At 57.9% G+C, this 115,343-nt stretch carries 103 protein-coding genes and 2 tRNA genes (2 of these 105 only partly in view); 39 read left to right on the forward strand and 66 right to left on the reverse strand.

Annotated features, from left to right (window positions below):
- Positions 1-588, forward strand: partial view of an MmgE/PrpD family protein gene (locus tag Q0802_RS00290; RefSeq protein ID WP_298911901.1) — the end only. Its footprint begins 768 nt before the window's first position; 588 of the gene's 1,356 nt are visible here — the last part of the coding sequence; its start codon lies off the left edge, out of view; it ends in the stop codon at positions 586-588.
- Positions 589-664: 76 nt separating this feature from the next.
- Here the strand turns inward: Q0802_RS00290 and uvrA are convergent, their stop codons facing one another.
- From uvrA to Q0802_RS00325, 7 genes are all read right to left on the reverse strand, one after another.
- Entirely contained in the window at positions 665-3,526 is a 2,862-nt protein-coding gene (gene uvrA / locus Q0802_RS00295) for an excinuclease ABC subunit UvrA (protein ID WP_298911903.1), read from the reverse strand.
- 80 nt (positions 3,527-3,606) lie between these two features.
- Positions 3,607-4,782, reverse strand: coding sequence for an MFS transporter (locus Q0802_RS00300; RefSeq protein ID WP_298911905.1), 1,176 nt, complete (start codon positions 4,780-4,782; stop codon positions 3,607-3,609).
- 36 nt (positions 4,783-4,818) lie between these two features.
- The gene (gene lpdA / locus Q0802_RS00305; RefSeq protein ID WP_298911907.1) at positions 4,819-6,213 is read right to left on the reverse strand and encodes a dihydrolipoyl dehydrogenase; all 1,395 of its coding nucleotides are present in this window, start codon (positions 6,211-6,213) and stop codon (positions 4,819-4,821) included.
- 123 nt (positions 6,214-6,336) lie between these two features.
- Positions 6,337-6,921, reverse strand: coding sequence for a DUF924 family protein (locus Q0802_RS00310; protein WP_298911909.1), 585 nt, complete (start codon positions 6,919-6,921; stop codon positions 6,337-6,339).
- Between the two features lie 91 nt (positions 6,922-7,012).
- Positions 7,013-8,278: an MFS transporter gene (locus Q0802_RS00315; protein WP_298911911.1), complete on the reverse strand. Its 1,266-nt coding sequence runs from the start codon at positions 8,276-8,278 to the stop codon at positions 7,013-7,015.
- Between the two features lie 110 nt (positions 8,279-8,388).
- Positions 8,389-9,438, reverse strand: coding sequence for a tRNA preQ1(34) S-adenosylmethionine ribosyltransferase-isomerase QueA (gene queA / locus Q0802_RS00320; RefSeq protein WP_298911913.1), 1,050 nt, complete (start codon positions 9,436-9,438; stop codon positions 8,389-8,391).
- Between the two features lie 10 nt (positions 9,439-9,448).
- Positions 9,449-12,796: a DUF3971 domain-containing protein gene (locus Q0802_RS00325; RefSeq protein ID WP_298911915.1), complete on the reverse strand. Its 3,348-nt coding sequence runs from the start codon at positions 12,794-12,796 to the stop codon at positions 9,449-9,451.
- Positions 12,797-12,921: 125 nt separating this feature from the next.
- Here Q0802_RS00325 and Q0802_RS00330 point away from each other — a divergent pair, with 125 nt between their 5' ends.
- The 8 genes from Q0802_RS00330 (at position 12,922) to aac(6') (ending at position 18,759) form a co-directional block, all read left to right on the forward strand.
- The gene (locus Q0802_RS00330) at positions 12,922-13,383 is read left to right on the forward strand and encodes a peroxiredoxin (protein WP_298911917.1); all 462 of its coding nucleotides are present in this window, start codon (positions 12,922-12,924) and stop codon (positions 13,381-13,383) included.
- Complete coding sequence (locus tag Q0802_RS00335) at positions 13,380-14,189, forward strand: ferritin-like domain-containing protein (RefSeq protein WP_298911918.1); 810 nt, start codon at positions 13,380-13,382, stop codon at positions 14,187-14,189. Before Q0802_RS00330 ends, Q0802_RS00335 begins: the two co-directional genes overlap by 4 nt.
- 186 nt (positions 14,190-14,375) lie before the next feature.
- Positions 14,376-15,707, forward strand: coding sequence for a M23 family metallopeptidase (locus Q0802_RS00340; protein ID WP_298911920.1), 1,332 nt, complete (start codon positions 14,376-14,378; stop codon positions 15,705-15,707).
- Positions 15,697-16,194: a polymer-forming cytoskeletal protein gene (locus Q0802_RS00345; protein ID WP_298911922.1), complete on the forward strand. Its 498-nt coding sequence runs from the start codon at positions 15,697-15,699 to the stop codon at positions 16,192-16,194. The genes Q0802_RS00340 and Q0802_RS00345 overlap by 11 nt, the downstream gene beginning before the upstream one ends.
- Positions 16,195-16,447: 253 nt before the next feature.
- On the forward strand, positions 16,448-16,615 hold the full coding sequence (locus Q0802_RS00350; RefSeq protein WP_298911924.1) for a hypothetical protein: 168 nt from the start codon (positions 16,448-16,450) through the stop codon (positions 16,613-16,615).
- Positions 16,584-17,156: a transposase gene (locus Q0802_RS00355; RefSeq protein WP_298911927.1), complete on the forward strand. Its 573-nt coding sequence runs from the start codon at positions 16,584-16,586 to the stop codon at positions 17,154-17,156. Before Q0802_RS00350 ends, Q0802_RS00355 begins: the two co-directional genes overlap by 32 nt.
- A gap of 178 nt (positions 17,157-17,334) precedes the next feature.
- The gene (gene aqpZ / locus Q0802_RS00360) at positions 17,335-18,018 is read left to right on the forward strand and encodes an aquaporin Z (RefSeq protein WP_298911930.1); all 684 of its coding nucleotides are present in this window, start codon (positions 17,335-17,337) and stop codon (positions 18,016-18,018) included.
- 294 nt (positions 18,019-18,312) lie between these two features.
- Positions 18,313-18,759: an aminoglycoside 6'-N-acetyltransferase gene (gene aac(6') / locus Q0802_RS00365; RefSeq protein WP_298911936.1), complete on the forward strand. Its 447-nt coding sequence runs from the start codon at positions 18,313-18,315 to the stop codon at positions 18,757-18,759.
- A 104-nt stretch (positions 18,760-18,863) separates the two neighbouring features.
- On the opposite strand, the gene Q0802_RS00370 is transcribed toward aac(6'), so the two are convergent.
- A complete protein-coding gene (locus tag Q0802_RS00370) occupies positions 18,864-19,409 on the reverse strand; it encodes a peptidylprolyl isomerase (protein ID WP_298911939.1) in 546 nt (181 codons plus the stop codon).
- Positions 19,402-19,908 carry a peptidylprolyl isomerase gene (locus tag Q0802_RS00375; protein ID WP_298911942.1) on the reverse strand — a complete coding sequence of 169 codons (507 nt, stop codon included), beginning with the start codon at positions 19,906-19,908 and terminating at the stop codon, positions 19,402-19,404. Before Q0802_RS00375 ends, Q0802_RS00370 begins: the two co-directional genes overlap by 8 nt.
- Positions 19,909-20,036: 128 nt before the next feature.
- On the opposite strand from Q0802_RS00375, the gene Q0802_RS00380 reads away from it, so the two are divergent.
- The 5 genes from Q0802_RS00380 to Q0802_RS00400 all read left to right on the forward strand — a co-directional run bounded on the left by Q0802_RS00380 (position 20,037) and on the right by Q0802_RS00400 (position 25,511).
- Positions 20,037-21,224, forward strand: coding sequence for a phosphoglycerate kinase (locus Q0802_RS00380; protein WP_298911945.1), 1,188 nt, complete (start codon positions 20,037-20,039; stop codon positions 21,222-21,224).
- A 127-nt stretch (positions 21,225-21,351) separates the two neighbouring features.
- Positions 21,352-21,651 carry a septum formation initiator family protein gene (locus Q0802_RS00385; protein ID WP_298911948.1) on the forward strand — a complete coding sequence of 100 codons (300 nt, stop codon included), beginning with the start codon at positions 21,352-21,354 and terminating at the stop codon, positions 21,649-21,651.
- A gap of 146 nt (positions 21,652-21,797) precedes the next feature.
- Positions 21,798-22,802, forward strand: coding sequence for a pyruvate dehydrogenase (acetyl-transferring) E1 component subunit alpha (gene pdhA / locus Q0802_RS00390; RefSeq protein ID WP_298911951.1), 1,005 nt, complete (start codon positions 21,798-21,800; stop codon positions 22,800-22,802).
- Between the two features lie 3 nt (positions 22,803-22,805).
- Entirely contained in the window at positions 22,806-24,191 is a 1,386-nt protein-coding gene (locus Q0802_RS00395) for a pyruvate dehydrogenase complex E1 component subunit beta (protein WP_298911953.1), read from the forward strand.
- Positions 24,192-24,203: 12 nt separating this feature from the next.
- Positions 24,204-25,511, forward strand: a complete 1,308-nt coding sequence (locus Q0802_RS00400; RefSeq protein ID WP_298911956.1) for a pyruvate dehydrogenase complex dihydrolipoamide acetyltransferase — start codon at positions 24,204-24,206, stop codon at positions 25,509-25,511.
- 69 nt (positions 25,512-25,580) lie between these two features.
- Here Q0802_RS00400 and cysE read toward each other — a convergent pair whose 3' ends face one another.
- The 23 genes from cysE to fabD form a co-directional block, all read right to left on the reverse strand.
- Positions 25,581-26,390, reverse strand: coding sequence for a serine O-acetyltransferase (cysE, locus tag Q0802_RS00405; protein ID WP_298911958.1), 810 nt, complete (start codon positions 26,388-26,390; stop codon positions 25,581-25,583).
- A 220-nt stretch (positions 26,391-26,610) separates the two neighbouring features.
- On the reverse strand, positions 26,611-30,546 hold the full coding sequence (locus Q0802_RS00410) for a glycoside hydrolase TIM-barrel-like domain-containing protein (protein ID WP_298911960.1): 3,936 nt from the start codon (positions 30,544-30,546) through the stop codon (positions 26,611-26,613).
- Positions 30,546-30,992, reverse strand: coding sequence for a peptidase (locus Q0802_RS00415; protein WP_298911963.1), 447 nt, complete (start codon positions 30,990-30,992; stop codon positions 30,546-30,548). The genes Q0802_RS00410 and Q0802_RS00415 overlap by 1 nt, the downstream gene beginning before the upstream one ends.
- On the reverse strand, positions 30,989-31,876 hold the full coding sequence (locus Q0802_RS00420; protein WP_298911966.1) for a DUF2163 domain-containing protein: 888 nt from the start codon (positions 31,874-31,876) through the stop codon (positions 30,989-30,991). Before Q0802_RS00420 ends, Q0802_RS00415 begins: the two co-directional genes overlap by 4 nt.
- On the reverse strand, positions 31,876-32,508 hold the full coding sequence (locus Q0802_RS00425; protein ID WP_298911970.1) for a DUF2460 domain-containing protein: 633 nt from the start codon (positions 32,506-32,508) through the stop codon (positions 31,876-31,878). The genes Q0802_RS00420 and Q0802_RS00425 overlap by 1 nt, the downstream gene beginning before the upstream one ends.
- An 18-nt stretch (positions 32,509-32,526) precedes the next feature.
- Complete coding sequence (locus tag Q0802_RS00430) at positions 32,527-33,186, reverse strand: phage tail tape measure protein (RefSeq protein ID WP_298911973.1); 660 nt, start codon at positions 33,184-33,186, stop codon at positions 32,527-32,529.
- Positions 33,179-33,385: a rcc01693 family protein gene (locus tag Q0802_RS00435; RefSeq protein ID WP_298911976.1), complete on the reverse strand. Its 207-nt coding sequence runs from the start codon at positions 33,383-33,385 to the stop codon at positions 33,179-33,181. Before Q0802_RS00435 ends, Q0802_RS00430 begins: the two co-directional genes overlap by 8 nt.
- Positions 33,382-33,699 carry a gene transfer agent family protein gene (locus tag Q0802_RS00440; RefSeq protein WP_298911979.1) on the reverse strand — a complete coding sequence of 106 codons (318 nt, stop codon included), beginning with the start codon at positions 33,697-33,699 and terminating at the stop codon, positions 33,382-33,384. The genes Q0802_RS00435 and Q0802_RS00440 overlap by 4 nt, the downstream gene beginning before the upstream one ends.
- A 2-nt stretch (positions 33,700-33,701) precedes the next feature.
- Positions 33,702-34,115, reverse strand: a complete 414-nt coding sequence (locus Q0802_RS00445) for a phage major tail protein, TP901-1 family (protein ID WP_298911981.1) — start codon at positions 34,113-34,115, stop codon at positions 33,702-33,704.
- Between the two features lie 27 nt (positions 34,116-34,142).
- Complete coding sequence (locus Q0802_RS00450) at positions 34,143-34,553, reverse strand: DUF3168 domain-containing protein (RefSeq protein WP_298911984.1); 411 nt, start codon at positions 34,551-34,553, stop codon at positions 34,143-34,145.
- Positions 34,550-34,888: a phage head closure protein gene (locus Q0802_RS00455; RefSeq protein WP_298911987.1), complete on the reverse strand. Its 339-nt coding sequence runs from the start codon at positions 34,886-34,888 to the stop codon at positions 34,550-34,552. The genes Q0802_RS00450 and Q0802_RS00455 overlap by 4 nt, the downstream gene beginning before the upstream one ends.
- Positions 34,885-35,484 (reverse strand): head-tail connector protein, encoded by a 600-nt coding sequence (locus tag Q0802_RS00460; protein WP_298911990.1) that lies wholly within the window; start codon positions 35,482-35,484, stop codon positions 34,885-34,887. Before Q0802_RS00460 ends, Q0802_RS00455 begins: the two co-directional genes overlap by 4 nt.
- 161 nt (positions 35,485-35,645) lie before the next feature.
- Positions 35,646-36,824 (reverse strand): phage major capsid protein, encoded by a 1,179-nt coding sequence (locus Q0802_RS00465; RefSeq protein WP_298911993.1) that lies wholly within the window; start codon positions 36,822-36,824, stop codon positions 35,646-35,648.
- Between the two features lie 66 nt (positions 36,825-36,890).
- Positions 36,891-37,460, reverse strand: a complete 570-nt coding sequence (locus Q0802_RS00470; protein ID WP_298911996.1) for an HK97 family phage prohead protease — start codon at positions 37,458-37,460, stop codon at positions 36,891-36,893.
- A gap of 38 nt (positions 37,461-37,498) precedes the next feature.
- Positions 37,499-37,720 (reverse strand): hypothetical protein, encoded by a 222-nt coding sequence (locus tag Q0802_RS00475; RefSeq protein ID WP_298911999.1) that lies wholly within the window; start codon positions 37,718-37,720, stop codon positions 37,499-37,501.
- The gene (locus Q0802_RS00480; RefSeq protein WP_298912002.1) at positions 37,713-38,891 is read right to left on the reverse strand and encodes a phage portal protein; all 1,179 of its coding nucleotides are present in this window, start codon (positions 38,889-38,891) and stop codon (positions 37,713-37,715) included. The genes Q0802_RS00475 and Q0802_RS00480 overlap by 8 nt, the downstream gene beginning before the upstream one ends.
- Positions 38,892-39,067: 176 nt before the next feature.
- A complete protein-coding gene (locus Q0802_RS00485; protein WP_298913511.1) occupies positions 39,068-40,294 on the reverse strand; it encodes a terminase family protein in 1,227 nt (408 codons plus the stop codon).
- Positions 40,295-40,969: 675 nt separating this feature from the next.
- Entirely contained in the window at positions 40,970-42,124 is a 1,155-nt protein-coding gene (gene mltG / locus Q0802_RS00490) for an endolytic transglycosylase MltG (RefSeq protein ID WP_298912005.1), read from the reverse strand.
- Positions 42,124-43,383, reverse strand: a complete 1,260-nt coding sequence (fabF, locus tag Q0802_RS00495; protein WP_298912008.1) for a beta-ketoacyl-ACP synthase II — start codon at positions 43,381-43,383, stop codon at positions 42,124-42,126. The genes mltG and fabF overlap by 1 nt, the downstream gene beginning before the upstream one ends.
- A gap of 89 nt (positions 43,384-43,472) precedes the next feature.
- On the reverse strand, positions 43,473-44,006 hold the full coding sequence (locus Q0802_RS00500) for a GNAT family N-acetyltransferase (RefSeq protein WP_298912011.1): 534 nt from the start codon (positions 44,004-44,006) through the stop codon (positions 43,473-43,475).
- 165 nt (positions 44,007-44,171) lie between these two features.
- A complete protein-coding gene (locus tag Q0802_RS00505) occupies positions 44,172-44,405 on the reverse strand; it encodes an acyl carrier protein (RefSeq protein ID WP_298912012.1) in 234 nt (77 codons plus the stop codon).
- A gap of 252 nt (positions 44,406-44,657) precedes the next feature.
- Positions 44,658-45,395, reverse strand: coding sequence for a 3-oxoacyl-[acyl-carrier-protein] reductase (fabG, locus tag Q0802_RS00510; protein WP_298912014.1), 738 nt, complete (start codon positions 45,393-45,395; stop codon positions 44,658-44,660).
- An 88-nt stretch (positions 45,396-45,483) separates the two neighbouring features.
- A complete protein-coding gene (gene fabD, locus Q0802_RS00515) occupies positions 45,484-46,419 on the reverse strand; it encodes an ACP S-malonyltransferase (RefSeq protein ID WP_298912017.1) in 936 nt (311 codons plus the stop codon).
- A 225-nt stretch (positions 46,420-46,644) separates the two neighbouring features.
- Here fabD and Q0802_RS00520 point away from each other — a divergent pair, with 225 nt between their 5' ends.
- On the forward strand, positions 46,645-47,844 hold the full coding sequence (locus Q0802_RS00520) for a cytochrome b/b6 domain-containing protein (RefSeq protein WP_298912020.1): 1,200 nt from the start codon (positions 46,645-46,647) through the stop codon (positions 47,842-47,844).
- A 73-nt stretch (positions 47,845-47,917) separates the two neighbouring features.
- Here Q0802_RS00520 and Q0802_RS00525 read toward each other — a convergent pair whose 3' ends face one another.
- Positions 47,918-48,490, reverse strand: a complete 573-nt coding sequence (locus tag Q0802_RS00525) for a YceI family protein (protein WP_298912023.1) — start codon at positions 48,488-48,490, stop codon at positions 47,918-47,920.
- Between the two features lie 129 nt (positions 48,491-48,619).
- Positions 48,620-49,108, reverse strand: a complete 489-nt coding sequence (locus Q0802_RS00530; protein WP_298912026.1) for a hypothetical protein — start codon at positions 49,106-49,108, stop codon at positions 48,620-48,622.
- A gap of 271 nt (positions 49,109-49,379) precedes the next feature.
- Here Q0802_RS00530 and rpsF point away from each other — a divergent pair, with 271 nt between their 5' ends.
- The 6 genes from rpsF to Q0802_RS00560 all read left to right on the forward strand — a co-directional run bounded on the left by rpsF (position 49,380) and on the right by Q0802_RS00560 (position 53,928).
- The gene (rpsF, locus tag Q0802_RS00535) at positions 49,380-49,733 is read left to right on the forward strand and encodes a 30S ribosomal protein S6 (RefSeq protein ID WP_195822514.1); all 354 of its coding nucleotides are present in this window, start codon (positions 49,380-49,382) and stop codon (positions 49,731-49,733) included.
- A 26-nt stretch (positions 49,734-49,759) separates the two neighbouring features.
- Positions 49,760-49,987 (forward strand): 30S ribosomal protein S18, encoded by a 228-nt coding sequence (gene rpsR, locus Q0802_RS00540; protein WP_005982441.1) that lies wholly within the window; start codon positions 49,760-49,762, stop codon positions 49,985-49,987.
- A gap of 10 nt (positions 49,988-49,997) precedes the next feature.
- Complete coding sequence (gene rplI / locus Q0802_RS00545) at positions 49,998-50,627, forward strand: 50S ribosomal protein L9 (protein WP_298912035.1); 630 nt, start codon at positions 49,998-50,000, stop codon at positions 50,625-50,627.
- Positions 50,628-50,735: 108 nt separating this feature from the next.
- Entirely contained in the window at positions 50,736-51,263 is a 528-nt protein-coding gene (locus Q0802_RS00550) for an AAA family ATPase (protein ID WP_298912038.1), read from the forward strand.
- Between the two features lie 112 nt (positions 51,264-51,375).
- On the forward strand, positions 51,376-51,843 hold the full coding sequence (locus Q0802_RS00555; RefSeq protein WP_298912040.1) for a lytic transglycosylase domain-containing protein: 468 nt from the start codon (positions 51,376-51,378) through the stop codon (positions 51,841-51,843).
- 126 nt (positions 51,844-51,969) lie between these two features.
- Positions 51,970-53,928 (forward strand): bifunctional 2',3'-cyclic-nucleotide 2'-phosphodiesterase/3'-nucleotidase, encoded by a 1,959-nt coding sequence (locus tag Q0802_RS00560; protein WP_298912043.1) that lies wholly within the window; start codon positions 51,970-51,972, stop codon positions 53,926-53,928.
- 68 nt (positions 53,929-53,996) lie between these two features.
- On the opposite strand, the gene tig is transcribed toward Q0802_RS00560, so the two are convergent.
- From tig to Q0802_RS00580, 4 genes are all read right to left on the reverse strand, one after another.
- Positions 53,997-55,328, reverse strand: a complete 1,332-nt coding sequence (gene tig / locus Q0802_RS00565) for a trigger factor (protein WP_298912047.1) — start codon at positions 55,326-55,328, stop codon at positions 53,997-53,999.
- A gap of 149 nt (positions 55,329-55,477) precedes the next feature.
- Positions 55,478-55,563 (reverse strand) — tRNA-Leu (locus Q0802_RS00570).
- A gap of 185 nt (positions 55,564-55,748) precedes the next feature.
- The gene (locus Q0802_RS00575) at positions 55,749-56,303 is read right to left on the reverse strand and encodes a tetratricopeptide repeat protein (RefSeq protein WP_298912049.1); all 555 of its coding nucleotides are present in this window, start codon (positions 56,301-56,303) and stop codon (positions 55,749-55,751) included.
- A gap of 31 nt (positions 56,304-56,334) precedes the next feature.
- Positions 56,335-56,835 carry an Lrp/AsnC ligand binding domain-containing protein gene (locus tag Q0802_RS00580; protein WP_298912052.1) on the reverse strand — a complete coding sequence of 167 codons (501 nt, stop codon included), beginning with the start codon at positions 56,833-56,835 and terminating at the stop codon, positions 56,335-56,337.
- A gap of 85 nt (positions 56,836-56,920) precedes the next feature.
- Here Q0802_RS00580 and putA point away from each other — a divergent pair, with 85 nt between their 5' ends.
- Both putA and Q0802_RS00590 read left to right on the forward strand, forming a co-directional pair.
- A complete protein-coding gene (putA, locus tag Q0802_RS00585; protein ID WP_298912055.1) occupies positions 56,921-60,346 on the forward strand; it encodes a bifunctional proline dehydrogenase/L-glutamate gamma-semialdehyde dehydrogenase PutA in 3,426 nt (1,141 codons plus the stop codon).
- Between the two features lie 71 nt (positions 60,347-60,417).
- Positions 60,418-61,179, forward strand: a complete 762-nt coding sequence (locus Q0802_RS00590; RefSeq protein ID WP_298912058.1) for a rhomboid family intramembrane serine protease — start codon at positions 60,418-60,420, stop codon at positions 61,177-61,179.
- Positions 61,180-61,192: 13 nt separating this feature from the next.
- On the opposite strand, the gene Q0802_RS00595 is transcribed toward Q0802_RS00590, so the two are convergent.
- The 5 genes from Q0802_RS00595 to Q0802_RS00615 all read right to left on the reverse strand — a co-directional run bounded on the left by Q0802_RS00595 (position 61,193) and on the right by Q0802_RS00615 (position 65,541).
- The gene (locus Q0802_RS00595) at positions 61,193-61,978 is read right to left on the reverse strand and encodes an inositol monophosphatase family protein (protein WP_298912061.1); all 786 of its coding nucleotides are present in this window, start codon (positions 61,976-61,978) and stop codon (positions 61,193-61,195) included.
- Positions 61,979-62,109: 131 nt separating this feature from the next.
- Complete coding sequence (locus Q0802_RS00600) at positions 62,110-62,895, reverse strand: hypothetical protein (RefSeq protein ID WP_366523283.1); 786 nt, start codon at positions 62,893-62,895, stop codon at positions 62,110-62,112.
- Complete coding sequence (locus Q0802_RS00605) at positions 62,892-63,716, reverse strand: sulfite exporter TauE/SafE family protein (protein ID WP_298912063.1); 825 nt, start codon at positions 63,714-63,716, stop codon at positions 62,892-62,894. Before Q0802_RS00605 ends, Q0802_RS00600 begins: the two co-directional genes overlap by 4 nt.
- A 25-nt stretch (positions 63,717-63,741) precedes the next feature.
- Positions 63,742-64,731, reverse strand: a complete 990-nt coding sequence (gene dusA / locus Q0802_RS00610; protein WP_298912066.1) for a tRNA dihydrouridine(20/20a) synthase DusA — start codon at positions 64,729-64,731, stop codon at positions 63,742-63,744.
- Positions 64,732-64,851: 120 nt separating this feature from the next.
- A complete protein-coding gene (locus Q0802_RS00615) occupies positions 64,852-65,541 on the reverse strand; it encodes a winged helix-turn-helix domain-containing protein (RefSeq protein WP_298912068.1) in 690 nt (229 codons plus the stop codon).
- 72 nt (positions 65,542-65,613) lie between these two features.
- Here Q0802_RS00615 and Q0802_RS00620 point away from each other — a divergent pair, with 72 nt between their 5' ends.
- The 3 genes from Q0802_RS00620 to Q0802_RS00630 all read left to right on the forward strand — a co-directional run bounded on the left by Q0802_RS00620 (position 65,614) and on the right by Q0802_RS00630 (position 68,472).
- Positions 65,614-65,937 (forward strand): NIPSNAP family protein, encoded by a 324-nt coding sequence (locus Q0802_RS00620; protein ID WP_298912070.1) that lies wholly within the window; start codon positions 65,614-65,616, stop codon positions 65,935-65,937.
- Complete coding sequence (locus Q0802_RS00625) at positions 65,934-66,296, forward strand: antibiotic biosynthesis monooxygenase (protein ID WP_298912073.1); 363 nt, start codon at positions 65,934-65,936, stop codon at positions 66,294-66,296. The genes Q0802_RS00620 and Q0802_RS00625 overlap by 4 nt, the downstream gene beginning before the upstream one ends.
- Positions 66,297-66,426: 130 nt before the next feature.
- Positions 66,427-68,472 carry an EAL domain-containing protein gene (locus tag Q0802_RS00630; protein WP_298912076.1) on the forward strand — a complete coding sequence of 682 codons (2,046 nt, stop codon included), beginning with the start codon at positions 66,427-66,429 and terminating at the stop codon, positions 68,470-68,472.
- A 51-nt stretch (positions 68,473-68,523) separates the two neighbouring features.
- Here the strand turns inward: Q0802_RS00630 and Q0802_RS00635 are convergent, their stop codons facing one another.
- From Q0802_RS00635 to Q0802_RS00645, 3 genes are all read right to left on the reverse strand, one after another.
- On the reverse strand, positions 68,524-69,924 hold the full coding sequence (locus Q0802_RS00635; RefSeq protein WP_298912079.1) for a TRAP transporter large permease: 1,401 nt from the start codon (positions 69,922-69,924) through the stop codon (positions 68,524-68,526).
- Positions 69,924-70,553, reverse strand: coding sequence for a TRAP transporter small permease (locus tag Q0802_RS00640; protein ID WP_298912083.1), 630 nt, complete (start codon positions 70,551-70,553; stop codon positions 69,924-69,926). Before Q0802_RS00640 ends, Q0802_RS00635 begins: the two co-directional genes overlap by 1 nt.
- Positions 70,554-70,617: 64 nt before the next feature.
- Positions 70,618-71,634: a C4-dicarboxylate TRAP transporter substrate-binding protein gene (locus Q0802_RS00645; protein ID WP_298912086.1), complete on the reverse strand. Its 1,017-nt coding sequence runs from the start codon at positions 71,632-71,634 to the stop codon at positions 70,618-70,620.
- 461 nt (positions 71,635-72,095) lie between these two features.
- Here Q0802_RS00645 and acs point away from each other — a divergent pair, with 461 nt between their 5' ends.
- Together acs and Q0802_RS00655 are read left to right on the forward strand one after the other, a co-directional pair.
- The gene (acs, locus tag Q0802_RS00650) at positions 72,096-74,060 is read left to right on the forward strand and encodes an acetate--CoA ligase (protein ID WP_298912089.1); all 1,965 of its coding nucleotides are present in this window, start codon (positions 72,096-72,098) and stop codon (positions 74,058-74,060) included.
- A 175-nt stretch (positions 74,061-74,235) separates the two neighbouring features.
- Positions 74,236-74,748 carry a flavin reductase family protein gene (locus Q0802_RS00655; protein WP_298912092.1) on the forward strand — a complete coding sequence of 171 codons (513 nt, stop codon included), beginning with the start codon at positions 74,236-74,238 and terminating at the stop codon, positions 74,746-74,748.
- A gap of 47 nt (positions 74,749-74,795) precedes the next feature.
- On the opposite strand, the gene Q0802_RS00660 is transcribed toward Q0802_RS00655, so the two are convergent.
- The 3 genes from Q0802_RS00660 to Q0802_RS00670 form a co-directional block, all read right to left on the reverse strand.
- Entirely contained in the window at positions 74,796-78,419 is a 3,624-nt protein-coding gene (locus tag Q0802_RS00660) for a translocation/assembly module TamB domain-containing protein (RefSeq protein WP_298912095.1), read from the reverse strand.
- The gene (locus tag Q0802_RS00665) at positions 78,419-80,233 is read right to left on the reverse strand and encodes an autotransporter assembly complex family protein (protein ID WP_298912098.1); all 1,815 of its coding nucleotides are present in this window, start codon (positions 80,231-80,233) and stop codon (positions 78,419-78,421) included. The genes Q0802_RS00660 and Q0802_RS00665 overlap by 1 nt, the downstream gene beginning before the upstream one ends.
- A gap of 242 nt (positions 80,234-80,475) precedes the next feature.
- Positions 80,476-84,291, reverse strand: a complete 3,816-nt coding sequence (locus tag Q0802_RS00670) for a tandem-95 repeat protein (RefSeq protein WP_298912101.1) — start codon at positions 84,289-84,291, stop codon at positions 80,476-80,478.
- A 278-nt stretch (positions 84,292-84,569) separates the two neighbouring features.
- On the opposite strand from Q0802_RS00670, the gene Q0802_RS00675 reads away from it, so the two are divergent.
- On the forward strand, positions 84,570-86,834 hold the full coding sequence (locus Q0802_RS00675) for an adenylate/guanylate cyclase domain-containing protein (RefSeq protein ID WP_298912104.1): 2,265 nt from the start codon (positions 84,570-84,572) through the stop codon (positions 86,832-86,834).
- Here the strand turns inward: Q0802_RS00675 and Q0802_RS00680 are convergent, their stop codons facing one another.
- From Q0802_RS00680 to Q0802_RS00720, 9 genes are all read right to left on the reverse strand, one after another.
- Positions 86,835-88,157, reverse strand: a complete 1,323-nt coding sequence (locus tag Q0802_RS00680) for an HlyD family type I secretion periplasmic adaptor subunit (protein WP_298912107.1) — start codon at positions 88,155-88,157, stop codon at positions 86,835-86,837. It lies immediately after the preceding gene.
- A gap of 3 nt (positions 88,158-88,160) precedes the next feature.
- Entirely contained in the window at positions 88,161-90,365 is a 2,205-nt protein-coding gene (locus Q0802_RS00685) for a type I secretion system permease/ATPase (protein WP_298912110.1), read from the reverse strand.
- Positions 90,362-91,735 (reverse strand): TolC family protein, encoded by a 1,374-nt coding sequence (locus tag Q0802_RS00690; protein ID WP_298912113.1) that lies wholly within the window; start codon positions 91,733-91,735, stop codon positions 90,362-90,364. The genes Q0802_RS00685 and Q0802_RS00690 overlap by 4 nt, the downstream gene beginning before the upstream one ends.
- Positions 91,736-91,937: 202 nt before the next feature.
- The gene (locus tag Q0802_RS00695; RefSeq protein WP_298912116.1) at positions 91,938-92,333 is read right to left on the reverse strand and encodes a DUF3307 domain-containing protein; all 396 of its coding nucleotides are present in this window, start codon (positions 92,331-92,333) and stop codon (positions 91,938-91,940) included.
- A 170-nt stretch (positions 92,334-92,503) separates the two neighbouring features.
- A complete protein-coding gene (gene ugpC, locus Q0802_RS00700; RefSeq protein ID WP_298912119.1) occupies positions 92,504-93,613 on the reverse strand; it encodes a sn-glycerol-3-phosphate ABC transporter ATP-binding protein UgpC in 1,110 nt (369 codons plus the stop codon).
- A gap of 24 nt (positions 93,614-93,637) precedes the next feature.
- Positions 93,638-95,290, reverse strand: coding sequence for an alpha-amylase family glycosyl hydrolase (locus Q0802_RS00705; RefSeq protein ID WP_298913517.1), 1,653 nt, complete (start codon positions 95,288-95,290; stop codon positions 93,638-93,640).
- A gap of 24 nt (positions 95,291-95,314) precedes the next feature.
- Positions 95,315-96,439 carry a carbohydrate ABC transporter permease gene (locus Q0802_RS00710; protein WP_298912122.1) on the reverse strand — a complete coding sequence of 375 codons (1,125 nt, stop codon included), beginning with the start codon at positions 96,437-96,439 and terminating at the stop codon, positions 95,315-95,317.
- Entirely contained in the window at positions 96,439-97,419 is a 981-nt protein-coding gene (locus Q0802_RS00715) for a sugar ABC transporter permease (protein WP_298912125.1), read from the reverse strand. The genes Q0802_RS00710 and Q0802_RS00715 overlap by 1 nt, the downstream gene beginning before the upstream one ends.
- A gap of 75 nt (positions 97,420-97,494) precedes the next feature.
- A complete protein-coding gene (locus Q0802_RS00720) occupies positions 97,495-98,850 on the reverse strand; it encodes an ABC transporter substrate-binding protein (RefSeq protein WP_298912128.1) in 1,356 nt (451 codons plus the stop codon).
- Positions 98,851-99,104: 254 nt separating this feature from the next.
- Here Q0802_RS00720 and Q0802_RS00725 point away from each other — a divergent pair, with 254 nt between their 5' ends.
- The gene (locus tag Q0802_RS00725; protein ID WP_298912131.1) at positions 99,105-100,127 is read left to right on the forward strand and encodes a substrate-binding domain-containing protein; all 1,023 of its coding nucleotides are present in this window, start codon (positions 99,105-99,107) and stop codon (positions 100,125-100,127) included.
- Between the two features lie 10 nt (positions 100,128-100,137).
- A complete protein-coding gene (locus Q0802_RS00730) occupies positions 100,138-101,451 on the forward strand; it encodes a GH1 family beta-glucosidase (protein ID WP_298912134.1) in 1,314 nt (437 codons plus the stop codon).
- Here Q0802_RS00730 and Q0802_RS00735 read toward each other — a convergent pair.
- Complete coding sequence (locus Q0802_RS00735; protein ID WP_298912137.1) at positions 101,448-102,716, reverse strand: cytochrome c peroxidase; 1,269 nt, start codon at positions 102,714-102,716, stop codon at positions 101,448-101,450. The genes Q0802_RS00730 and Q0802_RS00735 overlap by 4 nt on opposite strands.
- Positions 102,717-102,734: 18 nt before the next feature.
- Here Q0802_RS00735 and Q0802_RS00740 point away from each other — a divergent pair, with 18 nt between their 5' ends.
- Entirely contained in the window at positions 102,735-103,205 is a 471-nt protein-coding gene (locus tag Q0802_RS00740) for a tetratricopeptide repeat protein (RefSeq protein ID WP_298912140.1), read from the forward strand.
- Between the two features lie 37 nt (positions 103,206-103,242).
- Here the strand turns inward: Q0802_RS00740 and dctP are convergent, their stop codons facing one another.
- The 6 genes from dctP to Q0802_RS00770 all read right to left on the reverse strand — a co-directional run bounded on the left by dctP (position 103,243) and on the right by Q0802_RS00770 (position 108,850).
- Positions 103,243-104,301, reverse strand: coding sequence for a TRAP transporter substrate-binding protein DctP (gene dctP, locus Q0802_RS00745; protein ID WP_298912143.1), 1,059 nt, complete (start codon positions 104,299-104,301; stop codon positions 103,243-103,245).
- Positions 104,302-104,326: 25 nt separating this feature from the next.
- Positions 104,327-105,616 (reverse strand): TRAP transporter large permease, encoded by a 1,290-nt coding sequence (locus Q0802_RS00750; protein ID WP_298912146.1) that lies wholly within the window; start codon positions 105,614-105,616, stop codon positions 104,327-104,329.
- Entirely contained in the window at positions 105,616-106,206 is a 591-nt protein-coding gene (locus Q0802_RS00755; RefSeq protein ID WP_298912149.1) for a TRAP transporter small permease, read from the reverse strand. Before Q0802_RS00755 ends, Q0802_RS00750 begins: the two co-directional genes overlap by 1 nt.
- 75 nt (positions 106,207-106,281) lie before the next feature.
- Positions 106,282-106,785 carry a flavin reductase family protein gene (locus Q0802_RS00760; RefSeq protein ID WP_298913520.1) on the reverse strand — a complete coding sequence of 168 codons (504 nt, stop codon included), beginning with the start codon at positions 106,783-106,785 and terminating at the stop codon, positions 106,282-106,284.
- 20 nt (positions 106,786-106,805) lie between these two features.
- Positions 106,806-107,696, reverse strand: a complete 891-nt coding sequence (locus tag Q0802_RS00765) for an aldo/keto reductase (RefSeq protein WP_298912152.1) — start codon at positions 107,694-107,696, stop codon at positions 106,806-106,808.
- Positions 107,696-108,850 carry an LLM class flavin-dependent oxidoreductase gene (locus tag Q0802_RS00770; RefSeq protein ID WP_298912155.1) on the reverse strand — a complete coding sequence of 385 codons (1,155 nt, stop codon included), beginning with the start codon at positions 108,848-108,850 and terminating at the stop codon, positions 107,696-107,698. The genes Q0802_RS00765 and Q0802_RS00770 overlap by 1 nt, the downstream gene beginning before the upstream one ends.
- A 101-nt stretch (positions 108,851-108,951) precedes the next feature.
- Between Q0802_RS00770 and Q0802_RS00775 the strand changes: the two genes are divergently transcribed.
- From Q0802_RS00775 to Q0802_RS00785, 3 genes are all read left to right on the forward strand, one after another.
- Positions 108,952-109,659, forward strand: coding sequence for a GntR family transcriptional regulator (locus Q0802_RS00775; RefSeq protein WP_298912156.1), 708 nt, complete (start codon positions 108,952-108,954; stop codon positions 109,657-109,659).
- A 10-nt stretch (positions 109,660-109,669) separates the two neighbouring features.
- A complete protein-coding gene (locus Q0802_RS00780; protein ID WP_298912159.1) occupies positions 109,670-110,764 on the forward strand; it encodes a Gfo/Idh/MocA family oxidoreductase in 1,095 nt (364 codons plus the stop codon).
- An 87-nt stretch (positions 110,765-110,851) separates the two neighbouring features.
- Positions 110,852-111,640 carry a 2OG-Fe(II) oxygenase gene (locus tag Q0802_RS00785; RefSeq protein ID WP_298912161.1) on the forward strand — a complete coding sequence of 263 codons (789 nt, stop codon included), beginning with the start codon at positions 110,852-110,854 and terminating at the stop codon, positions 111,638-111,640.
- A 5-nt stretch (positions 111,641-111,645) separates the two neighbouring features.
- On the opposite strand, the gene Q0802_RS00790 is transcribed toward Q0802_RS00785, so the two are convergent.
- A complete protein-coding gene (locus tag Q0802_RS00790; protein WP_366523285.1) occupies positions 111,646-112,470 on the reverse strand; it encodes a hypothetical protein in 825 nt (274 codons plus the stop codon).
- A gap of 176 nt (positions 112,471-112,646) precedes the next feature.
- Between Q0802_RS00790 and Q0802_RS00795 the strand changes: the two genes are divergently transcribed.
- The 4 genes from Q0802_RS00795 to Q0802_RS00805 all read left to right on the forward strand — a co-directional run.
- A tRNA-Thr gene (locus Q0802_RS00795) sits at positions 112,647-112,722 on the forward strand.
- A 91-nt stretch (positions 112,723-112,813) separates the two neighbouring features.
- The gene (locus tag Q0802_RS00800; RefSeq protein ID WP_298912166.1) at positions 112,814-113,923 is read left to right on the forward strand and encodes a hypothetical protein; all 1,110 of its coding nucleotides are present in this window, start codon (positions 112,814-112,816) and stop codon (positions 113,921-113,923) included.
- Positions 113,923-114,138, forward strand: a complete 216-nt coding sequence (locus Q0802_RS24700; RefSeq protein ID WP_366523286.1) for an integrase — start codon at positions 113,923-113,925, stop codon at positions 114,136-114,138. The genes Q0802_RS00800 and Q0802_RS24700 overlap by 1 nt, the downstream gene beginning before the upstream one ends.
- Before the next feature lie 179 nt (positions 114,139-114,317).
- Positions 114,318-115,343, forward strand: the 5' portion of a protein-coding gene (locus Q0802_RS00805; RefSeq protein ID WP_298912169.1) for a metallophosphoesterase. 336 nt of this gene lie beyond the right edge of the window; only the first 1,026 of its 1,362 coding nucleotides appear in the window; it begins with the start codon at positions 114,318-114,320; its stop codon lies off the right edge, out of view.

Raw genomic sequence — 115,343 nt, forward strand, 5'->3', positions numbered from 1 at the left:
TACCCCTGTTGTCGTTGGGCGCATCCCGCGCTGGATGCGGCCCACGACCTGATGCAGGAGCATCACCTGCATCATGCGCAGATTGCCCGGGTCGACATTCGAACCTTCCATAATGCCACCCGCCTTGCAGGGCACGCACCCGCAACACCGGATGAATTTGCCTACGCCATCGCATTCCCGGTCGCCGCCATGATTGTGCGCGGGCAGCTCGGTCTGCCCGAACTGACACCTTCGACGCTTCAGGACGCCGAAATCCTGCGCATTAGCAAGGCTACGCATCTCATTGATGATCCGCATTTCACGAAGATCAGCGAAGGCAAGAGATGGGCACAGGTCACTCTGACGCTCACAGACGGGTCGCAATACGAGTCCACACCACGTACCCCTCGGGGCGATGCTGATTTGCCGCTCAGTGATGCAGAAATCTCTGACAAATTCCACCTGTTTGCGAATCCGGTTCTGGGCAGCCACCGCGCCTGCGAGATCGAAGCGCTCTGTCGCGAGTTCGATAAATTAGCCGAGCCAGATTTCAAACGGCTTCTCGATCTCTGCCTGAGCCCAACCAATAATCTCGGTCCAGCGGTCTGATTGCAGGACGCGCCGATCACATTACAACAGGGGTCATCAAGGCGCATTTCAGCACGCCCATCAAAGGGCTCCGAAGCTACTCAGCAGCGACCTTGCCCCGCGCGTGCAACATCGGTTTCAGGTACTTACCGGTGTAGCTTTCCGGCACCTCCGCCACTTTTTCAGGCGTTCCGGTTGCCACGATACGGCCTCCTCCGTCGCCGCCTTCTGGCCCGATATCAATGATATGGTCAGCCGTTTTCACAACATCCAGGTTATGCTCGATCACAATCACCGAGTTACCCTGATCCACCAGTTCATGCAGCACTTCCAGCAGCTTGCGCACGTCTTCGAAATGCAAGCCCGTGGTCGGCTCATCCAGAATGTAAAGCGTACGACCCGTTGAGCGTTTGCTGAGTTCCTTGGAGAGTTTAACGCGCTGCGCCTCACCCCCCGACAGCGTGGTGGCTTGCTGGCCGACCTTAATATAGCCAAGCCCGACCCGCATCAACGCGTCCATCTTTTCGCGGATGGACGGAACCGCCGAGAAAAACGCCTGCGCGTCTTCCACGGTCATGTTCAGCACATCGGCAATGCTCTTGCCCTTGAACTTGATTTCCAGTGTCTCGCGGTTGTAGCGCGCGCCCTTGCAGGTCTCGCATTCCACATAGACATCGGGCAGAAAATGCATCTCGATCTTGATGACACCGTCCCCCTGACAGGCCTCGCACCGCCCGCCCTTGACGTTGAACGAAAACCGCCCCGGTTTGTAGCCACGCGCCTTTGCTTCGGGCAGTCCTGAAAACCAGTCGCGGATCGGGGTAAAGGCGCCTGTGTAGGTCGCAGGGTTTGACCGTGGCGTCCGGCCGATCGGGCGCTGGTCTATGTCGATGACCTTGTCGAGATATTCGAGCCCCTTGATCGTCTCGCAGGGCGCGGGCGTCTGGCGCGCACCGTTCAGGCGCATTGAGGCGGTCTTGAACAGGGTTTCGATGGTCAGGGTGGATTTGCCCCCACCCGACACACCGGTCACGCAGACGAATTTGCCCAAGGGATAATCGACCGTCACATTTTGCAGATTGTTGCCGGTGGCTTTGACAACCTGAACCTTCTTCTTGTTGCCTTTGCGTCGCGTGGCAGGCACCGGAATCTCGCGCACGCCGGTCAGGTACTGGCCAGTGATCGAATTCTTGTCATGTGCAATGGTGGCTGGCGGGCCGTGACTGACCACCTGTCCACCGTGCACCCCTGCGCCGGGGCCGATATCGAATACGTAATCCGCTTCGCGGATCGCCTCTTCGTCATGCTCGACAACGATCACCGTATTGCCCTGATCCCGCAGGTTTTTCAGGGTCAGGAGCAAGCGGTCATTGTCGCGTTGATGCAAACCTATGGACGGCTCATCCAGCACATAAAGCACGCCCGTCAAACCCGACCCGATTTGCGAGGCCAGTCGGATGCGCTGGCTTTCGCCCCCCGATAGCGTGCCTGCGTTCCGGCTGAGCGTCAGGTATTCAAGACCCACGTTGTTGAGAAATCCAAGCCTTTCGCGGATTTCCTTGAGGATCGCGCGGGCAATTTCGTTTTTCTGTTTGGTCAAGTGGTCCGGGACGGTTTCGCACCAGTCAAAAGCCTCGCGGATCGACATCTGGACAACCTCGCCCACGTGCAGACCGGCGATTTTCACGGCCAGCGCTTCTTCGCGCAGACGAAAACCGCCACAGGATCCACAGGGGCGATTGTTTTGATAGCGCTCGAACTCCTCGCGAATCCAGTTGCTGTCGGTCTCGCGATAGCGCCGCTCCATATTCGGGATCACACCCTCAAAGACGCGGGTCACCTGATAGACGCGACCGCCTTCATCGTAGCGGAAGGCAATCTCTTCTTCACCCGATCCATAGAGAAACACCTGCTGGACCTTTTCGGGCAGGTCTTTCCATTTGTCCGACTGTTTGAACTTGTAATGTTTGGCAATCGCTTCAATGGTTTGCAGAAAATACGGGGATTTCCCCTTGCGCCACGGAGCCAGCGCGCCATCAGCGATTTTCAGGTTCTGGTCAGGCACCACGAGGCGCTCGTCAAAGAAAAGCTCGACCCCTAGCCCGTCGCATTCCGGGCAGGCACCAAAAGGCGCGTTGAAGGAAAACAACCGCGGTTCGATCTCGGGAATCGTAAATCCCGAGACCGGACAGGCGAATTTTTCCGAGAACGTCGTGCGTTCCGGATCGCCTTCGGTCGGGGCGGTTTCGAGAATGGCGATGCCATCGGCCAGATCCAATGCGGTGCGCAAGGAATCTGCCAACCGTGTCTCCAGCCCTTCACGCACCACAATCCGGTCGACCACCACGTCGATGTCATGGCGGAATTTCTTGTCGAGGGCCGGCGGTTCGTCCAGCTCATAAAACTGCCCGTCGACCTTGACTCGCTGGAAACCCTGCTTGCGCAGTTCCAGAAATTCCTTGCGGTATTCGCCTTTCCGGTCGCGGATAATCGGGGCCAGCAGGTAGGCGCGCGTGCCTTCCTCCATGGTCATGACACGGTCCACCATGTCCTGAACCTGCTGCGCTTCGATGGGTTTGCCGGTCGCGGGCGAATAAGGGGTGCCGACCCGCGCGAATAGCAGCCGCATGTAGTCGTAGATTTCGGTCACCGTGCCAACGGTCGAGCGTGGATTTTTCGATGTGGTTTTCTGTTCGATGGAAATCGCCGGCGAGAGACCGGCAATATGATCCACATCCGGTTTCTGCATCATATCGAGGAACTGCCGGGCGTAGGCGGAGAGTGATTCCACGTAGCGGCGCTGCCCTTCGGCGTAGATCGTGTCAAACGCCAGAGACGATTTGCCTGACCCCGAAAGCCCTGTAATCACAACCAGTTGGTCGCGCGGAATATCCACGTCGATGCTCTTGAGATTATGTTCGCGCGCGCCGCGTACTTCGATATGTTTTAGCTCGGCCATCAGGCACCCCCGTGTAACCCGATAGACATAGGCGTATTCCGGCAATTAGCCAATGAAAAAATGAGAACAAAAGGTAAACTTTAAGCGCGGGCTCGCCGTCGCGCCAGCGCCAAATGCGCGCACCCTCCCAGCGCAAAGGCACATCCGGCAAGAAGCGGCAGGCCAGCGTACCCGATGGCGCCAATTGTCACAGCCATAACCGGCGTTCCCAGCGTATTACCGACATTGCCCATTTGCGCCAACGCCCCATTGGCCTGCGCCTGCGTGGCGGGCGATCCGTTCAGTTGCGGCACGGCGGCAAAGCTTGCCCCCTGCACCAACCCCATGGCTGCCGCCAACAGCAAACAGCCCATTGGATCGCCAGGAACCTGCCAGAGCCAGATCATGACCAGCGCACTTGCGGCAAAGCCGATCCCGATGACCGTGACGGCTGACATGATGCGCAGCAGGGCCACGCCGATGATCATGGACGACGCGATGCTCGACAGTGGCATGGCCCCCATGACAAAGGCGCGGCTCTCTTCCGCGATGTAGGGCGGCATCACGGTCAGGATCGAGACGAAGCAGAAGGTGTAGAACAGCCATCCGATGGCAGGTGCCGAGATCGACGGCGACCGGTAGATCGTCGCGTGGTCTTTGACAATTTTCGACAGGGACAGAGGCGGGACCGGCGTGTCAATGCTGAGGGCGCGCAACCTGGCACCGAGGAAGAGTGCAAAAATCGCCAGATAGATCGCATGCGCGATCAGCAGCGCCGGGATGCCCTGCCACGCCACAAGCGGCAGCCCGGCCCAGGCCAGAACGGTGAAGGAAACGCCGAAAAATGTCCCCCAAAGCGTCAGAGCAAGCCCGCGATCCCTGGGCGCGCAAAGCTGGGCGATCAGGGTTGGTGCTGCAACCACCATGGCCAGATGAGACAATCCTTCCAAGGCGCGGCTGGCCAGCATCCAGGGCAGCGGCGGCAGCAGCGCCTGAAAGGCGGAAATGGCCGCCCCCGCCCAAAGCGCCCATAAAAGCGCCCGGCGATACCGGATGCGGGCCACCATCAACCCCGCGGCCACACCGAAGAAGATGCCCAGAAGGCCGACGATCGACACCACGAACCCCAGTGACGCCCCCGCGTCCGGGTAAACCTCTGGTAGTTGGTCGAAAATCGCGCTGAACTTGCCGTATTGCGCCGCCGCGCCCAGCCCCGCACCCCACAGTGCCAGCACCAGACCCCAAGGGGTTTTCTTTTCGAATTGCGTGGGGTGCATCTGCGGGGACCTCCGCGGGGAAGGCCCCCCGCTGTGCTACATATGAATGACGCGGCCGTAGGCGTCCAGCACGGATTCGTGCATCATTTCAGAGAGCGTCGGATGCGGGAAGACAGTGTTCATCAAGTCTTCTTCTGTGGTCTCCAACTGACGCCCGACCACATAGCCCTGGATCAGTTCGGTTACTTCGGCACCCACCATATGCGCGCCCAGCAATTCACCGGTCTTGGCATCAAAAATGGTCTTGATCATGCCTTCAGGTTCGCCCAGCGCGATGGCCTTGCCGTTGCCGATAAAGGGGAAACGCCCGACCTTGATGTCGTGACCAAGCTCCTTGGCCTTGGCTTCGGTAAAGCCCACGCTGGCCACTTGCGGATGGCAATAGGTGCAGCCCGCAATGGTTTCGGGTTTGACGGGATGCGCGTGTTTGCCCGCGATTAGATCGGCGACCATGACACCCTCGTGGGACGCCTTATGCGCCAGCCACGGGGCGCCCGCGATGTCACCGATGGCATAAAGACCATCGACGCCGGTGCGGCAGAATTCATCGGTGACCACATGGGTACGGTCGACTTTCACGCCCAGCGCTTCGAGTCCCAACCCTTCGGTGTTGCCGACAATGCCCACTGCCGAGATCACCGTGTCAAAGTCGTGCTTTTCAACCTTGCCACCCACGTCGATATGCGCGGTCACCTTGCCTTTGGCGCGATCAAGCTGCTTGACCATGGCTTTCTGCATGATCTTCATGCCCTGCTTTTCGAAGGATTTCTTGGCAAAGGCGGAGATTTCGGCATCCTCAACCGGCAGCACGCGGTCCATGACCTCAACCACCGTCGTATCCGCGCCAAGTGTGTTGTAGAAACTGGCAAATTCGATCCCGATGGCGCCGGAGCCAATGACCAGCAATTTTTTGGGCATGCGTTTGGGTTCCAGCGCGTGTTTGTAGGTCCAGACCAGATCGCCGTCCGCCTCCAGACCCGGCAGTTCGCGCGCCCGTGCACCCGTGGCCAAAACGATGTTCTTGGTGGTCAGTTCCTCGCTGCCTTTTTCGGTTTTCACACTCACTTTGCCCTTGGCCGGGATCATGGCCTCTCCCATGAACACAGTGACTTTGTTTTTCTTCATCAGATGACCGATGCCACCCGAGAGCTGCCCTGCGACTTTCCGCGACCGTTTTACAACCGCGTCGAGATCGTAGCCGACGTTGTCGGCCTTCAGCCCAAACTCCTTGGCGCGGTGCATCAGGTGGAAGACCTCGGAAGACCGCAGCATTGCCTTGGTCGGAATACATCCCCAGTTGAGGCAAATGCCCCCCAGATGTTCCCGCTCGACAATGGCAACAGACATCCCCAATTGCGCACCACGGATGGCCGCAACGTAGCCCCCCGGGCCCGCACCAATCACAATAAGATCGAAGGATTTTGCAGCCATGTCACGTCCTCGCAGAAGGGATAAGGAAAATATAGTTTACCGTTAAACTATATTGAACCCAGCGGCAACATGCTGCACGGCGCGACATTTGCGCGCCGTGGTCTCGAAACGTCAGCGTTTCTTTCAGGCGGCTTTTGCCGCCTGCAGGCTCCGGATCATCTCTCCGTAACCTCCACGAGCGAGAAATTCCTGCTCGGCTTTCGTATGAGGCCGGTCCAGCGCTTCATTGCGGGTCGGGAAGCGCCCAAACTGGCGAATAACAGCGCGGTGGGCCTGCGCATGCAGAAGGTGCTCAGCACCACCCGCAGGCATCCGCTCGCACATCAGCCGCACACAGCGGTCCTGATCACAAAGATTTTCAGAATGCATGAGCGGGAGGTAGAAAAACTGCCGCGCGGGCTCATTAATCCGAATATCCCAACCCTTGTCGATGGCTGATTTCGCCGCCGCCAAAGCGGCACGGTCACTCGCAAACGCCTGCCCTGTATCACGGAACATATTGCGAGAGAACTGATCCATCAGAATTGTGTAGGCCAAGGCCCCCGAGGGATATGTGAGCCAAAGCGAAAACCGCCCCTCACAGGCGCCATGCCAAGTCTCTTCAAATTTCGTCCGGATCGCTGCATCGAGCGCATCGGACTGCTTGTACCAACCTTCGGGGTCTATTTCATCCAACCAAAAGCTTAAAATTTCTTGCGGATCAACCATTACTACAGTCTCCAAATAAACAAACCACATTCATAGGTTAAGGTCTGTTCACGTTAATTTCCTAGTCACTTTTTGCATCATTACGACACATTCAATTTGTGGTTGAGGTGTTTTCGTCGCTGAGCTCCGTTTCGATGGCATATTCCTGTGCATATTCCAGTGCAACCGACGTGTAGGACGGTGCCACTGCCACATAAGCGCCCGTCTCGTCGACGGGAATAGATTTCCGCACCGTTGAGCGATATCCCGCGTATGCGACCAGCAAGGCAAAGAGCGCGCCTGTGAAGAGGTAGAACCCGCCCGGCCCAACAAAGTCCATCATGTAGCCTGTGATGATCGGCCCGAGGATGGCCCCGAGACCATTGATAAAGATCAGCCCGCCCGAAGCCGCAGCCATATCCTCGTGCTCCAGGAAGTCGTTGGTATGCGCAATTAGCAGCGAATAAAGCGGATTTGACATCCCTCCCACGACGAAGGCGGACGCCAGCAGCAACGTGAACTCGCCGCCCAGCAACAGTCCGAGCACCGATCCCGCGACACCAACCGCCGAGACGATCAGGATCAGAAAACGTCTGTCCATCCGGTCCGATATCCATCCAATCGGGTATTGCAACAGGACCGCGCCCACAAAGAACATCGCCACGAAAGTTGAAATCTGGGCGACGCTCAGACCCGCCTTAGCGCCAAAAACCGAGGCCATGCCGAACTGGGCGGAAAAGATACCGCCCAGCAAGAACATGCCCACGCATCCCATCGGGGAATAGCCAGCCAGCTCTCTCAGGCTCATGGGTTTGGTGGCCTCAAAGGCAGGTGTCGGACTGATCGACAGCAAAATCGGCGTCACCGCGATGGAAACCAGCACTGATGGGATGACAAAAAGCACGTAGCCGGAGGGGTCCGCCGTCAACAACAGCGCCTGGCTGAGCACGATGCCCGCGGTCTGAACGATCATGTAAAGCGACAGGGCCTGTCCGCGGTTTTCATTTGTCGCGGCATTGTTCAGCCAGCTTTCGGCAGTCACGTAAACGGCGGAAAAACAAAACCCGATCAGCACGCGACCCAAGGTCCAGACCCAGACCTCTGTCAGGGTCGGGTAAATGATCATGACAGCGGAGATCAACGACGCAAGGGCCGCGAAAACCCGCACGTGCCCCACGCGCCGGATCATCCCGGGTGCCATGCGCGAGCCACCCAGGAATCCCACGAAATAGGCGGACATGACAATCGACATCTCCAATGTGGAGAACCCTTCGATTTCACCGCGAATGCCCAGCAGGGTCCCCTGCATGCCATTGCCAACCATCAGCAGGGACATGCCCAGCAAGAGCGCCCAAGCGCTTGATAAAACCTGCAGCATCTGGATCTCCATTCGGTCGTTGGGAGGGACGACAACCCCACATAGACTCAGACAAATTGCCCGGTCCGGCCCAAGTGCGACTTTGCAGGTCGCTTTGCGCACTTGAAGCGTTATTTTGGAAAGAGAAGCGACGCGTCTCCATATGAAAAGAAACGATACTGCGCAGCGATGGCGTGATCGTAAATGCCGCGCACGGTCTGCTGGCCCATCAGTGCCGAGACCAGCATCATCAGCGTTGATTTGGGCAAATGGAAATTGGTCATCAGCCCGTCCGCGACCTGAAAATCAAAGCCGGGGTAGATGAAAATATCCGTGTCCCCCTGCCACACCCCGAATTCGCCGCGTTGCGCCGCCGTTTCAATTAGGCGCAAAGCTGTTGTACCAACCGGGATGACCCGCCCGCCGGAGGCTTTGGTCGCTGCAATCTCAGAGGCCGCGCGATCACTCACCTGCCCCCATTCTGAATGCATCTTGTGCGTGGTCACGTCATCCACCTTGACGGGCAGAAATGTTCCGGCCCCGACATGCAGCGTTACATGGGTGAAATCGACGCCCATGTCAGCCAGCTGCGCCAGCAGCGCCGCATCAAAATGCAAGGAGGCGGTTGGCGCCGCCACGGCCCCTTTTTTTCGCGCAAAGACGGTTTGGTAATCCTGCTTGTCCTGCGCATCTGCCGGTCGTTTGGCTGCGATATAGGGCGGCAGGGGCATCGCACCCGCGGCGTTCAGCGCCACATCAAAATCGTGCCCCGTCAGGTTGAAGGCCAGGACGCCTTGCCCGTCGATGACATCCTGCAAGGTCGCGGATAGATCTGCATTGAATACGACATCTTCGCCGCGTTTCAGCTTTTTCAACGGCTTGATCAGAGCGGTCCAGACGCCATCGCCACGGGGTTCCAGCAATGTGACCTCGATCCGCGCACTGGTCTGACCCTGCGCACCTGTGCGATGTCGCTGACCGGTCAGTCGCGCCGGAATGACCTTGGTGTCATTCAGCACCAACCGGTCGCCGCGGCGCAGGAATTGCGCAAGCTCTGACACGCGGGCATCGGTAATCTCGTCCCCTCGTGCCACAAGCAGGCGGGCAGAGGTGCGCGGTACCGCCGGGCGGGTCGCAATCAGATGATCGGGCAGATCGAAATCGAAGTCACTGAGTTTCATGGCGCTGCCCCTAGCGCTCCTGCCCCTCGATATCAAGCGGCGCGCGGCGTTTGGGCGGCGGCGCACGTGTTTCCCCCTCAGCCAGAGGCACGTCGGGTTTTGGTGCCCGGAACAGGTCCCGGATACCTCCCGGCGTCAAAGCGGTCAGCGGGTTCACAAACACATCGGGATTTTTGGCCGTCCCGGTGATCGAATAATTGAACGCAAACAACCCCTCGCCCTTTCGGGTGAAAATGCTGCCAATACCGTTGAGCAGATAAACCGGCGTGATGACGCCCTGCATTTGCAGCCGCCCCGTGTCTGTGGCCAGCACGCCGTCCATTGAAATCCCCATCGACGATCCGACGGCACTGCCTTCACGCAGGGTAATCCGTGAGGGTGACAGGCGGAAATCGGCGTTCACTTCGGAGAAATAAAGGCTGCCACCCCCCTCCACATTGAAGAGACCCACGATGCTGACGGCATTCAGCAACGCCGCCATAGCCGGAGCATCCACGACGCTCGTGTCCAGCACGCGCAGGGTTCCATCAAAGGCGCCCCCTGTACCCACCGGCAGCAGTACCAGTTCAAGCTTGCCGCCGCGCCCTTGTTTCATCACGCCTGCGGATGCGAAAACCGCCCCTGCATCATTGGCCGTCAGACGAATGGCGCTGCGCCCGCCTTGTGGAATGACCCGGCCCGTCACGGGTGCGCCGCCGTTGACGCGGCCCCGGAATGTTCCGTCGAGCCCTGCCCCCGTCGTGAAGTCGCCCCGCATATCGTTTATTGATATGCTGTCTGTTACCTTGAGCGTGTCCAGCGCCACAGTCAGCGGCGCGGAAGCGGTGGCGCTGCTAGTGCTGCCGGGCAGATTGGCTCGGCTGAGATCGACCCGCCCGCCCCGCACGACAATGCCCACCGGCTGCCCGGCGCCGCGCCCGACCAGATCAACCGGCGCGTCCAGCCAGTTCGAAATCTGCACCTTTGTCAGGCTCACACGATCAAGCTTGCCATCTTCGTCCAGCAGCACGGTGCCTTTGGCGGCAAGTCCGGGGGCCTCCAAAGAGATGCCCTCGACATCCGGCACATCGCCCAGCTGCGCGGAAACAAGCAGGGTCGCCGGGGTTGCGGGGGCCTTGGACCACCCAAGCGGCGGGATGGCCAGACCAATGCCACGAAGATCGGAGCGCAGTTGAAGGTCCGGCGGGGTGCCTTTGACAAGTGCAACATTGATGTCAGCACGACCCTTTCCAGTAACATACCTGTCAGGCAGCGAGATTTTGAATGTGTCGAGCGCTTGCGGCGTTATTTCCACCTGACCGGTGACTTTTCCCGGTGTTCCCGGGGCGCCCAGCGGTTGCGCCCAGACAACGTCAAACGGCACGCCGCTGAGATCGCCCTGTCCTTGCAGCTGCACTTCTGCCTCCGAGGCTGTCAGCGCCAGAGCGGGCGCGCTCAAGACATAGTTCTTGACCAGAATATCGCTGCGCACACTCTCAATGCGACCAGAGACATCGAATTCGACCTCATCCACTTTGGTTTTCTTTTTAAGCGGCAAAGCAAGAGTGCCCGACAGCAAGGCCCGGCCTTCCGCCAATGCAACAGGCAAAGCCGCCTTCTGCATGACATTCAGCGGCGGCTGATCGAGCATCGACAAAACGGCCGTGACGGTGGAATTCGTAAGCAGCCGCACGACCGCCGGCGTTTCCTCCTTTGCCTTTACGTCCGGGATGATGAACGAAGAACCTGTGATCGTAACGGGCCCTCCTTCGGGCGCGATTACCTCGCCGTCATCTATGACCAGCACGAAACGATCGCGCAGCAAAGATGCATGTCCCTTGCCACCCTTGATCAGGGGCATTTCTTTCAGAAATCGCACATCGGCCTCGGCAAAATCAAAACCGAGGTAGGTCTCCGGTGCCTGACCGGCAGACCACCGCAAAGCGGCAGTGGCATCATGCAATTTTCCCGCGAAGACATTTTCCGACAACCACGTTCGGGTTTTGGGCTTCACCGCTTCCGGCCAAAGCTCCATCAGGCGCCCGGTATCCAACCTGTTCATTTCCGCATCAAGTGCGATATCCCAGCCGTTGGCATCTGCCCCCAACGTCCCTTTGGCCGTCAGCCTGTTTCCTTGATCAAGGATGTCCAAACGACCCACCTTCAGCGAAAATGGCCTCAAGGACAGTCGAAAATCCAGCTCTGCCTCGGCAATCGACACCGGTTCCTTATAGAAATCCGCAGGGTCGATCTTGAGATCTGTCAGCCTGAATTGGCCCACCAGATCCTCCAGGCGCTGGGTCTCATCCGCATTCAACGCGGCACTGCCTTCAAGTCGGCCGCTGACCCATTTGCTCTGAACCGAAAGCTCGTCAAAGCGCAGCACCCTCTCTGCCGGCTGATAGCTGAAATAACTGCGCGCACCGTCGATGGGAATTGGCAGAGATTGCGCGGTCGGCTGGATCACACCAGCGCCGATCTGCAGGGTCGCGTTCAGCGGATTGATGCTGCTGTCCTCATTCACACCGCCCCGCAGCGATCCAGAGATTGGCGCATCCAGCACGCCGAGCCAGGCAAAGGCAGGGCCTTGAGCGGCAATGTCTCCGGCAGCCACATTTGCAAATGTCACGCCGAATTCCGAAGCTTGCTCCCCGATGCGGCCTGCGTAGTTGGCCGCGACAGTTGCCACCTGCGCCCCGCCTCCCAAGACCGCCAGATCAACTGCAAAGCGAAGATCGTCCTCTTCGCGCACCAGAGAAATTCTTCCACCGTCAATGGTCCAGCCGCGGCTGGCGCGGGCGTCTTCATATCTAAGCGTCAACCCCTGCAAGGTGGCGCGCGACAAACGTTCCATGAACGGGCGCAGCAGAAAATCATCCAAGTCAGAGACCAATTGCGCAAGGTTCGGCGCTTCGCGCGCTACCGAAGCCGTACCGATCCCGCCTTGCAGCGCTATTCGCCCTTCGGCGCTACGTTTGAGTGTCAGGAAAACACCGTTCAGATCGAGCGAGGTCAGTTGCAGCTTTCGCTCCAGCAGACCATTCAAGGACAGGCTGGCGCGCATCTGCGAAAAACTGATGACTTCGACGCCATCCAGTGTCGTTGCGCGAACATCTTTCACCTGCATTCTGGGCCGCCACCCCTCATCCAGAATCAGCAGCATTTCGCCATAGGTGATCCGGGCATCCGGAATGGCCCCGGCGATCCGTGTGTCCACGATTTCACGCGCCCATTCCGGCACGATGATCGTGCGATCCTTGATCCAGAAAGCACCCGCTGTCAGGGCACCCGCGATTAGCAACAGGAATGCGACCAGACCCCCCGCGAGACGGCGGCGCTTTCGACGTGGCTTTTCTGGGGCTGATGTATCTGTTTGCAAAACGGGCTGCGGCTTCCGACGCTTGAAGAATTCGGTTGGCTCAATTCAGGATGCAAGCCTTCCCTCTGGCCTGCGCTGCTCACTTATGGCACTGCAGTACAAACCATAAAAGCCAAGAGAGTATCATGCCAGAGATTTCAAAGCCGGCTCCCGATTTCACCCTTCCCAGCAGCGACGGTTCAGAGGTGACACTATCTGCGTTAAAAGGTAATCCCGTTGTTCTGTTTTTCTACCCGCGAGACAACACACCCGGTTGCACAAAGGAAAGTATCGGCTTTTCCGAACACCGCGACGCTTTTGTGGCGGCGGATGCCATGGTTTTCGGAATCTCCAAGGACAGCCTGAGCAGTCACGAAAAATTCATCGCCAAACATGATCTGACCGTCCCGCTTTTGTCGGATGAGCATGGGTCGGTGTGCGAAGACTATGGGGTCTGGAAAGAAAAGAACATGTACGGCAAAAAGTTCCTCGGCATTGAACGCACAACCGTCCTCATTGCAGCCGACGGGACGATCGCTCAGATCTGGCCCAAAGTGAAAGTCCCGGGCCATGTGGATGCGGTACTTGAAGCGGTGCGCGCCTTATGAAGCCACTGGCTGAGATGGCCGAGGCGGTGTTGCGGACAGCGGACGGGCGCGAAAAGACGGCGCTGTCACGTCGGTTTGCGGCAGATTGGCAGGCCGCGCGACAGGAGGGTGCAACACCTGAAGTCGGCACGGCTAACCCGCCCCTGCACCCGGCGCGCCCGGAGACGCCGGAGCTTTTAAGCCCGCGCGACGTTCCTCGCCGCAGACCGGGGACACCGCAGGGACGCATCGCCCTGTTGCACGCGGTGGCCCATATAGAACTGAACGCCGTGGACCTGCATTGGGATATCATTGCGCGGTTCACGGATGTTCCGATGCCCATGGGGTTCTACGATGATTGGGTGAAAGCGGCGGATGAGGAATCAAAGCACTTCAACCTGATGTGCGATTGCCTCGAAGAACTGGGCAGCCATTACGGCGCGCTGCCCGCACATGCCGGAATGTGGCGGGCGGCCGAAGATACCGTTGAAGATTTCATGGGGCGTCTTGCGGTTGTTCCGATGGTTCTTGAGGCACGCGGGCTGGATGTCACACCGGGTATGATCGAAGTGTTTCGCAAGGCAAATGCTGCCTCCGCTGTTGCCGCGCTGGAAACGATCTATGCCGAAGAGGTGTCTCATGTTGCTTACGGGTCAAAATGGTTCCATTTTTTGTGCGGGCGTCATGACGAAGATCCCAAAGTGCGGTTCCATGCTCTCGTGCGTCAGTATTTCCACGGGGCGTTGAAACCGCCCTTCAATGAGGAAAAACGCGCCGAAGCGGGCATTCCCCCGGACTTCTACTGGCCACTGGCAGAGGCCCTCTGACCCGCTTTCGCCTTGGGAAACAAGCGATATTTTGCCGATTTGCAACAATTCAACGCGAAGTAGTACCGGGACAAGCAAACAGGGTTGCCCCCCACACACGGCCTCATTAAGCACTCCGGGGGGAGAGGAATTCAGGCAGTCGACAACCTGCGCTCTCTCATGCGGAACGAGCAGAGAGGCACTTTTGTGCGGACAAGACTGGCCATCAAAATTCACGGATTGCTGGAACAGCAGTTCCCTGAACGCCGGGTCTTTCTCAAGTCCGACACAGATACCCGCTTTATCCGCCTGCGCCCTGAAACGCAGCTGATCGCCTTTGCAAGTGGCGCCGTGCTTGTCGCCTGGACCATTGTTGCCACCGCAATTCTCTTGATGGACAGCATTGGCGCGGGGAATTTCCGCGAACAAGCAAAACGCGATCAGATGACCTATCAGGCGCGCCTCAATGAGTTGTCTGGGCAGCGCGACAGGCGCGCCAGCGAAGCGCTGGCCGCACAGGAACGTTTTAACGCGGCTCTTGATCAGATTTCTCAGATGCAATCGCAGCTTCTGGCCTCCGAAACCCGTCGCCATGAGCTTGAGACCGGTATCGACGTGATCCAGACCACACTGCGATCAACGATGAAAGAGCGCGAAGCGGCCCGTCTGGCACTTGCCTCTTTGCAAAGTGAGGCAACCCAGGACCCGGCAGACACCCTTTTCGCGGCCAAGGATGCCGGTGCCCCGGTTGATTTCCTGGCTGATGCCCTCGCCCGCACAGCCGCCGAACGGGATCAGGTCGTTGCGGACGCTCAGCAGGCGCTGGACCATGCGGACGAACTGGCGCTTGAAATTGCGCTGATGAAAGAGAACAACGACCAGATTTTCCGCCAACTCGAAGAGGCGATGACGGTATCGGTTGAGCCGCTCGACAAGATGTTCAAGGCGGCGGGCATGCCCCCCCAGCGCATCCTTGATCAGGTGCGGCGCGGCTATTCCGGTCAGGGCGGGCCCTTGACGCCCCTCTCCTTTTCCAGCCGTGGTGAAGAGCTGTCACCCGATTTTCTGCGCGCCAACCGCATCCTCGAACAGATGGATACGCTGAACCTCTACCGGATCGCCGCTGAAAAGGCGCCTTTCGCGATGCCAGTGAAGAATGCCTTCCGTTTCACCAGCAGTTACGGTTTTCGGCGTGACCCAAAAACCGGCGGTCGCCGCATGCATAAAGGGGTCGATTTCGCCGCGCCCTCCGGCACCGATCTTTTTGCAACGGCGGATGGCGTCGTGATCCACGCAGGGTGGCAATCGGGCTATGGCCGTCTTGTCAAAATCAAGCATGACTTCGGGATTGAGACACGTTTCGCTCATCTGTCAAAAATTCGCGTCAAAGTTGGGCAAAGGGTCTCGCGCGGCGATCACATCGGTGATATGGGTGCCTCCGGACGGGTGACCGGCGTGCACCTGCACTATGAAGTGCGTGTCGGTGGGAAAGCTGTAAACCCAATGATCTATATCAAGGCTGCAAAAGATGTTTTCTAAGAGCAAAATCAACGAACCAGGTGCCAAACAGGCCGAATCTGACACACCAGCATCGGCGTCCTCTGCGCCGGCGACTCCCAAGCAGACCGAATACAAGGCCAGCACACCGCCAAAAGCGAAGCCTCCTGCCTCTGTCTTGTCCTCCGATCTGCACGTGACGGGCAACATGAAGACAACCGGCGATATCCAGGTAGAAGGCACAGTTGAAGGCGACATTCGCGCCCATTTGCTGACCATCGGGGAGACTGCCACCATCAAGGGCGAAGTTGTCGCCGATGACGTGGTTGTCAACGGTCGCATCGTTGGCCGTGTCCGGGGCCTCAAGGTGCGTCTGACATCGACGGCACGGGTTGAGGGCGACATCATCCACAAGACAATCGCCATCGAATCCGGTGCTCACTTCGAAGGATCGGTACAGCGTCAGGACGACCCGCTGAACCCCGGTGCAAAATCGACACCAGCGGCGAAGCCAAACCCGGCGTCCTGAAAAAGCGCTACCTGACAGACAAAAAGGCGTCACGAGGTGGCGCCTTTTTTGTTTTTAAAACCTCTCCCCAATCCCCGAAATGCTGTTCCAAATACCGCATCTATTGATGTTTCGTATGCGGACAACGGACGAAACCGTTCTCGTGGTATTGGCGCTTGCGGCAGGCGATATGCTCAGATGCGAGCGGGGTGGATTTTGAACTAAGAACCTGCCTGACGATTGGGACCTTCTCGATCTCATGACGGGAGGTTTGATGTCGGATCAATATCTTCCGACCCTGCGCCGCCGTTTGCATGAAGATATGCGGACCAAGGGGCTGCAACCGAAGACACCGAGAATGTATCTGCGGGTGATGCGCGATTTCAGGCGGTTCCTGGGGCATTCGCTGGATGCGAGCTACCGGCGTTCCAGCTCGATATGAAGGAACGGGGCGTTGGTGCGCTGACCTTCAGCAACCGGTTGACGGTGTTGGGCTTCTTTTATGCCACGACGTACCCACGCCCGGAAATGAAGCGACACATGCGCTATCAGCGTGCCTGAGGCGCGTCTTCGAGACAACGGGCTCGGCGATGATGGGCCATCCCCAGGTACACGTCATCGCGCCGAGAGGGGTACCGCCCGATGGGGCATGTTGGATCGCCTGCCGCGCGGGGTTCTTCCTGCCGGTGAGGGTGCTGTCATGGTTGTTCAGGCGCTTGGTCCTTGAAGGGTGGCTTCGATTGCACAAGACAGGCAAGCCGCGCTTCTTCAGCAATCTGCCGGGGTTTGCAGACCCGGATACCTTTGCCGCCGATCTCGCACCCCTGCGCAAAACCGACTGGGTCTTCTATACATTTGCACTGCCTGCCGTCACACAATCGCTGGCCTTGCACATCGATCACCGCAGCCGCAGCCCCCAAGCACCGAAGGCCGCCCGGCTTCCCCCTTGCCAGATTTGTCGCCGCTCCAGCTCACGCTCATAACAACCAAAAAACATAGACGAGGCTGCCATCCGTCGGCAAAGCAAAACAATATGCGCATTTATGCCGTCTGGCTGACAGAATTCGCTGACGGCTGATGCGCTGACCATAAAGTTCCCCTTTATTTGCCGATACGGCTGATCTTTAGTGATGGTCACACAACTATAAAATGGACAGGGCCATGAATAAACAAGTTGCGGAATTTATTGGTACATTCACGTTGGTACTATTCGGCTGTGGATCGGCGGTAATCGCCGGCTCAGACATTGGCCTTGCGGGGATCAGCTTTGCCTTCGGATTGGCGCTCGTCGGGATGGCCTACGCCATTGGTCCCGTATCTGGCTGCCACATCAACCCGGCCGTGTCTTTGGGAGCCGTGGCCGCGGGCCGGATGACGCTTGCCGAAGCGACCAAATACATGATTGCGCAGGTTGCGGGGGCCATTGCTGCCGCAATTGTGTTGATGTTGATCATGTCAGGTAAGGTAGACTACTCAGTGGCGGAAAACGGTCTGGGCCAGAATGGTTGGGGCGTGGGATACCTTGGCGAATATAGCCTGGTCTCCGCATTTGTGTTTGAGGTCGTGGCAACATTCTTGTTCATGACAGTGATCTTGGGAGCAACGGGCAAAGGCGCGCCAGCATCGATGGCGGGCCTTGCGATAGGCCTTGCGCTCGTGGTGATCCATTTGGTTGGCATTAACGTCACGGGCGTTTCGGTAAATCCAGCGCGGTCTATAGGCCCTGCGCTGTTCGCTGGTGGGACGGCAATTGCACAGCTTTGGTTGTTCATCGTTGCCCCGATCATCGGGGCGGTCGCAGCAGGATTGTTGTTCAAGACCGGCACGCTCGACGCCGCCAATTGATCGCCAATCGACGAGCGCCGGAAAGCGCCTGTCTTTTGGCGGGCGCTTTCTTCAGAGCCGCAGATGGTGCTCGGGCCGATGAGTGCCTGTCGCTTTGAGCATATTGCTGCCCCGTCGCAAAATGCTTCCCTCAGGCATCTGAATTTTGAAAGTGATGGGCTGCAGTCAAAACCAGAGGTTCGGTTTGGATTTCGCGGGGCGTGGCAGCGGAGGCGTGCTGCTCGTCGTATTCAAAGAGACAACATCCGCGTAGCGAATATTGCGGACATTCCGGAAACCCGCCAATATCAAGATATGTCGATACGGATCGCTACTCCGGCGGATGTCGAAGGTTGGGTTGCACTGCGTGCTCAGCTTTGGGGTGACACTTCGCTAGACCAGCATAAAAACGAAGCAGCGGCGATGCTCGCCAAATCGCCTGAAGAAGGTATCGCCTTCTTGGATGTCGTCAATGATGCCGGCATCCGGGCGTTCGCGGAAGCGGCCTTGCGAAATGATCATGTAAACGGATGTGAGACTTCACCGGTTGCCTTCCTTGAGGGTATCTTCGTGCACCCCGATGACCAGGGTTCAGGCATTGGCAGGCAATTATTGAGGTCGGTTCAATCATGGGCGCAAGAACGGGGCTGCTCAGAGCTTGCATCCGACGCGCATCTCGACAATGAGGCAAGCCACGCGTTTCACCGCGCCTTGGGCTTCGAAGAGACAAGCCGCGTCGTTTATTTTCGAAAACCACTATAGGTCGGGTTTTTCAAGCTGCACGCATTGGTGACGCGCGCGGCGCTCTGAGCAGAGAAAACGCAACCCATGACCGGCGTTGGCCACGGGTCGCTCAGGTCAATGCTTCAGTCGGTAACGGTGACCGTTTGCATCACATCCGGTGCGCCGATCACCGCACCATTTGGACCGGCACCAAGTTTGATCGCATCCAGTACCTCCAGCCCTTCGGTCACACGGCCGACAACCGTATATTGGCCGTTCAGGAAATAGCCTTCCTGAAACATGATGAAGAACTGGCTGTTGGCACTGTCGGGGCTCTGCGCACGCGCCATGCCCACCACGCCCCGGTCAAAGGGCACATCAGAGAACTCCGCCGCAAGGTCCGGCCCTTCGGAGCCACCAGTGCCCGCGCGCCGCATGTCTTCGCCCAGCTTGCCGAACTGCACGTCACCCGTTTGCGCCATGAAACCTTCGATCACGCGGTGAAAGACCACACCATCATAGGCCCCACTTTCAGCCAGCGCGGTGATACGTTCCACGTGACCGGGCGCTACATCTTCGAGCAGGTCGATCTTGATGGTGCCGCTGGCCTCGCCTGCGACTTCGATCTCGATACCGGTGGCCATTGCCGGGCCAGCCAGCATAAGCGATGCAACAAGCGCCTTATGCATCGGCAGCCACCTTGACCGAGATCATCCGGTCCGGTTCCGCTGGCGGCTCGCCCCGGGTGATGGCATCAACATGTTCCATACCGGACGTCACCTGCCCGTAGACGGTGTATTGACCGTTCAGGAAATCATTATCCTTGAAATTGATAAAAAACTGGCTGTTGGCGCTGTCGGGGTTTTGCGACCGCGCGGCCCCGATGGAGCCCCGGGCGTGCGGGATCTTGGAGAACTCGGCAGGCACATTCGGCAGATCAGAACCACCGGTTCCCGCCATGGACAGATTGAAACCGTCTTCCATATCGCCGTGCTGCACGTCGCCGGTTTGCGCCATGAAACCGTCAATCACACGATGAAACGCCACATTGTCGTATTGTCCTGAACGGGCAAGTTCCTTCATGCGTTCAACGTGTTTCGGGGCAACATCGGGCAGCAATTCGATGGTGACAGTCCCCCCCTTGAGTTCCATCAGGATCGTGTTTTCAGGGTCTTTGATTTCAGCCATCTGGCACTCCTTCACAAATTGGTTGCCGATTACCTAAGCCGTGACGGGCAGAATGCCAAGCAAGTCCATTGACGTCTGAGCAGATAAGCGCAACACACGGGGCCAGTGGGAGCTGAAAGGAAAAGGTGATGGGCTGGAAAACACTCGATGACATGGATTTGGCCGGAAAACGTGTACTTGTGCGTGTCGACATCAATGTTCCCGTCGAAGATGGCCGCGTCACAGATACCACGCGGATCGATCGCATCGTGCCAACGGTCAAGGACATTCTGAAGGGCGGCGGCATGCCCATCCTGCTGGCCCATTTCGGGCGTCCAAAGGGGCAATATGTCCCCGAGATGTCGTTGCGCGTGACCCTGCCCGCCCTGGAGGCAGCACTAGGTCAGGCCGTGATCTTTGTCGAACGCCCCGATCCGGACATGCTGGCGGCACTGCCCGCTGGTAGCGTCGTGCTGGTCGAAAACACCCGCTTTGCCGCAGGCGAGGAAGCCAATGATCCCGGCATGGCGCGGTTTCTCGCCAGCCTTGGCGACATCTTCTGCAACGACGCATTTTCCGCCGCCCACCGGGCCCATGCCTCCACAACCGGGGTAGCGGAGCTCTTGCCTTCCTGCGCGGGGCGCTTAATGCAGGCGGAGCTCTCCGCGCTGGAAGCAGCACTGTCACATCCAACACGCCCCGTAGGTGCCGTTGTGGGCGGTGCCAAGGTTTCAACCAAGATCGCCCTGCTGGAAAACCTCGTCGGGCGGCTGGACCTTCTCGTCATCGGTGGCGGAATGGCAAATACGTTTCTCACCGCCCAGGGCGCGCAGCTTGGCGCATCGCTTCGGGAACCGGATTTTATCGACACGGCCAAAACAATCATGGCGCGTGCCCAAAAAGAAGGATGCCGCATCCTGCTGCCTGTTGATGGGTTGGTGGCGCGCGAATTCAAATCCGGTGCAGACCATGAAGTCATTGCTCTTGGACCAGAGACGATCCTCGCAGACGATCAGATGGTGCTGGATGCCGGGCCGGAGAGCGCGCAGGCCGTTGCCGATGCATTCAATGATCTAAAAACGCTGATCTGGAACGGCCCCCTGGGTGCTTTTGAAATCAGCCCCTTTGATCGGGCCACAAATGTTGCCGCCGCCGCGGCCGCAGGTCTCTCCGAAGCGGGAAGTCTGATTTCTGTTGCCGGAGGCGGCGACACCGTCGCGGCTCTCAATCAGGCCGGCGCGTCGGATGATTTCACCTATATCTCGACGGCAGGGGGTGCCTTTCTGGAATGGATGGAAGGCAAGGAACTTCCCGGGGTCGCGGCTCTCGAACATTGATCATATCGCCTTTCTTTGGCAAAAATGCCCGCTTTTCAGTGTTTTGCAATCAGAGGGGATTCCCAGATAGCGCCAAGTGTGTCATAGTCTGATCACGCCCGCCAAGAGGCGACCAAGAGGCACGACCATGACCCGCAGTTCACGCCCCGCTCTGGGAACCTTTATCTTCTTTGCCCTGTCTTTGGGATTGGCGACCTATTTTACCTTCGCGGCGGTTCAGGGGGATTTCGGGTTGTTTCGGCGCGCCGAGATCGTTGCTGAGGCAGACGCGTTGCAGGTGCAGCTGGAAGACGTTCGGGGCGCTGTTGTACGCATGGAAAACCTTACGCAGAGGCTGTCCGACGACTACCTGGACCTCGATCTTCTTGATGAACAGGCACGCTCCGTTCTGGGAATGATCAGGGCTGACGAGATCGTTATTCGCTGATCCAAAACCCTGAAACCAACCCATCTGGCTTGCCGATTGACCGCGCGTCATATTGCCTCTCGCATTGCCCTAACGAATCCGATAAAGAATAGTTTAACGCTAAACTATCTGCCCGGAGCCGGGCCCGATGAGGGAGGATTGCCAGAATGGCACCGCGTAAATCTGCCAAAAAACCTAATGTGTCCGCGGAGGAGCTGAAGGCCTATTACCGCGATATGTTATTGATCCGACGGTTCGAAGAAAAAGCGGGCCAGCTCTATGGCATGGGTCTTATTGGCGGGTTTTGCCACCTTTATATCGGTCAGGAGGCAGTTGTTGTCGGTCTCGAAGCTGCCGCCGAAGAAGGCGACAAACGCATCACTTCATATCGTGATCACGGGCACATGCTGGCCTGTGGTATGGACCCCAACGGTGTTATGGCCGAACTGACCGGACGCGAAGGTGGGTATTCCAAGGGCAAGGGTGGCTCCATGCACATGTTCTCGAAAGAGAAACATTTCTATGGGGGTCACGGCATTGTCGCAGCACAGGTTCCCCTGGGCGCAGGTCTTGCCTTTTCCGATAAATACAAGGGCAACGACCGCGTGACATTCACCTATTTCGGGGACGGCGCGGCAAACCAGGGTCAAGTCTATGAGGCCTATAACATGGCCGAAATCTGGAATCTGCCAGTGGTTTTTGTGATTGAAAACAATCAGTACGCCATGGGCACTTCGACCAAGCGGTCCACCCACTCTCCAAGTTACTGGGAGCGCGGGGCGGCCTACGGCATCAAGGGCGAAGAAGTCGACGGCATGGATGTCTTGGCTGTGAAAGCAGCAGGTCAGAAGGCGGTTGAAACCTGTCGCGCGGGCAAGGGCCCCTATATTCTCGAAATCAAAACCTACCGGTATCGCGGCCATTCGATGTCCGATCCGGCGAAGTACCGAACCCGCGAAGAAGTGCAGAAGATGCGTGACGAGCGCGACCCGATCGAGAATGTACGCTCGATGCTGCTGACAGGCAAACATGCCACCGAAGACGACCTCAAGGCGATCGACAAGGAAATCAAGACCATCGTGAACGAAAGCGCCGAGTTCGCAAAAACATCACCTGAGCCCGCTCTTGAGGAGCTCTGGACCGATATCTACGCAGAAGTCGAGGAGGCTTGATCCATGGCAACTGAAATTCTCATGCCCGCGCTGAGCCCGACCATGGAAGAAGGCACATTGGCCAAATGGCTGGTCAAGGAGGGCGACACGGTCGCTTCCGGCGACATCATGGCCGAGATTGAAACCGACAAAGCCACGATGGAATTCGAGGCCGTTGACGAAGGCACCATCGGCAAGATTCTGATCGCCGAAGGCACCGAGGGCGTCAAGGTCAACACCGCTATTGCGATCCTGCTGGAAGATGGTGAAAGCGTCGACGATATCGATACCTCAGCCGCGACGCCGGAGGCAGCGCCCGCTGCCGACGCGGGCAACGAGGCGGCCCCTGCGGCCACCGAGGCGCCCGCCTCCGCCCCCCCGGCAGCGCCTCAAACCGATACCTCACCGGATTGGCCCGAAGGCACTGCTCTCAAGGAACAGACCGTGCGCGAAGCATTGCGCGATGGCATGGCAGAGGAAATGCGCCGCGATGATAGCGTTTTTCTGATGGGCGAAGAAGTCGCCGAATATCAAGGCGCCTACAAGATTTCTCAGGGCATGCTGGATGAATTCGGCGCCAAACGCGTGATCGACACGCCGATCACCGAACACGGCTTTGCGGGGATCGCAACCGGAGCGGCCTTCGGTGGCCTGCGGCCCATCGTGGAATTCATGACCTTCAATTTCGCCATGCAGGCCATTGACCAGATCATCAATTCCGCAGCCAAAACCCTCTACATGTCCGGCGGCCAGATGGGCGCGCCCATGGTCTTTCGCGGACCCAACGGGGCTGCTGCCCGCGTCGGCGCGCAACACTCACAGGACTACGCCGCCTGGTACATGCAAGTGCCGGGTCTCAAGGTTGCGATGCCCTACTCCGCCTCCGATTACAAAGGCCTGATGAAAACCGCAATCCGCGACCCCAATCCGGTGATTTTCCTCGAAAACGAAATTCTTTACGGCCGCAGTTTCGATGTCCCTGAGCTCGATGACTATACGGTGCCGTTTGGGAAGGCACGTATCTGGCGCGAAGGATCTGACGTGTCCATCGTCAGCTTCGGCATTGGCATGAGCTACGCACTGGCAGCAGCCGATCGACTGGCCGAAGAGGGCATATCTGCCGAGGTTATCGACCTACGCACCCTGCGCCCCATGGACACAGGCAGCATCATCAAATCGGTGATGAAGACCAACCGCTGTGTCACGGTTGAGGAAGGCTGGCCACAAGGTTCGGTCGGCAACTACATCTCGTCGGTGATCATGCAGGAGGCGTTCGACTACCTCGACGCGCCGGTGATCAACTGTACCGGCAAGGATGTACCGATGCCCTATGCAGCAAATCTCGAGAAGCTGGCGTTGGTCACGACGGACGAGGTTGTCGCCGCCGTTAAACAAGTCACCTACAAATAAGGAGCGCGCAAGATGCCTACAGAAATTCTCATGCCCGCCCTGAGCCCGACCATGGAAGAAGGCACATTGGCCAAATGGCACGTCAAGGAGGGCGACACGGTGTCGTCCGGCGACATCATGGCCGAGATCGAAACCGACAAGGCCACGATGGAATTCGAGGCGGTTGACGAAGGCACCATCGGCAAGATTCTGATCGCGGAAGGCACCGAAGGTGTTAAGGTTAACACCGCTATTGCGATCCTGCTCGAAGATGGTGAGAGCGCGGATGATATCGATACATCCGCGCCTGCGCCGGAGGCCGCACCGGCGGCTGACGCGGCCGCTGAGGCGGCTCCGGCAGAGAGCCCCGAAAAGGCCGCTCCTGCCCCCGCTGCTACAAAGGGTGCTGACGGCAACCGCATCTTTGCCTCGCCTCTCGCCCGTCGCATCGCGGCAGACAAGGGCGTCGATCTTGCAACGATCAAAGGTTCAGGCCCGCATGGCCGCATCGTCAAGGCAGATGTGGAAGGGCTCAGCACCTCCGCCGCACCTCAAGCGGCGACCGCGGCTCCCGCCGCAGCATCTGCCCCTGCCAAGGCTCCCGCCGCTGGCCCAGCCGCCGACGCCGTCATGGCCATGTACGAAGGTCGCGAATATGAGGAAATCAGCCTCAACGGCATGCGCAAAACCATCGCCGCGCGCCTGACGGAAGCCAAACAGTCGATCCCGCACTTCTACCTGCGCCGGGACATCGAGCTGGACGCCCTACTGAAATTCAGGGGCGAGTTGAACAAGCAGCTCGAATCCCGAGGCGTGAAGCTGTCGGTCAATGATTTCATCATCAAGGCCTGCGCGCTGGCGCTGCAATCCGTCCCGGATGCCAATGCCGTTTGGGCCGGTGACCGCATGCTGAAATTGAAACCCTCTGACGTAGCCGTCGCCGTCGCCATCGAGGGCGGGCTCTTCACGCCAGTTCTGAAAGACGCAGAGATGAAGTCACTCTCGGCCCTTTCAGCAGAGATGAAAGACCTCGCAAGCCGCGCTCGCGACCGAAAACTGGCACCGCACGAATACCAGGGCGGCAGCTTCGCAATCTCAAATCTGGGAATGTTCGGCATCGACAATTTCGACGCGGTGATCAACCCGCCGCATGGTGCGATCCTCGCAGTGGGTGCCGGTGTGAAGAAGCCGGTTGTTGGCAAGGATGGTGAATTGGGTATTGCAACGGTTATGTCTGCCACGCTCTCGGTAGATCACCGCGTTATTGATGGCGCTCTGGGCGCGCAACTCCTTCAGGCAATCAAGGACAACCTTGAAAATCCAATGACGATGCTCGCCTGACGCACTTGGCGTTGGAATCAATAAGGCCGGGATTATGATCCCGGCCTTTGCATTCTCATAAAATTGGACTTAGCTCTCAGGTCCAAACATATGGTTCATCGAGATCGAAGGTTGATCGCATCCCGCTTCACCAACGATCCGGGCCGGAATCCCAGCCACGGTTTTGCACTCAGGCACTTCTTCCAGTACCACCGAGCCTGCGGCAATCCGGCTGCAATGACCAACCTTGATGTTTCCAAGCACTTTCGCGCCGGCACCGATCAGAACCCCGTTGCCGATCTTGGGATGGCGATCTTCTTCTTCCTTGCCCGTCCCGCCAAGCGTTACCGAATGCAACATCGAGACGTTATCTCCAACGACCGCTGTTTCACCGATAACGATTGAATGCGCATGATCAATCATGATCCCCTGGCCAATTTGAGCGGCCGGGTGAATATCAACGCCAAAAATCTCTGAAACACGCATTTGCACGAAATAAGCCAAATCGCGATGGCCTTTGGTCCAAAGATGATGGCCTACACGGTAGGCCTGCATGGCCTGGTACCCTTTAAAGTACAAAATCGGCTGCAATAACCGGTGGCAAGCAGGGTCGCGCTCGTAAATCGCAGCCAGATCTGCCCGGGCAGCCTGAACCAGGGACGGGTTTTGGGCGTAGGCCTCTTCGACCATTTCGCGCACCACCACCATTGACATCTCATTGGACGCCAATTTTGCGGCAATTCGGTAAGACAAAGCCTTTTCGATGCTCTTATGGTGCAGAATACAGGCGTGCAGGAACCCGCCCATTAACGGCTCATCCAGCGCAGCTTGCCGTGCTTCTGTGCAAATCTGATCCCAAACAGGATCCAATTTCGCGATGTTTGGTCTTGGTTCGGCCATGGCGAATGTCCTTTTTTTCGATTCTTACCCTATGTAAGAACCAATTCACAAACGCAAACCCGTGATGACCTCCATTCAGGAATGAAATGGCTGTCGGTTTGAGATTTCAGGACATTTGTCCGCATAGGATGGGCTTGCACGATTGATTTCCCGCACGATATCGAAAACAGATCATCGCGATATGTATCGAAGCAAGACACCGATACCGATAAGTGAGCCGTCAATAAACGATCAGATCACGGGTTGAGCCAACGCCGTAGACGGCTGAAATCTGCCCAACCTGCACCGTGAATGGGTTTACGATGTCATCCTCGATCTGCTGCTGCAAGGCGTATTGCCACTGCGGTTGCGCGGTTGTTTCCTCGCGTACAACCAGATCATTTTTGATCACTCGGACGAGATAGGCTTCTTTTTCTTCCCCAAGTGGGACTTCGGGGATGTCCCAGCTGTCCCCGTCAACCCGTGTTCGGCGAATCCAGTCAACCAACAGTGAGCCATCGCTTTGTCGTTTCGCATGCAAATGCACAGGCGCATAAGGGCGCAACCCATTCCCATCGAAACTCTGTTTTTCTTGGATAAAAGATGCATCATCAACAGGTCTACGTGCAGGTCCAATACGGTAGGTTTGTTCAACACGTCGCAGATTCCGGCTCAGGTCAATTTGCGATGGCAAACCATTTAAGAGAACAAATGATGAGCCAGCCGGCCAACTTTCGGGCATGTTGCCATCCGTACCCAACTGGCCCCGCAACCTTTCGCTGAGCCGATAGGTTTTTTCCCCAATCAATTCGGCATGCCTGAATTGGAACACTTCCCAATTGTTGGGGTGTCCGTCACCAATCGCCGCCAGATTTGCCCCACTCAATGCCGCATGAAGGTCGACCGAACTGAGCGACCCGCTGGCCAGTGTCACTTCCAATGGCGCCCCACGGTCCAATCGTCCCGCCGACGCTGCGCGTAACTCGGTTTGCGTCGTCCCCACGATTGACCGTGCGGACACCTGACTCAACAGCTTGAAATCACTATCGGTGGAGGACTGGTAGACCGCCACCGATCCGGGCCAGGGTTGTGCCGTGACTGCAATATGAGGGGCATAAGGATTTTCATCCCCCGTGATGAGTGGCAAATCTAGGAACAGTGAATCAACCGGAACAGGCGGGACCACGGGGCGCGCGCTTGGCGCCTCGTCCGTCATCGTTGAGGGTGTGTAGACATCCGGCTCAATTCGCACCGCCTCGACAATCTGCAACATGCCCTGTTCGACCCGATCAATTCGGTAGAGTGCTTTTCCGCCGGTCTGTTCACCACCCAACTCAACAATATCACCGGCACCCACAGTCAAACACGAAGGCGGCAGCGCGAACCGAATGGCGTCCCGCGCAATGCGCGCTTCGGTCAACCACCGCTCTGCGACTTGACGTCCCTCGACCCGGGTCAAGGCAATAGGCATCTCTGACGTCGAAACTGAGTGGGTTTGCTCATCGGCCAGCACAGCTTCCTCTGCCAACACATCAAATTCAGCGTCAGCCTGAACAAACCTCAGTCGGACACGACCGGCCATTTCAGCCTGTGCAGCGCGCGATTGTTCGACGGCACCGTCCATTTCATTGCTCAATGCCAACATGTTGTGATCCAGGGTAACGGCGCCCCGCCCGTCCCGCATCTTGAACGTGAGCGTTCCGTCCCGCTCCACCGCATCAAATGAGTAGCGCAACATCAAAGGCTGGAGAGAGGCGCGTGCATCGTTTACATCGTCCACCAGATATCCGCGAACAGTCCCATAGAGTTTACTGGCATCAAAATCGGTCAACCCCGCCTTTGTGCAAACCTCGGCGACCACAGATGCAAGCGAACGCGCAGACGTTCGCCCATTCAGCCAATGACCCCGGCCATAGTTTTCTGAATCGCTCCACAACGAGGATGTGTTTGGGAAATATGGATAGGGACGCGCATCCCATGCCCAGACAAACGCCCGGTCCATATCAATCATTGGCCCCCCATAAAGGCCGGACGAGGGATTGTTCTCAGAGGCACCCCAGTAGGTTACCATCGCTTTCAAGTATTGAGCCTGCATGAAGTCATCGCGCGCGCCGTTGGAGTATTTCGGCAAGCTACTTTCGGACGATTTGGCGTCCACGAACTTGTTGGGCTCATTGGTGCCCTTGTCGATGGCAGCACAGCCCATTTCAGTGAACCAAATTGGTTTGGATCCAGGTACCCAGGCCGTCGGGGATAAAGACCGTTGACCGTCAACCCGCTCGTGATGGGGGTTTGACCACCAGTTTCGAATGTCCTTGTAACGATAAATCCACGGCTCACCGTGCGCTATGTCCTCAATGGGCGTGCGTACCTGGTTGTCCTGATCCTCCTGCGACGCGTAGTACCAGTCATACCCCTCGCCGCCAGCGACGTTTCCTTGCAAATACTCTATGTCGTAGATCGAGCCTACATCAGCATCAAGGTGGTCCTCTCCGTCTCGCCAATCCGACAAAGGCATGTAATTGTCGATCCCGATGAAATCGATATTGGGATCCGCCCAGAGCGGGTCCAGATGAAAAAACCGGTCGTTGGAGCCGTCTTGCGGTTGGTAGCCGAAATACTCGCTCCAGTCCGCCGCGTAGCTGATCTTCGTGTCTGGTCCCAGTATGCTACGGACTTGCGCTGCCAGCGCCCGCAACCGTTCAACCGCCACGAACGTATTTCCGGGCCCTCTGATCTGTGTAAGGCCCCGCATTTCAGAACTGATGCAAAACGCTTCGACACCGCCTGCGAGTTTACATAGCGCCGCGTAGTGCAACACAAAGCGCGACAAGGTCCATTCCTGCGGGCCGGAGTAGCTAACCTGCCCACCGGCAATTGAGTAATGTGCTGCAACTGCCGAGCCAAAAAACGCATTCACTTCGGCTTCAGCGCTTGCCGTACCGTCCGGTGAACCCTCAACGCCGGGTGCAATGGAAAGAGTGATCCTGCCGCGCCACGGCAGCCGTGGCTGTGTCGCCTCCGGGTCGTACGGGTTCTGCAAGGCGTTGTCAGACAACTGATCCATCAAGATGAACGGATAAAACATCACTTCCTTGCCAGCGGCATGCATGGCCTGAATAGCCTGAATAACGGATTGGTCTGTTGGAGTGCCGCCGTAAATCGGACGTCCGTCCTCTTGCGCCATTGCTCCGGCCGTCGCTCGGCTGAGCCCCGCGACCGACCAGGGCATATTCTCGCCCTCGAACTGCTTCTTTTCGACCTTGGGCTGAAGGCTGCAATTCCCGCAGCGTAGGTCATTTCCGAACCATGACACCACCAAAGAGGCCGCCTGACAATTTGGCAACTCTTCGACCAACGCATCCAGAGAGACACAAAAATCCGGTTTTTCTGCCGGGGTGTTCACGTTCGCACTCCACCGACTTCCCGGCCCGTTTGTATAGTGAACTGGCGTGGTTGCGAGAGAATATTCTCCGGTACCGGGAATCAAGGCGACGCTGCGGACACCGTAGGTGAGCGATTGATCCGCATCAGTTTCTTCCACCTGTTCCGGGCGGGAGACTTCAAACGAGAACTGCGGAACGCGGTTACCAAAGCGATCAAGATTGAGATTTTCGATCACCACGTAGGCCGTGCCACGATATGCGGGCACCATTCCGGCACCTTCAATTGCCTCCATCAAGGGGTCAGGGAGTTGATCGGCATTCCCTTTGTAGATGCGCAAATTCAGGTCATCAGGCGCGATTTCTTCGCCATTTGCCCAAATTCGGCCAATCCGGGTGATCTCACCTTCGCAAATCGCCAACGCCAGATTGACTGAGTAGGAATAGCTGCGCGTTTGTGGCTGGCTCGGTGCCCCTTTGCCGCCGCCACCGCCACCGCCTGTAACGGTCACCGTTTCTGCAAAATCTGAGGCCCATATCACCTGCCCGCCAAGCCGCATCCGTCCATAGACCTGAGAAATTGCTTCCCCCTCGCCAACGCCAGACAGTCGAAAGCGATCAACACGCCCCGTTGACACCGCTTCAGACCCCTGCCCGAGCAGTTTTTGGTCTATCACCTTGCCGAGGGTTGCCCCAACAGCGCGACCAATAACGGCTGTGGAAAGCCCGGCCACGGACCCTCCAATGGAACCACCAACTGCGGCACCAACCGCCGAAAGAACTATCGTTGCCATCAGCTGACCTCCTCAGGGAATTTAAAACGAGCCACAATTCTCCGCCGCCAAGGCAAACTTAACGGGCTCTCGGTGACGCAATGCCCCGAATACGCATGAATGAAACTGGCACGAGCACCGACGCGACCGGCAACCCCGAGATGTTTGGCGACAGCGCCCGCGCGCATCCGAAAGAGCAAAACATCGCCCGGCGCCTCATCATCCAAGTGCTTCCTGTGCAAGTGACGCAAAGCTGCCTGCCAAAGCTGTTCATCGCCCTGAACCTCCGACCAATCAAACGAATATGCGGGTACCTCTTCGGGTTCCGCCCCGTGTAGTTCGCGCCAAATGCCACGCAACAGGCCCAGGCAATCACTTCCAGCGCCTCGTAGCGAAGACTGATGGACATAAGGGGTCCCAATCCAGGAGCGCGCGGTTTGAACCACTCGATCTTGTAAATCGGTCATCTTCGACTGCCACCGGTGTTCGCGCCGGTTGATTTGGGCACGGCGAGCATCCAGTCTTCGCCCGGAACATCTGGAAATCCTTGAAAATTGGCAAAGTTTGCGAATTTGAGACGGCAGGTTTCGCTGCGCTTGTCACAACCCGCGATCAACCTCACGGTCGCCCCTGGTACGATTTCTGCGCGTATCGGCTCCCATAGCTCGATGACCCGCCTGGCACCTTCGAAACGGTCGTGTTTGATCATGCCCCACAATCCAGCAGCATCGCCGGAGAGAAGCTCCAGCCGCCCGCGGGCAAACCACCCTGCATCAAACCCAGTGAAATCAGACCAACTCAGGATACGCGATTGCTGGCTCTGCTCCACGGGCAGGTCAATGAAATTCCCGGGCGCGGTCAGATCCACGCCGCAACTTCTATCTCCTAGAACCGCCGTGCAGGGTTTTTGAAAAACCCGCCCTAACGGTCGATTCAATGCCTCAGTCAACCCTCGCAACTCGGCCTGAAACCCACCATCCGCCCGCCGAAGCTCTCCGATCATGCCGCGGAACTGCAACCATCGCTGCGATGTATCCGTCCAATTGACCAGCCATGCGCGGACTTGCGCTTCATCAAATCGACCTTGCTCGATTTCATCCTCACGGATGGAAATATCACTGAGCGCGCCCAGAGCTTCGGTGTTATCCACCGAGAGGCCTGTGCTTTGTGACAATGCGAGTGCGCTCAACCCGGTATCAGCCCGAAAGGTGATCCCATCGAAACTCAATTCCCGATCATGATCGGTAAATCCCATCACTACGCCATCTTTTCGCGTGATCGCCCAAGCGTGCGCGACCGTCGTAAGTCCGCTTTCAAGATGCGCCTTTAGGTCATCGTTCATACCAGCCATCAGATCCGTACCTCGACAATTGGCACATTCGGAACTTCACCCGCCTGAAAGCTGGCGATGCTGGTCTGGATGCGATCTGTATCAAAACGGACTGGAACATCGAACTCGAAACCGGCGGTGACAATGGCCCCTGCAGCCGGAGCCACATTGAATGTAATGACACCGGTTGCAGCGTCGGCGGTATAATCTACCGTGTCCTGCATTTCGCTTCCCGCAACGCCTATACGGATGGTATCGACAACCGGCTTATTGATCGGCCTCACATAGTTATAGGCCCCAGAAGTATAGGTCTTGAGCAACTGAAATTCAGTTTGAACCCCGTCTCCCGTACCGATTTCCTGATCAAATGCAGTGACGTCCAGGGAGGGCTTGCTGGATCGGTAATCGGACCAGTCCTTCCAGCGAAACGCAAAGAGCTGTCCATACCGGGCTTCAAAAAAAGCAATCATGGTCTCAACATCGTCAAGTGATCGCATCCCCATGCCTGCATCATAGCGTCTGCGGGAATGCGCCCAGGGTGAGTTGCGCTCTTCGAAACCGTTGCTGATTGTAACCACATCCGTGCGTCGCTCGGGGCCGCCTACGGATCCAAAACTTAGCGTTGCCGGAAATCTGACTTCGTGAAACTGCATCACTTGCTTCCCTCAATGTTACCGATTGCGTTGTCCGCGCCCCAAAGCGCGTGACATCTGTGCGGCGATCTGGCCCTGGCTGCGTTGAAACCCCTGAACGTCTGGCGTGGTGATGTTCATGACCACGGTCTGACCGCCCCCGCCAGCACCTCTGACGCCGAGCTTCCCGTCCGGACCCCTTGCCAACGGCATGATTGCTTCGGGCCCGGCTTCACCCATGATGCCCATGCCGCCACGCATACCAAAGGGCGTCGCACCGCTGACAATTCCGCCGGTGGCAAAGGGCATTACACGGCCCTGACTGAAAGGCGCGCCATCTGCAAAAGGCAGAATGCTACCCACCAGCCCATCAACGCCCTGTGCCAGCAAACCGCCAACATGCTTTGTCACCGGACTGATCGCCGCGTTGTATGACGTGTTGATCATGCTCTCAGCGAGCGTCTCCAATGCATCAGACAGGTTCAGACCGTCAAAGATCACCCCATCAAAGGCGCGCTTTAGCCCGCGGCTCAGACCACGCTCTAACACGGCGATATCTCTGCCCGTTGCCTCTAGAGAGGTCTTCATCCGACGTAACTCACTGTCGAAGCCGGTGACCAGAACGCTGGTCTGGGCGAGCGTGTCGTTCAGCCCTTCCGCGCGGTCTTCAAAATCGTCGAAACTGCTATCATCAGTCATCGCGCTCATCCTTATTCGTTTTGTCCGGATAGGCTGCCATCAAGGCTTCCAGACCACTGCCCAGCAAGGGCCCGGATTTCGACGGGTCGCCCACCATGATCTGCAATTCCGCAGGCGTAAGATTCCAGAAGGCCTCTGGTGACAATCCGCATCCGCGATAGGCCACCCGCATCAAGGAGGGCCAGTCCAGACCGCTCATGTCCCCGCTACCGTGAACGCCCTTGCCAGCAATTCGGCAGCTGCTCTTGCAGCCGCAATCGGGCCGCCGGCAATAGTGCCGTGGTAAAGCGCGTCATCCTCGATGTCGCATTTGCCGCCACGCAGCCCCGCCTGGAGCAGATCCAGAACATCCTGGCTGGTGAACTGGTTGCTTTCAAAGCGTTCAACCAGCGCCATTAGAGAAGGCTCCTCCAATGAGTTCTCCAACTCGGCCAATGCTCCCAGCGTCAAACGCATGACATGGGTCTGCCCGTCGATTTCCAAGGCCACATCGCCCCTCCAGGGATTTGCCATGATCAGATTGCCGTGAAGCTCAGTGAACCGGCACTGGCCAAAGACAACTCGTAGGTTGCTTCACCGTTATGGCTGCCGCCGTATTCGATTGCGGTGACCTGAAACGGCCCTTCAACAATGCCGAAATCAGGGATAACCACCTGGAAATTCGGCGCCTCACCATCGAAAAACAACTGGCGCGCGCGCTCGTCCGTCGCCGCGTCGCGGAAGACACCGGAACCGCTGATCGACACGGAGCGTACGCCGGCACCAGAAAGCAGTTCGCGCCAGCCCCCCTGGCTTTCGAGACTTGTGACATCAATGGTTTCAGCATTGAAACTGACGCGCGTCGCGCGCAAGCCTGCCAAAGTTGTAAACTGGCCGTCGGCCGCCATATCGACCTTGATCAGAAGGTCTTTTCCGTTTTGAGCACCCATCGGTAATCTCCTGTTTGAATTCAAAAGTTATTGGTCTTCGACCCTTGCGCGGAAACGCAGCCGGATTTCCCGACCCGCATTCTTGTCAATGCGTCTGGCGTCAGCGCGCGAGAAACGCAGGTAAACGAGGCGACCACGCGTCAACGTCAGATCCGCGTTTTGCAATGCATCCGAAACGGCGGTGGCGACCTGTTTTGCCCCAGCAAAACCTGGTTGCGTCGTGATCACCGAAATATCGATGGTGTGCAGAGCGCCATCACCCGTCTGATCGGAGGCGTCTTTCACCTGCTCACGACCCAAACTCACGTAGGTTTCAGGCAGATTACCGCCTGGCACAGCATCGTAGATGTCACTACCCACCAGCGCCGTCAGCGCGGCATTAGTGGTGAGAGCCTCGTAGATGGCGGCCTGAAGTGCGCCCGACATGGCATAGCTCATACAACGACCTCCTCTGTGGCAAAGCAGGTGATGTAGCGCCCGTCAGGATCTTCATCTGCGACCGCCTGAACGAGATAATACCGTGCACCTTCCCGAAATCGCTGTTCTGGTTTCGGTCGGTCCGGTGCTCCAAATGGGGCGCCCCGAACCACGATACGGTAACTCGTCGCCGAAATCGGCGCGCCGGATTGGGCTGCCTCTTTTCCGGTACGTGCGGTGACCTGCGCCCAGAGGGTTCCCAAGGGGTGCCAGGTTTCAACGTAGCCGCCTGCCCCATCCGAATCCCTCATCGGGCTCTCGAGCACGAGTTTCCGGTTCAGTCGCGGCGTCTTCATCGGATCGCTCCAGGTCCCAGTCGCAGGACCTTGTAGCGCTCAATCAGGCTGGTCACGCCGAAGGGCATGCAGCCATCGCTCAACGACGTTTCATGCCGGTATTCGTAATAGTGTGAAGCCAATAGCATGACGGCCTGACGCAGATCTGCCGGCATATCCGCCCAAGCGGTCCCGTACCCGGCTTCGAATTCAATCAAAGCGGACCCCCCTTGCGGGATAACAGGCAAGCAGGCCCCGGTGGACCTCAATCTCGGGCGCTGGCCATCACGCTCCAACCAGTATTGACCGGCATCCACTTCGTCCTGAGAGCCGTCTCTCGCGACGGTCCAGACATGGCTTAGTGCCGACACCGGGGCCACCGGCAGCACCTGAGCATCGCGATCTCGCCAGAACGTCAACGACCAGCTGAAAGGGCGTGTCATCAAGACTTTCCCGGTGCGCGCTTCGATGGCAGCCATCGCGGCACGCAAAAACCCACTTAACACTTCATCCTGTGCGCTATCTTGACCAAAGCTGGTGCCCAGCCGCAGATGCGCTTTGAATTCTTCGACGGGTAATGCCGCATCAGGCACTGTCGTCTCTTCGATCAACATCATGGAATGTCTCCAATTACTCGCTCCCGTCTTTTCAGGAGCCGGGCGCGCACCCATCCGCATTGCTCGGTCGGAGGGGAGCAGCTAGACAACGCAAATGATGCCGGCGCGCACCCGGCCCCGATGCGAGGGCGGAACCCTCGCATCGGTTTCGTCACTCCTGTTTAGGAAGTGCCGAATTTCAGCAGTTTGATGGCTGCAAAGTCGCTCACATCACCGCCCACGCGCTTGGTCGCATAGAACAGGACGTGTGGCTTGGCGCTGAACGGGTCACGCAGGACGCGCAGATCAGGACGTTCGGCGATCGTATAACCCGTAGCGAAATCACCAAAGGCAATCGCAGTCGCATCGGTTGCCGCATCGGGCATATCTTCAGCGATCAGGACTGGGTAACCCATCAGACGTGCCGGTTCAGCAGCGGCCAAGCCATCGGACCAAAGGAAACGACCGTCATTGTCTTTCAACTTGCGAACAAGGCCGGCTGTCTTCGAGTTCAGCACAAATGTTGCGTTGGCGCGGTATTCCGCTCCCAGCGCATAGACCAGATCAATGATCGAATCTGCTGTGACATCGCCGTTTTGTCCTGTTGGCACGTAGCCAAGATTTCCCCAGGCCCAGACATCATTATCGACCATTGCGTGGTTCAAGAAGCCGCGTGGCTTGTCAGTACCGTCACCGTTGACAAATGCAGAGGCTTCGGCCCGCGCAAACTTGTCGGCAATACGACCCGCCAGCCAGTTTTCGATATCGAATGCACTGTCATCCAGCAGGCGCTGCGAGGCCTTGGGCAATGCGCTCAACTCATGCAGCGGAATGGTGATGCGGTCAAGCTGAGGTGTGTCAGTCTCTACCGTCGATGCCGTTTCGGTGGCCCAACCTGCGCCCACATCGGTGTGGTCAACAAGAACATCAAAGGACGTGGCCTCAACATTGACCACTGCGGCAATGGAACGGATGGACGCCGTTGCGTTCAACACGGAATTGACAGAATCAGATGTCTGCGGATCAACCAGATACCCACCATCAGAATTTACCGCAGTGGAAAGGGATTTTGCATCCAGTTCCAGCCCACGCAACCCATCGTCATCGCCCGAACGCAGATACGCGTTGAAGGCTTTCTGATGCGGTGCGCCTGCATCGGTGGCTCCGCCAAGCGGGGTACGTTGTGGGATGTGTGTCTTTCGGTCCAGCATGGTCAGTCGCTCTTCTGTTTGTTGCAGTTTTGATTCAATATCGGTTTGGAAGCTTTTGAAATCAGTGACAAAGCCGGTCACGGCCTGTCTGACGTCCTCAGCGGGGGACAAACCTTCCCCGCCCGCCGTCTTGCGTTCGGTCTTGCTCATGGGCAGTTCCTCAATGTGGTGGTGTTGAAGCCGCATATGGAATGCAGCTGTGACGACAGGTGCGCGTTAGCGGCGCGCCAGATCAGCGCGCGCGCCTGCAAAGACGGCGGCCATGTCACGCAAGGAGCGGTCCAGGTCGGTTTCCTCCGACTTTCCCGCAACCCGCGCACTGGGCAACATTGGAAACGTCACCAAAGACACTTCCCAAAGCTCCAGTTCTTTCAAGAGCCGTTGGCCCTTTGAATTCTTGGTGGCCTTCGTTGTGCGATACCCGATTGACAGTCCATCAATCGCGCCCGCTTCGATCAGGACAGCCGCTTCACGTCCCTTGGCGACATTGTCCAAGAGGCGTCCCTTGACCCACAGGCCTTTGGCGTCCTCGCGCACCTCATCCCAAATGCCAATGGGCTGGGTCGGATCGTGCTGCCAAAGCATCTTGACCTTGGTGCCCTTGGCAGACAAGGCCTTCAGCGAGTTGGCATAGGCTCCGGCCTCGACCACATCATTGCCCTGATCCACATCTCCGAAAAGACTGGCGTAGCCGCTGATCACATGACCGTCCTCGACCTCCAGCGCCTCGCCGAAACGGGCGAACTTGCGTTCCAGCCCGGTTTCCGGTCCTGTATCGATGCCCATGGCTTCTCTCCTCATACTCTCAATAGTGTTCTGCTCGTTCATGGCACGGCCACCAGAACCGATTGCAACGCCTCTGCCAGGATCATGGCAACGATCCCGTAGACCGTCAGCCACAGCCGCTTCTCCAGCCGCTCCATCATCTCTTCGACGCGGTCGAGCCTGCGCATAAGATTGGCGTGTTGGATTTCGGCAATCTTTTCATGGGCTTGCAATCGCAAACCCGGTGCGCATTCAAAGCGTTCCACAATGGCCTCACTCATCCGCACTCAATGCTGGTAGTCCCAGCAGTGCCCGTTTTTCCGCCTGACTGAGGAAATCGGCCTGCGCGACCCTGTTCCACTGCGCGTCCCGTTCAGTGGCCAGTGCTGGCACCTGATCAAGATCGGGTTTCAGTGCCAGTGGCTCGCCGGTATAGCCCTCCAGCCAATTGGCCAGCGCCGCTGTCACCCGGGTCGCCAATGGCAGCACAGTCAACCGGTAAAAGGCGCGGTGCGCTTCTTGATAGTTCGCATAAGTGGCGTCACCCTGAATCCCCAGAAGCATTGGCGGGACACCAAAGGCGAGCGCAATCTCCCGTGCCGCTGCCTCCTTGGTCTTCTGGAACTCCATGTCAGAGGGCGAAAAGCCCATCGGTTTCCAATCCAACCCGCCTTCCAGCAGCATCGGACGACCTGCGTTACGCGCGCCCTGATGGTGGCTTTCCATTTCGCTCACCAAGCGCTCATATTGATCCGTTGCCATGGTTCCCTGGCCTTCGGCCCCGCGGTAGACAATGGCACCAGACGGGCGGGCAGCGTTGTCGAGCAGAGCCTTTGACCACCGGCTGGCAGAATTATGAACATCCACCGCCATGGCTGCCGCCTGCATCGGGCTGAATCCGTAGTGATCGTCCTGGGGGTGGAAACTCTTGATGTGGCAAATCGGCGTGACCGCACCACTTGCGTCAAAACGATGCTTGCGTCCGCCCACGGCGTATTCATAAGCGATCGGCCAACCGTCGCCACCCGGCACAACGCTCATGCGATCAGATCGCAAGACATGTAGCTCGACAGGCGTTGCGGCATCATCTGCCACGGCTTCGACGTAGCCGTTTCCGGTCAACAGCAGCTGCGCGTAAAGTGCTTCCAGCAACTCCGCCCGGCCCTGCATCGGGTTGGGGCGCGACACCAGTTCCAGCAGCGGATGGGTCTGATAACGCTGTTCGGCGTCCTGCAGAACCAAAGGTAATGCGGCGGCGGCTTCGGCAATCAATTTTACCGACCGAAACCCGACCGGGTTGCCGGAAAAGCCGGTGCGGGTCAGAGACACCGCGTCTCGCGGGCTCCAGGCCACGCGACCGGAGCTTTGATATGCCACAACCGGCCCGGTAGCGCTGGCCTTCTGCTCTGGCGCCTCCGTTGGCACGTCGCGCTTTAGAAACTCAAAAACCATGTCGTTTGCTCCTCATATGATCGCTGGCATGCCAAATCGCCCGCACCTCTTGAACGGTGCCTGGGTCCCGATCTTGTTGCCTCATTTGTGTCGAATTTTATTTACAAAGGTCTGAAAGCACCGTGCGCTGCTTTCGTTCTGGTAAAACCGCTATATTTTGTTGGTGAATCAGCGATTTACAAAGAGCGCACCCGGGGCGCGCGCCACTTGGCGGCGGGTTCGATCATCAATTCATGCAGGGCCCAGACGAGCGCATCCACCCGGTCCGGAGATCCCTTGCCCTCAAATCCCTGAAGGGTCATTTTGCACATCTGGTCCTCAAGGTCGTCGAGACCCGGCATGTGTTTCACCCGGCCCTGTTCATAAAGCGCTGCAACCGGCTCTGCGCGTGCCACCTTGCCTCGGCTCGCGTGAACGCCCTTGTAGGGCACCAGTGGGTCGACCTGACGGATCACCTCCGCAACCATCTGCCCCCCCTGATTGACTTCGGCTACCAGCCGATCCGCCCCGAATTGCTCCATCGCGGCAATGGCGGCCTTCGCCCAGGCAGCGGGTGATGCCGCTGTGACCGTGCAGTCCGCCAAAACCACGGCGCGCCAATCCTGCGGTGGCCCCGTCATTTTGACACCTGCTACGACGATCCCGCATTCATCCGACGCAGACCCTCCTGTGGTCGCGGGATCGACCGCCACCACAATGCGGTCCAGATCAGGGGTTTTGCGGATGCGGTGCGCCTCTATCCCGGTCGAGGTCCAAAGCGCGCCTTCCGCGTCTTCCAGCAAAACGCCATCCAGTTCCTGACGCCCGAGACGCGTGCCTTTGTAGCGCGCGCGGACCTCTTCCAGGAAGGACGCCGCCAGATTTGCCGCGTTTGCCTCGGTGGGCGCCTGTGTCAGCACCGTTGACGGCGATTTCAGTAACGCCTTCAAGACACCGACGTTGCGCGGGGTCGTGGTCACACAGACCTGGGGTTTATCCCCCAGCCGCAAGGCGAATTGCAGCATGTCCCACGTCTCTTCGGCCTTTTTCCATTTGGCCATCTCATCCACCCAGGCCGCATCGAATTGCGGTCCACGCAGCCCTTCGGGATCGAAAGCCGAATGGATCGATGCGACGGCCCCGTTTGGCCAGACAAGTCTCTTGCGACCGGCCTCCCAATCCGGTCGCCTGTCAGGCGGCGAACAGGCCAGAATGCCGCTGTCGCCAAAGATCATGACCTCACGGACCTGATCAATCGTTTCTCCCACGAGGGCCACACGTTTGGCGCGCCCCTCGTCTGTTGGTCTTGGCCCTTCTACCTGAGCACGCACCCATTCGGCACCTGCCCGCGTCTTTCCGGCCCCCCGGCCTCCCATGATCACCCATGCGCGCCAGTCTCCCTCTGGCGGCAATTGGTGTTCCATGGCCCAAAATTCGAACAGGTAAGGGAGAGCCAGAAGCTCTCCCTCGTTCAGTTCATTCAGAAATTGTTCCTGTAGGTCGCGTGCAGCGGAGCCGAGCCAGCTTGCACCCAATCTCAGCCCGTGCTCTTTCGAGATCGAGGGCGTAGCCCCCACGGGCAATACCTGCGTGTTTGCTGCGGCATTCGACAAGGCGGTTCTCCACTTTCTGGCATGTTTCAAGCAGCGACACGGCTTGCGTCACTGTCTTGTTGCCCTGCACAGTCTGCTCTCCATCTGTTGCGCGGACCCGTTCTCTCAGGTCTTCAAGTTCATTGCGCAAATCCTGGATGGATCCGATGACCGAATTCAGAAGGTCTTCGGTTTGCGACTCTACGAGCTCTGGGGTGATTAAAGTCATTCAGGTTCTACCTCTCATGCGCGTAGTCTCCGCACGAGAGAAACGAAAAAACGACCCGTCGGGATCACTCCCGGGGTCGTTTGCCCACTTCTTCTAGCATGTCACAAGGTATACGTGTAACCGTTCGCAAAGTCAAGGAAAATCAAATTGTCGTAATCCTCTAACCGTACGGTGCCATTAATAAATTTCTTAACACAACACACGCATAGAGGTATTCGAGGCTGGCTTGCCAATACCGCTAATTCAGGGAAGTCCGCAGCTTTCAAGCGGTTCCGAGCCTATTGATTTGCGCGCTCTGCTTCAATCTCACGCCACTTGGCAACATTGCGATTGTGCTCCTCAAGCGTCTTGGCAAAGGCGTGGCCGCCGGTGCCATCCGCTACAAAGAAAACGAAATCTGTCTCCAATGGTCGCGCCGCTGCCTGTAAACTTGCGGCACCGGGATTGGCGATGGGCGTGGGCGGCAAACCTTCGATCACATAGGTGTTCCAGGGCGTGGCGGCGCGCAACTCGCTCTGGCGCAAGCCCCTGCCCAGAACACCCTGCCCCTTGGTCACGCCGTAGATGACCGTCGGGTCCGTCTGAAGTCGCATACCGCGGTTAAGTCGGTTCACAAAGACGCTGGCGACCTGACCGCGCTCTTCTGCAACACCGGTTTCTTTTTCAACGATGGATGCCAGTACCAACAGTTCTTCAGGCGTCTCAACCGGCAGGTCATCCGAGCGGTTTTGCCAGGCCTGGGCGACGCGCAATTCCTGGGCCGCCTGCATCTGTTGGATAATGTCGTTGCGATCATCACCGGGGCGTAGCTCATAGCTGTCGGGTGCCAACGACCCTTCTGGCGGCAGTTCAGCTACGCTGCCCTCCAGCACATCCATTGATTTCAGGCTTTCAACAACCTGCCAGGAGGTCACACCTTCGGCCAGCGCGACGCGGAACCGCGTGTCGGCCTGTGCTTTCTTTTCAGTGTAGATTTCGGGCGTCTCTTCTTCAGCGGGCGTGAACGCCACCCGTTCTTCGAACCGGTTCGTCTCCGGATCAAGCTCGCGCACCTGCACGCCCAGACGGTTTACACCAATCCTGTAAACGACTTCGGTGCCGCATGTGCTCGCCCCGCCGCGGGTCACGATATCGACGATTTCGGCCATCGATGCACCGGGGCCGACAAGATAACTACCAGCCTTGAGTTGCGATGTTTTTTCCGCGTAGTCCGCGCCTACCCGGAAAATGGTCGCGGAACTCACCGCGCCCTGATCCTCCAGCGACCGGCTGACCCGGCGCATGTTGGTGCCGCGTTCGACCTGGAGACAGATCGCCTGATCCAGCGGCCCGACGGCATCATACTGCCCCTTCCCCCAGAGGATCACGCCGCCCATCAGAAACAGCAGCACAATCAGCATGGTCACCGCGTTAGACGCGATATGTCGCCACATCAGCTGGTTTTCCCAAAGATCACGCTGGCGTTGGTGCCACCGAAGCCAAAGGAATTCGACAGCGCCACATCCACTTTGCGTTCACGCTTGGCATTAGGAGCAAGGTCCAGCTTTGTTTCTACGGCAGGGTTATCGAGATTGATCGTCGGAGGTGCCACCTGATCACGGATCGCAAGGATGGAGAAAATCGCCTCAATCGCGCCCGCAGCCCCCAGCAGATGGCCGGTCGACGATTTGGTCGAGGACATGGTCACGTTGCCCGCGTGATCCCCCAGCATCCGCTCGACGGCACCCAGCTCGATTGTGTCCGCCATGGTCGATGTGCCGTGCGCGTTGATATAGTCGATATCTTTCGGCTCCAGCCCTGCATTGTTGAGCGCGGCACGCATGGCCCGCTCTGCACCGTCGCCATCTTCCGCCGGGGCGGTAATGTGATAGGCATCTCCGGAAAGACCGTAACCCAGCACTTCGGCGTATATCTTGGCACCGCGCGCCTTGGCGTGCTCGTATTCCTCAAGCACCACAATGCCCGCGCCTTCGCCCATGACAAACCCGTCGCGATCCGCGTCATAGGGGCGGCTGGCTTTCTGCGGCTCATCCCCACGCTTGGTGCTGAGCGCCTTGCAGGCGTTGAAACCGGCGATACCGATCTCACAGATCGCCGCCTCTGCACCACCCGCGATCATCACATCCGCATCCCCATGCTGGATCAGGCGACTGGCATCGCCAATGGCATGCGCACCGGTGGAGCAGGCCGTGACAACCGAATGGTTCGGGCCGCGAAACCCGTATTTGATCGAAACCTGACCCGAGATCAGGTTGATCAGCGCGCCGGGCACAAAGAACGGGGAGACGCGACGCGGGCCTTTCTCATTCATCATGATCGCAGTATTGGCGATGGAATTCAGCCCACCGATGCCTGACCCGATCAGCACGCCGGTACGCTCAAGGCTTTCGCGGTCTTCCGGCTGCCAACCTGCGTCCTGCACCGCCTGTTGGGCAGCGGCCAATCCAAACAGGATGAAAGTGTCCACTTTGCGTTGGTCTTTTGGCTCCATGTAGGTGTCGGCATTGAAGGTGCCGTCCGACCCATCACCCAAAGGCACTTCGCAGGCGTATTGTGTAACCAGTTTACTGGGATCAAAACCCGTGATCGGCCCCGCCCCGGATTGGCCGTCGAGAATACGAGACCAACTTGCCTCAACGCCATCCGCCAGTGGTGTGACCAGGCCCAGGCCTGTGACAACTACTCTCCGCATCGTAATGCCCCTCTCAATTTCGTCCCCCCCATACAGTGCGGAGAGGTTTTTGTGCAAGTGCGCAGACGGCACTGCGGTCTGACCGGATTCTATTGCGGCGGACCTTTGCGTGCCAGTAACTTAACGGCACTTTCTTCATATTCAGCGTCGCGAAGGGCTTCATATCCCAATGCCTCGGCAATTTTCAGCGATGCGCTGTGCTCCGGGGCGATCATGCAGACCAGCCGTCCGGTAACGACCCGGTCAAACCAGTCATGGGCGGCGCGCACAGCCTCGATACCCAAACCCTGTCCGTGTGCTTCCGGTGACAACACCCAACCCGCTTCAGGGAAATCATCAAAATCCTCTCCCAGATTACGTTTGGCGTAGAAGAACCCGACCTGTCCGGAAATTTCTGGTTCCCGGTGCCGCTGGATTGCCCATTGGCCAAATCCGGTGATCTGCCAATGCCCGGCATTGCGCAAAAAGCCGTCCCAAGCCTTACTGCGGGACCAGGGTTCCCCATTTATGTGTTCCACCACTTCTGGTGTCGACCATATTTCGGCATAGCGGCTGAAGTCTTCGGCGCGCATACCGCGCAAGGTCAGCCGCGACGTGTTGATTGTGGGTATCGTGCGCGACATTTCGCAGCCTCTGCTCTGTTTGCGGGGTTTGGCGCCCTCTTTGGCCAGATTTGCGCAAGAGCCGCCCTAAATTCAACCCCTCCGCGAAATATCATAGCAAAAGGCGCCCCTCCTCGCGGAAAGACGCCCTTTTAAAATACATCGCCGGGCACCCCCGGCGCGCCATCAGGAGGCTTCGCTAATGAACTTCACCGCGTCGCCAAATGTTTGAATGGTTTCGGCGGCGTCATCGGGGATTTCGATGCCAAACTCTTCTTCGAATGCCATCACCAACTCAACAGTGTCGAGGCTGTCTGCACCAAGATCGTCGATGAAAGAGGCATTTTCCGCCACTTTGTCTTCTTCAACACCAAGGTGCTCAACAACGATTTTCTTAACGCGATCTGCGATGTCGCTCATAATAGTCCCTCATTCGTTCGGGCCATACTGGCCCCTTTCGGTTGTCCGCTCAAACCGGTGATTCCGGCCAGGTCGAACGTTTGCCCCAAAGGGGCGGCTCTATCCGGTTCAGCGTAGCGTCCGCCCCGCCTCAATCGGTTCGATCAACATGCTTCATGTCACATGCCGGGTCAAAACTGCGCCCCCTTTAGCACAAGCGGCCCAGATGGCAAACGCATTGTGCACACTCTTTGAGCGAGGCGCAAATCTGACCTACAACATGGCCATGCCGCCGTTTACATGCAAGGTGGTACCAGTCACATACCCCCCTTCCTCGCTGGAAAGATAAAGGACGGCGTTGCTGATATCTGCCGGTGTTCCCATACGTCCGGCGGGAATTTGCCCCATGATTCCCGCTTTTTGATCATCTGTCAGCTTGTCGGTCATCGCCGTTTCGATAAATCCGGGGGCCACAGCGTTCACCGTGATTCCGCGGCTCGCGACTTCATAGGCCAGACTTTTCGACATGCCGACCATGCCCGCCTTGGACGCGGCGTAATTGGCCTGGCCGGGGTTGCCGGTGGCACCCACGACGCTTGAAATATTCACGATCCGGCCCCAGCGCGCCTTCATCATGCCGCGCATAACCCCTTTGCAAAGCTTGAACGTTGCCGTGAGGTTCACGTTCAATACGGACTGCCATTCATCGTCAGACATGCGCATGAAAAGATTATCGCGGGTGATGCCCGCGTTGTTGATCAGGATATCGACGGCACCCATCGCCTCGATTGCCTGTTTGGGCAACGCTTCCACGGCGTCGAAATCACTCAGGTTGCACGGCAGAACATGGGCGCGTTCCGCCAGTTCAGCGGCAAGCGCCTCCAACGGTTCAACCCGCGTCCCCGAGAGACCAACCGTTGCGCCCGCAGCATGCAATGTGCGCGCAATCTCCGCGCCAATGCCGCCCGATGCGCCCGTCACCAGCGCGGATTTCCCTGTCAAATCGAACATTCAAGCTCTCCCAAAGTCAAAGTTTTGCGCCGAAGTGCCACGACCGCTGACCAAGTTCAACCGAAGGTTGGCAGCGAAAGGCCAAAGCCTAGGCGGCGTCCAGCACGGCCCGGATATCATCAGGTGCCCCGATATTGCGCTGCGTGCTCTCCTTGGCAATCCGGCGGATCATGCCGCTGAGCGCCTTGCCCGCCCCAATCTCCCAAAACGCCGTCACCCCCTGCTCGGCCATCCATTCAACGGATGTTTTCCACCGCACCTGGCCCGTCACCTGATCCACCAGCAAAGAACGGATCGCGGATGTGTCCGAAACCGAGGCCGCCAGCACATTCGACACAAGAGGTACCTGAGGACGTTGCATATCAACGTCATCCAGTGCGCGCGCCATTTCGGCGGCAGCGGGTGCCATCAATGAACAGTGGAAAGGGGCGGAGACCGGCAGCAGCAAGGCCCGCTTGGCACCCGCCGCTTTCGCCAGATCAATCGCACGTTCAACCGCCGACTTGCTGCCCGACAATACGTTCTGGGCGGGATCATTTTCATTGGCGACCTGACAGACGTCGCCCTGTGCAGCCTCTTCGGCCACCTTCTCAGCAGCGTCAAAATCAAGCCCCAGTACCGCGGCCATTGCGCCCTCACCCACCGGAACGGCCTGTTGCATAGCCTTCCCGCGGGTTCGCAGCAACCGGGCCGTGTCTGCGATCGTGAAGGTTCCCGCCGCGGCGAGCGCCGAATACTCCCCAAGCGAATGGCCGGCAACAAAGGTCGCCTGGTCCAAACCGATACCTTCGGCTTGAAGCGCGCGCATCGCGGCCAGGGACGTCGCCATCAACGCTGGCTGTGCGTTTTCCGTCAGTGTCAGCGTCTCAATATCGCCGTCCCAGATCAGAGCGCTAAGCTTTTCGCCCAAGGCCTCGTCCACCTCATCAAAAACCGCCCGCGCTGCCGGATAGACTTCTGCCAGTGCTTTACCCATGCCGATGGTTTGCGCACCCTGACCGGGAAAGACAAATGCGTTGCTCATGAAAACGGCCCCTCTTTCTATGTTCCTTGGAACCGGCTTAGCCTGCACAAGCGGTTGAGGCAACGGCAGAACCATCGCGCATCCGGATTGTCGGCTTCAGCGATCAGCCCGTCGCGGATTTTGCAAATTGCTCGCTGACGCGCAAGCCTTGTGCGGCCGCGACCATTGCGTCCCTCTTCTTACCCGTTACATGTTGTCCATCGTGGCAAAGCCCTGAGGTTTATGATGTCCCTTACCAATACCGCAACGCATTACGGCGCGATCACCAAGGTTTTTCATTGGCTGACAGCCCTGCTGATCCTCACGCTGATCCCCTTGGGCATCTACGCCAATGGCCTGCCTTATGAGACTTCGGAACAGCTGGCCCAAAAGGCGTGGATGTTCTCACTGCACAAAACGCTCGGCGTGACCGTTTTTTTCGTCGCGCTGGCACGCATTTTCTGGGCATTCAGTCAAGAAAAGCCCGGGCTGCTTCACCCGGATCGTAAGATCGAAAGCCTTGCCGCCGAGACCGTGCACTGGCTGCTCTATGGATCGTTGATGCTGGTGCCGCTTGCCGGCTGGATCCACCACGCCGCCACCGATGGCTTTGCACCGATCTGGTGGCCCTTGGGTCAATCCCTGCCGCTTGTGCCCAAATCCGAGGCCGTGGCCTCCGTGTCCGCAGGACTTCACATCGTCTTTGAACGCGTGCTGGCCGCTTCGATCTTCTTGCATATCGCGGGTGCCCTCAAACATCACCTGATCGACAAGGACGCCACACTGCGGCGTATACTGCCCGGTCGTCCGGAGGTGGCAAAGGCAGGTGGTGGTCACCGGCTTGTGGCCCCCTTGCTGGTTGCGGTCGCGGTCTGGGTCGGCGCGCTTGCCATCGGAAATACCCTTGGTCTTTACGCGGCCCACGGGCCGACAATCACGGCTGCCGCCTTGGAAGATGTGCAATCGGACTGGCAGGTGCAGGAGGGCGAGATCACTATCGCCGTGCGCCAACTGGGGTCCGACGTTGAGGGTAGTTTCGCGGAATGGACGTCAGCGATCTCGTTTGATGAAAGCGTCACGGAGGGCAAAGCGGGATCGGTCGAAACAACCATCTCAATCGGATCACTAACACTGGGATCGGTGACGAGCCAAGCTTTGGGGGCGGATTTCTTCAATGCGGAGGCCTTCCCGACAGCCGTGTTCGCCGCGGACATCGTAAAACTGGAGGAGGACTACGAGGCCCAGGGCACATTGACGCTGAAAGAGGCGGCCATGCCGGTCACCCTGCCCTTCACGCTCGAAATCACAGAGGGGATTGCGACCATGTCAGGCAGCACAACCCTCGACCGTCGCGACTACGGGATCGGAGATAATCAGAAAGATGAAGCGTCGCTGGGGTTCACCGTCGCCGTGCAGATTTCACTGACGGCCGCGCGCGCGGAATAATTTCAGCCTCTGGACAGACAAAAAAAGCCGCGCCCTGGTCGGCGCGGCTTTTTCACAGCTTTGACGGAAAAGCTTATTCCGCCTTCATCGCTTCAATCGAGATTTTGATCTCAACTTCATCACTCACATAAGGCGCGAAGGCCCCGAGATTGAAATCGGATCGCAAGACAGTTGCGGACGCATCAAACCCCGCCCAGGGCTTGCCCGCTTGGGGGTGATCGCCGGTCTGGTTCAGCTTGGCATCCAGCACAACCGATTTTGTCACATCGTTCATTGTCAGATCGCCAGTGATCTTGGCTGTATCATCGCCCGTCAACTCAATGGCCGTGGATGAAAAGGTGATCATGTCGCCTTCTTCTGCACCAAAGAAATCCCCGGACATGAAATGCCCTTCGCGTTTTTCCCACCCGGTGAACATGCTCATCACCGGCATCGCCACGTTTACCGATGAGGCCGCGGGATCGGCTTGATCAAACATGATCTCGCCTTCAAACCCGGAGAACATCCCGTAGGTGGTCGAAAATCCCAGGTGATTGTAGCTGAACAACACCTGACTATGGCTGGCATCAAGTACATATTTTTCAGCGGCGGCTGACGCCATGCCTGCCGTTGCGGCCAATGCGGCGGCGAGAATAAGTGATTTCATTGGGGAACCTCCTGAAGATAAATCCATGGGGGTTATGTGGCACTGTCGGCCCATAAAGCAATTGCGCAGACCTCAACAGAAATTGCGCGCTGGCGAACAGCGCGCTTTTTCGCCGATCTGAAGGGATGATCAGAGTTTGCCAGCAACCCGCAAGGCGGTCACAAGACTGCGGTGCGCCACGCGGTCACTTGCGGCTACCTCGGCCAGTAACGCATCGTTCTTGCCCCAGAGCTTCACGTAAGTGCCGGAGTTTTCGACGTTGGTCAGATCCTTGAAGGCACATCTGTCCAGGACGAAACGGTCCTTGCCCCGTGTTCGCACCAGCCGCACCTCATGACGGATTGTATCCACCTCGACCCTGGGCGCCGCCGGGCGCACGAACCCTTGCAACAATGCTATCCCGGCCATGCCGCCTACGGCAGAGGCCAAGAGTTTGAAAAGCATCAATTCGTGATCCCAACTCGCGCCTGGCGCAAACCACAAACCCAGCGCTGTGAGGATCAACGCAGCACCGATCACACCCTGCGCGCTGCGCATCAGCATCCGGCTACCGTCAGTGGTTCGCACCGGTTGCGGTGCAATGGACTCAAAGCTGACTGGATCGACTGTGCTGGACATGCGCTTTCCTCTCTTGGTTAACGAGCAAAGAAACGCGCAATCAAGACGCAAATAAGACAGCTTTCGGGCACCGTCAGGGCCATTTCGTGGAGCATCGCGCGAATGCCGCTTATATCATCCCGGCCATGCAGGCTTGCGTGCTCCGTCAAAGCGTGTATATCGGCGCTTCCTTTTGCAAAACGATTTAACCGCGCAGTCTCTCGTGGCGGGGCCGCAAAAGGAGTAACGGCCTCACCTTTGAAATGCGCCTTGATATAAATGAGGAAGCTACATGCCTAAATATGAGCATGTTATGATCGCGCGTCAGGACCTGTCCAACACGCAAGCCGAAGGGCTGATCGAACATTTTGGCGCCGTCCTGTCCGACAACGGCGGCGCACTCGTGGATCACGAGTACTGGGGCGTCAAAACGATGGCCTATAAGATCAACAAGAACCGCAAGGGCCACTACGCCTTCCTACGTTCGGATGCTCCGGCACCGGCCGTTCAGGAAATGGAACGCCTGATGCGCCTGCATGATGATGTGATGCGCGTGCTGACCATCAAAGTCGATGAGCACGCCGAACTGCCGTCGGTACAGATGCAGAAACGTGACGAGCGTGAAGGCCGTCGCGAGCGCCGTTGATCAACTTTAGGACAAGGACATAACCCATGGCCGCTAAACCATTTTTCCGCCGTCGCAAGGTCTGCCCCTTCTCGGGCGACAACGCACCCAAAATCGACTACAAAGACACCCGTCTGCTACAGCGCTACATCTCTGAGCGTGGCAAGATCGTGCCGTCCCGTATCACCGCAGTCTCTGCCAAGAAGCAACGCGAACTGGCCCGTGCCATCAAACGCGCCCGTTTCCTGGCCCTGCTGCCCTACGCTGTGAAGTAAGGAGACAGACATGCAAGTTATCCTTCTCGAACGCGTCGCAAAACTGGGCCAGATGGGCGAAGTCGTCGATGTGAAACCCGGCTATGCGCGCAACTTCCTGCTGCCGCAGGGCAAGGCACTTTCCGCGTCGAAATCCAACATCGAAGCCTTCGAGCAGCAAAAAGCGCAGCTTGAAGCCCGCAATCTGGAAACCAAGAAAGAAGCAGAATCGCTGGCAGAGAAACTCGACGGACAGCAGTTCATCGTGATTCGCTCCGCCTCCGATGCTGGCGCGCTTTATGGTTCCGTCACAACACGTGACGCAGCCGAAGCTGCAACCGAAGCCGGTTTCTCAGTTGACCGCAAACAGGTTGTTCTGGCGCCGATCAAGGAGCTGGGTCTGCACGAGGTGCAAATCGTTCTGCACCCCGAGGTTGACGCGACAATCGAACTGAACGTGGCACGCTCCGCTGAAGAAGCCGAGCTGCAAGCTGCCGGTAAATCCATTCAGGAACTGGCTGCCGAAGAAGAAGCCGCGGCTGAATTCGAAATCGCGGAACTTTTTGAAGACATCGGAGCCGCCACGTCTGAGGATGAAGATCTGGCCGAAGCGGTTGCCGAGCCTTCCGAGGACGATCAGGACGACGCAAGCAAAGCCTGATCCGCGTTCTTCGCTTCAAAGAGAAAGCCGGGTGCCGCAAAGGGACCCGGCTTTTTCATTTTCAACTCTGATGTGTTAGGCCACGGTCATGGCACACCATGGAATCTCATGAACAACCGCGTCCTGATCTCCGGATGTTCCGGCGGCGGCAAATCGAGTTTGATTGACGCATTGCACGACCGTGGTTACCCGGTGGTTGCGGAACCCGGTCGTCGTGTGATTGCAAGCGAAGAGGCGCAAGGCGGCTCAGCCTTTCCCTGGACCGACATGCCCGCCTTTCTGGACAAGGCATTGCAGATGGCCTGGCAGGATCTGACCACACTTCAGGAAACGGCGGATTGGGCTTTTTTCGACCGGGGCGTGATCGACGCGGTGTCAGCACAGGCACATTTCCTGAATCGCCCCATTGATCAGAGGGTGCTGACCACGCAGATTTACCACCACACCGTTTTCCTCGTACCGCCGTGGCCGGAAATTTACCGCACCGACGCCGCAAGGCGTCATGACCTGAAAGACGCCATTGCCGAGCACGACCGGCTTTCAAAGGTTTTGGTGAAAATGCGTTACCGGGTTGTGAGTATTCCAAAGATGACCATCGCTGAGCGCGCTGATTTCATTCTGGATCAATTGGCCTGACAAACCGGTACCACATGTCAGCGGCCTGCCGCGCATCTCGTTGAAAACTGCTTGCGCTGGCCTTGGCCTGCGTCACACTCGCCAGATCGTTCAATGAGCCGAAAGCGCTGTCATGACATTACAATCCCGCCGCTTGTTTCTCGCCCTGTCCGGCGCGTCCTTGCTATCGGCCTGCGCCGGATCACCACCAACGCCCTCCGAGCCGCCGCTTTATCCCAATGAAACGCCCGAACTGCGCCGCCTGATCAATCAATACGCCGATTTTTACGAACTGCCCCGCCCGCTGGTGCACAAACTGGCCATTCGTGAAAGCACGCACCGTCCCTGGGCACGCAACGGGCCCTATTACGGATTGCTCCAGATACTGCCGGAAACCGCCCGCACCATGGGGTTTCGCGGACAACCTGATGATCTACTCGATGCCGAAACCAATCTGAAATACGCTGGCAAATATCTGCGCGGGGCCTGGCTGTTGTCGGATGGCGATCAGGACACAGCGATCATGTGGTATGCGCGCGGCTATTACTATGAGGCCAAACGGCGCGGATTACTGGTCGAAACAGGTCTGCGCCCCGGCTGAGCGTACCACCTGTGCGCGAAACTTGCGCTTGACGGAAATCCGACGGCAGATAATCCTGACAGTCATGATGCTGTGATCTGCCTGCGGCATGCCCCTACCCAACCCAAAACCAAAAGGATCCCCACCATGACCCTTCGCCTCTCCCGCCGTTCTTTTATTGCCGGTAGCGCCGGTCTTCTGGCCGTGCATCCTTTTTCGGTGCATGCGGCAGCGGGGCAAGCGCATTTGCGATTGATGGAAACCACCGATCTGCACGTGCACGTTTTTCCCTACGACTACTACGCGGACAAACCGCGTGACACGGTCGGGCTGGCGCGCACGGCCTCCATCGTGAGCGATATCCGTGCCGAGGCGACAAACTCCCTGCTATTGGACAACGGCGATTTCCTGCAAGGCAATCCGATGGGCGACTACATCGCCTATGAGCGCGGTATGAAAGACGGTGACATGCATCCGGTCATCGCGGCAATGAATGCGGTGGGGTTTGACGCCTCCACCCTGGGCAATCACGAGTTCAACTATGGCCTTGATTTTCTGATGAAATCTCTGGCGGGCGCAGACTTCCCCTTGGTTTCCGCCAATGTGGTTAAGGAAATGGGGGCCACTCCCACCGCCGATACCACGCTGATCAAACCCTATACGATCATTGAACGCAGCCTGACGGATGGCGTAGGTGAAACCCATTCCGTCAAGATCGGTCTGATTGGGTTTGTGCCGCCGCAGATCATGAATTGGGACCGGCGCCACCTCGAAGGCAAAGTGCAGGCCCGCGACATCCTGCAAGCCGCCCGCGCCTACGTGCCGCAAATGAAGGAAGAAGGCGCGGACATCATCATCGCGCTATCGCATTCCGGCATTGGGTCCGCTGACGAAAGCGAGATGATGGAAAATGCTTCTGTCCCGCTGGCCGCCGTGCCGGGGATCGACGCGATCCTGACCGGGCACAGCCATCTGGTCTTCCCCTCCGGCACTTATCAGGACTACGCCGCCGTGGATGCCGGTGCGGGTACGATCCACGGCAAACCGGCCACCATGGGTGGGTTCTGGGGCAGTCACCTTGGGCTGATCGACCTGATGCTGGAACGCGATGGCAGCGGCTGGCGCATCGCCGGTCATGCCTCCGAAGCACGGCCCATTTCAAAGCGCAACGAAGACCGCTCCATCACCGCGCTGGTGGAAAGCGATGATGCCGTGCTCGCCAGTGTTCAACAGCAGCATGACGAGACGCTGACCTATGTGCGGCGCGCGGTTGGCAAAACGGATGCAAACCTGCACAGCTATTTTGCGCTGGTTGCCGACGATCCTTCGGTGCAGATCGTGTCCAACGCACAAACTTGGTACATAAAGGAAATGCTGCAAGGCACTGAATATGAAGGACTTCCTGTTCTGTCAGCCGCTGCCCCGTTCAAGGCTGGCGGGCGTGGTGGGCCGGAGTACTATACCGACGTGCCAAAAGGCGATGTGGCGATCAAGAATGTCTCTGATCTCTACCTCTACCCCAATACCGCCCGCGCCGTTCTGGTCACGGGTGCCGAGGTCAAGGACTGGCTGGAGCGGTCTGCGGGTATCTTCAATCAGGTCACGCCCGGCCAGGCTGATCAACCCCTGATCAATGAGAATTTCCCGTCCTACAATTTTGATGTCATGGACGGGGTGACCTATCAGATCGACCTCAGCCAGCCGTCGAAATTCGACCCCAAGGGCGCGTTGATCAATGCGGAGGCGAACCGGATCGTTGATCTGAAGTACAACGGTGAACCCCTTGACCTCGAACAGAAATTCATCATCGCGACGAATAATTACCGCGCGGGCGGCGGCGGCGATTTCCCCGGTGCCAAAGGTGACAGCATTGTCTTTGAAGGACCGGACACCAACCGGGATGTGATCGTGCGCTACATTGTGCAAAACGGCACCGTGAGCCCCAAGGCGGATGCAAACTGGACCTTCAAACCGCTCGACGGTGCGTCGGTTCTGTTCGACACTGGCCCCAAGGCGGAGGATTATGTGGATGACGTCAAAGGCATGACCGTAGCGCCTGCTGGCGAAGGCGCGGACGGTTTTGCGCGGTTCCGCATCCAGCTCTAGGAACCGATCCAAATAAAAAGGGCCGCAGCAGAAATGCGCGGCCCTCCCTTAACGGATCGAAGACAGATTTATTCGTCTTCCAGGGCCTCGACAGCCTTTTGCAGGTCGTCCTTGGAAATTTCTTTTTCCGTGACCGACGCTTGTTCAAACACGTGATCGACAACCTTGTCTTCAAACAGGGGCGCGCGCATCTGTTGCTGCATCTGCTGGTTTTGCTGAACAAATTCAAAGAACTGGCGTTCCTGACCGGGGTACTGGCGCGCCTGCGCCATGATTGCCTGTGTCATTTCAGCGTCCGTCACTTCCACTTCCGCCTTCTGACCGATCTCGGCCAGCAACAGACCCAGACGCACGCGACGTGTCGCCAGAGCGCTGTGCTCATCCGTGGTCTCGATTTCCGGATGATCGTGGCCTTCAACTTCGGGGTTTTCTTCGTGCCACAACTGGTGCGCGATCTGTTTGGCTTCGGCTTCGACCAATGAAGGTGGCAGGTCAAAATCAACCAATCCGTCCAGCGCGTCCAGAAGACCCCGCTTCATGACCGCACGTGCCGCGCCCGCGTATTCCGCCTCAAGACGTTCGGCGATCTGCGTCTTCAGTGCAGCCAGGTCTTCGGCACCGAATTTGGTGGCCAGCTCATCGTTGATTTCTGCGGCGACCGGCTCTTTGACTTCCTTGATCGTGCAATCAAAGGTCGCTTCCTTCCCCTTCAGGTTTTCGGCCTGATAGTCTTCAGGGAACGAAACATTCACCAGTTTCTCTTCACCCACTTTCACACCGACCAGCTGCTCTTCGAATCCGGGAATGAATGAATTGGAGCCCAGCACCAGCGGGTAATCCTCGGCGGAGCCGCCATCAAAGGCTTCGCCGTCCACTTTTCCGACAAAGTTCATGACCACCTGATCGCCATCCTTGGCCTTCGACCCTTTTTTGCGGGCCTTAAAGTCCTGAGCCGTTTCGGCCAAGTTGGCCAAGGCTTCGTCAATGGCCTCATCTTCCGCCTTCACAACCAGCTTTTCGAGCTCGATCTTGGCATAGTCGATTTCCGGAATTTCCGGCAGCGCCTCATATGACATCGACACTTCGACGTCATCGCCCTCTTTCCAGTCTTCATTGGTCATTTTGACTTCCGGCTGCAACGCCGGGCGGTCGCCGGATTTCTCGAAATGATCACTCATGGCACCGTCGATGCTCTCCTGCATCGCTTCGCCCATCACGCGCTGACCAAACTGCTTTTTCAGCAGAGCCATGGGCACCTTGCCTTTGCGGAAGCCTTTCATTTCAACGTCCGGCTGGGCTTCGGCCAGTTTTTCGTTAACCTTGGCCTCCAGTTCAGTCGCAGTGACCGTGATGGCGTAGCCGCGTTTCAGACCTTCGTTAAGCGTCTCGGTGACCTGCATGTGTGCTCCATGTAAAAAAGGCGCGCCGAACAGGCGCGGGGCATAAATTTCCGCCCTTCTAAGTGGCCAGAGAGCAAGGTGCAAGAGGGCGATCACGTCAAAGCGATCGGTTCTGGCGTGGCGTCAGGATCAACCCGTCTTGGGTTTACTGGTGCGGGCGGTGGGACTCGAACCCACACGGCCATACGGCCTCCAGATTTTAAGTCTGGTATGTCTACCATTCCATCACGCCCGCAACATGGCGCCAATGCATCGGGCTCGACCTCTCGAATGTTCCGGCGGAAACGCAGGTCAGGCAAAACGCATCGTATCGCAAGCGGCCTTTGGCCCTGGATCAGCGGTCGTCCGACCCGTTCATCCAACCGAAGTCGCTTGCGGCACGCCGCGCACCATAGCGCAGCAATTGCCAGTGTAAACGGGTCAGATATCTTTTCCGGGCAATGCCAAGGGGCCGCCATCAGCTAACAGGAAACGCTCCGAAAGCCAGGGGTTATTTTTCAGCGCTTCGAGCAATTGCGCCCGCGCCTCGTCTATCCGCCCCAGGTTCATCAAGGTAAGCGCACGTCCGGACTGGGCGGGCACATGGGTCGGCGACAACATCAGCGCTTTATCCAGATCAACCAGAGCCTTGGCATAGTCCTCGCGTAAAAAATGAATGTAGGCCCGTTGGTTGAACCCTTCCGCATAAGTCGGGCAGTAGCTTGCAAGCCGATCAAATTCCTTGAGAGCGCCCGCAAAATCGTAACTGTCTCGCCGTTTCAGGCCGTTATTCAAAACCTCTTGAGCAGCCTCATTCGGCGCGCGCAACCATACCTGCCACATCTTGCCAGATATTTCCCGGCCCGCACGATCATTGGTTGCCGCGCGCGCCGCGTCAAACAAGCCCTCCAATTCCATCGAATGATCCTCGGGTGCGGGGCAATCGGCAAAAACAGGGCTGGCGACAAAAGCGGCTGCGAATAGGAGTTTTTTCATAACCTCTATTCTGAATTCAAAATCGCGGCGGTCAAGACGTGTCCGCCAACATCGTTTCCTTGACAGCTTCCATTGCCACATAGGTGGATGTGCCGGCAACATGGGGCAATGTCGATATCGTGTCCCCCAGAAACTGCCGGTATTGTGACATATCGCTCGTCCGCACCTTCAGGAGGTAGTCAAAACTGCCCGCGATCATATGGGCCTGTTCAATTTCCGGCACCCGCACAACTGCGGCATTGAACGCGGTCAAGGCTTTCTCGCGCGTGTCACTCAGGCGCACCTCGACAAAAGCAACGTGATCCAACCCCAGCTGAATCGGGTCCAACAAGGCGCGGTAACCGATGATCACCCCGGTTTGCTCCAGCCGTCTGAGCCGCGCCTGCGTCGGAGATTTGGACAAACCAATGCGTTTTGCGAGATCGGTGATGCTGATGCGCCCGTCTTCTGCAAGTACCGATAGAATCGCCCGATCGAACCGGTCCAGATCCAGTTGCGCATTCTGTTCGTCTTTACTTGAATATTTTATCATTCTGCCTCCCAAACATCCCCTATTTGGTCATTATGACTTCGAAACATCATATAGACTATAACAAGTTTCCAATGGAGTTTGTGAAATGGCTCGCGATATCTCGCTCTCTCTGCGCCATCAGATCGATTCTGGCACATACGCTGATCAAAATACCGTTTTACAGAAGTTGATGGCCTCCGCCGCGCTCAGCGCTGACGCGCGCCAGGAGATCAGCAACAACGCGGCACAGTTGGTGCGGGATATTCGCGGCGCCACCGCCCCCGGCATGATGGAGGTTTTTCTGGCTGAATACGGCCTGTCAACCGATGAAGGGGTCGCCCTGATGTGCCTTGCAGAGGCGTTGCTGCGCGTACCGGATGCCGACACCATCGACGCCTTGATCGAAGATAAAATTGCGCCCTCCGATTGGGGACGCCATCTGGGCCATTCCACCTCCAGCCTCGTGAACGCATCGACTTGGGCCTTGATGCTGACGGGCCGTGTTCTGGATGACGAACAGCCCGGACCTGTCCGGCATTTGCGCGCCGCGATCAAGCGACTTGGCGAGCCGGTGATCAGAACCGCCGTCAGCCGCGCGATGAAGGAAATGGGGCGTCAGTTCGTATTGGGAGAGGACATTAACTCCGCGATGCAACGCGCCGCAAACATGGAGAAAAAAGGATATACATATTCCTATGATATGTTGGGGGAAGCGGCGCGCACCGAAGCTGACGCCAAGCGGTATCACCTGAGCTATTCGCGGGCGATCTCGGCCATTGCAACGGCCTGCACGTCGGACGACATTCGGCGCAACCCCGGTATTTCCGTCAAGCTTTCGGCGCTGCATCCACGCTATGAGGTCGCACAGGAAGAGGCGGTGATGACCGATCTGGTGCCGCGTCTGCGGGCGCTGGCGCTGCTGGCCAAATCCGCAGGGATGGGGCTGAACGTGGACGCCGAAGAAGCGGACCGCCTGGCCCTGTCGCTGGAGGTGATCGACCGCGTCATGTCCGAACCTGCGCTTGCGGGTTGGGACGGCTTTGGCATCGTGGTTCAGGCTTACGGCCCGCGCGCGGGCACCGTTATCCAGACGCTTTACGACATGGCCGTGCGGCATGATCGCAAGATCATGGTGCGGCTGGTCAAGGGCGCTTATTGGGATACGGAAATCAAACGCGCCCAAGTCGAAGGCATCGACGGCTTTCCGGTTTTCGCCCAAAAGGCCGCGACCGATGTGTCCTATATCTGCAATGCTCGGACCCTGTTGGGCATGACCGACCGCATTTATCCGCAATTCGCAACGCATAACGCCCACACCGTGGCGGCCATTCTGCATATGGCAGACGATCCGGAGCTTTATGAGTTCCAGCGTCTGCACGGTATGGGCGAGACGTTACACGGTCTGGTCATGGCGCAGAACAAGACGCGCTGCCGGATTTACGCCCCCGTCGGCGCGCACCGCGACCTGCTGGCCTATCTGGTGCGGCGTTTGCTGGAAAACGGCGCAAACTCAAGCTTCGTCAACCAGATTGTGGATGAGGATGTTCCGCCCGAGGTGGTTGCCGCCGATCCGTTCGACACGCTCCGGGCCGCGACGGGTGCAAACATTCCAACGGGTCCGGAAATTTTCCTGCCGGTGCGGGCAAATGCAAAGGGCTTTGACCTTGCGCATGCACAGACGCTGGACGCCATTGATGCCGCGCGCGCGCCTTTTGCCAAACATGCATGGGCCGCGACACCACTGTTGGCCGGGCCGCTCGATGACGCGGGCGGTGCGGTCAATGTGGCCAACCCCGCAGATCCGGACGACAGTCCCGGCACGGTGCAAAATGCCACCGCTAAGGATGTCGCGACAGCCTTTGATGCAGCCGCCCCATGGTCTGCACCCCTGACCGAACGTCGAACCGTTCTCCTGCGCGCGGCTGATCTGATGGAGGACCGTTACGGCGAGATTTTTGCGCTGCTGGTGCGGGAGGCCGGAAAAGGCCTGCCGGATTGCGTCGCAGAGTTGCGCGAAGGGGTGGATTTTCTGCGCTACTATGCGGCCCAGGCCACAAATACGCCCGCAGCCGGTATTTTCACCTGTGTTTCCCCGTGGAACTTCCCCTTTGCGATCTTTTGCGGTCAGGTGACAGCAGCCCTCGCGGCAGGCAATGCGGTCCTGGCAAAACCGGCCGAACAGACGCCGCTGACCGCCTATCTGGCGGTGTCGATTCTGCATGAGGCGGGTGTGCCACGTACGGCGCTGCAACTCCTGCCCGGTGGCGGTGACATCGGTGCGCTGGTGACATCGGACGCGCGTGTAGGCGGCGTGGCCTTCACCGGCTCCACCGCAACGGCGCAGCGTATCCGCGCGGCCATGGCCGAGCATTGCGCACCCGGCACACCGCTGATTGCGGAAACGGGCGGCTTGAACGCCATGATCGTGGACAGTACAGCGCTGCCCGAACAGGCCGTTCAGGCGGTGATCGAAAGCGCCTTCCAGTCGGCAGGCCAAAGATGTTCCGCGCTGCGCTGCCTCTATGTGCAGGAAGACATCGCCGAAGATTTCACCAAGATGCTGATCGGTGCGATGCAAGCGCTGCGTCTGGGCGCGCCCTGGCAGATATCCACCGATGTGGGGCCCGTCATTGACGAGGCCGCGCGCAAAAGCATCGCGGATCACATCGCCACGGCGCGCGCCGATGGTCGGGTTATCGCGGAGTTGAAAGCGCCGGAGACGGGGTGCTTCATCGCGCCCACCCTGATCAAAATTGATGGCATTCACGCACTGGAGCGCGAGATTTTCGGACCGGTGTTGCATCTGGCGCGATTCAAATCCGGCGATCTGGACCGGGTGATCGATGCGATCAACGCCACCGGTTACGGCCTGACATTCGGATTGCATACGCGGATCGACGACCGCGTGCAGCATATCTCGGAACGTATCGAGGCCGGGAACATCTATATCAACCGCAACCAGATCGGCGCCATTGTGGGCAGCCAGCCCTTTGGCGGCGAAGGGCTGTCCGGCACCGGGCCAAAGGCGGGCGGGCCGAATTATCTGCCGCGCTTTGCCGAAGCTGACCGCGAAACCCGCGAAGGCAGTTGGGACACTGAAATGACCGCCCTGCCCCAGGTGACTACACCCCCCGCTCAGCCGTTGTCGACGCAAAGCCTGCCGGGGCCTACGGGCGAATCCAACCGTCTCAGCACCCTGCCACGGGCTGCCCTGCTGTGCATGGGACCGGGTGCCGAGACCGCAAGAGCGCAGGCCCGCGCGGTGGAAGCTCTGGGCGGTGTCGCCGTGCTGGCCACCGGTTCCATTGACCCCGCGGCCCTGACGGAGGGCCCCGCATACGGCGGCGTTCTATGGTGGGGGGATGACGCGACTGGCCGCGCCATCGAAAAAGCCCTCGCCCAACGCAGCGGACCCATCATTCCGCTGATCCCCGGCCTGCCGGACACGGCGCGCGTCAGGGCTGAGCGCCACGTCTGCGTTGACACCACGGCTTCGGGCGGCAATGCAGCCCTGCTGGGTGCCGCCACGTAAAACAGCCCGCCCCGGCAAATCTTGCGTCGGGGCGGCTTGACGCCACCGGGTCAATCGCCCAGCCTGCCGCCATGTTTCCTATTCGCGACCACAACCCGTCCGGCAGAACACCCTATGTGACCTACTTTCTGATGGCGGCCAACATCGGGATTTTCCTCAGCTATTTTGGCATTATGGAAGACGCGCGCCAGATCAATGCGTTCTGGCTGGATTGGGCGCTGATCCCTGCCCGGCTCGATGACGGGCAAGGCAGCTATACGCTGGTGTCGTCGATGTTCCTGCACGGCGGGTGGTGGCATCTGGCGGGCAACATGCTGTTTTTGTACATTTTTGGCGACAATATCGAAGATGAAATGGGACCACTTGGCTATGGTCTGTTCTATCTTGCGGCCGGGGTGGCAGCGGGCTGGACGCAGTATTTTTCTGCGCCACTCTCGACCGTTCCGACCGTTGGTGCGTCAGGTGCCATTGCCGGTGTGATGGGCGCCTACCTGCTGCTCTATCCCAAGGCCAAGGTCGACATCCTGATCATCTTTATCGTGTTCTTCCGCATCTTTCCCATACCCGCCTGGATCATCCTGGCGGTGTGGTTCGCGATGCAGTTTGCAGGCGGCGTGGGCTCCGACCCCGATGCCGGTGGCGTGGCCTATTGGGCCCATGCGGGCGGGTTTGTGGCAGGGCTGATATTGGCGATCCCTGTCTGGCTGAAACGCGGTGGCCCTGGCTATTGGCAGCGGACAGAAGGCCACCCACCGCACCCTGAAGCACATTACAAGCTGGCCGCAAGCCGCATCCCGAAGATATCCAGACGCAGGCGTGGGCCCTGGAACTGACGGTCAGGTTTTCTCAGCCGCGCACCAGTTTGGCCAGCGGCGAAAAAAGCGGCTCATTGGCACAGATGATCGTCCCGTCATCGACAATATTTCCCGCCGGGTCCATCGGTTCCGCCAGCCCGCCGGCTTCGCGCACGATGATCAACCCTGCGGCCAGATCCCACGCGTTGAGGCGGCGCTCCCAGAAACCATCATACCGGCCCGCCGCGACATAGGCGATGTCGAGCGCAGCAGCGCCCCAGCGACGGATACCCGAACAGGCAGGCGCCACGCGCGCCATTTCCTTCAATGTGTCCGGCAGATCGGAACGCCCGCCAAAGGGCAATCCTGTCGAAAACAGACTTTCGATCATCTTGGTCCGCCCCGAAACGCGCAAACGGCTTTCGTTCATCCAGGCGCCGGTGCCTTTTTCAGCAAAGAACATCTCGTCCTTTGCCGGATCAAAAACCACCCCTGCTACAATCTGCCCTTTGTGTTGCAACGCAATGGAGACCGCCCAATGAGGCAACCCGTGCAAGAAGTTGGTTGTCCCATCAAGCGGGTCCACGATCCAGCGCCGCGTGGGGTCCTGACCCTCTTCTCCGCCACCCTCTTCACCCAGCCAACCATAGGTGGGGCGCGCGGCCATCAGGTCTTCCTTGATGATCTTTTCGGCATTGATATCCGCGCGGCTGACAAAATCGCCCGCCCCTTTCATCGAGACCTGCAGGTTTTCGACTTCGCGGAAGTCCTTGACGAGTGATCGACCCGCACGGCGTGCAGCTTTGATCATGATATTTAGGTTTGCGCTGCCGACCATTTTCCGGGCTCCGATGAGGGATCAGGCTGCGCGTATAAGTGCTGGCGAGCGGCTTGCCAAGGGGGAGGATGTGCAAAGACAATCGTGCCGCCGCATGGCAGCGATGCGCTTCGCGCAAAGGTTCGGATAAACTACGGCAAATGAGCCCACTGAGCGACGCCGCCCACAAGCTCAGGCCGGAAATAGGCGATCATGCGGCCATCTGCGGAGGCCGTCGCCCCGGCGGCCCATGGCGCCACCCCGTGTAACGCCAGGCGATGGATCAGATAGGCACTGCCGGGTTCGCCATGCACCTGCACGCGGGCGCAGCGCTCGAAGGCCTCACGCCGCGCATTCTGGTAGATTTCGGTCACGTCCACGTCGGACAGGTCGGCCTCTGCGTATCCCTCAAAGGCGCGCTGCATGGCCGCCTGAATGATCTTGTGGCTGCCTTCCCAGACAACCAGCGGCGCGGCTCCGACATCCGCTTGTGACAGCGGCAAGCCCAGAACAAACGCATGTGGTTCCTTCACAAACCGCCTTTTCGGCGTGCCCAGACCGATGATCCCGTCGACATGCGCTGCATCCCGGTCAACACGGTAGCGAAACGCAGCAGCACTTTCCCCCGCTCGCGCCCGTGGATACCCGGGATAGGTGACCGAAATCTGCGCCCGGTGCAGGGTCGGCCATCCCCCGCAATGCCGCGTCGCAAAATCCACGGCGCGCCCCGCGAGCGGCGGGCTATCTCCCACGCGCCCCACCGCGTCGTTTTCCAATGCATCAAGCCCCACGAACCATGTCCCGTCGCATTGCAGAAGATGGCTGTTTTCCGGTGCTGCAACGGCGCGTCGTGCATATTTCAGAGCATGCTGCGCCCATTCCCTGACCACGCGTTCCGGCGGAAAGGCCCCCCAGCCCCTGTCAAAAAAACGCGTCACCAGCCCGCAGCCTTTCGGATCATGTTGCCAGCAACCAACAGCAGGAATACCGCGAACACCCGCCTGAGCGGTTTGGGGTCGAGCGCGTGCGCCAGACGCGCGCCCAGGGGCGTTGTGAAAAGCGTCATGGAGATGGTCAGCCCGAAGGCAATGAGGTTGACGGATCCCACCGTCGCCGGAGGGCGCAGGTCATCCGAGACAGGCGAAAACAGGAAACCCAGCACCGCAGGCACCGCGATCAACAGGCCAAAACCCGCGGCGGTTGCCACGGCGCGATGAATGGCAACGCCGAAAAGGCTCATCAAAGGCACGCCAAAGCTGCCACCGCCGACCCCCATCAGAACGGACAGAAAACCCACTGTCGGGGATAAAATACCACGCGTTACGCCGCGGGGCATCTCAGCGCCCAGACGCCATGTGCTGCGCCCGAACGCCATATATAGCCCCACGCTCATGGCTAATCCTCCAAAAATGAATTGAAGGATCACGGTTCGCAATTGCGCCACAACCAGCATGCCTGCAAAAGCGCCGAGCATGATCCCCGGGGCCCATTTGCGCAGGATACTCCAGTCCACCGCTCCCTTTTTGTGATGACTGTGTACCGATCGCGCGGATGTGACGATGATTGTCGCCAGAGAGGTGGCCACGCATATCTGCATGAGCTGAGAGCTGTGAAATCCGAGGGTTTGAAATGCGTAGAAATACGCAGGCACCAGAACGATGCCACCGCCGACGCCCAAAAGGCCCGCCAGCACGCCCGCAAAAGCGCCGATAACCAGCAGCACTCCCAACATTTGCATCAGCAGAACGGGATCAGACATGCAGGTTACTCGGCATCATGGGCACTCAAGCAGCGTCGCGCTGCAGGATGTGGGTCAAGGCCTGCTCCACAAGTTCCGGTCCGGCATTTGCACGATGCGCCCCTTCTGACAGAACACGTCGCCACGCGCGCGCGCCCGGGCGCCCCGTAAAGAGACCCAGCATATGCCGGGTGACCTGCCCCAACTTACCCCCCTGTTTCAGATGGCTTTCGATGTAGGGAAGCATTTGCAACACGGCCTCTTCCGGTGCAGATTGGCCTTCACAGCCGAAAATGACCTGATCGGCTTTGCACAGGATCGCTGCCGGGTCGTGATATGCCGCGCGTCCGATCATCACACCGTCAAGCCCCGCTTCCAGAAACGCCTGCGCCTGCGTCAGTGACGTGATCCCGCCATTGATGGATATGTCCAGGTTCGGAAACAGCCCCTTCATCCGCATCACCAGATCATAGTTCAGCGGCGGGATATCACGGTTTTCCTTGGGGCTCAGCCCCTGCAACCAGGCTTTGCGGGCGTGAATCGACACCCGTTCACATCCTGCGCCCACAATACGCGCCAGAAATTCGGGCAAAATCTCTTCGGGGTCCTGATCGTCCACACCGATGCGGCATTTGACCGTCACGGGAACGGAGACATGCGCCTGCATCTCGGCCACACAGTCTGCCACCAATGCCGGTTGCTCCATCAGTATGGCCCCGAATGAGCCCGATTGCACACGGTCAGACGGACACCCCACATTCAGATTGATCTCACAATACCCCGCCGCCTGTCCCAGTTTTGCGGCCTGCGCCAGTTCCGCAGGCTCCGAGCCGCCCAATTGCAGAGCGACGGGATATTCGGCGTCAGAGTGCTCCAACAGGTGCGATGCCCCTCCCCGGATCAGAGCTGCCGATGTCACCATCTCGGTATACAGCAGGGTCCGTTTGCTCAACAATCGGTGCAGGTACCGACAGTGCCGATCCGTCCAATCCATCATCGGGGCGACGGAGAGCCTATGCGCGGGAAAACTATTCACGAGTGGTATCTTGCAAGGGACTCATACGGTGTCTGAAAATCAACTGTGTCGCCTTTGTCAGGCGATGGATTCGCGCTCTCTTATCGTAGCTAAGGCAACTCGGCCATCGTAATATCAGTGTCATCGCAGGGCACCGATCACTTCGGTGAGAAACTGGCGCTCTCCCTGCCTGGTGAAAGTAACCACGCGGCTGCCAGCGGTGCGCCTTGCCCAACCCAGATCCTCGAACCGTGTCAGCAAGGCCCGCCCGACGCTGCCCGCCAGATGCGAGCGCCGCGCGCTCCAATCTAGGCACTCCCTGCACAAAGGCGCTTTGGCGCGCCGCAACCCATCCAGGTCAACGCCGAAACGACGCATGAAATCTTCCCCCATAGGTGACAGTTCCAGCGCCTCGCCTGTTGTCCGGAGATACCCCTGCGCGATAAAGGCGTCGAACATCCTTGTGCCCATATCACCGGCAAGGTGATTGTAACAAACCCGGGCCTTGCGCAGAGGCGCATCTTTTGGACCGGTTCGTGTCCGCAAATGTCCCGTCTTTGCGGCGAGGCCCATGAGCCCCTCCAGAACAGTTGCCACGTCATCGTTGGCCAATGAAAAATACTTGTGGCGCCCCTGCTTGCGCACCCTCAAGAGGCCGCCGTCATCCATCTTGCTCAAGTGAGAACTGGCTGTCTGCCCGGTGATCCCCGCTTCGGCTGCGAGTTCGGTTGCGGTCAGAGCCTTGCCTGTCATCAACGCGGTCAGCATGTTGGCGCGTGCCGGATCCCCGATCAGGGCAGCAATGCGGGCGATGTCTGGTCCTTCTTTCATACTTCGACCATAGCCGAAGCATCCGCGGCGATCAATCCTGTAGAGGGATCACAGCAACACGAGGAGTTTACTATGCTGACCTGCATTATCCGCTATCAGATTGACCCGACCCAAAAGGAGAACTTTGCGCAATATGCCCGTAACTGGGGACAGGCGATCCCGCGCTGCGGTGCCGACCTGATCGGGTATTTCGCACCGCATGAAGGATCAAGTACCCTCGCCTACGGGATTTACAATATTCCCAGTCTTGCGGCCTATGAGACTTACCGCCAGAAACTGGCCAGCGATCCATTGGGCCGCGAGAATTACGCTTTTGCGCAGGCACAGAAATTCCTGCTGCGCGAAGATCGAACCTTTTTAAAATTGGCCTCTGCGCCACATGGGAGCCCTGAATGATTGCCGTAATTTTTGAAGTTGAGCCTGCCGAGGGACGTAAAGAAGAATATCTCGATATCGCCGCAAAGATGCGCCCCATGCTGAGCGAAGTCGAGGGGTTCATCTCCGTTGAGCGGTTCCAAAGCCTCACGGATCCGAAGAAAATACTGTCGTTGTCCTTTTTCGAAGACGAAGAAGCCGTGGCGAGATGGCGCAATCTCAGCGCTCACCGAGGGGCGCAAACGGCCGGACGCGGCGGTGTGTTCGCGGGATACCGGTTGCGCGTGACCAGTGTGATCCGGGACTACGGCATGTTCGAACGCGCCGAAGCCCCAGATGACAGCAATGTGGCACACCGCTCCAGTGACCGCAGCCGCTGATATCAAATGCCCGAAATTTAGGATTAATCCTATTCAAATGCCGCAGCTAATTGTGAGCGTTTGTATCAAAATCTTTACTGGTTTCATGACACCCAGACCCATCGTTTTTTGGTGATCTGCAGGGTTCTCAATGTACCGCGTAATCGAATGTCTTACACAAGAGCACGACTACGGTCTGGTCGCGGTTGCGGCATTGGTCTGCATCATCGGATCATCCCTGACGGCCCTGATGTCGCTTCGATTGATCAAATCCCATGGCTCTCGAAAGCTCGTGCAGCTGTGCCTGACAAGCCTGATCGCGGGTGCCACTATCTGGTCCACCCACTTCATTGCAATGCTCGCGTATGAACCCGGTTTTGCCCATGGCTATGAACCCTTCACGACCGGCATGTCACTCGCAATCGCCGTTTTCGGCCTCATCGTCGCCAACGCGATCCTTGCCTATTCAAAGAACTGGTATTTCGCGCTGCTCAGCGGGTCGGTTTTCGGCCTGACGGTATCTGCCATGCACTATACGGGCATGTCGGCGTATCTGCTTCCCGGACAGCTGGTATGGGACCCAGCACGGGTACACGCCTCAGTGCTGATGGGCGCGGCTCTGGGCGCGCTGGCACATCACCGCATTGCTGTGCCGGTCACGCGCTATTGCTGGATCGGCGGCGCCATATTTATGGTTGTAGCCATCTGCTCGATGCATTTCACAGCCATGAGCGCCTTTACAATCGAATTCAGCCCCTTGGTGCAGGTGCCACCACAGGTGATTTCAGATCAGACCCTTGGCGTCATAATTCTGAGCGTCACATTTTTGATCCTTTTGGTTGGCTTTGCATCTTTCAGCATTGAAACCAATCTGGAACATCAGGCGCGCGACCAGCTGCACCGCGCAGCCCTGCGTGACCCCCTGACCAACCTGCCAAACCGCATGCATCTCAATCAGCGGATGACGGAATTGGCCGCGAGGATGGAAAGAGACGAGACAGAGCGCGTGGCTGTTCTGACGATTGATCTCAATCTCTTCAAGGAGGTCAACGACCTTTATGGCCATGCGACGGGTGACATCGTGTTGCAATCGGTTGCCACCCGCTTGTCTGCTTCGCTTGAGAAACACGAGTTTGTTGCCCGCGCGGGCGGAGACGAATTCGTAGCGCTCAAGAGCAATTTTCGCCGGGTGGATCAGGTCATGGCTTTTGCTGAACGCCTGCACGCTCTCATCATTGATCCCATCGTCGCCGGAGATGTCTCCGTATCGGTTGGCGCATCCATCGGTATCTCAACCAGCATAGATGATGGCCGCGAGTTGCGTGTCCTGCTGCATAACTCTGATCTCGCCATGTACCGCGCCAAAGCCGAGCCAGAACGCCACATTTGCCTTTTCAACGTAGAGATGGACCAGCAAAGCCGCGAAAAGCTGCTGATGATTCACGATCTGCGTCAGGCGTGTGACAACGATGAATTTGAGCTCGTCTATCAACTGCAAAATGATCTGCAAACTCTGGATCCGGTGGGTTTCGAAGTGCTGTTGCGCTGGAACCATCCGACCCGCGGCGGGGTATCACCGGCCACGTTCATCCCAATTGCAGAAGAAACCGGCCTGATCCGCGACATTGGCCTTTGGGTGCTGCGAACCGCCTGCAAGGAGGCCATGTCCTGGCCGGAACCCTATAGCATCGCCGTGAACGTGGCGCCCCAGCAACTGGTTCAGCCTTCCTTCCTGGAGCATGTCTCGGACATTTTGATTGAGACGCGGCTACCGCCGGAACGGCTGGAACTGGAGGTCACGGAGGCGAGCATCATTGATGATCAGGCCCATACGCTCACAGTGATGCACAAACTGAAAAAGATGGGCATTCGTATTGCCATGGATGATTTTGGGACCGGATACTCATCCCTTGCGACCTTGCAAACCTTCCCTTTCGACAAGATCAAGATCGATCGCAGCTTCATTCAGGACGTGCACAAAGACCAACAACGCGCCGCGATCGTTCGATCAACGCTTCTGTTGGGCGCAGCTTTGGACATTCCCGTTCTCGCCGAAGGGGTCGAGATGGAGGACGAGCTGACTTTCCTCAGGTCCGAAAACTGCAACGCCGTCCAGGGTTTTTATTTTGGCAAGCCAATGAACCGGGATCAGGTGCATCAGACGTTCAAGAAACCGTTTCCAAAAACAGGCTCGTGACGCCCGAGATGCGGCTGTTCAACGCAAGTGGCTAATCGCGCGAAACTGCGTTCAACCCGCCAGCGAAGGCAAGAACAGGACAATGCCCGGAAACGCCACCAGCAATGCAATGGTGATGCCATCGGCTATGAAAAAAGGTGTCACCCCTTTGAACACATCCTGAACCGTCAAGTCATCCCGGACACCCGCCACCACGAAACAGTTGAGACCAATCGGCGGTGTAATCAGGCAGAACTCTGCCATTTTCACCACCAATATGCCGAACCAGATCGCGCACATGGGGCCTGACATGCCAAAGGCGCTGTCGGCCGCACTGACAAGCTCGCCGCCATTCAGAGCCATGACCGCCGGATAGACCACGGGAAGCGTCAGGAGCAGCATACCGATGGCATCCATGAACATCCCCAAAACCGCATAGGCCAACAGGATGCAGATGAGGATCAGCATAGGCGACATTTCCAGGCTGGTGATCCAATCGGCAAAGGCCTCGGGAAGTTCGGCGAAGCCAAGAAAACGCACGTAGATCAGAACCCCCCAGATGATCGAAAATATCATCACCGTCAGCTTGGCAGTATCCAGCAACGCGTCCTTGAGCTGTGACCAGCGCATGCCCCGATAAAGGGCCATCAGAAAAATGATGAAAGCGCCGATGGCTCCCCCTTCTGTCGGCGTGCCCCATGCATCGCCGAAGGGATTGTAGACAAAGAAAATGATGATCACGACGACCGCAAGAATTGGCAGCGCAGGCGGAAGGGACTCAAATCTTTCGCGCCACGAAAATCCACCTACCGGCGGCCCTACTGTTTTGAAAATCAATGCAATTCCGATGATCAGGGCGGCGTAAACAACGGCTGAAAAGGCACCCGGGAGAAAACCCGCGAGCAGCAGCTTGCCCACGTCCTGTTCCACGATGATCGCATAAATTACCAAAATGGCCGACGGTGGTATCAACGATGCCAGCGTACCGCCAGCGGCCACCACGCCTGCTGCGAACTGCTTGTTGTACCCGATCTTCAACATCTCTGGAATGGCGATACGGGCGAAGACGGCAGCGGTTGCCACGGATGCGCCCGACACCGCAGCAAATCCCGCCGTTGCAAAGACGGTAGAGACGGCAAGCCCCCCCGGCACCCAGGCAATCCAGCGCTTGGCTGCTGTGAAAAGCGCTGTCGTTAGTTTCGCGTAATACGCCAGATAGCCGATCAGGATGAAAACCGGGATCAGGCTGAGCACCTGTGCGGAAACCTTTGAATGCGGTGTCAGACCGGCGATCTTGACACTGATCTGAAACGCCTTCCAAAAGCGTTCCGGATCATAGTCGAACCCGTTCCAGCGCAGCCAGACCAACCCCACGAACCCGGCCAGACCGGCGGCAAAGGCGACCCGCATGCCCAACACGACGAACACAAGCAGGCCGGCACTGACCCACAAACCAATTTGAATGGGCTCCATCAATCCGACCCTTCCAGCGCTTCAGCCTCAAGCCGGGCCTGTTCGGCCACAGACAGGTTAAGCGGCACCGCAACCGGATTTTCCAGCCCCAGAACAAGCGCACGACCGTAGCCCCACGCCTGCAGGATCAACCGCAGGCACAGCACCGCGAAGGCCAGGGGAACCACCAGTTTCGATGGCCAGATCGGTAGCCCGATGTCGATTGAGCTGTCGCGGCTGCACAGGGGCCTTGCACAATCAAAGGACCGGTCAAAATGATCCCAGGCGCCCCAGGTCAACGCGGTGATCAAAAGCAGGATCAAGAGAACTGAGATCAGTTCGAAGAACCACAAAAGCCGCCCCTTGAGGGCACTGACCAACATATCCATGCGTACGTGGGTGCCATCGCGTTGGACATAGGAGACGCCCATGATCGCAATGATCGGCATGGCCGCTTCTATGTAGTCGACATAACCTGCCAAAGGAGAGGCAAAGAACTTTCGACCCGTGACGGAGTAAGCGGCCAGAAACATCAGTGAAAAGATTGCCAGCCCGCTGAGCAATGCGCAAAATCGTTCAATCGGTAGTAATGCGCGGTCCAGTTTGCTGAGCAGACTGGAATCCTCCAAAACTGCAGCGGATCCTGCCATCGAACTGCCCCTCCCCCGGTATGTTATCGTGAGGCCGCCCCGCGAGGGACGGCCCCGATCTGATTTAGCTGCCGCCCTTGGCGTCGGCGAGCGTCTCTACAACGAGGTCATAAAGTTCCTGGCCGGGGAGCCCCTGGGCTTCCATATCCGCAATCCATGCATCCCGGATTGGATCGGCCGCTTTCGCCCGGAACTCGTCGATCACCGCGGCGTCGATTTCGACTTTCTGAACGCCCTTCTCTTCGAGCACCGCATCCCAGCGTTGCAGCAGTTCACCGTAGTTCGCCAGGTAGTGGTCGAGCGCTTCGGAGACGGAACTGTCGAGTGCTTCACGCTCAGCGTCGCTAAGAGAGTCGTAGGCATCAATGTTGACCACCACAGGGCAGTTTACGGTCCCGGGGTTGAGATTTGCTGTCCACCAATCAGCTTGATTGATCGTGCCAAAGCTCAAGTGAGCGTGTTGGGCAAATGCAACCGTGTCGACCACACCGCCTTCCATCGCCTGATAGGCTTCTGTTGCGGTCACGGACGTGGGTACGCCGCCAACAGCTTCAAAGGCTTTGCCCAGACCGCCGGTCGCGCGCACGCGCATGCCATCGAAATCCGCCAGTTCATCGCGGGGCTCGCCGGTGCCGACCAGATTGTACTGCGGCATCGGCGAGGTCATCAGCAGCCTGGCGTTCCATTGCGCCATTTCTTCCGCCGCAGCCGGATGCGCATAGACCGCGGAAGACACTGCAACTTCCTGCTCAAGGTTCTCGACCCCCAGGAATGGCAGTTCGAGCACGGTGATCACCCGGTTTTTGTCGCGATGGTAGCCTGCGCAAAATTGCGCCATCTCGAAAGCACCAATGGAGATACCGTCAAGGTTCTCGCGGTTTTTCGACAAACCGCCATAGCTGATGTTCATGGTGAATTCGCCGTTGGTTTTCTCGGAAACCAGTTCTGCCAGCTTTTCAACGTGCTCAGTGAACGCGCGACGTTTGCCCCAGACCGAAACATTCCACTCAGTGGCGGCGGCTTGAGAAACAAAGGCAAAGCTGATGGCGGCGACGGCTGCGCCGGAAAGATATTTCTTCATGTATATTCTCCCTTTTTACGCACCTTTTACGGGGTACGCTTGGCGCAAAGCTACTCAAGCAAACCGGCAGTGCCAAGCCCGAAAGCAGAAGCACTGCGCAAGAGGCGATTTGAAACCGGAATTCTGATGCAGGGGTCCAAACTGGCATCAAGCGCGATCTCTGCCGGGGGAAGTGCCCTTCCAGCTCATTCGACCACAAACAACTAGCCGAACGCGGGTGCCGAGATATTGCCTCCGGTCGTCACAAACCAGACCAATGGCGTCACCGAATGTTCACGGGTTTAGGGCCGCGCACAGCTTCCGGGAGAAACATCCGAGGCGAAACTCTCAGTTTTCGGTAGGTTATTCCCTTCTTTTCAGTTCCCGCTATGATCTGCTCCGGAGGAAGATCGGGTGATCTGGCGCAAGGCCAGCAACGGCACCACGATTCAGCAATATCAAGACCAAAGGGAGACGCCGTCATGGCCGATACTGCCACGTCCACAAAAACATACCCACCTTCGTCAGAAATGGCCGCCAATGCACATGTGGATGCGGCGAAATACGATGCCATGTATCAGGCGTCCATCTCCGATCCAGAAGAATTCTGGCGCAAGGAAGCGGCACGCGTCGACTGGATCAAACCCTTTACGGAAGTCAAAAACGTTGATTATTCGTTTGGGAATGTTTCGATCAACTGGTTTGCCGATGGCACGTTGAATGTATCGGCCAACTGCGTCGACCGGCATCTGGCGACACGCGGCGATCAGACTGCGATCATCTGGGAGCCGGACAGCCCCGACGAAGACGCACTGCACATCACTTACAATCAGTTGCATCAATCGGTCAGCAAGATGGCCAATGTGCTCAAAGATATGGGTGTTGGCAGGGGTGACCGGGTGATCATCTATATGCCGATGATTCCCGAGGCGGCCTACGCCATGTTGGCCTGCACACGGATCGGCGCCATTCATTCCATTGTTTTTGCCGGGTTTTCACCGGATGCACTGGCTGCAAGGGTCAATGGCTGCGACGCGAAGGTCGTGATCACGGCGGATCAGGCACCGCGCGGCGGCAAAGCGACACCTTTGAAGTCCAACGCGGATCAGGCGCTGCTGCATTGTTCGGACAAGGTGAAATGCCTTGTTGTCAAACGCACGGGCGGTCAGACCACCTGGGTTGAGGGCCGCGATCATGATTATAACGCGCTTGCGGCTGATGCCTCGGCAGAGTGTCCGCCCGAAGAGATGGGCGCAGAAGACCCCCTGTTCATTCTGTATACCTCAGGATCCACCGGCCAGCCCAAGGGTGTCGTCCATACCACAGGTGGCTACCTCGTCTATGCGGCGATGACCCACCAGATCACCTTTGACTATCAGGATGGGGATATTTTCTGGTGTACTGCGGATGTCGGCTGGGTCACCGGTCACAGCTACATCGTCTATGGCCCACTCGCCAACGGGGCGACCACGCTGATGTTTGAGGGTGTGCCAACCTACCCTGATGCCAGCCGGTTCTGGCAGGTCTGCCAAAAGCACAAGGTGAACCAGTTCTACACCGCCCCCACCGCCATTAGGGCTCTTATGGGTCAGGGCAACGAATACGTTGAGAAATGCGATCTGAGCGACCTGAAAATCCTGGGTACCGTGGGGGAACCGATCAACCCCGAGGCCTGGAACTGGTACAACAACGTCGTTGGCAAAGGGAGATGTCCGATTGTCGACACCTGGTGGCAAACCGAAACGGGCGGGCATTTGATGACCCCCCTGCCCGGCGCTCATGCCATGAAACCGGGATCAGCGATGAAACCCTTCTTTGGCATCAAGCCGCTGGTGCTGGAACCCACATCCGGTGAGGTAATCGAGGGAAATGATGTCGATGGGGTATTGTGCATTGCAGACAGCTGGCCGGGCCAGATGCGCACCGTATGGGGCGACCACGAACGCTTCCAGAAAACCTATTTCGCGGACTACAAGGGCTATTACTTCACCGGTGACGGCTGCAAACGTGACGCGGATGGAGACTACTGGATCACCGGGCGCGTGGATGACGTCATCAATGTCTCCGGGCACCGAATGGGGACCGCCGAAGTGGAAAGCGCGCTTGTCGCTCACGCCAAAGTGGCCGAGGCCGCAGTTGTCGGTTACCCGCACAACATCAAGGGTCAGGGCATTTATTGCTACGTTACCTTGATGAGCGGTGAGCAACCTTCTGAAGAATTGCGTAAGGAGTTGCGAAACTGGGTGCGGACCGAGATCGGTCCCATTGCCAGCCCGGATCTGATTCAATGGGCGCCCGGATTGCCCAAGACCCGCTCCGGCAAGATCATGCGGCGCATCCTGCGCAAGATTGCCGAAGATGATTTTGGGGCCTTGGGGGACACATCTACGCTTGCCGATCCGTCTGTCGTGGAAGATCTGATCGAGAACCGTATGAACAAGAATTGATCGGGCGTTGATCGCCGTTTATGGGGACCGATGCTCAAATTTGCGGTCGGTTCTCTATTTACCGTTCATTTCTGAAAAGGCTTGCCCTTCCGCTGCGCTGATATACCTAGAGGCGCAAGAATACGGGGCAGTCTTGTGACGCGAGAAAACAATGTGAAGTTCACGGGGTTGGCCAATGCCTGCTGAGACATATCAGTTCTCTCCCACAGCGGACCGTTTGAATGATCTCCGGCGCGCTTTTGGGTGCTATGGAACCGGGGTCACCGTGATCACCACAAATACGTCGCGTGGGCCTTTGGGCATCACGGCAAATTCCTTTTCATCGGTATCGCTTGATCCGGCCCTGATCTTGTGGTCACCGGCCATCTCGTCACGCCGTCATGATGCCTTCGCGACCGCGAAAAGCTTTTGCGTGCATGTTCTGGGCGCGCATCAACTTGATCTGGCGCGCCATTTTTCCACAGAAGGCGAAGATTTTGATGCATTTGACTGGTCGCCCGGTCCCTCCGGAGCCCCCTGCCTGTCGGGCTGCTTGGCCGAGTTTCATTGCGACACGCATGCTGTGCATCCGGCCGGAGATCATTCGGTGATCATCGGCGAAGTGCGGCAGGTTGTGCAACACGGCGCGACCGGACCGGGATTACTGTTCGAGCGTGGCGCCTTTGGCCAGTTTGTCGCGCAGGACTGACGCGCCTGGCATCTGACCAGCCGCGCAAAATCCGCTTGGCCAATCTGTCAGTAGTCTCGTTCAAAAAACAACCCGATTCCGGTGTTCCCATCATCTTCCAGCGTGCCACGCGCCGTGAGGGAGTCGTTGATATCGAGGTTGATCGACAGTTCCGTTTCCCCGCCGCCGGTCAGAACGTCGGTATAAATGTTATCGGTAATGTACTTGCCTGCCCGAACTGCGGCTTCACCATCGTCGGTGGTGGTCACATCGAAATCATCCAGCCCGAACCCTTCGCGCAGGTTGCCAATGAGACCGACACCGCTGCGCCCGGCCAAAACCGCAACCGCGTTTGCGAGTTGGACAGCCTGAAAGGCGGAAATTTCGCTTAGGTTGCGTCCGAACAGAAGCTGAGACAGCACTTCGTCTTGCGGCCCGTCGGGCGATGACCGGAAAGACACCTCGGGGCGGTCCACCGGTCCTTCAAGCACGATGCTGGCGGTTCCGGTTTCCGTATCGGAGGTGGTCACAAAAAGCACGTAAGGCACTAGGTCACCCTGGAACTGAATGGACCCCACATCCAGGTCAAACCGCTTGCCCAGGATATCGAGACGTCCGCGCACCAGATCGAATTGCCCTGCGGAAATGACCCGACCGGTGTTGCCGCTGATCTCCAGCGCACCGCCAAGTTCGGCGTCAATGCCTCGTCCCCGCACAAAAATCCTGCTGGGCGCATTCACGTTGATGCCCAGCCCATACACGCTGCCCGAGCCACCACCACTGCTTGCTTCCGGTTCAGGTATCACACCGGCGCGCGCACGGGTTCGGGTCACGGCGGAGGGGGCACCAACGTGGTTGATATCGGGAATTTCGCCGATGCTTGTCAGCCCTGACGACGGGACCGTAATGAGCGTTTCGCCCACGTCGATATTCCCGGCGATACGCGCGCCTCCGGTCAATGCGCCGACAACGGAGATATCCCCATTTACCGTTGTTGAGAATATGCGCGGATCAACCAGCGCCACGTTGCGCAAGCCCACGGTCAGATCGGAAATCAGACTGATCAGGTTGACCGTGCCGCCCGCAAGAACCTGGCCGCCCCCCTGAACATCGCTTTTGACGTCCAGTTGCACACGACCCGCGGACAGATCAATTGCGCTGACAATGTTGACCAACGCCGCGCGCAGGTTGGGAGCGGTAAAGCTTGCATCATTTGTGGTGATACGACCGGACACAGATTCCAGCGCAGGCGGGCCCTTAATCGCCAGATCAAACTGCGCCTGACCTTGCAAGCTGCGTGGTGCAAGGAACGGCTCCGACAGGCCAAGCGGCAATGCACCGGCCACGGTCAAATCCAGATCACCGCTCTCGTTCACCAAACCCGCGATATCTGCATTGGTGCCTGCCGGCCCTTGGGCCATGGTATCAATGCGCCACCCGGTGCCATCGCGGTTGGCGTCGCCCTCTATGGAAAAAGGGCCCGAAATCTTGGGTACAAAAACGCCAATATCTGGCAATCCGGCAGTAAATTTCACCGCAGCATCCGGACCGGTGGCCAACCCCTCGACAGAGACCTGCGATCGGTAAGGCCCGTTCGCATCCACATCGACGCTATAGCCCTGCCCGGATTGCCAAAGCCTCCCCTCGGCCAACAGCGGCCCCTCTACCGAAGGGGCCAGAGGTCGGACTTCGGGCACCGAGAGATCAAATTTCACATCCGTCTCGGGCCCGGTCACCCGACCATTGACGGCAAGCCTGCTGTCGTATGGGGCATTGGTCAGCAGGTCGACGCGCCACCCCAAAGCATCCTGCGTGGCCTGCGCGTCCAGATTTACCGGCCCTTGATACTGCGGCAGCACCTTGGCGATATCGTTCAGCCTTGCAATCACGTTCACCGCGCTGTCATTGCTGCGCAACTGCACATCGCCCGCCACGTTGAGAGATTCATTGGTCAGCACCAGATCATCAATGAAGGTACCGCTCACGTCCCGGCGCGCTTGCAACGTCAAGGCAGTCAGCCCCTCCAGCACGGCATCTGCCTGCGGGACATCCACGGTCAGATCCCGTGTTGTGCCCTTTATCCTGAGATCAAACATGCTGCTGAGCGGCGTGATCATCCCTGCAACATCCAGCCGTGCAGCACCGGCAATGGGTTGCCCTGCGATACCGGCAAAACGCGCGATATCATCTGCTTGCACGGAAAGGTTAAGGTCCGATGGGAAACCACCTTCCAAACCCTGGATGATGATATCCCCCGCCAGCCCATAGTCATCGCCCTTCAGCTCAAGGCCCGTGATCTCTATCGGTTGATCCTCGACATAGTTGATGTTGGCCTTGCCACGGACCTGCTGCCCCAATGCTTCGGCCGCCTCCGCATTCACCAGCTCCAGACCGCGCGCATTGAATGTCAGATCACCCAGAAAGCTGCCGACTGATCCGACTTCGCCTTTCAATGCGCCGTCGAGCAGCAATTTGGCCTCAGAGAAACGCAGGTCCGCCCGCTGCAACTCGGACACGGTGAAATCGCCCACAAAAGCATCCCCGTTTTCCGCATCGTAATCCACGCTCAGATCAACCGAACTGACAGTTGTGTTGATATCCGGACCCGGCAGCGCCACGGCGGTGTCGTCCAATGTGCCGATCCGGCCATCAACATCCACGAAGGTGGGCCACAGATCGCTGTTGAGCCGAACCGCCCCTGCCAATTGCGCTGATTTTGCATTCAGTCGAAAATCGCTCACGTCGATGGCACCGTCAGCGGAACGCAAGACATCGACTTTGAGGCCCACATTGTCGCCGAAAAATTCATGGGTCTCCGGCGCGACCAGAGACGTGATATCACCGCTCAGGTTGGCCTGGATGCGACGGTCAGGCAGCGCACCTTCCGTGGCCGCTGGCAAAGCCTTGAGGATCACCTGACCGGCCACACGCTCCTGCCCGTCCGTGGCAAGGGTAATGTCGGCGGTAAAGTCATCAAGGGGACCGGAACCAGCAACGGTCAAATCCATCGAGGGTTGCCCCGGCAGGTTCATCAATCGGACGGCCAGACCCTGAGGCCCCTCGTCCAGCTCCATCTGCACATCGATCTGTTCCGTTTCGCGGGCAAATCCCCCCTTGATCAGAAAGGTGCCCTCGGTGCCGTCAACACGCTCTGCATTGAGGTCGATAAAAGCGCCTTCATCATCAAGACGCGCGTTTGCTTTCAAGCTGAGTTCGGCCGCCACGCCGATAATAGGCTCGCCAAGATTAATACGCGCAACCTCGAAGGCCTCGATATTGATCGAGACCGGGAGGTCAGGTAGCGCGAATTCGGTGGCCTCTGCCGAAGGGATTTCGGTTGTCTCCTCCGCTTCCGGCAAGCGCGGCAAGTCTAAGGAGGCAGCGCTCAAACGATCAACTTCCAGATTGCCGCGCAAAAGCGCCAACCTGCTCCAATTCAGTCTTACGTCCTCAAGGGTAAGCCAAATGCCCTGATCATCGGCAATGGTCATCCGTTCAAAGGAAGCTTCAGAGCTGAGCGCCCCGGCGAATCCCACGATGTTGACCTCGCGGCCCGCGCCCGAGAGCGCGTCTTCGATGGTGCGTGTCAGGAACCCACCATCATCCTCTTCTTCCTTGTCCTGAGCCACCACGGCCCAGGGCATGATCAGAATTGCCGCAACCGGCAGAAGAGTGACCCAAATGTTGCGCATCAGAAAGCCTGTCCTATCCCGATGTAGACCTGAAAGGAGGTCTCGTCGTCGTCATCTCCGGAGGTCGGCACCGCGACGTCAAGCCGGATTGGTCCAATGGGTGTGTCATAACGCAACCCCACGCCAGCCCCGGTTTGCCATTCTCCCGATCCGTCGGGAAATGCTTCGCGACCGATGTAGCCTGCATCGAAAAAGCCCACATACCCCAGGTTCCCGGTTGTACGCATGCGGATTTCCGCAGAAAGACCAATGAAGGATCGTCCGCCCACGGTTTGACCGCCACCCAGATCAACGCCCAGAGACTGGTATTCATGCCCCCGGACAGTGTCGCCGCCCCCGGAGTAGAACAGAAAATCCGCAGGTGCCACGGATAAACCGGGGCCAATCAACGATCCCAATTGCCCGCGCAGCGCAATGGTGGTGGGGCGCAGATCACCAAAGGTTTTGTAGTGCCGTACGTCCAATGAGGTCAGCAGCCCGTTGTCCGCCCCGTCGATCGCCACAAAGGGGGTGAATTCAGCGTTGGCAAAAAATCCGCGCCGTGCATCCAGCGTCTTGTCGCGATAGTCGAAGGTGGCACCCAACGGAAATAGCATCAGCGTGTAGTTGTTCTCGCCAAATGCATCGCGGGTATTGGCGCGGCGAAATGCAAGGCCTGCGCGGTATCTTCTTTGATCCGACGCAATCCGTTCGATCCCCGCACCAACCGTTGCCTGACGAGAGAAGAAGTTCACCTCGTCCAGCTGCTCGATTTCGCCCAGAACATAGAGGTCGGTGTCTTCGTTAAAGGTCGACGGACGCTGATAGCGCCCCCGCAGCAGGAAGTCGGTCCCGCCGGTTTCACCACCGATACCTTCGATCTCTGCTTCCACACGCAGACGCTCTGCGCCGCCAAACAGGTTTCGATGCATCCAGAACGCGCTGAGTGAAAGACCCTCGAAGGTGGAAATCTCGCCGCCAAAGCCAAACCGGCGCGGTTTGTCCTCCGCGACGCGCGCGGTGACTGCCAATGTATCGCCCGGCCCAATCTCGTCAGCTTCAATCATCGCAACGGAACTGAAAGTGCCGGTCCGGCGCAATCGTGCCGCCGCGTCTTCGAGCTCTTTGGGTGAATAGACCGTGCCGACCGGCAGGCCTGCTATCTCGAGAATACGCTCTGTTCTGACCGCCGTGTTGCCCGCGACTTTCAGGTCTCCAAAGCGAAGTCGCGGGCCGGGATCAAGGCGCAACGTGGCGTTGATGGTCTTGTCGCCGTGGCGCGCTGTGACCTTCTGGCTTTGCAGTTTGGCCTTGGCGTGCCCCTGATCACGCCACGCGCCGACACCTGCGCTCACCGCGTCGCGCAAGACACTGAGCTGTGCGGTCTCTCCCAGGCGGAACCCTTCGGGCACCCTGGTGCCTTTGGCCAGCGGCGCGATTTCCGCCTTTCCGAACCGAAACTGAGATCCGGGCGTGATCGAAATCACCGCCCGCGAGACGCTGCGCGGCGGGGAAACGGATTTGATGGAGGCAGCTTCGCGCCCATCAAGTGCGATGCGTATGATCGCCCCGTAGTAGCCGGAATCGTACAAAACCGCGAGCAGACGTTTGTAATCTGCCTGCGCAATAGACACCAGTTCCTGAGACGAGACCTCGGTTTCAGATTGCGATTGTTCAACAAGAAGCGAGCCGCCTTCCAACTCGGTGCGAAGGTCTTCGTCCAGGGCACCTTCTATGGTGACATCCAAGGCCACAGCAGCTTGAGCCAGAAAGATGGCCAACGCAGCAGCAATCGCTTTTAGACTTCGCCCTGACCACCAACTCTTCGACATCATTACCCACACTCCCCCAAGCGACAGATATCCCAATGCGATTGAACTACGTGCTCAAAGCTTGCGAGACTCACCAATCCCCATCGTTGTAACGGATTTCGCCAATTACCTGCAATCAGTCTAGCTAGCGCGCATGGAAGAGTTGCAAGGCTCTGGGCCAAAATTCAGATCACGCGTCAGCGAACCCGTAATATTCAGCAGCCAAATCCATCATCACAGTGGGAATAACCCGTTTGAAACCGGGCTCACGGCATGGGTAACGCGCCCAGCACGTCCACCTCAGTATCGACACCCAGCGTTGCAAGCACATTGCCGCCATCGATATAGGCATAGATGTCCAAACTGTTGCCGTTTCCGTCATCTACAGGGGTGTCGGATATTTTTTGAAAACCGGCCGCGCCGTCCTGCAACAGCGTCAACGTATCCGCCGTGTCACCATAGATCACAGCGCTTTCCGGCAGGGCTTCGTCCAGAAGCGTTTCCAGAACATCGTCGCTTGTGCTGGACAGGTCCACGACATCCGCAAGGCTCAATTCCAGCGCGTTGCCCAGCGCGTTATCCATATCAATGGCCTCGATGTCGCGGATATCCAAAGTGGTCAGCAATTCATCGTTCAAATCCCCACCGACATCAAACTCCAGGACGTCTCGACCGGTGCCGCCATCCACCAGATCAATTCCCGCGTCCGGAGCTTCGGAAACGATGATGCGATCGTCGCCATCGCCTGCCAGGATGGTATCTGCCCCGGTGCCGCCTCTGATCGTGTCATCACCTGCATAGCCTAGAATGACGTCGCCACCAGCGGCACCGCTGATCTGATCTGCCGCGTCGCTGCCGAACAACAGGTCAGCTTGGTCAAGCCCGCTCAATGTCTGCGCTGTGTCGGACTTGCCGATCACATCGCTGGTGAAAAGGTTGATCTCGGCGGTACTGTCATCCCCATCGAGATCAAAGCGCGCCGTCACACCGACCAGATTGTCCTCGCCCAGCATCAATGCGATATTCTCGATGCTTGCCAGTGGTAATGCAAAGTCGATGCCATCGGCCTGCAAAGCGGGGCTCGTTTCATCCGCAATGATGCCTTTGTCCAGACCATCCGCATCAAGCGTGATCTGCAGGTCAATCAATGTCGGCGCAAAGACCGGCGTTTGCGTCAGAGCGGCCGCAAGCTCATTTGGGGACACCAGAAACGTCGGGCTGGGATCAAATTCCTCAAGCAGGCTGGGATCATATCCATCGCCAATGCCAAAGGCCTGAATATCCACCGTGTAGTCGTTTCCAATCGGGTTGGTCAGGGTTGCCAAAGCGTCGCGCCACATGCCGTTCGACGGAACGCCATCAGTGATAAACAGCAGAAAATTGGCTTCGTTACTGGGCTGATCGTTGAGAAAATCCGCCGCTTCGTTGAAGGCAAGATCCCATCGGGTCGCACCACCCAGATAGGGCAGGTTCAGGATGGTCGAAGAGAGCGCCGGATCCTGTAGATCGAGCGGTCCTACACTCGACGCACCGCCGGAGTAGGTGATGATCTGGACATCCACGCTGGTAGTCGATCCCGCGAACTGATCTGCAAGCAGGCTGACCGCGTCATTCACTGATGCCCGCAGGTCGCTCCAATCGCTGAAACCAATGCTGCCAGAGCTGTCCATCGCGATCACGAGGTTCACCGATTGGGAGGTCACCGCCTGGGCATCCACCAGCAAGGAACCCGCGGCGGCAGCCTCCGTGGCGGTTGTGTTCAACGATATCGTAACAGCCTGAGAACCCGAGCCGCCCGATGCTGCTTCAACCGCAGCGGTCACGCGACCGGCAGAGACCCCGCCCTGACCGTCTGTCACCGTGTATTCAAAGCGATCCAACCCCGCAAAATCGGCATTGGGTGTGTAAACAAAGCTGCCGTCATTATTGACCACAACGGTTCCATTATCCGGGCCATCGGCGCCGACTGCAAAGGCCAATGCACCAGAACTGTCCACGTCGGTTGCCGTCAGCTGGCCGTTCAGGGCATCATTCTGATCCAGCGAAAAAACGGCATTGCGGACAACCGTGGGCGCATCATTGGTACCGGTCAACGTTACCTCGACCACCTGGGTGGCTTCGGCCCCGAACTCATCTCGCGCGACAGCTGTGAAGGTTTCGACGACCACTTCACCTTCGGCAATTCCGTCTGCAATGGTGTTGTCCAGCACATAGCTCCAGGCGCCACCTGCGGTAATGGCAAATGCCCCAAACGCGGCGGCAGAAACACCAGACCAGGTAATCACAGCGCCGGGATCCGCATCCGATGCCGTGAGCTGCCCGGAAGCATCTGCATCCTCTGCCCCTTCTGTCACCTCGCCTGTATTTGCTCCGGCAGCCGTCGTGATCACGGGAGGATCATTCGATGCTGTCACGGTAACGGTTATCGTGGCATCCGCGGTCTCTCCCGAAGGGTCGGTAACGCGGACACCGAAATCATCCGTTCCGTTGAAATCGGCGTCAGGCGTGTAGGCATAGCTGCCGTCCTGTAACAGCACGACCTCTCCGTTCTCCGGCACCGTGATCAAGGTAAAGGTCAATTCATCCCCATCAACGTCGGAGGCATCAATCTGCCCGACAACGATGTTGTCTTCGCTCACGGTCACTGCCGCGTCCTGAATTGCGGGGGCATCGTTTACGGGCAACACCTCGACCACCACAGTCCCGCTGAATGATTGGCCCGTCGCATCCGTGGCCAGAAAGGTGAAATTATCCGTGCCGTTGAAATCAGGCGCAGGAACGTAGTCGAATTCACCGTTCTGCTCGACCGTGACCATCCCATTCGATGGGCCGTCCTGAAGCACGTAGACCAGACCATCGGGCAGATTCTGCCCCGCGGTGATCGACCCCATGATGGCGTCTTCTTCGGTTGCATCCTCGAACCCGGTAACCACCACGACCGGCGTTTCCTGGGTGTTATCAATGATCAACCCTTCATCAAAACTGTTGCTGTCGTCGATGACGGGCTCGTTGGGCACATCGGGTGGCGTTTCGATAACATCAAGCTCGTCAATGCCATCTACATCCAGATCCGTCGGCGCCTCGGTGCCAAAGTCAGTCTCCAGAGAAGGATTTGCCGGGTCCGACAGAGACACATAGGTGTCACCTGCATCGACCCGTGATACCGCCGCCCGATACGCCGCGAAAGCCTCTGCAATCAGCAGGTTGTCTTCGGCGTCATCTTGCAAAGTGCGCTCGACCTCGCGGCTTTCGCTATTGGCACCCCGCACAATCCATTTGGTGTCGGTTTCATCAATATAGGCGATCAGATTATCATCCAGATCACGAAGCTCGAAACCGCCTCTGGTGCCATCGGGGTCTGTGGTCAGGGTCACTTCGGTGGTATCCACACCGTTGACGGTACCCACCTGCACGATCACCGTGGTCCCCCTGATCCCCATGGTGGAGGACGGCGTGTTGACGTCCATCCCCCCGGTCTTGGCGACCTGGCCCGCGATAAAGACAAAACTGCCCTGAATGAGGCTGAAGCTGCCGGAGTTATCCGCCGCATTCGGATCATATATCAGTTCATCGATCACCATCCGCGAGGCCGCCGCGAGCGTGAAGATCGTGCCATCTACAAAAGTGACCGCAACCGAGCCATCATCCTGTGTTGCAATCACATCGTTCTGAAAGATCTTCATGCCAACTTGCAGGGTGTCCACGGTGCCGTCGGCGCGCTGCACGGTTGTCGTGCCCTCGACCGTTTCCACCTGTCCGATCGGCCCCGGACCCGCCGCTATGTCGCCTGCCTGCGCATATTGACCAGGCGCCAAAGGTCCTGCCAGCGTCTCGACAATATTGCCCCGCAGAACGGCACCTGCGGGATCAAACAGATCAATTGGTGATGTGTTCGTGAAATAATCCGCAACGCGAAAATCCGGCTTTCCGTCGTTTTCGATATAGAGATCGGGGCCTTCACGCCGGAATGACCCATTGAACAACGCAGCGCTGTCCGGCACGACGATAACGCCAGCGTCATCTACGGCAAGGTCGATGAGCTCTTTTGGCGGGGCGTTATGTGCTGAAATTTGCCGTGACACCTGAGACTACCTAAAAACCGAAACTTAACTGAAAATTAACCAAATATTGAGTCCGGGTATGTGATCGACGACACATTCTGCCGAAATGTGGCCACAGAAACGCCATATTCCCGCACACGTTGAAAATTCATCTCGATTGACCCGTGATCGGAAACAGTCACCCGGGCTGTGACTTGATCTGAAGGACGATTCGTTCAGTATGGAAGCTGCAATCGGCAGCTCCGGTTGCAGCGGTGCCATGCGTGCGATGATATGGCGGCAGTCGGGCAAAGATCGAAATGGCGCAGTGGTTTACCAAGTGGATCGGATGGGTGCGGGTCATCGCATTTTTTGGCCTTTTGTTCGGCCTGATCATCCGGATTGGCGATCCGCAACCGCTTGAAACGCTGCGCAACGCTTCCTTTGATTTTTACCACCAGTCCAAGCCGCGCGAACTGACCCAGTTGCCTGTTGCGATCATTGATGTCGATGACACAAGCATTGAGGAAATCGGGCAATGGCCCTGGCCGCGCACGCGGATTGCCGACATGGTTCAACTGGCCACGGCGCAAGGTGCCGTGGCCATTGCCTTTGACATTGTCTTTTCCGAACCTGATCGCCTGTCACCGGCGCAAATCGCGCAAGACAATCCGGATATCCCCCCCGCACTGCTGAGCAAATTGACCGCCCTGCCTGACAACGATCAGGTACTCGCCGACGCCTTTGCCAAATCCCGGGTGATCGTTGGCCAGACGACGGTGCGCACGATTGCTGGCAATCGCGAAGAGAAGCGCGAGATGGCCAAGGTCGCGCATGCGCTGATTGGCCCCAGCCCCTTGCCGTATCTGCTGGCGTTTCCCGACATCGTTCAAAATCTTCCGGCCTTGGAAGCGAATGCGGCGGGACGCGGTATTTTCAATGCGCTCCCCGACCCCGACGGCGTCTATCGGCGCCTGCCACTGGTTATGAGCGTGCAGGGACAGATCAGGCTCGGGCTGACCCCGGAGCTTCTTCGTGTCGCAACAGGCGGTGATCCTTTTGCCGTGCGCACAAACGAGGCCGGGCTTGAGGGAATTGTGCTGGCGCGTCAGCTCATCCCGACCGCCCATGACGGCACGGTTTGGCCCTATCTGACACCCTCCTCGCGCAGTCGCTATGTCTCCGCCGCCGATCTGCTCAAAGGCCGGGTTCCACAAGGTCGCCTCGCTGGACACCTGGTGCTTGTGGGGACATCCGCCATTGGTCTGGAGGACTTCCGCGCCACCCCATTGGGGGTCGCCATGGCCGGGGTCGAGGTGCACGCGCAGGTGCTCGAAAACATCATGGCCAAAACCCTGCTGGTGCGACCCAATTACACCATCGCGATTGAGCTCGTCACAACCTTCATTCTTTGTACGCTGGTCATCATCTTTGCCCCCAGTCTATCGGCGCGATTGCTCATTTCCCTGTCTGTGGTGCTGCTGGCTGGCTATGTGGGTACCTCCTATTACCTCTTCGTTGGCAAGCGGGTGTTGCTGGACCCCTCATTCCCGGTTCTGGCAACAGCCACGGCGATCGTCCTGATCTCCACGGTCAATTATCTGCGCGAAGAGCGGCAGAGACGCGAAATTCGCAGCGCATTCGGGCAATACGTCTCCCCCGATCTGGTGGACCAGTTAACCCGGGACCGAGGCACATTGAGTCTGGGCGGCGAATCCCGCGAGCTTACATTGCTGTTCAGTGATGTCCGGGGCTTCACCGCAATTGCAGAGGAATTTCGTGATGATCCCGAGGCACTGACCATGCTGATGAATGAGTTCCTTACAATCCTGTCACGCGCAATCATGGATCAGAAAGGAACCATCGACAAATTCATGGGCGATGCGGTCATGGCGTTTTGGAACGCCCCTCTGGACAACCCCGATCATGCACGGGCCGCCTGCCGCGCCGCGTTGAAAATGATCGAAGACGTGCACGCCTTCAATGCCAAACGACGGCGTGAGGCCGCCCGCCGTCGCAAAGCACGCGCGGGTCAGAAAAAGAAAGGCGCACCAGCACGTCGCAAAATCCACCGGATCAAAGTGGGCATTGGCATCAACACCGGCCAATGCGTGGTGGGCAATATGGGCAGTGACATGCGTTTTGACTATACCGCTCTCGGTGACCCGGTGAACGTGGCGTCGCGCTTGGAGGGGCAATCGCGCTACTATGGGGCATCCATCATTTTGGGGGAAGCGACCGCGCGCGCGCTTGCCGAGACGTTCGCGATCATGGAGCTGGATGTTGTGCGTGTGGTGGGCAAGGCCGTTCCCGAAACGATATTTGCCCTTTTCGGCGATGAAACCCTGGCCCGGGAGCCCTTGTTCGCAGCCCTTTGCGCAACCAACTCTGCCATGCTTAAGGCCTACCGGGATCGGCAATGGGATCAGGCCGAAATCCAGTTGACGGAAGTCTCAGCGCTGCTGGATAAGCTCAAACTGAACATGGCCGATTATGTCGAAATGTACAGCGGGCGCATTGCTGATCTGCGCATTGCCCCGCCACCGGGCGACTGGGACGGGGTTTTTGCCTCAACCAGCAAATAGTTACCGCTCGCGCAGCGCTTCCGACTGGGCCCTCAGAATCGGTTTGGCCAGGTACGATAACACCGTTTTCTCACCGGTCTGAATATCGACCGATGCGATCATGCCTGGTGTGATCGGCAAAGGCTTCTCGGCGGTTCCCAGGTATGATTTTTCGGTACGCACCACGACGCGGAAAAATTCCGTTCCATCCTCCTTGGCGATCGTATCCGCGCCGATGCGAATAACTTCGCCCTCCAAATCCCCATAGATCACATAGTCATAGGCCGATATCTTGACCGACGCGCGCTCGCCGGTGGTAACAAAAGCAATATCCCTGGGGCCCAGATCCGCCTCGATCAACAAGCGGTCGTCGATGGGGACAATTTCGACCAGTGGCGCGCCCGGCTGCACGACCGCGCCGATGGTCGTGGCATTGACCCGGTTGATCGTGCCCCGCACCGGGGCGCGCAACTGGGCACGCGTTACCCGGTCATTGGCGCTGCGCAAGGTCTCCTGCACAACTGCCAACTCAAGCTGAAGTTTCGCCAGCCGTTGCCGCGCAGTCAGAACGTAGGCAGAGCGTGCCGCGTCAATCTGGTTTTCGGCTTCGATGATCGCAGCCTGCAAGCGTGGTTCGCTGGCACGGCTCACGGCAATATCCCCTGTTAGCTCGGCAAATCTGGATTGCAGGCGCAACAATTCGATTTGGGGAACGAGGCCGCGATCAAACATATCTTGGGTCAGCGCAATTTCTTCGCGCAGCGGCGCAATGATCGCCATTGTACGAGCGCGCAGCGCCTTGACTTCGTCAAGTTCACTGCGTCGCTGCAATAGCTGCGCTTCCAAAATCTGAAGTTCCCGTTTGAGCTGCTCACGCCTTGAAAAGAAGACCTCACTTTCGGCAGCGACGGCCAGAGCTGCACGTGTCGCCAACGCTTCTTCATAGACAAGCTCCTGCGCAAATCGGGCCTCCGCCTCTAGCCGGGCGGCTTCGGCGAGAATGGCAGCTTCGCGTTCCAGCAATTCGCCGCGTTCCGCATCAAAACGTGTGTCGTCGATCTGCATGAGCGCATCGCCCGGCTCAACGATATCCCCCTCCTGCACCGCGATGCTGCGCACGATCCCGCCCTCAAGGCTTTGTACGATCTGTACCTGTTGCGAGGGGATCACGCGGCCGTTTGCGCGTGCTGTTTCTTCGATCTTGTAGGTGGCCGCCCAGCCGCCGAAAGCTGCAAGGCCAAGCGCGATCACCAGCAGGAGCCGCCAGGGTCCCGCATCACGCACAGCCGGTCGCGCCCCGCTGATGTTATTGGCAAATTCATCTTCAATGCGGTTTCCGAACATTGCCTACTCCTGCGCCCGCGCGGCACCCATGGTCCGCAACTGGGTCAGAACATCTTCGCGCGGGCCGTCCAGCACCACCCTGCCCTGATCCATCACGATCAACCGCGTCGCCATCGCCGCCAGAGACTGCCTGTGCGTGCAAACCATGAGGCCGACACCCGTCTGGTTGAGCTCCGCCAATCGCGCGACAACCTGCGTTTGCATCCGTTGATCCATGGCATTTGTGGGCTCATCCAGAAACAGCAATCTGGGGCGCCGCAGCAACAAGCGCGCCAATGCCACGCCTTGACGCTGACCACCTGACAGTCGCTTGCCCTGCTCCCCGATGAACATATCCAGACCTTCCTGCGCCTCGGCCATGAAGGTATCCATCGCAGCGAAATAAAGCGCATTGGAAATCTCGGCATCACTTGCCTGTTGATTGCCGATCATCAGGTTTTCACGCAGCGTTCCGGTGAAAAGTTCAGGGGTCTGCGGCAAGTATCCAATGCCGCGCCGCAGCTCGGCCGGTTCATATTGCGAAAGCGCAATCCCATCGATCAGGATCGTCCCGCTGTCTGGTGTCAGCAGGCCCGCCAGCATCTTGCCGGTTGTCGTTTTGCCCGACCCAACGCGGCCCAACAGCGCGACGCATTCGCCCGGCGCGAGTTCAAAGCTCAGATCTTTAAGCGCGGGTTGCGGGCTTTCGGCGTAGTGCAGCGTCACACCCTCGACGCGAACAGCCCCCCGGGCAATCGACGCATCACTTCCGACCGCCGCTGCATGTTCGACTGGCAAATCCATGAAACGGTTCAACGCGCCCAACGACTTCATGGCATAATGTGCCCGAAAGATTGTCTGAGCAATCGTTCCCAAGGGGGCCAGCACACGACCCGCAAGAATGTTTGCCGCGATCAGACCACCGATGGTGATCGCCCCGTCAGAGACCAGAAAAACACCCCAGACGATGATCAGCACCGACACAACCTGCTGCACCATCATGGTGCCGTTGGACGCCATATTGGACCAGAACTTGGTGCGGCCGTTGATCTGGGACGAGGCGGCAACGGCGTTTTCCCATTCACGCTGCATGACCGGCTCTGCGTTCAGGCTTTTGATCGTCTCGATACCGGACAGCGCCTCGATCAGAACGACATGGCGTTTGGTCGCCATCTGCTGTGCGCGGCCGGCACTGCGGCTGATTGGCCATTGGGCCAGGAGTGCGATCAGCAAAACGACGGGCACAGCACCAAGCGGTATTAGGGCGATAGGTCCGACAATGACGAACAGCGCCGCCACAAAAATGCCGATAAACATGACATCGATGACCGCAACAAAAGACGCGGAGGCAAAGAACTCCCGGACCACCTCGAAATCCCGGATCGTACTGGCGATGCCCGCAGCCCCGCCCGGTCGGTTCGAGAGGCGGGCATTCATCGCCTGGCCGAAAAGCGATGCTGCGACTTTCACATCCACCCTGCGGCCAATGTTTTCCAGAATATTTGCGCGGATGGTCCGCAAAACCAGATCAAGGAAAAGCGCAATCCCCACCCCTATCGCCAGCGTCCAAAGGGTCACATAGGCGAGATTGGGAATAACCTTGTCGTAGACGTTCATGACAAAGAGCGGCAGCGCAAGCGTCATCAGGTTCAAAAGCAGAGCCGCCACGAGCACTTGCAGCCAGTTGCCCCAATTGGCCCGGACCGGCGCCCAGAACCAATGTCCTCTCTGAGTATCCGCAGCGACGACTTCGGGTGCCAGCATCGCATGTGCCTGATCATCGGCACGGGTGATCAGCAACAGTTCTGGCCGAATGTCCCGGCGCAACTGGCGCAAAGACACTTCCTGCTCATGGGGTGTCAGGTCCGGATCGATCAAGGCCGCCGTTTTACCGGCTTCATCAAGCGCGCGAATGATCAGTGGCCCGCCGGACTTTCGAAAAGCCACAAAGGGCAAGACGATGGCATCCACAGCGGCCGGATCACGCAGTACAAGCCGCGTTTTCAGACCTATCGCAGCCAGCGCGCGCGACACGTGATCGGGGCGGGACAGATCCAGATCCTGCGGCAGCCGTGCTGAAACAGCCTCCGCCGAAAAGGGACGTGCGAAATGGTCGGCCATCCAACGGATAACCGCCCATCTCGCCCCTTTGAACTCGGAGTAATGATCTGATGACGCTGGCAGCATGGATGACACGGCCGCAGTGGCTGCGCCGTCGTGCACGCTCATTTCAGCGGCTCAATGTTCACATTGAAAATCGCAGTCGGGTTCTCTTTGACCCTTTCCTGAAACTGCGGTTGCAGCGCGAGATCGCTTTTAGCAAGACCGAAATGCGCAGCCAGCAGGCTTTGGGCGGCCAAGGAGCGGTAGGTGCTGAAGGCCAGTCCCGCCTGCGCGCCCACGGCTTCGAATTCCACGTTGAAGCGCGCCCGTTCCACTTCGAGCAAATCCAGCAACGTGCGTTTGGCCGCTTCGAATTCATCGCCGTAAACTTCGACGATCAAGCGATTGATGCGCAGTTGATCGTTAAGCTGCGCGGATCTTTCAGAATTGGTGCGGTATGTGTTCCATGTCCGGGTTGCCAATTCGCGCACCTCGCGAACGGCCACCGCCTGTTGTGACAAAGCGCGGCTGTTTTGCTCGGCCAAAGCGCGCCTTTCTGCCTGACGTCCCCCCTGGTACAAGGTCCAGCGCAATCCAAGGCCGATCGTTTCGTCCGTGCGCGTGCCAGACACACCATTGCGATTGATGTCCCGCACAACTCCGGCATTCAGCGTCACCTGAGGGTATCTGTCTGACAAGGTTACCTCTGACTGGAACCGCGTCTGGTCAATCTGGGTACGGGCGAACTGAACGCGGTAACTGTTGTTCACCGCATTTTGGATCAACCCATCCAGCGATTGAGGCGCGGGCGCCAACGGTATGCGCATGCCGCTCGAGGGCGGCCGCCCGACGACCCGTTCGTAGCGTGCATTGGCATCACGCAAAGCCCGCTCGACCTCGAGCTGCGCGAGCCGCGCCGATCTGATGCGATCGTCAATGGTGAGCTCATCGCTGTAGGGCAGCCTTCCGCCCTGCACAAGTTCCCGTACCCGGCGTCCGATGTCTTCGTGCTTTTCAACGTTGCTTTTGGCCACGGTCAGCAAAGTCCGATGCCGGTAGACGTCGATGTAGGCCTCCGTGGCGTTCAGAGCCATGGTTTCTGACGCATCAAGCAACCGGTAGATACTGCCATCCACGCGGGCCGCATTGGCATAGACGAGGTTGGAGCGTCGATACCCGTCAAACAGGACAAGTTGCGCACGCACCCCCAACTGATTGCGGGGCTTGGTGCTGTCGTTGTCAGCGACGGAGAGTGAGTTTGGATCATCGACCCTTTGCCAACCTGTTTCACCCGACAAGGTCACTTCGGGTTCGAACTCTCCACGCAATTGCAGCAACTCAAAAGCAGAAGCCCGCATCTCCGCTTGCGAGGATTTCACCACCGGGTTGGTGGTAACGGCAAAACGTACGGCTTCGGAAAGACTTTCCGCCAAAGCTGTATTGGCGAGCATAAGTATGGCCGCCACATAAACCGGCAATTTGGGCAATATATTCAAGTGTTCCCCCGAAACTCATTCACAAAATACTCAAAATCAATGGCCTTACGTTAACCAAATTTAACAAAAAATCAAACGTGAGGAGTCTCTGCCCCTGCCGAGAGATCAGGGGATGGGCGACGCCTGGGCCGCCTTTGCCGCGTCATTCAGGTGCTAAAACGCTCCTGAACAGACCCGTCAGACAGATTGGCTTGCCGTCAAATCAGACCATGTTCATCGAAACGAGCCAGAGCCAGATCATCCCTACATAAGTCAATTGGTGCAGGGCCTGATCAACGCCCGATGCGCGCCAATACGCGGCATCAGAGGGCGTCAGCTGCTGGTCTGCTGTGTGTCGCCCCTTCCACCAGTCAATGTGAAAATGAACAACCCATTCCACCAATATCACCGGCAAAATAAAAGTAATCGCGGACCCCACCAGCAAAAACGCGAGCAAAGACCCCAACGCATGAACGCCAGCATGCAGAAATCGTCCCAGATGCAGATATTGATGGCGCCCGTCCAGCATAATGCCGGTTTGCAGGAAGTAATCCGCCAGCATATGTTTCAATTGCAATAAGCATAATAAGATCAGCAACGTGCTGTAACTCGCAAACAAGGTTTTTCCTTTCACCCCGACCGTGGGTTAAAGATTAATGCTACAAATATGGGCCTGTAAATGTAGGTTTTGGCCCTCATACTCCTCATACTCAAATTCCCGCCGGTCATCGCAGGGGAAAATTCTGATCACGAACGCACTAACGGTCAGGTTGTGCGGGTCAACATACATCAACTGCCGCGATATAAAAGCGAATGTCCGTCGGCAAACAGATGCACTTTGGACGGATCGGCGGTGAGATGAAGCGTCTGCCCCCGCATATCCGTATGAATGCCCGCCAGTTTCGCGATCACCGTATCTGTCTGCTGACCGGAACTCGGGGCCTCAAAATAGAGTTGGGTCACCTCTCCCAACGCCTCGACAATCGTCACCTTGTCGGAGAAAGCATAGTTCTCACCATCCGTGGCAACCATGTCTTCGGGGCGAATACCCACGTTCACCTTGCGTCCCTTATCATCTTCATTCGTGGGAATGTTTGCGGCAATGGTTCCGGCGCCGTCATCCACCTTGACGCGCGTCACCTGTCCCGTCTCAACGATTTCGCCGGCCAGCAGGTTCATGGCAGGGGATCCAATGAATTGAGCCACGAACTCGTTTTCCGGTCGCTCGTAAAGCTCCAGCGGTGTGCCAACCTGGGCAATGCCCTTGTTGGCCAGAACCACAATCCGGCTGGCAAGCGTCATGGCTTCCACCTGATCATGGGTCACGTAGATCATGGTGGAATTGGGCATGCTTTCCTTGAGCTGCGCGATCTCGATCCGGGTTGCCACCCGCAAGGACGCATCAAGGTTGGAAAGCGGTTCGTCGAAAAGATAGACCTTGGGATCGCGCACAATCGACCGGCCAATAGCCACCCGCTGACGCTGCCCACCGGAAAGCGCCTTGGGCAAACGATCAAGGTATTCGTCCAGCTGTAACACCTTGGCGGCACGGCTGACCGCTTCGTCAATTTCAGCAGGCGTTTTCTTGGCGAGCTTCAGCGCAAAGGCCATATTGTCGCGCACCGTCATATGCGGGTAGAGCGCATAGGACTGAAACACCATCGCGATGCCACGTTGCGCAGGCGGCACGTCATTCATCCGTTGCCCATCAATCTGCAACTCGCCACTGGTGATCTTTTCCAGACCGGCAATCATTCGCAATAGCGTCGATTTTCCGCAACCCGACGGACCCACAAAGACGATGAGCTCACCTGTGTCGATGTCCAGGTTGATGTTTTTGAGAACCTCGACGCTGCCGCCATAGGCTTTACCCACATCGGTCAGATTCAAATTGGCCATATAGTGTCCCTCCCAAGACGTGGGTTAAGTCTGTTTCAGTGCCAGGCAAGCCTGCCAGGGTCCAAGATGCAGCTTGAAATCCGGGGAGGGCGTGGCCCCCCCGAGTTCATGCCCGATGGTCATCCAGTTGCCGGACGGCATGTCATGCAAGGACGGTGTGTCAGAAAGATTGAAGGCGCAGTACAGGGTTTGGCCTTCGTGCGAACGCGTAAAATGCAAGACATCCCCGTCAGCAGTGACGCCGCCATGATCGCCTTTGATCAAGGCCGGATGTTCTTTGCGAAACGCGATGGCGCGGCGATAATGGTGCAGGATGGCGCTCGGCTCTTCCTCCTGCGCGCTGACTGACCGGTTCAGATGGTCATGACTGACTGGCAACCACGGAAACCCTTCGGAAAATCCGCCGTTCTGGTTCGAGGGCTCCCAGACCATGGGCGTTCTGCACCCGTCGCGGCCCTTGAACTCCGGCCAGAAAGCGATGCCGTAGGGGTCCTGCAAATCTTCAAAAGCCACGTCAGCTTCCGGCAGGCCCAGTTCCTCGCCCTGATAAAGGCAGACCGACCCGCGCAGACACATGATCATCGTGGCAAAAAGACGTTGCGCCTGCGGGGACAGGTTCCAGCGCGACGCGTGGCGTTCCACGTCATGATTGGAGAAAGCCCAGCAGGGCCAGCCGTCTTTGGCCACATGCTCAAGTTCTTCGAAGACCTGAGCCACCCGCGCCGCATCAAGCTTGGTTTTCGCCAGAAACTCAAAGGCATAGCACATATGCACCATTTCGGGGCCGCTGGTGTATTGTCCCAAAAGCTCCAGACCGCGCTGCGCATCGCCCACTTCACCGACGCAGGACGCGGCGGGATATTCATCCAGCAACGCCCGGAACCGTTTGAGGAACCCGATGTTTTCGGGCTGGTTCTTGGAATAAAGGTGTTCCTGATGATTATAGGGGTTCACGGAGGGTGCGATGTTGGCATTGCGCCGTTCAGGCGGCAGCGCCGGATTGTCGCGCAATTCCTTGTCCGCGTAGTAGAAGTTGATCGTATCCAGCCGGAACCCATCCACGCCCCGGTCCAGCCAGAAACGCGTTGTGGCGAGAATGGCGTCCTGGACGTCCTCATTATGGAAGTTGAGATCGGGCTGCTCGACCAGAAAATTATGCAGGTAATATTGCTCGCGGCCCGCATCCCATTGCCAAGCCGGACCGCCAAAGATCGACAGCCAGTTATTGGGCGGCGTGCCATCGGGTTTCGGGTCCGCCCAGACATACCAGTCGGATTTCGGATTACTGCGATCCTTCTTGCTTTCCTGAAACCACGGGTGCTGATCGGAGGTATGGCTGAGCACCAGATCGATCATCACTTTCAGACCGTGCTGATGCGCCGCCTCCACGACCACATCGAAATCGGCCAGCGTGCCAAACATCGGATCAACATCGCAATAATCGCTGACGTCATAGCCGAAATCCTTCATCGGTGAGGTGAAGAACGGCGAAATCCAGATCGCATCCACACCCAGCGAGGCGATGTAGCTCATGCGTTGCGAGATGCCGATCAGATCGCCAATACCATCCCCGTTGCTGTCCTGAAAGCTGCGCGGGTAGATCTGGTAGATGACAGCGCCACGCCACCAGTCCTTATCCGTGGTGTCATAGGAATTATGCATGTCGATAGTGTCCATTTTTGTCATGGAACAGAGCTTTCTCTATTTAACGGACCCGGCCAGCAGACCGCGCACCAGATAACGTTGCATTGTGAAGAAAACGATCAGCGGCACGGCAATGGAGATAAAGGCCGCCCCGGCCAGAATACCCCAGTCACCACCACGCGACCCCAGCAGGTCATCGGCGATTTTCACGGTCATGACCCAGCTTTCGGAATTCGACGGCAGGAATACTTTGGCGACCAGCAGGTCATTCCACGTCCACAGGAACTGGAAGATCGCAAAAGAGGCCAGCGCGGGGAAGCTCAGCGGCAGCACGATTTTGGTAAAGACCTGGAAATCCGTGGCCCCGTCCACCTTGGCGCTTTCGATGATGTCACGCGGCAATCCGACCATGTAGTTGCGCAAGAGATATATCGCGAGCGGTAGCCCGAAGCCGGTATGCGCCATCCAGATGCCCAGAAAGCTCTGCCCGATCCCGATCTTGTTGTGGAATTGCAGGAGCGGCACCAGTGCCAATTGCAGCGGCACCACCAGCAGCCCGACCACAATCGCGATCAACAGCCCCCTGCCCGCGAAATCCATCCACGCCAGCGCATAAGCCGCAAACGCCGCGATCAGAATGGGGATGATCGTGGCCGGAATGGTCACCGTCAGCGTATTGATAAACGCGATGTCCATGTTGTTGGAGAAGAGGATGGTGCGGTAGTTATCGAGGGAAAATTCCGGCGGGGTCGCGGTGGAATAATAAACACTCGGATCGCGTTTGATTTCCTTGGGCGAGCGGTAGACGAAATCTCCGTTGGTCTGAACGGTCAGGCTGCGGTCGCGGGTCAGTTCAGCCGTCTCGCCCGCCGCATTGGCCGTGGGGTTGGAGCGCGCGCCGCCGAAGCGGATCACTTCGCCTTCGCCCCCCGAAAAGATGTTCCCCTCGATGACGAAGAAATCACCGTCCTGTTTCACTTCGCCAGCCGGAATTTTCGCCTGAAAGTTCTGCTCAACTGCAAAGGGCGACAACCACCAGCCGGATGCCGATATCTGATCCCGGTCGCGGAATGACGACACCAGCAGACCAACCGTCGGGATCAGCCAGATCACCACAAGTAGAATAACCGAGATATTTACGGCCCAGCTCAGAGAGGATTTTGTACCTGCGATATTGTCCATTATCTCATCTCCGCTCTGGCTTGCCGGATATTCCAGATCATCACCGGCAGCACGATGATCATGATGACAAAGGCCACCGCGGTCGCACGCCCATCATCGCGGAACATGTAGGACATCATGTAACTGGGCAGGATTTCAGTGCCAAAATTACCCCCGGTCATGGTGTAGACGATGTCGAAAACCTTCAGCACCAGGATTGTGATCGTTGTCCAGACCACCACAATCGTGCCCATGATCTGCGGCACCTTGATCTTGAAAAAGACCTGGAACGGGTTGGCACCGTCAATAATCGCCGCCTCGATGGTTTCTTCGGGAATGCCCCGCAAGGCCGCCGAGAGAATGACCATGGCGAAACCGGTCTGAATCCAGACCAGAATGAACATCAAGAAGAAGTTGTTCCAGAACCGGACCTGAAGCACATCCAGTGGCTCCTGCGCGCCAAAGAAATCCCGCAGCGCGTTGATCAGACCGATATCGGCGTTATTGGCATAGACGAATTTCCAGATCAGCGAAGCGCCCACGAAGGAGATCGCCATGGGCATGAAGATCAGCGATTTGGCGATATTGCCCCACCTGAGCCGGTCGGTAAGCTGGGCCACCAGCAGGCCAAAGAAGGTGGCGGAGGCCGGCACCACGAGCACCCACAGGAAGTTGTTAAACAGCGCTGTCTGAAACCCGTCATCGGAAAACATCGTCGCATAATTGCCAAAACCGATGAATTCATCGCCCGCCCGGTTGTAGAGCGAGCGCCAGAAAGAACCGACCACCGGATAGACCAGATATAGCCCCAAAGCGCCCATGGCAGGCAGCAGAAACAGCCACGGACGTACCAGATTGGCACGGTTGATGTTCACGCCGGGATTATCCCCACGGGCCGGAAAGATCACCTTGTCGAGGATCAGGTTGGACAGGAAAAAATACCCCACACAACCACCGACGCCGATGATGACGGTTACAATGCCTTGAACCAGTGGCGACATGGTCGTTCCTCCCCCATTACTTCAGATGGCGTTACGCGCAGACCGACCGCTCCGGACCGGTCTGCGCCTATAGATTTATTGGATGGCGTCCCAGCGTTCCTGAATGCCTTTGGCCACGGCCTCGGCATCTGCACCCGTCGTGTAATCAACCATCCCGGTCCAGAAGGCCCCGGCACCGATTTCGCCCGGCATCAGGTCGGAGGCATCGAACCGGAATGTCGTTGCATTCAGCAGAATGTCCCCCTGAGCACGCAGGCTGTCTTCAGCATAGGTGGCGGTGTTGACACCGGCATGCGGTGTCAGGAAGCCGCCCTGCGCCATCCAAAGCTCATGCGCGATGGGTGTTTTGAGGAATTCAACGAAGGCGTTTGTGGCCTCCGATGGATTTGTGATGGCAAAGAGCGTTCCCGCCCCCAGCACAGGTTTACCCAAATCTTTTTCCGCATAGGCCGGGAAATAGAAGAAGTCGACATCCTCACCCACAACCGTTCCTTCGGGGAAGAAAGCCGGAATGAAAGACGCCTGCCGATGCATGTAGCATTTGGGCGGGATCGAAAAGAGGCCCGCCGGGCTGTCGCGGAAATCGGTATTCGCCACCGCAGAGGCGCCCCCATCCACATAGGCATCGTTTCGCGCGAAATAGCCAAACTCTTCCATCGCCGCGACCACTTTGGGATCGTCAAACTTCATGTCGTTGGAAACCCAGGCGTCATAGTCTGCGGGTGACTGCGTGCGCAGCATCATTTCCTCAACCCAATCGGTTGCTGGCCATCCCGTGGCGGCACCGGACCCCAGGCCGATACACCATGGTGTGCCCCCCTCTTCCACGATCGTGTCGGTCAGCTCCTTGAGCTCTTCCATGGTTTCGGGAATGTCATAGCCCGCTTCGTCAAAAGCTTCCGGGGAATACCAGACCAGAGACTTTACATCGACGCGGTAGAAAAGCCCGTAGGTGGCATTCTCGCCATCGGCATTCGCATAGGTGCCCAAATCAACCCAGGACTGGCCAGCCGCATAGTTCTCCTTGATCCAGTCTGCCGATCCTTCGGGCAATGGGGTCAGCAACCCCTGGCTTGCAAGATCGGCCGCCAGACCAGGCTGCGGGAAAACTGCAAGATTGGGCGCTGAGCCGGATCGTGTCGAAATCACGATGTCCTGTTCGAAGCTGTCGGAACCGGAATAATTGACGGTCGCGCCGGTCGCCGTTGTGAAATAGGAAAAGACCTTGTCGACTTTCTCTTTCTCATTGCCGGTCCAGGGTCCGGTGATTTCGACGGTTTGACCGCTCAGGTCATAGGCATCCGCGATTGCATTGTAGCTGTCCCAGTTGAAATCGCCCTCGCCAACCGCAAATGGCTGGTGGCCATCGCCGTGGGCCGTACCTGCGAAAAGAGCCAGCGCCGCGGCGCCAGCATAAAATCGTGCTTTCATCATTTCCTCCCGGTGTGGCGTTTGATCCGCCACTGATTGTCCCAAAATTTGAGCGTTAAGAATCACTTCAAAGCGCTTTGGATAGCGGAAAAGTGACCTACGCAGACAATTCTGTCAACTTAAGGTTGGGTTTCGCAATAGGATTCAAAGCGATAGGGATATTGCGCAGATTTAAGCGTGTTTCCACTTTGACCTACAGCCCAACGGTGCATAGGCTATGCCGGATAAATTGCGCGCAGAGACAATCAGGTGTCATGAATTTACGAGAACTATCAAAGCGGCTGAACCTGTCTCAGACGACCGTAAGCCGAGCCCTAAACGGCTATCCGGAGGTTAATGAAGCCACCCGAAAGCGCGTCGCGGAAGCCGCGCAGCTCTACAATTACCGTCCAAATGTGCGCGCACAAACGCTTGCCACGGGGCGGTCGATGTCCATCGGGCATATCATCCCCTTTTCCAAGCAAAGTGAAATGGTCAACATCGTTTTCGCGGATTTCATTGCAGGCGCTGGAGAGGTCTATTCAACGCACGGCTATAACATGACCCTGACCGTGGTGCGCGATGAGGACGAATTGAGCGCCTACCGGGGGGTTGCGGAAAAAGGCGCTGTGGACGGGATCATCGTGCATTCGCCTGCCCGCAATGACCCGCGGATTGCGTTTCTGGCAGATCTGGACATTCCGTTTCTGGTGCATGGCCGCGCTTCGGAAGTGACCCTGCCCTATTCATGGATGGACGTGAACAATACCCGGGCAATCGAGACGGGAACCCAATATCTTCTGGATCTTGGACATCGCCGGATCGGGCTGATCAACGGTCAGGAGCGTATGGATTTCGCCCAACGGCGCAGAGACGGTTATCTTTCAGCATTGCAATCGGCAGGCCTGGCAGCGGATGAAACCATCATGCGCTCGGGAGAGATGAATGAACCCCACGGCTACCAGTCGACGCTTGAGTTGCTGGCCAGTGCGGACCCACCGACCGCTTTTGTGACATCGTCGATTGTGCCGGCTTTGGGCATCAGACGTGCCTTGGAAGAGCACGGGCTGAAGATGGGGCGCGATGTCTCGGTGCTCTGTTATGACGATGAAATCTCCTACCTGCCCAATGGGACCGAGACCCCGATCTTTACCGCCATGCGCTCTTCCGTGCGCGATGCGGGGCGGCGTTGTGCCGAAATGCTGATGGAGCAGATAATGGCCCCCACGCCTCTGATCAAAACGGAGCTTTGGGACGCGGAGCTTGTCATTGGCATGTCAACCGGGCCGGTAGGGTAAGAGGGATATCATGAAGTTCAACAGGTCGGATTTTCCCGAAGGCTTCCAGTTTGCCGCGGCCACCTCCAGCTATCAGATCGAGGGCCACAGCTTCGGGGGCGCGGGCAAAACCCACTGGGACACATTCGCGGCCACGCCCGGCAATGTCGTGCGTGCGGAAAACGGCGATGTCGCCTGCGATCATTATCACCGCATGGACGAAGATCTCGACCTCATGCAGGCGCTCGGGCTGGATGCCTACCGGTTTTCCACAAGCTGGGCACGGGTGCTGCCAGAAGGACGTGGCCAGCCCAATGCCGAAGGACTGGATTTCTACGACCGGTTGGTTGACGGGTTATTGGCGCGCGGGCTGAACCCCATGGTCACGCTTTATCACTGGGAATTGCCGGTGGCGCTTGCGGATCTGGGCGGCTGGCGCAACCCCGACATCTCGCACTGGCTGGCTGATTACACCACGGTGATCATGAAACGCATCGGCGATCGCGTTTTCAGTGCGGCCCCCATCAATGAACCCTGGTGTGTGGGGTGGCTGTCGCATTTCATGGGCCATCACGCCCCGGGGCTGCGCGACATTCGCGCGACCGCCCATGCGATGCACCACGTGCTGACCGGTCACGGGCGTGCCATTCAGGCCATGCGGGCGCTGGGGGTGAAAAACCTCGGGGCCGTGTGCAATTTCGAATACGCACACCCGGCAGATGACAGCGCGCAGGCCGCGGAGGCGGCGCGGCTTTATGACGGCTATTACAATCGCTTCTTTCTGGGCGGTCTGTTCAAAGGCACATATCCCGAGGACGTGATGGAAGGGCTTGCACCCCATATGCCAAAAGGCTGGCAGGATGATTTCGACCTGATCGGCCAGCCGCTGGATTGGTGCGGGCTGAACTACTACACCTGCAAACGGATAGCTCCGGTTGACGGCGCCTGGCCCGCACACACAGAAGTGCCCGGCCCCCTACCCAAGACCCAGATGGGCTGGGAAATCTATCCCGAGGGGCTGCACTACTTCCTGAACTGGGTGAATGAAACCTACACCAAAGGCTTGCCGCTTTATGTCACCGAAAACGGCATGGCAAACCCGGACGCGGTCGATGTGCCGGATCAGGCGCGTATCGACTACCTGAACCAGCACGTAAGTGCCGCCCGGAAAGCTATAGAAGACGGCGTGCCGTTGGCGGGTTACACCTTCTGGTCCTTAATGGACAACTACGAATGGGCGCTGGGATATGAGAAGCGGTTCGGGTTGATCCACGTGGATTTCGACACGCTGCAACGCACGCCCAAAGCCTCCTACCATGCACTGGCCAAAGCACTCGCCGGTTAAGGCTCAAACCACTTGGGCACACCAAAAGGCGGATCATCAACTGTCGTCCCGGTCAGGCTCTCCAGAAAGGCCACAATCTGTTTGATCTCGGCATCCTCCAGATGACGGGGCTTTTGCGTGATCGCGCGGCGCTGCCGGGCCATTTCCAGCCGGTCGGACTGAATGACAAAATCCGTGGCCGCAAGCCAGGGGGCGTCAGGCAAATGCGCATCCTGCGGTGTCCAGATCGCACGTGTCGCCACCGGGTCGAGATGGTGGCGCACCATAGCCTCCAACGTCGCGTGGGCACCGTTGTGACCGTAGGGCGCTGTCCGTGCCACATTGCGCAGCATGGGCGTGCGGAACGCATAGGCGTCTTCAAGGCGATTGCTTTCGCCCATGCGGCCCACATCGCGTGCGTAGGGGTCAAAACCGCGCGTACGCCCCGGCCCGAAGGCTGGCAAACCCAAGGCATGGAACGCCTGATCGGTCATCAGCGGCCCTGAATGGCAGGTGTCACATTCTGCCTTGCCATAAAACAGCGCCATGCCCGCCCGCTGATCCGCCGAGAGCGCGGATGTGTCACCGGCAAGATAGAGATCAAAAGGGCTGTCAATACTGGTCCATTCCTGCGCCATGAAAGCGGCAAGGGCATTGGCGATCTCGACGATGCTCACCTCATCGGGCGCGTCGATATGATCAAAGGCCGCGACAAACCAGGGCCCATATTTTTCTTCAATACGCACCCGTTTGGCGATAATCGGCCAGGCGGCGTCAATCCGGTCATGCACAGCCCCGATGATCTCGTTTTCACCGGGATTGCCTGCCATTTCAAACTGCGCAACCAGTGGAAATACTGCCTGCGCCGCCAGCAGCGAATTCAGCCCCTTGGGCAGCCATTCCTCAGCCGGTGAATTGAACCCGTTGCCAAAGATGTCCGACCGGCTCAGCCGACCGTCATGAAACATCACGTCAAGATCGCGCGCGCCCAGGTTCCACAGGCCCGGCGCGTTCCGGGGGATACGTTTGGCGATCCGCGAGGGCCCGGTGCCGGTGGTGCGTTCCGGACCCAGCCCCACCCCGCCTTCGCCGATGCCCAGCGACAGACCGTCACCGGTGCCGAAATCAGGATGGTGACAATGGGCGCAGGCAATATTCCGGTTGCCCGACAGGATGGTATCGTAGAACAAAGAGTGACCGAGCGCCGCCTGCGCCTTGTCGAATTCCAGAAAATCTGCGGCAGTCAGCGGCGGCGGCAGATCCCCTGCCCCGGCAACGGTGGCCAAACAGGAGAAAACCAGACCATGCGCGCCATACTTCTTGCCACCCTGCTGCTTGCCACTCCGGCTTTTGCCGAGATTGAAGAGGCGCGCGACATGATGGAGGAAGGCCGCTTTGAGGCAGCCTATGACGCGCTCTGGCCTGCGGCACGGTCGGGCAACGCCGATGCGGAGGAACTGATCGGCGTGATGTACGCCATGGGGCTGGGTGTCCCGCGCGATGATACCCGCGCGTTCGAATGGTATCTGCGCTCGGCGATGAAGGGTCATCCGGGCGCGCAATCGGGTGTTGGCTGGTACTATGAGGTGGGTCGGGGTCTGCCCGCTGTCGATCTGGTGCGCGCCTATATGTGGTACACGCTGTCGGCCATCGGCGGTGACCCGGATGCGGCGATCAGTCTGGAAGAGGTCGTCAAGAAGATGACCCGGGAAGAGATCGAAAAGGCGCATGTTCTGGTCGCAGATTACAAGGTCTGGATGTATCCGTTCCGGTAACAATGGGGCGGCCCAATAAGACCGCCCCACGTCCTGTTCAGTTCAGGTCAGCCGCGCGCGCCGCATTGACCTCGGCTTCGGCTTCCGCAACCGCTGAAGTCAGCGCGTCAAAGACTTCTTCGCCACGACCGACATTGCCTTTGAACCAGTCATAAACCGGTGCAGCAGCTTCCTTGAACGCCGCCTTTTCGTCAGGTGTCGGCACATAAAGATCACCACCTTCGGCGACAAACTGTTCATAGGCGGCAATCGATTTGCGCTTGGGTGAGGCGAATGTCGCCTGTTGCAAGGCGCTAAAACCATCCACAACCACGCGGCGCATGTCTTCGGGCATCTCCATGAAGCGCGCATTGCTCATCCACCACAGCGCGCCCATGTAGGCGTGACCGTCGAGGGTCACGTATTTCAGGCCAGCATCGGGAAATTTCATGCCCATGATGTCGGTGATGCCGTTTTTGGAGCCTTCAACCACGCCTGTCTGGAAGGAGGTGAAAAGCTCGGGCCACGGGATTGGCGTCGGTGCCGCGCCAAGTGCCTTGACAAGCTCCTGCGGCAAATCGGCAACCACGGTGCGGATTTTCAACCCTTCCATGTCTGCCGGGGCCGCCACGCGGCGCTTGGTATTGGCAAAATTGCGCCAGCCGCCGGTATTGCCGATGGTCATCAGACGAATGGAATCGCCGGAGTCCTCAAGCGCCATGCTGCGCAGCTTGCGAGTGAAATCGCCCGTCAGAACGGCCTCCGCGATCCGGTCATCGGCCATCAGATAGGGCAGGTCCAGAACCTGCACGTAAGGGAAAATGCCCGACGCCCCACCGGATGTGGAGATGTAGACGTCGATGGAGCCATCCGCCACGCCCTGCAGACATTCCGCCCCATTGCCGCAAAGCTGCGTGCCGATGAAAAGCTCCACCTCGATGGCCCCGTTGGACGCGGCCTCAACATAGTTCTTGAAAACCACCAGACCATCGTAGTCTTCGTCGTTTTCGTTGGAGTTGGCCGTGGCCCGGAGCGTGTAATCGGCCGCGGATGCAGCGATGGCCGACCCGGCCAGCAAGGCCGCCACAGTCAGTGATTTCAGAGTGTTTTTCAGCATTAAGCTTTCTCCCGTTGGTTTTTCATTAATTCGCAAAGCCCGTCAGACGCGGGATTGTCATGGATATTGCCGGAACATAGGTGATCAGGAATATCACCAGAATTTCAACTGCCAGAAATGGCAGGATCGCCTTGGAGATCGTCTCCACCCTTTCACCCGATACCGATGAGGCGACAAAAAGCACCAGCCCCATGGGCGGCGTGGCCAGACCCACGGTCAGGTTGACGCTCATGATGATCGCAAAGTGGATCGGGTCAACCCCGAGGCTGACAAAGATGGGGCCAAGGATGGGGCCAAGGATGATGATCGCCGGACCGGCATCGAGAAACATCCCCACCACGAACAAGAGCAGGTTGATCAGGAAAAGCAGGATCAGCGGATTGCTGGTCAGACCCAGCACGAATTCCGCCATGGCCTCGGGTGCGTGGCTGAGGCTGACAACGGTTTTGAACGCCATCGCCGCACCGACCAGCAGCAGAACAACGGCGGATGTGATCCCGGCGCGGTTCAGAACATCCGGCAAATCGCTGATCTTCAACGTCCGCATGACGAAGATACCGATGAAAAGCGCGTAGGCCACGGCCACGGCGGCGGCTTCGGTGGGGGTAAAGACACCCGCAAGGATACCGCCCAGAATGATCACCGGCGTCAGCAGCGGAAAGAAAGCCTTCAGGCTCGCCTGCCCGCGTTCCCCCCATGTATGCTTTTTTGTGGCCACCGGGAAATCGTATTTGTCGGCCTGGTATTTGACCATCAGCATCAGTCCGACGCCCACCAGAACGCCGGGCACGATGCCTGCCAGAAACAGCGCCGCAACGCTTTCCCCCATCACATAGGCATAAATGATCATGATGCCTGAGGGCGGAATGATCGGGCCGATCACCGAGCTTGCCGCAGTGATCGCGGCGGCAAATTTACGGGTATAGCCCTGTTTTTCCATGGCGGGGATCAGCATCGACCCCAGCGCGGAGGTATCGGCCACGGCTGAGCCCGACAGACCCGCAAAAAGCATCGACGACAGAATATTCACATGCGCCAGACCACCGCGAAAATGCCCCATCATGGCTTGGGAGAATTCCACCAGCCGCATGGTGATCCCGCCGCGGTTCATCAACTCTCCCGCCAGCATGAAAAAGGGGATCGCCATGAGAGGAAAGCTGTCCATCCCATTGTAAAGGTTACGATAAAGCAGGGTAATGTCGCGTTCTTGCCCGTTCAGCCAGAGCAGAATGCCCGGCGCTGCGAGCAGGCCGAAAAACACCGGCAGGCCGATCATCAGGAAGACAAGGAAAAGCGGGAGAAACCAGACCAGCATCATTCAGCTCCCACTTGTTCTTCGAGCGATATGGCGGGCAAGTGGTCTTCGCCACCCATCATTTTCACGATGGCCCGCAGGATCAGTTCCACATTGACCGAAATCAGCAGGATGATTCCCAAAAGCAGCGAAGCCATCATCCAGCTACGCGGGACGCGCAGCCAGGTCTCGAAACTCAAATCCATAGGAACATAAAGCGAGGCGGTTGCGAATTTCCCGGCAAATCCAGTGACTTCCGACCAACCGATTTGCACCGCGACAATCAGCACACCCAGGCTGACAAAAAGCAGAAACAGGCTGATCAGCGCACCCAGCCGCACCGGCAAAAGGCGGATCAGCGTGTCGATGGCCACGAAACCGCCGCGCCGGAAGGCCGTTGGCGCCATCAGGCCCGTCATCCACAACATACAAAACCGTGCGGCCTCATCGGGCCAGGGCAGCGCATTGTTCAGCGCATAGCGGTAAAACACCTGAATGAGGATCGCCACCACCATGGCCGCCACAGCGAACACGCCAATGGCCCTGCCCAAGGTGAGCAACGCCTCATTCACCAGCCGGAGCGGTGTCATCACCGCCAGCAGTGCTCCCATATCGGAGCCTCCTCCCTGTTGCCCGCTTTTGCGAGCTTTCAAACGGTCTGCGCCGTTCGTGTTATTGGCCCGTGTTTAGGGCCGGTTGTCAAACCGTCTGAAACGGCCTTGGCAGAAAATCAGCGCCTCCCCCTCCCGGGAAGCAGCTGACAGGACACGCCCCAGTACGATCGCATGATCGCCTGCATCGTGTATCTGGTATGTGCTGCATTCAAATCGCGCCAGACAGTCGCCCAGCAACGGCACGCCTTGGGCGTTCAATTCCACGTCCAACCCATCGAAAGCCTGACCGGAACGGGCAAAGCCCATGGCGATATCTTCGTGTTCGGAGGCCATGACGTGGATCGCAAAATGTTTCGCAGCGTTGAAATGCTGAAACCGGCTTGACGATTTGGCCGGGCTCCACATCACTAGCGGCGGATCCATCGAAATACTGGAAAACGAATTTGCCGTCATGCCGATCGGACCCGTCGGTGTCTGCGCGGTCACAACGGTCACACCAGTTGAGAATTGGCCAAGTGCGTCGCGAAACTGGCGCGCGGTATCTGCGGCGGGCATGAAAGGGCGCAATTGCGTCATCTGACGTGAACCATCTGCCATTATGGCACCTCCTGACCGTTTGCGGCCTCATAAAGCTCGAACCATGTCTGGCGGTCCATTTCCACGCGCAGCGCATCGCTGAAACTGGCGATCCGCGACAATGTATTGGTGCCCATGACCGGCAAGATGCCCGCCGGATGCGCCAGCAGCCAGGCCACGGCGACGGCGGCACGGTCCACACCTTGCGCCTCCGCCACACGGTCCATGTTTGCAGTCAGATCACTGCTGTCCGTCATTAAACTGCCCCCGCCCAACGGCGACCAGGCCATCGGGCTGATCCGATGCTGTTGCAGATGCGCCAGATCGCCATTTGTCAAACTGTCGCGCGCGGCAAGCGACACTTCGATCTGATTGGTCACCAGAGGATTGCTCATCGCCGATTGCAGCAAATCCCAGTCCCAGGGGCGGAAATTCGACACGCCAGCCTCCCGAATCTTGCCGCTTTGGATCAGCGCGTCGAGGGCTGCACCGGTCTCGGCGGCATCCATCATCGGGTCGGGCCGGTGAATGAGCAGCAAGTCGATCTGCTCGATCCCCATATAGCTTAGCGACGCCTCGACGGAGGCCTGAATATGCGCAGCAGAAGTGTCGTAATATTTCACCCGCCGGTCACTGTACTTGCCAATCGGTGCGACGATGTCGCATTTGGTGACGATTTCGAGCTTGTCGCGCAGCCCGGGGCTTTGTTTCAGACAGGCCCCCAGCACGTCTTCGGCGACATAGCCGCCGTAGATATCGGCCTGATCCATGGTCGTGATGCCCTGGGCTAAACAGGCGTCGATCTTGGCGCGCACATGTTCGGGCGATGTGTTTTCATCATCGGCAAGCCGCCACATGCCATAGACAATGCGGCTGAAGTCAAGCGTGTCGGAAAGGGCTACACGGTCCATCAGCGGCGATCTCCTGCGGCAAGCGGTGTCATGGGTGCCGCGGTCGGCACACGTCCGTAAGCCTCTGGCAATGAACAGGTTTTCAGATGCGGCATCACCAAACGACCAAAATGTTCGGCTTCATCAATATGGGGATAGCCGGAAAAGATGAACGCGCGGATGCCCATTTTCTGATAGGCTTCGATCTCTGACAGGACCTGATCGGCAGACCCCACCAGCGCCGCACCACAGCCGGACCGCGCGCGCCCCACGCCTGTCCACAGATGCGGTTCCACGTAGCCAAATTCATCGGCAATATCGCGGTTTTTGGATTGATGCGACACACCCAGAGAAGTCGCATCCAGAGCGCGTTCACGGATTTTGCGACCATAGTCGTCATCCAGCTTGGAGACGATGTAATCCGCGTATTCCTTGGCCTCGGCTTCGGTGTCGCGTACGATCATATGCACGCGCAATCCGTAATCCAGCGTCCGGCCTTTTTCTGCCGCGCGGGCGTGTACCGCCTGCATCCGGCCCGCTATCTGTTCCTTGGGCTCGGGCCACATCAGGTAGACGTCACAATGTTCCGCACACAGATCGAGTGCGGCCGGAGAATACCCGCCGAAATACAGCAGCGGCCCTCCGGTCTGATAGGGTTTTGCCGGGTCCGATGTCACGCTGGAGAATTGATAGACCTCGCCCTGATGGTTGATCTCGTCCTGTGTCCAGGCCTGTTTGAGGATCTCGACGACCTCGCGCGACCGTTGATACCGGAAACTGCTGTCCGCCTTTTCACCGGGGAAATCAGAACTGATGATATTGACCGTCAGACGCCCTTCAAGCATGTGATCGAGCGTTGCAATGGTGCGCGCCAGCATGATGGGTTGCATTTCGCCGCAACGCACCGCTGCCAGCAGGTTGATTTTCGACGTAATCGGCGCGCATCCTGCGACAAAGCTCAGCGTGTCCTGCCCCACCTGATAGGAGGACGGACACAGGATGTTGCGGAATCCCTGTGCTTCTGCGGTTTTCACGATGTCAGAACAATGCGCCCAGCTTGAGCGTAAATCACCATCCGGCACGCCCAGAAACTGATAGTCATCCGAGCAAAGCGCAGAAAACCACGACACTTCTGCCGCATCCAGATCAGCTGAGGTTACCGGCACGATCGTCATAAATGTCCCTTTGCGCGGATTGCGTTGATTTCCTCTTGAATAGCATTCGCAAACTGGTAGATCAATGGTGTATCAATTTTCAATTTCCACGGCACTGTTCGATGGCCCTGTCCCAGCAAAATGCAAACGCCCTGCCCAAATATATCCAGTTGAGCGAACTGCTCATCCGGGACATTGATGCCGGTCGCTTGCTGGATGGTGAGCGTTTGCCGCCAGAGCGCGAGATGGCGCAGGCGCTTGGCACCTCCATAGGGACATTACGCAAGGCGCTGGCTGATCTGGAAAGCAAAGGCCTGCTGCGCCGGGTGCAGGGTTCCGGCAACTACATCCGCAAATCGGCCAAGGCTGCCGGTGTCTATGCCATGTTCCGGCTTGAATTGCTGTCTGGCGGCGGCCTGCCCACAGCCGATATCCTGTCGGTCGAAAGTCAGATCAAACCCTCCGATCTGCCGCCCTTTGGCACCAGCAGTCGCGCGACCCGCATCCGGCGGCAGCGCTACCTCAATGATGTAGCAATTGCGGTGGAAGAAATCTGGCTGGATGCCAGCGTCGGGGAATTGAGCGCGGATCTGCTGTCTGATTCTCTCTATCAGACCTATCTCAAACGTCTCCACTTCTGGATCACCCGCGCAGAAGACCGGGTCAGCATCGGCGCCCTGCCCGACTGGACCCCGTCCCTTTTCGGATCCTCGGGTCAACCCAGCGGCTATATTGAACGGTTCAGCTGGTCCGACCAGCCCCATCCCATCGAATTCTCACGCACATGGTTTGACACCGCCAAAGCCGTCTACGTGCAACGGCTGAAATAAGGACACCCCAATGACCAAGACCACGCGATACGGCCTGATTGGCTGCGGCATGATGGGCCAGGAGCACATCAAGAACATCGCCCTGCTGCCGGACACCGCTGTAACCGCGATTTTCGAACCCGATGCGGGGATGCGCGCAATCACGGCGCAGCTTGCGCCGGATGCGAAATTCGTGGAGAGCCTGGGCGATCTGCTGGCCATGGCTGAACTGGATTGTGTGGTGATCACCAGCCCAAATTTCTGTCACGCAGCACAAATCACCGAAATTGCCGCCAAACGGCCGCTGCCTTTGCTGGTGGAAAAGCCCCTGCTCACCGATCCCGATGACATTCCCACTCTGACGCAGATTGCAGCCTCCTATCCCGCGCCGATCTGGGTAGCGATGGAATACCGCTACATGCCGCCCATTGCTGCCTTACTGCAGGACGCAGACGCTGTGACCGGGGGCACCAGACTGCTGACGATCCGCGAACACCGATTTCCCTTTTTGCCAAAGGTTGGCAACTGGAACCGGTTCAGCCAGCAGACCGGCGGCACATTTGTCGAGAAATGCTGCCATTTCTTCGACCTCATGCGTCTGATTATCGGCACCGATCCGATCCGCGTCATGGCCAGTGCCGGGCAGGATGTGAACCATCTGGACGAAACTTATGACGGTGCCGTGCCCGACATTCTGGACAACGGCTACGTCATTGTCGATTTCGAGGGCGGTGCACGGGCGCTGTTGGAGCTTTGCATGTTTGCTGAAGGCGCACGCTATCAGGAGGTCATTTCCGCAGTGGGTGCCGCCGGAAAAATCGAGGCCCATGTTCCCGGCCCCACCCGGTTCTGGCCTGCTGATCTCGGACCTTCACCGACGCCAATTCTTGAAATCAGCCCCCGCGCACCGAAACGCCCAGAAATCCGCGAAATCCCTGTCGATCCGACGTTGCTCGAAGCCGGCGATCATAACGGATCGACCTTTTACCAACACCAGGGTTTTCTGGCCTTGTTGCACGGTGCGCGCTCTCAACCGGACGTATCTTTTGAGGACGGGCTCTGGGCGGTGAGAATAGGCATGGCCGCGCAGCAATCGGCAGCCACAGGTCAGGCCGTGGCGCTTTAGTCTAAAAAACGACATCGCGCGACGAAATGGTGGTTGACCCTGCGCGCCAGCTCAGGTCCCTTTTCATCAGCTTGAAAAGGAAGTGCCATGTTGCCGCCCGTTGATCTGGATCGTTACCCGTTGCATCTGCCCGAAAGTGCTGCCTGCAAGGCGCTGGTCGCACAGTGCAAGGCAGACCTCGCCCGTGATGGGATGTTCAACCTCGAAGGTTTCATGCTGCCGGAAGCGATTGCGAGAACGGTCGCTGAAACATCACCGCGGCTCAACGCGCAAGAGGCGTTTACACATGCGCGCCGTCATAACATCTACTTCAAGCCGATGCCGGATTTGCCTGCCGGGCATCCTGCATTGAAGGAAGTTGAAACCCGTAACTACACGCTATGCGCGGACCAGTGCGAAGGCACGCCGGTGGACGACATCTATTCCTGGCAACCTTTGGCTGACTTTCTCGCCCGCACCATGGATCACGACGCCCTTTATCCCATGCCTGACCCCCTCGCCCGTTTCAACGTCATGGGGTATCCTGAAGGGTGGGGGTTGAACTGGCACTTCGACAGATCGCAATTCACCACCACATTGCTGCTGCAGGCCCCATTGGAAGGGGGCGAATTCATCTATCGCTCTGAGCTGCGCACTGATGACGATCCAAACTACGACGGTGTCGCAAAACTTTTGAACGGCGACGATCCGGAGGTAAAGTCATTCAGGGCGGAGGCCGGCACCTTGAATGTCTTCAAGGGAAAAAATACCGCGCATCGTGTCGCCCCCGTCATTGGGCAGGTGCCGCGAATTGTCACCGTTTTCACCTATTACGACCGGCCCGGGGTGATGTTCAGCAAAGAGGAACGCATGGGCTTTTATGGAAGAGAGGCCTGAACCTGTCAGGGTGACAGCAATTTCACGCCCGAAATCCGGGCAATATCCAGAACGTCCTCGTCGTAAATCTCGGTCAGCTCAGACACCAACTCGTCTGTCCAGCCAGGCATATCAAGCTCTTCTTCGATCGCATCTTCCCTGGCGAACTTGTCGAGAAACGCAACCGCGACATGCTGTTTCTGGGTTTCGGTCATGTCGGCATGTGTCTCCAGGTAATGACGAAACCTGACCATTCCTTCGGGCACCATGATCTCCGTCAGCAGATCGAATCCGCCGATGACGTCTTCGCCCTGTTCGAGCCCGGCCATGTCGCGAATGATCCCGGACCAAATGAGGGGGGCATCCTCGTTGCACCAAACCGTAATGGATACCTCCGGGGCTGCTTCGCGAATACGCAGTAAGGTGTCTGACCATCTGACTGCAAGGGGGTCTACGCCGCCCATGAAACTCCCCAACCCGTCGCGCGGTGACTTTGCAAATGCTGCGGGCAGAAAACTGGCGGGATTGCGCAGAGCCATGAACAGTTCGATCTGATCCTCGCCAAAAATTTCAGACATGTAGACCATCCGCTCAGGCGCATTGGGATAAAGCATGCCTCTGCGCACCGCTGCTCTGGGCGCGCCAAAGAAATGCGCGTTCGATAGCAAGACGCGATCCGCGTTTTCGTCATCCAGAATAGCGTCCAGCAAAACCTCTCGCGCATTCTCGGACGCATCAGAGCTTGCCATCGCATTCATGGTCTCACGCAACAGACGACGGTACTTTCCAGGACCAGGAACTGCCACACCTCGCGCCTTGAAGGCCTCCTTGTTGCGCAACAGGCATTTCATGAGCCGCTCTTCTTCTGTAAAATGAGCGCCAGTGTGGAAAACCAGTTGCATAATGCGTCAAGCCCAGGAAATTACCTCACGACACGCTAGCTTGAGAGAGCGTGGTATTCAAACCGAAACAAAGATGATTTCCCCTCTTGCACGGTGCGATCAAACTGACTAAACGACCGCTTAGAGCCCCTATAGCTCAGCTGGTAGAGCAACTGATTTGTAATCAGTAGGTCCGCGGTTCGAGTCCGTGTGGGGGCACCATTTCTCTCTAAGAAACCCTTTATTTCCTTGATTATATCGCGTTCGGCTGTCTATCACGACACACACGGCGACACACATCGAGGACACAAAGATGGCCCTAAGCACCAAAATCAAACATGTGGATAAGCGGCCAAACGGGGTTTTGAGGTTTAGAAGACGGTTTCCGAAAGATGTTGCTGAGATGCTTGGCGAGCCAGCCTTGCAGGTTCACATCAAAAATCGCGACGGCCTCGCTTTTCATCGAGAATATCAGGCCATCATGCAAGAGTTCGACCGGATGGTGTCCGAGGTCCGCAGCCGTATCGATGGCAATGACACGAGATTACCAATCGAAAGATGGTATGAAGCACTGCTTAAGCGCGAAAAGCTGGCGTCTGAGACCATTGGCCTCGAAGAAGACCCAGAGTTTGCCGCTAGGGAGATTGCCAAGGGCCTCTCGGAGCAGCCTAATACTGACCCGCTGTTGTTGAAGGCCTTGGTGAACCCGGACGCCGATGCTCCTGAACTGTCACTGCAGGACGCCAAGATGATGTATGCTCGGGACAAGCGGTTTCCTGATAATGAGATTGTCCGTCTTGACCGGATTACACGCCGTCTTGAGGAAGCCCTAGGACCGCTCGATGAGGTGACCCTCGAGGGGCTGCGACGAGATCACGGCAGGCGCTACATGGACCTGATGCTCAAGACTACTAAGTCAGATGGTCAGCCGCTGTCTGTCGCTACATGCTCTAAGGAGAGCAAAATCATCGCTGCTATGGTCAACCATGCCATGCGTGAAGGTGACATCGACACAAAGAACCCGTTCATCGGCCTTCCGTGGCCCAAAGACACTGGCCCGAAGGTGAACAAGAAGCTGCCATTGCCAGACGGTTTGATTGAGAATGTGGAAGAGCGGCTCAAGGAAGGTCGAACCAAGGAGCTTCCAGTGATGTGGCGATTGTTGAAAGGGACAGGTATGCGGCTCGGTGAAATTGCTGGTCTTTGTTACGAAGACATCGTCCTTGATGCAGAGACACCTCATATTCTTGTTCGCCCCAATGCAATTCGCGACCATAAGACAGCCTCAAGCAACCGCTCTGTTCCCCTTGCTGGAGGCACCTTGACAGCCGCTGAGGAAGCCCTTGAGGGTGTTGGCTCAGGAGAACCTGCTTCGCTCGATACGCTCGAGATAGGGGCGCTGACGCGGCCTCTGCGGCTTTGATGAAAGCCGTTCGTGCGGAGACCAAAGACAAGCGGCTTACTGTGCACGGCCTGAGACACCGAGTATCTGACAAACTAAGAGACGCAGGTGCACCTGTGGAGGTTCGCCACGGTTTTCTCGGGCATTCATCCTCCGCAATAGCGGAGACAACTTACGGTTCACCGCGGGCAAGACTGAACGAGTATCTTAGGTGGGCGGTAAAATCGAAACTATGATCAGCGCTCGGAAACTACTTTCCAGTCATATCCGGCCTCAAAGTGACCTTCGACACAATCGAGCTTCGCCTTAATGAACAGATCAACACAATTTTCGGTGGCAAGAGACGCAACTCCCCAACCAACACTTGAACTCAACTGATTGGATGTCATGATACTTCTAAGGGCCAGAGGTTTTCATGAAAACAAAAATTACGCGCGTTTTGCAAGTTGGAGATATCCATCTCCCAGAATGGCCTTCTAAGACTACAGATATTGACATAAAAGATGGAAATTTTTCGAAAGAAATCATTGGCGAACTGACACAAGACCGTTTGTCTCAGGTTCTCAAGGCACTTAACAAGGTGGCAAATTCCGGCTCTGTGGATGCTGTAGCATTGATGGGAGATTACACTTCGCGCGGTGATATAAAGTTCATTCGACCCGCTGTTCAAATTATGCGTGCGATACTGCGAGATGATAGCAACGAACGGCAACCGTTAGTATTCGGCGTGCCAGGAAACCACGATGTCGCTAAAGAAACCGCAGCCATAGGTGGACCAATTGTCAAGTTTGACCCGATACAACAAGCTTTCAAAGAATTTGGCTTCCTCGAACTACCCGTTGAGGACTGCATTGTTCACCAAATCTCAGCCGAGCATGACGTAAGACTGCCTGTTTATCTTCTCAACTCAAGCATTGGGTCTATGTCCATGCACCTGCTCCCAAAACCATTAAGTGATGAATTCACTGACGATAAGCTTGGTCAAGAGGCGATAGAACTGGTTGGGAAAGAACCTGTGGTAGCGGCCGAGCCTGCTTTTGGACATCCTTATAGCCAATCTTCGAACCGCCTGCATCAGTTGTATAAACAACTAGACACCCCCTACTTTTCGAAGACTGCTTTAGATACCTTACTAGATCAATTGGATAAAGAGCAAAGCTCATTTGCTTTCTTGTGCGCGCATCACAACCTTTTACCACAAAGAGTTCCGAGAATTTCACCATATTCGGAGATGCTCAACGCTGGACTGGTTAGAAGCCATCTTCTGGGCAGTGGCAAGAATATCGTGTATTTACACGGACACATTCACGAAGGCCCAGTTGAGCAAGTTGTTAGGACGACCGAGCATGGGACCGAAAGACCAAATCGCCAACTTTTGTGCATCTCGGCCCCGCCGATATGGGAGGGTTTTAATGAAGTCGCATTCTTTCACCAAGAAGAT

The organism is uncultured Roseobacter sp. (genome assembly GCF_947495275.1).
Lineage (GTDB): Bacteria > Pseudomonadota > Alphaproteobacteria > Rhodobacterales > Rhodobacteraceae > Roseobacter.

Coding starts and splice junctions, on each gene's coding strand:
- dctP (WP_298912143.1), bottom strand. CDS start 104,301: ATGCTGAAAAACACTCTGAAATCACTGACTGTGGCGGCCTTGCTGGCC.
- Q0802_RS00560 (WP_298912043.1), top strand. CDS start 51,970: ATGACCCTTCGCCTCTCCCGCCGTTCTTTTATTGCCGGTAGCGCCGGT.
- putA (WP_298912055.1), top strand. CDS start 56,921: ATGGCTCGCGATATCTCGCTCTCTCTGCGCCATCAGATCGATTCTGGC.
- rplI (WP_298912035.1), top strand. CDS start 49,998: ATGCAAGTTATCCTTCTCGAACGCGTCGCAAAACTGGGCCAGATGGGC.
- Q0802_RS00750 (WP_298912146.1), bottom strand. CDS start 105,616: ATGCTGGTCTGGTTTCTCCCGCTTTTCCTTGTCTTCCTGATGATCGGC.
- Q0802_RS00740 (WP_298912140.1), top strand. CDS start 102,735: ATGCGCGCCATACTTCTTGCCACCCTGCTGCTTGCCACTCCGGCTTTT.
- Q0802_RS00415 (WP_298911963.1), bottom strand. CDS start 30,992: ATGACCGATTTACAAGATCGAGTGGTTCAAACCGCGCGCTCCTGGATT.
- fabG (WP_298912014.1), bottom strand. CDS start 45,395: ATGTTCGATTTGACAGGGAAATCCGCGCTGGTGACGGGCGCATCGGGC.
- Q0802_RS00675 (WP_298912104.1), top strand. CDS start 84,570: ATGGCGCAGTGGTTTACCAAGTGGATCGGATGGGTGCGGGTCATCGCA.
- Q0802_RS00500 (WP_298912011.1), bottom strand. CDS start 44,006: ATGTCGCGCACGATACCCACAATCAACACGTCGCGGCTGACCTTGCGC.
- Q0802_RS00400 (WP_298911956.1), top strand. CDS start 24,204: ATGCCTACAGAAATTCTCATGCCCGCCCTGAGCCCGACCATGGAAGAA.
- Q0802_RS00550 (WP_298912038.1), top strand. CDS start 50,736: ATGAACAACCGCGTCCTGATCTCCGGATGTTCCGGCGGCGGCAAATCG.
- Q0802_RS00730 (WP_298912134.1), top strand. CDS start 100,138: ATGAAGTTCAACAGGTCGGATTTTCCCGAAGGCTTCCAGTTTGCCGCG.
- pdhA (WP_298911951.1), top strand. CDS start 21,798: ATGGCACCGCGTAAATCTGCCAAAAAACCTAATGTGTCCGCGGAGGAG.
- Q0802_RS00640 (WP_298912083.1), bottom strand. CDS start 70,553: ATGGCAGGATCCGCTGCAGTTTTGGAGGATTCCAGTCTGCTCAGCAAA.
- mltG (WP_298912005.1), bottom strand. CDS start 42,124: ATGTGGCGACATATCGCGTCTAACGCGGTGACCATGCTGATTGTGCTG.
- Q0802_RS00680 (WP_298912107.1), bottom strand. CDS start 88,157: ATGTTCGGAAACCGCATTGAAGATGAATTTGCCAATAACATCAGCGGG.
- Q0802_RS00420 (WP_298911966.1), bottom strand. CDS start 31,876: ATGGCTGGTATGAACGATGACCTAAAGGCGCATCTTGAAAGCGGACTT.
- rpsF (WP_195822514.1), top strand. CDS start 49,380: ATGCCTAAATATGAGCATGTTATGATCGCGCGTCAGGACCTGTCCAAC.
- Q0802_RS00770 (WP_298912155.1), bottom strand. CDS start 108,850: ATGACGATCGTGCCGGTAACCTCAGCTGATCTGGATGCGGCAGAAGTG.
- rpsR (WP_005982441.1), top strand. CDS start 49,760: ATGGCCGCTAAACCATTTTTCCGCCGTCGCAAGGTCTGCCCCTTCTCG.
- Q0802_RS00755 (WP_298912149.1), bottom strand. CDS start 106,206: ATGGGAGCACTGCTGGCGGTGATGACACCGCTCCGGCTGGTGAATGAG.
- Q0802_RS00430 (WP_298911973.1), bottom strand. CDS start 33,186: ATGACTGATGATAGCAGTTTCGACGATTTTGAAGACCGCGCGGAAGGG.
- Q0802_RS00460 (WP_298911990.1), bottom strand. CDS start 35,484: ATGATGTTGATCGAAGAGACGACAGTGCCTGATGCGGCATTACCCGTC.
- Q0802_RS00785 (WP_298912161.1), top strand. CDS start 110,852: ATGTTGCCGCCCGTTGATCTGGATCGTTACCCGTTGCATCTGCCCGAA.
- Q0802_RS00505 (WP_298912012.1), bottom strand. CDS start 44,405: ATGAGCGACATCGCAGATCGCGTTAAGAAAATCGTTGTTGAGCACCTT.
- Q0802_RS00470 (WP_298911996.1), bottom strand. CDS start 37,460: ATGGGCATCGATACAGGACCGGAAACCGGGCTGGAACGCAAGTTCGCC.
- Q0802_RS00310 (WP_298911909.1), bottom strand. CDS start 6,921: ATGGTTGATCCGCAAGAAATTTTAAGCTTTTGGTTGGATGAAATAGAC.
- Q0802_RS00715 (WP_298912125.1), bottom strand. CDS start 97,419: ATGTCGCCACTGGTTCAAGGCATTGTAACCGTCATCATCGGCGTCGGT.
- Q0802_RS00645 (WP_298912086.1), bottom strand. CDS start 71,634: ATGAAGAAATATCTTTCCGGCGCAGCCGTCGCCGCCATCAGCTTTGCC.
- Q0802_RS00590 (WP_298912058.1), top strand. CDS start 60,418: ATGTTTCCTATTCGCGACCACAACCCGTCCGGCAGAACACCCTATGTG.
- Q0802_RS00655 (WP_298912092.1), top strand. CDS start 74,236: ATGCCTGCTGAGACATATCAGTTCTCTCCCACAGCGGACCGTTTGAAT.
- Q0802_RS00440 (WP_298911979.1), bottom strand. CDS start 33,699: ATGGCAAATCCCTGGAGGGGCGATGTGGCCTTGGAAATCGACGGGCAG.
- aqpZ (WP_298911930.1), top strand. CDS start 17,335: ATGAATAAACAAGTTGCGGAATTTATTGGTACATTCACGTTGGTACTA.
- Q0802_RS00425 (WP_298911970.1), bottom strand. CDS start 32,508: ATGCAGTTTCACGAAGTCAGATTTCCGGCAACGCTAAGTTTTGGATCC.
- acs (WP_298912089.1), top strand. CDS start 72,096: ATGGCCGATACTGCCACGTCCACAAAAACATACCCACCTTCGTCAGAA.
- Q0802_RS00800 (WP_298912166.1), top strand. CDS start 112,814: ATGGCCCTAAGCACCAAAATCAAACATGTGGATAAGCGGCCAAACGGG.
- Q0802_RS00385 (WP_298911948.1), top strand. CDS start 21,352: ATGACCCGCAGTTCACGCCCCGCTCTGGGAACCTTTATCTTCTTTGCC.
- ugpC (WP_298912119.1), bottom strand. CDS start 93,613: ATGGCCAATTTGAATCTGACCGATGTGGGTAAAGCCTATGGCGGCAGC.
- Q0802_RS00355 (WP_298911927.1), top strand. CDS start 16,584: ATGCGAGCTACCGGCGTTCCAGCTCGATATGAAGGAACGGGGCGTTGG.
- Q0802_RS00445 (WP_298911981.1), bottom strand. CDS start 34,115: ATGGGTGCTCAAAACGGAAAAGACCTTCTGATCAAGGTCGATATGGCG.
- Q0802_RS00575 (WP_298912049.1), bottom strand. CDS start 56,303: ATGAAAAAACTCCTATTCGCAGCCGCTTTTGTCGCCAGCCCTGTTTTT.
- Q0802_RS00395 (WP_298911953.1), top strand. CDS start 22,806: ATGGCAACTGAAATTCTCATGCCCGCGCTGAGCCCGACCATGGAAGAA.
- Q0802_RS00455 (WP_298911987.1), bottom strand. CDS start 34,888: ATGAAGACGCCGCGACTGAACCGGAAACTCGTGCTCGAGAGCCCGATG.
- Q0802_RS24700 (WP_366523286.1), top strand. CDS start 113,923: ATGAAAGCCGTTCGTGCGGAGACCAAAGACAAGCGGCTTACTGTGCAC.
- Q0802_RS00555 (WP_298912040.1), top strand. CDS start 51,376: ATGACATTACAATCCCGCCGCTTGTTTCTCGCCCTGTCCGGCGCGTCC.
- Q0802_RS00475 (WP_298911999.1), bottom strand. CDS start 37,720: ATGAGTGAGGCCATTGTGGAACGCTTTGAATGCGCACCGGGTTTGCGA.
- Q0802_RS00630 (WP_298912076.1), top strand. CDS start 66,427: ATGTACCGCGTAATCGAATGTCTTACACAAGAGCACGACTACGGTCTG.
- Q0802_RS00615 (WP_298912068.1), bottom strand. CDS start 65,541: ATGAAAGAAGGACCAGACATCGCCCGCATTGCTGCCCTGATCGGGGAT.
- Q0802_RS00760 (WP_298913520.1), bottom strand. CDS start 106,785: ATGACGCAATTGCGCCCTTTCATGCCCGCCGCAGATACCGCGCGCCAG.
- lpdA (WP_298911907.1), bottom strand. CDS start 6,213: ATGGCTGCAAAATCCTTCGATCTTATTGTGATTGGTGCGGGCCCGGGG.
- Q0802_RS00725 (WP_298912131.1), top strand. CDS start 99,105: ATGAATTTACGAGAACTATCAAAGCGGCTGAACCTGTCTCAGACGACC.
- Q0802_RS00780 (WP_298912159.1), top strand. CDS start 109,670: ATGACCAAGACCACGCGATACGGCCTGATTGGCTGCGGCATGATGGGC.
- Q0802_RS00775 (WP_298912156.1), top strand. CDS start 108,952: ATGGCCCTGTCCCAGCAAAATGCAAACGCCCTGCCCAAATATATCCAG.
- Q0802_RS00710 (WP_298912122.1), bottom strand. CDS start 96,439: ATGGACAATATCGCAGGTACAAAATCCTCTCTGAGCTGGGCCGTAAAT.
- Q0802_RS00790 (WP_366523285.1), bottom strand. CDS start 112,470: ATGAAATGCCTGTTGCGCAACAAGGAGGCCTTCAAGGCGCGAGGTGTG.
- Q0802_RS00625 (WP_298912073.1), top strand. CDS start 65,934: ATGATTGCCGTAATTTTTGAAGTTGAGCCTGCCGAGGGACGTAAAGAA.
- Q0802_RS00375 (WP_298911942.1), bottom strand. CDS start 19,908: ATGGCTGAAATCAAAGACCCTGAAAACACGATCCTGATGGAACTCAAG.
- uvrA (WP_298911903.1), bottom strand. CDS start 3,526: ATGGCCGAGCTAAAACATATCGAAGTACGCGGCGCGCGCGAACATAAT.
- Q0802_RS00480 (WP_298912002.1), bottom strand. CDS start 38,891: ATGGTTTTTGAGTTTCTAAAGCGCGACGTGCCAACGGAGGCGCCAGAG.
- Q0802_RS00485 (WP_298913511.1), bottom strand. CDS start 40,294: ATGGAACACCAATTGCCGCCAGAGGGAGACTGGCGCGCATGGGTGATC.
- Q0802_RS00605 (WP_298912063.1), bottom strand. CDS start 63,716: ATGTCTGATCCCGTTCTGCTGATGCAAATGTTGGGAGTGCTGCTGGTT.
- Q0802_RS00330 (WP_298911917.1), top strand. CDS start 12,922: ATGCCAGAGATTTCAAAGCCGGCTCCCGATTTCACCCTTCCCAGCAGC.
- Q0802_RS00525 (WP_298912023.1), bottom strand. CDS start 48,490: ATGAAATCACTTATTCTCGCCGCCGCATTGGCCGCAACGGCAGGCATG.
- Q0802_RS00410 (WP_298911960.1), bottom strand. CDS start 30,546: ATGGCAACGATAGTTCTTTCGGCGGTTGGTGCCGCAGTTGGTGGTTCC.
- Q0802_RS00300 (WP_298911905.1), bottom strand. CDS start 4,782: ATGCACCCCACGCAATTCGAAAAGAAAACCCCTTGGGGTCTGGTGCTG.
- Q0802_RS00530 (WP_298912026.1), bottom strand. CDS start 49,108: ATGTCCAGCACAGTCGATCCAGTCAGCTTTGAGTCCATTGCACCGCAA.
- Q0802_RS00705 (WP_298913517.1), bottom strand. CDS start 95,290: ATGGACACTATCGACATGCATAATTCCTATGACACCACGGATAAGGAC.
- Q0802_RS00635 (WP_298912079.1), bottom strand. CDS start 69,924: ATGGAGCCCATTCAAATTGGTTTGTGGGTCAGTGCCGGCCTGCTTGTG.
- Q0802_RS00435 (WP_298911976.1), bottom strand. CDS start 33,385: ATGAGCGGTCTGGACTGGCCCTCCTTGATGCGGGTGGCCTATCGCGGA.
- Q0802_RS00335 (WP_298911918.1), top strand. CDS start 13,380: ATGAAGCCACTGGCTGAGATGGCCGAGGCGGTGTTGCGGACAGCGGAC.
- tig (WP_298912047.1), bottom strand. CDS start 55,328: ATGCAGGTCACCGAGACGCTTAACGAAGGTCTGAAACGCGGCTACGCC.
- Q0802_RS00580 (WP_298912052.1), bottom strand. CDS start 56,835: ATGATAAAATATTCAAGTAAAGACGAACAGAATGCGCAACTGGATCTG.
- Q0802_RS00660 (WP_298912095.1), bottom strand. CDS start 78,419: ATGCGCAACATTTGGGTCACTCTTCTGCCGGTTGCGGCAATTCTGATC.
- Q0802_RS00450 (WP_298911984.1), bottom strand. CDS start 34,553: ATGAGCTATGCCATGTCGGGCGCACTTCAGGCCGCCATCTACGAGGCT.
- Q0802_RS00520 (WP_298912020.1), top strand. CDS start 46,645: ATGTCCCTTACCAATACCGCAACGCATTACGGCGCGATCACCAAGGTT.
- cysE (WP_298911958.1), bottom strand. CDS start 26,390: ATGGCCGAACCAAGACCAAACATCGCGAAATTGGATCCTGTTTGGGAT.
- Q0802_RS00345 (WP_298911922.1), top strand. CDS start 15,697: ATGTTTTCTAAGAGCAAAATCAACGAACCAGGTGCCAAACAGGCCGAA.
- Q0802_RS00720 (WP_298912128.1), bottom strand. CDS start 98,850: ATGAAAGCACGATTTTATGCTGGCGCCGCGGCGCTGGCTCTTTTCGCA.
- Q0802_RS00765 (WP_298912152.1), bottom strand. CDS start 107,696: ATGGACCGTGTAGCCCTTTCCGACACGCTTGACTTCAGCCGCATTGTC.
- fabD (WP_298912017.1), bottom strand. CDS start 46,419: ATGAGCAACGCATTTGTCTTTCCCGGTCAGGGTGCGCAAACCATCGGC.
- Q0802_RS00370 (WP_298911939.1), bottom strand. CDS start 19,409: ATGCATAAGGCGCTTGTTGCATCGCTTATGCTGGCTGGCCCGGCAATG.
- Q0802_RS00685 (WP_298912110.1), bottom strand. CDS start 90,365: ATGAGCGTGCACGACGGCGCAGCCACTGCGGCCGTGTCATCCATGCTG.
- Q0802_RS00380 (WP_298911945.1), top strand. CDS start 20,037: ATGGGCTGGAAAACACTCGATGACATGGATTTGGCCGGAAAACGTGTA.
- queA (WP_298911913.1), bottom strand. CDS start 9,438: ATGAAACTCAGTGACTTCGATTTCGATCTGCCCGATCATCTGATTGCG.
- Q0802_RS00595 (WP_298912061.1), bottom strand. CDS start 61,978: ATGGTCGGCAGCGCAAACCTAAATATCATGATCAAAGCTGCACGCCGT.
- Q0802_RS00620 (WP_298912070.1), top strand. CDS start 65,614: ATGCTGACCTGCATTATCCGCTATCAGATTGACCCGACCCAAAAGGAG.
- fabF (WP_298912008.1), bottom strand. CDS start 43,383: ATGCGGAGAGTAGTTGTCACAGGCCTGGGCCTGGTCACACCACTGGCG.
- Q0802_RS00665 (WP_298912098.1), bottom strand. CDS start 80,233: ATGATGTCGAAGAGTTGGTGGTCAGGGCGAAGTCTAAAAGCGATTGCT.
- Q0802_RS00350 (WP_298911924.1), top strand. CDS start 16,448: ATGTCGGATCAATATCTTCCGACCCTGCGCCGCCGTTTGCATGAAGAT.
- Q0802_RS00465 (WP_298911993.1), bottom strand. CDS start 36,824: ATGAGCAAGACCGAACGCAAGACGGCGGGCGGGGAAGGTTTGTCCCCC.
- Q0802_RS00315 (WP_298911911.1), bottom strand. CDS start 8,278: ATGCTGCAGGTTTTATCAAGCGCTTGGGCGCTCTTGCTGGGCATGTCC.